The organism is Brucella pecoris (assembly GCF_006376675.1).
Lineage (GTDB): Bacteria > Pseudomonadota > Alphaproteobacteria > Rhizobiales > Rhizobiaceae > Brucella > Brucella pecoris.
Genome location: NZ_VEWK01000012.1, coordinates 1 through 115343, shown reverse-complemented (window position 1 = coordinate 115343; position 115343 = coordinate 1). Strand labels below are relative to the sequence as shown.

The following is a 115343-nucleotide window of genomic DNA, read 5'->3' as shown; positions in this document are numbered from 1 at the left end:
AGCACAATGGCGCCAATGGCTATCGCAATACCCAGAATTCCGCCGGATTCATGCTGGGAAGGCGAAAGAAAGGCGACGAGCGCCAGCAGCGGCACGATCATCAGATCTTCAAGCAGGAGGATAGAGACGGCCTTCTGACCGTCCGGCGTGGCGATTTCCCCGCGCTCCTGCAACATCGACATGATGACGGCAGTGGAAGACAGCACGAAGCCTGCACCCGCGATCAGGGCCGTTATCGCAGACAAGCCCAGAAGAACGCCCGCTCCGGTCAGGAGGGCGATGCAGCTTAGAACCTGTGCAAGACCGAGACCGAATATCTGCTGCCGCATTGTCCAGAGCTTGCCGGGACGCATTTCAAGCCCGATGACGAACAGAAACATGACGACGCCAAGTTCGGAAAAATGCAGGATCGTAGCGGGGTCGGTGAAAAAGCCGAAAACTGAAGGTCCCACCAGAGCACCGGCGGCAAAATACCCCAGTACGGAACCCAGACCCAATTTCCGAAATAGCGGCACCGCCACGACACCGGCGGCAAGCAGAACCACAGCAGGTCCGAGTGTCTGTCCAAGTCCTTCAGTCGCCATAAGGTCTCCGTGTCGGGATCCGCTTGTTGTGTTTTGCTAATATATCCAGTCAATAAAAACTGAACAATTAGCGCATCCTCGTCAACGGGGTCCGGACTCCATCCGTATTATAGCAACAGAGCTGATTGTTACCCACACTCCATGCAGCCAGTCGCAATGGAGCAAGAATGAACCTGATTGCCATGTGACAATGCTCTAAGCCGGTTTCGCCAGCAGGCCGGTAGCAAGTGATCGGAATGCCTCTACCGCCTTGGAGAGAACGGCTTTCGGATCGTCACTGGCCGCGATCCAGAGCGCCGCATTCAGCGCCGCGCCGTTCAGCAATCGCGCGGCGGCTTCCGGGTCAACCGGCTTCAGCACACCTTGCTCGATCAACTTCGCCATCTTCTGCCGCGACGCTTGCAGACAACTGTTCTGGCTCGGCCATTGGGAGGGATCGCCGAGAAATGCCGGTCCATCGAGCAGCACTATGCGCTGGATATCCGGATCGAGCGCCATCTCCATATAGGCGACCCCTTCCGCCAGAAGCCCCTCCCACAGATTATCGGCGCGCGTAGCAATCGCTTGCGCACGTGCAGCCATTTCGCTGTCCATTTGGCTAACCACGGCTGCCAAAAGCCCACGTTTGTCACCAAAATTGTGATAGAGCGCACCGCGCGTCAGGCCCACCTCCGCGGTCAATTCATCCATTGAGGCGGCGGCATAACCTTTTTCCGCAAAAGCTTTCCGGGCCGCTGCAATCAGCTTCACCCGGTTTTCTTCCATCGCCTTGATGCGCAGATTCACCGCCATTATCACACCTATCTTTATATACGATACGTATATGAATTGACATACAGGCCGTATATGTGCTGTTTAATATACATGGCGTATATCAAATAAACCGACCGCTTGTGAAGCCACGAACGGGCAAATTCTCCCAGCGACCCACGCCGCAACACGACGAAGGAAAACGAGAATGACAAAAAGAGAGGCTATCTTTCCAGCCAACCGCCATGCCCTTTATGAAGCGCACGGTTATTCCGCCGCGATCCGCTCAGGCGATCTGGTTTTCGTCTCCGGCCAGGTTGGAAGTCGCAACGACGGAACACCTGAACCAGACTTTGGAAAGCAGGTTCAGCTCGCTTTCGAAAATCTTGAAGCAACGCTGAAGGCTGCCGGTTGCACCTTCGACGATATCATCGATGTGACCACCTTTCATACCGATCCGGAAAGCCAGTTCGAAACCATCATGCAGGTCAAGAACCAGATTTTCAGCAATCCACCTTTTCCCAACTGGACAGCGGTCGGCGTCAACTGGCTTGCCGGTTTCGACTTTGAAATCAAGGTCATCGCACGCACAACCGGCAATCTCTGAACCGTTACGCCGGAACGGTCGATCCCGTTCCGGTAACCGTCATTCACATCACCCCATATAATTTGATTTGCAATTCAAACTAATTTGTGTTTGACTCACTCATGATTTCAGACACTTCCCGTTCTCAATTTGGCATTCGTTTTTCACTACTGGCCCGGCGCTGGCGGCGTGCGCTCGACATCCGTCTTGCCGATGCCGGGTTGACTGACGCAACCTGGGTTCCCCTCATTCACCTGCACCAAACCGGTGGCGGCCTGACGCAAAAGGAACTGGCTGCCCTGGTCGGAATTGACGGTTCCAGCCTTGTTCGCCTTCTTGACATACTATGCCGCCAAGGTCTGGCGGAACGCCGCATCGACGAAAGGGACAGTCGCGCAAGGCTGGTCCATCTGACAGAGCAAGGGCAAAAGCGGGTCGCCGAAATTCGACAGGAACTGGCAAAAGGCGAACAGGAAATGCTTGCCGATCTATCGGACGAGGACATTGCAACCATGCTTCGCAGCTTTGACAGCATCGAATATCGGCTTACGCAGATGCAATCTGATCGCGAGCTGGACACAGAATAATGAAAGCCGACGGATTTCTTTCCGGGCGGCGCCACGCCGCTTATAATCTATTGAAACCCCAGCAATTTCGGGAAAGCATTGCCCTTGCTGGCCAGCCTTCGCTGCGAAATTCGGCGCTTGCAGGGCTTCAGGCTGCGGCTACGGTCGCAATTGCCCTTCCGCTCGTCAGCCTTTCTTCCTGGTCGCATCTGATCGGTTTTGCCTCGCTTGGCTCACTTGTCGCATTGTTTGGCCGGTTCGCTCCGGAGGCCAAACGCGAATGGATCGTTTTCCTGTGCGCGCTCTGCCAGACGCTCGCCGTGTTCTTCATGTCGCTCGCCACATGGATCGGCTTGCCCCTGCCCGGCCAGCTCTTGCTGCTGGCACTTTCCGCCGGCATATTCTCGTTCATAACCGTTACCGGAAAATTCGGGCCGCCCGGCGCGCTCATATTCATCTTCGCCGCCGGGGCCTCCATGGCACCGGTCGGGTCTTTGTACGATGTCTTCGAACGTACTGCTGCGACGGTAATCGTCTCGGCCCTCGCCTGTCTGATCTGCGCCCTGACAGAGAGGTTTCGTCACCAGGCATCGCCTGAGAAGCCGTTTCCATCCGAGCCCTCATGCCCTACCGTTCATCGGCTCATCGCTGCCGGTCGAATTTCACTAGGCGCGGCGATTGCCGCTCTGACTGCCTACAGTCTGGACGCTGCCCATCCCGCATGGGCAGCCATGGGCGCCGTCGCCGTGATGCAGGGCGCTCATCTGCATATCAGCATGAACAGAGCTCTACAGCGGATGGCAGGAACGCTTCTCGGCGCCCTGATCACGTGGCTGGTGCTTGCGCAAGCTCCCAGCCTCTGGACCGTCATCGCAATTCTGGCCGGTCTGCAATTGGCCACCGAAGTCATCATCGGCAGCAACTATGCGCTAGGGCAAATTCTGGTAACACCAATGGCGCTTTTAATGACCTATCTGGCAACGCCGGGAATGCCCCATGATGGAATGATTTCCGAACGTATCCTCGATACGTTTCTGGGCGCCGCTCTGGCGATCATCTTTGCGGTGATTTGTTCCAATCGAGATGACCGCATTTTTCTTGCCCAACATAGGGCTCAAAGCTAATCCCGAAAAAGAAAAAGGCGCCTCTCGGCGCCTTTTTGCTAACTTATCAATCGGCCCAGCCATATCAATATGCACGCGCCGATAAAGCCCGCGATCAGATAGCCCAGCCAGCCGCCGAAAGAAACACCGAGAAATCCGAATATGAAACTCGCCACGGCTGCGCCGATCATACCGAGAATGACATTCATGAATATCCCGGTATTGCTGTTCATAAAATTGGAGGCAATCCAGCCAGCCACGCCGCCTATGATGATTGCCGCAATCCAGCCAATTCCTGCGCTTCCCATCGGGAACCCTCCTGATTACAATCCGGCGGGTACTTTACCGCCATTATCCTTGAGTTTCTGGATGACCTGCTTGTGCAGCCAGACATTCATGGTCGCGGAATCGCCTGTGTCACCGGTATAACCCAGCTCCTTGGCAAGTTCCTTGCGGTGGTCCAGGCTGCTGTCGAGGCCAAGGGCCTTCATCAGATCGACGATCGAAGTCTTCCAGTTAAGCTTCTGGCCGCTTTTGGCAACTGCAGCGTCCAGAATGGCGCCTATATCGACCGCGCCCGCAGAAGCTGGGGCGGATGCAGAGGGTGCCGGAGCGGCAGCGCTTGTTGAAGCGGTCGGTGTCGGCTCAGGCTGTGCAGCCGTTTCCGTCCCAGGAGTTGCCGCTTGTGCCTGCCCCCAAATGGCGTTCTTAATCTTATCGAAAATCCCCATAATGAACTCCAATCGTTGAAAAATCGAAATGCCCCCAAACTCCCGATTTTTCGTGATCGGAAACCTGGACACAGCAAATCATCCGATGATTCCCGGACAAACGCTCCAATTAAATGAATCTGGAGCCGTTTTGTTCCCGACAAAGTTGCGGTTGGGTGTTTTCGCCAAGTTCAACGCCGCATTGGCGGGCATTCTGGACCACAAACCCTGAGCGCCAGAATAAATCAGAAGATCTGCACTGGGCATATCGCCAGCTCGAAACATTCCTCTATGTTGTACCACATCCGCCACGAACAAGGGGGCGCCGCGTGGACAAGCAGCTTGTTACGTTCAATGCCGGTTCTTCGACCGTGAAGATCGGCACATTCGCATATGACGGGCCGAAAATTCGGAAGGTATCGAGAGGTGAAATCGATCTGAACGGTACGCCGTTGACCTTTCGGTTGCGCGGCGAAAAAGGAAACCTGAACATTACGCTGTCGGCTACAGGCACCGACGATATAGTCACCATTCTCGAAGAATTGTTCGCAAAACTGTCGGACCATATCAATCCGACAAACATTCTGGCCGTCGGCCATCGCGTCGTCTTTGGCGGCGACCAATTCGCTGAACCGATATTGTTAGACGACAAATATATCGACGCTATCGAACGCTTGTCCATGTTCGCCCCGCTTCACCAGCCGAAAAGTGTCGCACTGATAAAGGCTATCCGGCACCTCTTTCCGCATCTTGCACAATCAGCTTCCTTCGATACCGCCTTTCATCAGACCATACCGGATACCGTCCGACGTTTTGCAATTCCGCGCGACTTCCATGAGCGTGGGATAAAACGATATGGCTTTCACGGCTTGTCCTACAAATCCATCATCAGCAATTTTTCCCTCCGGGAGCCGAAGCTTGCAGGTGGAAAAATCGTTGCTGCCCATCTGGGAAGTGGGGCCAGTTTATGCGCCATGAATGGTGGTAAAAGCGTCGATACCAGCATGAGCTTCTCAACACTTGACGGCATTCCGATGGCCACACGTTGTGGAGCCCTCGATCCAGGCGTTCTTCTGCATTTGTTGCAACAGGAAAATATGCAGGCCGATGAGCTTTCGGATCTCCTGTATCATCGCTCCGGCCTGCTCGGAATGTCGGGGCTGAGTGGTGATACGCGTGACCTGCTTGCAAGCGATGACGTACGAGCCCGGGAAACGCTTGCCATCTTCACTGCGCGCATAGCCGGAGAGATCTGCCGCCTTGCGGCCACGCTTGGCGGTCTCGACGCTCTCATCTTCACTGCAGGAATCGGAGAACACCAACCCGCAATCCGTGAGGCGGTCTGCCAGCGCCTCGCCTGGCTCGGTTTTGAAATCGATGCATCTGCCAACGATGCCAGTGCTTTTCGGATCACGAACCGATCGTGTCGGGCGGCAGCGTTCGTACTTGCTACCGATGAAGAACAGATCATCGCCTCTGAAACAAGAGAGGCCATCCAGAACACTGCAGCAACCGCACCCCGGCGCGACTGTGTATCAATCAGCGAAGGAGACAGAGCATGAGCAAAACAACAGCCCACGGCCCCTTGGCACCGCAGCAACTTGCACTGATCGATCGTTATTGGAGAGCCGCAAACTATCTTTCCGTCGGGCAGATTTACCTGATGGAAAATCCCTTGCTGCGCAAAGCGCTGGAGCCGGAGCATATCAAGCCAAGATTGCTGGGGCACTGGGGCACGACGCCCGGCCTCAACTTCATATATGCGCATCTCAATCGCATCATTCAGGAAAGGAGTGCCAATGTAATCTACATATGCGGGCCGGGTCACGGCGGGCCGGGCATGGTGGCGAACACCTATCTCGAAGGTTCCTATTCTGAAATATACCCTACGGTAAGTGAGGACGAAGCGGGCATGCGCAAGCTGTTCCGGCAGTTTTCCTTTCCCGGCGGCATTCCAAGCCATGTCGCGCCGGAAACACCAGGTTCCATCCACGAAGGCGGTGAACTTGGATATGCGCTGGTACATGCGTATGGCGCCGCTTTCGACAATCCCGGTCTCGTTGTCGCTTGTGTGGTTGGCGATGGCGAAGCGGAAACGGGAACTCTTGCAACCTCGTGGCATTCCAACAAGTTTCTCAATCCGGCGCGCGATGGTGCCGTGCTGCCCATCCTGCATCTGAACGGCTATAAGATTGCAAACCCCACGGTCCTTGCCCGTCTTTCCGATGACGATCTAACCGATCTCTTCAAGGGATACGGCTATGAGCCGTTCTTCGTCGAAGGCAGCGAACCCGAAGCCATGCATCAGAAAATGGCGGCAACGCTCGATACAATCTTCACACAGATCGAGAAGATCAAGAAGAATGCCGATGTCAAATCGTCGGAACGTCCCCGCTGGCCAATGATCATTCTGCGCAGCCCGAAAGGCTGGACCGGTCCGAAGGAAGTCGACGGTCTCATCGTTGAGAACTACTGGCGCTCACATCAGGTACCCGTCGCCAACTGCCGTGAAAATGATGCGCATCGCAAGATCCTCGAGAACTGGATGAAAAGCTATGATCCGCAGGACTTGTTTGACGAAAAGGGCGCATTGAAACCTGAACTGCGAGCGCTTGCGCCGAAAGGCGCGTTACGCATGGGTGCCAATCCACACGCAAATGGCGGGCTACTGCGCAAGGAACTTCATACGCCCGACTTTCGCCAATATGCCGTTGACGTCACTGAACCGGGGTCAACAGACGCTCAGTCGACGAAGATACTTGGCGAATATCTGCGCGACGTGCTCAAGCTGAACGAACCTGAGAAGAATTTTCGCGTGTTTGGTCCAGATGAAACCGCCTCGAACCGCCTCAGCGCTGTTTTCGATGCCAGTGACCGTGTATGGATGGCTGAAACCCTCGACATAGACGATCATCTTTCAGCCGATGGTCGCGTGATGGAAGTGTTGAGCGAGAACCTATGCCAGGGCTGGCTGGAAGGCTATCTGCTGACCGGTAGGCACGGCTTCTTCTCCTGCTACGAGGCTTTCATCCATATCGTTGATTCCATGTTCAACCAGCATGCAAAATGGCTGCAGGTTGCGCGCGAATTGGAATGGCGAAAGCCCGTCTCCTCCCTCAACTATCTCCTGACGTCTCATGTGTGGCGTCAGGATCATAATGGATTCTCGCATCAGGACCCCGGTTTCGTCGATCTTGTCGCCAATAAAAGTGCTGACATCATCCGCGTCTATTTCCCACCCGATGCCAATACGTTGCTGTGGGTTGGCGACCATTGCCTGAAAACCTGGGATCGCGTGAACGTTATTGTCGCGGGAAAGCAACCGGAACCGCAATGGCTATCCATGGATGAAGCCGCGCGCCATTGCGAGGCCGGTCTTGGCATATGGGATTGGGCCGGAACCGAGGACGGTCTGGAACCAGATATCGTCATGGCCTGCGCGGGCGATGTTCCGACGATGGAAACTCTTGCCGCAGTCGATCTTCTGCGCCGGTCTTTGCCGCATTTGCGCATCCGTGTGGTGAATGTCGTGGATCTAATGGTGCTCCAGTCACCACAACATCACCCGCACGGCCTTGCCGATGACGCGTTCGACCGGATCTTCACAACCAACCGGCCAGTAATTTTTGCTTATCACGGCTATCCCTATCTCATTCACAGGCTCGTCTACAAACGCACCAACCATCCCAACTTCCACGTACGTGGCTTCATCGAACAGGGAACGACCACAACTCCGTTCGATATGACGGTCTTGAATGAACTCGACCGGTTCCATCTCGCAATGGAGGCAATCGGACGACTGCCGCTGACTGAAGATATTGCTGCCCCCCTAATAGCTGAATTCGAGGAGAAACTGACACTTCACAAGCGCTATATTCGCGAGCATGGCGAGGACATGCCGGAAATAAAGGATTGGAGATGGCCATACAAACAAAATGGACAAGCTGGCTGATCCTGCTCGGAACCGTTCCCGATCTGGCTTGTGGGTATCAAATGTCCGGTTCAGCTCACCAGGCAACAAGCCAATACGCGCGATCAAAGCTCGCGCTATCGCGCTCTATTCCAAGGCTGGCAGTGTGCTCCCCATTAGAGCGCGTTTTGATTTGCTTGAAGAGATGGGCGCTCTAATCTGTTTGTTTTGACGCGCCTCTTGTTGTGATGCTGGCTGGGCGCTTGACGTTTTTCGAGATGCGCTCCAAGTCTTGATTACGTTGAGCATATTCGAGGGATCAGAAAGCTCCAATGGTTGCGTATGATACAATACGCGAAGTCGCTTCCCAGGCAGAATTTCATTCATAAATGCAAAAAACCCCGTGGGGTTGCCACGGGGTTTTTGTTGATTTGGTTGCGGTGGCAGGATTTGAACCGTTCGTCGGGGAATTGATTCACAGGATCACTTCCTTGTCCTCCTCACCCTTCAGGTTATGAGCCTGATGAGATGAGACCGTTAAAAAATCGATCCAGTGAATCGATTTTAGGTCGAACGGGCTGGTCCATGAAGCTTGCACAAGCCGTACAGCTACGAGCAGGATGGCGTATGCACAAAGCATCCAGTATTTTCAGGAGTGTTTGGTTGCGGGGGCATGCAACCAACGATTCCTGCGATTGTTCGAGCAGTCAATCCCGAATTTTGCATAGTTTTGTACCTCATCATGATCCCCATTGACGGTACAGCGGTCGATTTCGGTGTGCGATCCTCACCTATACCCAAATCCGGAGTCGGTATTTGTTCGTTCGCCAAACATGGCTGGCGAACGAATCCGTTAAAAATGCTTAACCACCGTAAAGCGAGCTATTTCTTCACAAGCGAGCATTCCGATTTTTCCAAAGGTTGGAAGGCGTTTTCAGGTGGAATAGTCGCCAACAACTTATAGTAGTCCCATTCGCCTTTGGATTCTGTGGGTGTCTTGACTTCAAACAGATACATTTCGTGCATCATACGACCGTCGTCACGGACATGGCCGTTTTTATAGAAAACGTCATTCACCGGCAGCTCCCGCATTTTCGCAACCACCTGCTCTGTATCATCAGTACCAGCTTCCTTGATCGCCCGCAGATAATGTAAAACAGAAGAATAGACGCCTGTTTGCAGCATGTTTGGCATAGCTTTGCGCTGTTCAAAAAAGCGCTTTGACCAAGCTCGGGTTTCATCATTCATGTCCCAATAGCTGGCTTCCACAATCGTTAGACCCTGCGCTTCTTCAAGTCCGAGACCGTGAACGTCATTGATAAATCCGCCAAGGGTTGCAACCTTTTGCCCGGCTTGCGTAAGGCCAAATTGCGCTGCCTGCTTCACGGAGTTGATCGTATCGGCACCAGCGTTTGCGAGTGCTACGACATTCGCGCCAGATCCCTGAGCCGTCAGTAGAACTGATGCAAAATCGCTGGTTCCAACCGGCAAGCGGGTACTGCCCAGAACCGTGCCCCCACGCGCTTTCACGACATCGCCTGTCTCTTTTTCAAGACCATGCCCAAATGCATAATCCGCCGTAACAAAGTACCAGCTATTCATGCCCTGATCGACGAGGGCCTGCCCCGTCGTATGGGCAATTGCGTATGTGTCATAGGCCCAATGCATGACATAGGGACCACAAAGATCATTCGTTATGCGCAGTGATCCGGGGGAACTCAAGACAATCAATTTATTTTTCTGTTTTGCAACTTCAAGAGCCGCAAGCGCCGGAGAGGAGGACGCGACGTCGAGGATTGCGTCAACTTTATCTTCATCGAGCCATTTTCGGGCAATAGCTCCGCCGATATCGGGCTTGTTCTGATGATCCGCACTCACAATTTCAATCGGCATACCAAGAACGGTTCCGCCAAACTCGTCTACGGCCATTTGCGCGGCTGTGATTGCCCCCATACCAGTGATATCAGCATAGACGCCGCTCATATCTTCAATGAGGCCTATGCGCACGACACCGTCGCTTATCTTTTCCTGAGCGACACTTGCAGACGAGGCAAGCATTGCGGTCAGACACAGTGTGCTGCCTAGAAACTTCAAAGATATTCCCATATTGATGCACCTCCCAATGCAGATTATTTTCAGCAATCAAAACAGCTCTGAGCGTAGGCTTTGAGCAAATGCCTCTGCCCGTTCAAGGGCGGCTAGGGATAGCCCGGTCGAATATCCCTTCTCCTGCAAGTGCCGCACAAGAGACGATGTTTTGAGATTTCCTGCTGCACCCGGCGCATAGGGGCACCCACCAAGTCCACCCGCAGCACTGTCAAAAGCACGAATACCGTAATCAAGAGCTATGTCGATGTTCTTGAGCGCCTGACCGGATGTGTCGTGAAAATGGCATGCCAACTCTTCAGATGAGAACTGCGCGGTAACATTTTTAAGCATGGCATCGACCTGATCAGGTGACGCGCAGCCAATCGTGTCGGCGAGAGCGATTTCCACACAGCCGAGTGTGCGCAGTGCAGCCACCACCTGAGTCGTCGCTTGGGGCTCAACGAGACCTTCAAAAGGGCACTCTGTCGTGCAAGACACATAGCCACGCAACCTTGCCCCGTATTCGTGCGCAAGCGCAGCAATCGGAACAAACCGCTCAATGCTTTCTGCTATGGAGCAGTTTATATTCCGTTGGGCGAATGTTTCTGACGCACTGGTAAAGACCGCCACTTCCTCAACACCAATACCCAATGCATTGGCTGCGCCCTTTTCATTGGGCACCAGCACCGAACGTATCACCCCCTTCGCCCGTGGCACATTGCGCAACACCGTCTCATGATCGGCCATCTGTGGCACCCAACGCGGTGATACAAAAGCAGTTACTTCAATGCGTGACAAACCGGCATCGGTCAGCAACTCAATCAAACGCAACTTGTCGATAGTCGGAACGATGCGCTTTTCGTTCTGCAAACCGTCGCGTGGTCCGACTTCAACAATTGTGATGTCGGACATCAGTGTACCGCCGCATACATGATGGCCTCTTCCGTGGCGACGCGGCGATCCATTTCCTCGACGATCTTACCCTGCCTGGCGATCAGTATTCTGTCGGAAAGCGTAAGAATTTCTGGCAGATATGAAGAGATGACACAAACCGCTATACCTTCATCTGCTAGTTGATTGATGAAGGCATGAATTTCCGCGATTGCCCCGACATCGACACCACGCGTTGGTTCATCAAACACAACTAGCCGGGGTTTCTGTACCAAAGCTTTGGCAATAACCACTTTCTGCTGATTACCACCGGAGAGCTCGATAACCTTCGCATCCGGATCAATGGCACGAATGTTAAGCTGTTTGCGCCAGATCTCTGCAAAATTACGGGCCTCTCGCATCGACACAATGCTAAACCCACCAAATGCCTTTCCTCCCACATCACCCATATAGATATTCTCGGCAATACTCATCGTTTCGAAAAACCCTTCGGCCTTTCGCTCTTCCGTGACATAGACAATGCCTTCCCGCACCGCCGGTGCTGGCACACGATAACGCTTCGATTGGCCGTCAATTTTGATCTCGCCACCATGGAAAAAATCACGTTTGAGCACACCGCAGACCACTTTGAGGGTTTCGGTACGCCCCGACCCGACAAGACCAAACAGACCGGTTATCTGCCCGGCATAGACAGAGAAAGAGGTATTACGCACCATCTTCCCCATAGAGAGATTTTCAACCGAAACGATTTTGTGCCCGCGCTTACGTGGGGCGCGATGTTTATCTCCATAAAGCTCACCTGTGAGCTGGCGACCAACCATGTACTGGATCACCTTTTCCCGGTCGAATGCAGAAGCTACATCAGACGCAACGACCTTCCCGTCACGCAATATCGTAATACGATCGGCAATTGTCAGGGCTTCCTCCAGCGCATGACTTATGAAGATGATGGAAACCCCATCTGCTTTCAGCTTTTTGATAAGCTTGAAGAAGTAGCTTTTTTCCTCTGGTGTGAGCGTTGCCGTAGGCTCATCGAAAATGATGACCTTTGCCTTATGATGAACGGCCCGGGCGATTTCGACCATCTGCTTTTGTGCAGCACCAAGTGAACCGACAATCGCCGATGGATCAACATGAAAATTAAGCGACTGCAGAAATTGCTGCGCCGATATATAAATTCCACGCAGACGGTTGAGAAAACTCTCATTACCCAGATAGATATTCTGCGCAACAGTCATGGAAGGAACGAGGCTGTTCTCCTGATAGACCATGGCGACACCATGAGCCAAACCTTCTGCAGGCGTTGCAAAACGCGCTGGCTTACCATCGACAGTCAGCTGCCCCTTTGAAAGCGTGTGTACGCCTGCGATAACCTTGGTGAGCGTCGATTTTCCAGCACCATTTTCACCGAGCAACGCGTGGATTTCTCCTGCCTCAAGCCGAAAATCCACATCCGAGAATGCCGGAATTCCGCGAAATTCCTTCGTTGCATTTTTGAGTTCCACCACTGGCTTCATGTGACCGCCTCCGAAGAAAGGTGAAGATCGAACGGTTCATCAAGCGCGGTGTGAGCAATGGCTAGAACTTCATCATTGCCACGCGCAGTGACGAGGACACCACTATTGTGCTCGGCAATAGACGTTACACCATGTCGCTTGCCATCAGCCCGACTATGGGCGCTCCAGACAGGCTGAAACTCTGGGTCCAACCGGGTTACGAGACCATAAGAGCGCGTAGGAGCCCATGGTTTGTGAATGCCAAGGCGAATAACGCCACCTGACTGCAATGGTTCTTTGAAGCTTCGACCTGACGCCAGCGATGGCGCTATCCAGTAAGCCGGTTCTATCGTCTCCATCATTTCACGGAGAAACCGAGGTTCTCGCAAAACGAATTCCTGCAACTGGGAGCGAACAGCAAATAAAGTGAGCCAATAACCACCCGTCGATGACCGTATAAGACGCCCCGGATACGCTGGCAGATCATCAAGAGCTGCATAATGGGTGTTGGTGCCATTACCCAATCGCAAAACACGGTGCTTCCAGGCCTCCGAAACCAACACCGTCAGATCATCTACAAGGCAAATACCGGCCGGCCAACTGAGATCTCGGGCAATTGCTTTGGTTTCACCTTTGGCAAGATCTATTTTGAAAACAGCTCCCGAATTGCCATGGCTCAGAAGATCATGACGCCACTCGGAAGGGGAAAAATGCGCCGACCCATTACAGACCAGTATTGTGTCTTCGCTCTGAAAGACTGCAGCTATCGGAGCATTGATACGATCGACACCGCTGACCCCGATAGACTTACCATCGTGCGGGCCGCCATAAATGTGAAGCCCCCCGCTTTCCAATCCTATAGCCAGCGCGCCAGAGGCTGATATTGCAAGAAAACTCACCGCGGCTGTCTCGCGTTGCAACAAGATGCATGCGTTATCCGCCTCAAGTCGGAAGACGTCGGAACCGGAAGAAAAGAAGACCAAAGAACCACAGCTTACAACATTGTCAGGCTGGTCGATCACGGCCAGAGCCGCCATGCGATCAAGATAATTGTTGGGTTTCAAGGCGCCGTCCATTACGGGTACAGTGATAGAGCTTTCTCCACGCCCTCCCATAACACGATCCATCATTTTGCGTAGAAAGCGGCTCATGGCGTGTTCCCCCAATAAGACAATTGCGAAGTCCAGGATGGATCTGCATGAGGCAGTTTCAGGCGACCAATACGATCATTATAAAGCCCACCAAGATACAGATATCCTTTGTGCTCCCGCATTGAGGTTACCATCGGGTGGTTTTCACCGCCGAGATCCCAATAAGTATCGAGTATCTCGCCTTGAGACGTAAACTTCAGGACGCAGCCGGTATTGATATTCGGGAACAACCATTCATCTTGTGCGACACGCTTCGCCATTCGTTTGCGCATACCAGGCATTCGTAACATCAGATCGAGCGCAGGTGTCCGCATTCCAACCAAAGCAACCCAGAAATTACCATCCGAGGAGCGATTGATATTGTCGGGATAACCGGGAAGATTTGGAATGACGGGTTCGCAAGTTCCCTTCTTGGGACCATCAAACCAGTAGCGGTTGATGCGACAACCCCATGTTTCGGCGAAAAGAAAGGACTGCCCACCAGTTTCCATGCAGACGCCATTGGGGAATTGAAGGTTGCGCAGAATTGTACGCGTCGACCCATCGCGCGGGTCGAAACAGATGAGCCGACCATTCCCACGGCTTTCCAGCGCGTCGGTCGCCCAATCATGCATATCGTAGCGAATTGTTGCTTCCGAGAAGAAGATACGTCCATCCGGTGCGATGTCGAGATCGTCGGCCAGTTTAAGACGCGAGTCATCGATCACAGAAAACGCCGTTCTGTTAGTTTCGTCTGTCAACTTCCGAACCTGTCGGTCAGGTGAGACCTGATAAAGCCCCATGCCGCCGATACAAACATTCAAATTATCATTCGCGTCGAAGGCCATACCGAGCGGGTGTCCTCCGATGTGTACGAAGACCTCCCATCGCACATAATCGGGTGCGAAAAAGCGTATGATATCACCATGGCGATTAGGACAATAAAGATTGTCTTCGCGGTCGAAGATAACGTCTTCCGGTCCTTCGATTTCACCCTTGCCAATGAGTGAGACACTCTTGAGCTTATCGTTGAGTGCATAAGGGCTGGCCGAGTCAGTATCCGTTTCCGGCAGAGCACCCAATCGGAAATAAGCCGGGGAAACATAGACCTTGTTGAGTATCTTGTGCCGGTTCTTGAGCCAGCGAACATCGATTGCAACAACAAGGAGCAAGACAAGGCCAAGGATCATTGAACTGATCCCGCCAGAAATCCCAACTCGAACCATGCTATCGGTAAGGATAAGCACAACGACCGCGCCCAGTACCGACTTCATAACAGAACCACGACCACCACCAAGCGAATTTCCGCCCAAAACGGCTGCTGTTAGAGCTGCAATTTCCAGACCAAATCCGGTATCTGAACCAGCAGAATTCAGCCGTGCGGCAAAAAACAAACCGGCTATGGAAACCAGAAGACCCGACCAGACATAGGTCATGAAAACGGTGAAGCGCACGTTCAATCCGGCATTATAAGCGGACCGGCGGCTCCCGCCAACGGCTGTAATATGCCAACCCGCGCGAGCTCTTGTCAGAACAACATGCCAGAGGATCACAACCGCAACAGCCACTAAGAAAGAAAAGGGAACCCCAAATACATTTCCTTCGCCGAGGAAAAACCACAAATCCGATTCCGGAAAGCCTGCAGAAATCTGAACCGCATAGCGTAGTATAATAATATCGACTATTGAACGGATAATGATGAGTGTAACCAGGGTCGTCAAAAATGCGCGAATACGAAGATAACCGATCAAGAATCCGTTGATCGCTCCACACAGAACTCCAACTCCGAGCGTTGCGATCACACCGGCCCATACCGGCCAGCCCAGCAGATTCATACAGATCAGTGCGGTGATGTTTGCAAGCGCAAAGACACTGCCGACTGACAGATCAAGTCCGCCAGCCAGCAGAACAATCCCCATCGCAACAACAACCAGCGAAAACTCTGATAGTTGTCTTGATGTTTCAACCAGGCTCGACAGGTTGAAGAATTGCGGGTTCTGGAACAGGAAGAAGCCAATAACCAGCAGTGTCGTGAACACCGGTACAGCATTATCGCTCCACCTTTTTGTGAGCACTTCTCCGAGCATTTTCTCAGGAAAATAACGGAAATAGAGCCTCTCAAGCGCTTCCATCTGATGCACCTTCATCTTATGCGGCAATGTCTGAATTCGACTGGAGCAACTCCAGTCGGCCGATGGTCTTTATTTCCTCAGAACATCGAGGTCCCAACAGCTGGTATTCGACATCGTCTCTTTGCTGACGATCTTGTTGGGGGTGTAAAGGGCGAACTGGAGTTTACCGGCTGGTTCCGGGGACTGCAGAAGAACTTTGATCGCATTGTTGAGATCACGTCCCTGCCCTTCGACGTCATAAGATATGACTTCGTTAAATGTCCCGTTTTCCACTCCCTGACACGCAGTCTTGTTACCGCCGCCAGAGGTTATCAGATAGATGTCTTTACCAGACTCTTTGATCGCAGCGCCGGTGCCAGCATCCATCGCATCCCAGAAGCCTATAATTCCGCAGAGATCCGGGTTCTGCTGAATGACAGTCTGCGCAATGCCACGCGCCTTTGATTGATCCCAGTCACCAGTCTGGCTGGACACTATCTTAATATCGTCGCGGTCCTTGAGTGTCTCGGTAATCGCATTGAGCTGATAAACGCTGGCTGCGGCGGTCGCAGGCCCTTGGATCAACGCGATCTTCCCGCTTTTACCGCTCTCTTTACCGCATTTTTCAATCATGCGGTTAGCAGCATATTCTCCGATTCCATACCAGTCAGCTCCAACGAAAGCATCCGTCTGATAACTGGATTTCATATTAACCTGAATGACCTTGATCCCCGCATCAACGGCCTTCTTCAACGTTCGTGCATAGGACGCAACGTCAAAGTTCTGTACGATGATAAGATCGGGCTTTTCGGTAATCGCCTGCGTTAGTGCTCTGGTTCCGGTATCAGTAGACCAGTTAGCATCGCGAATATCGAGAGTATAACCAAGCCGGCTCGCCTCTTTTCCCATGATTGCCGCCCAGCCTTCGGGCAGATCGAAACTCATAGACATAGGCACAAAGACAACTTTTTTGCCTTTGAGCGCGTCAAGAGTGGGCTGTCTCAACGTATCGGCCATCCCCTCTTGTGCCTGGGCGGCCGATAGCCCCAAACCAGATAGAGCCAGACCGATAGCCAATCCGGCATGCAACAATTTTTTAATCAACATAATCTCCTCCCAGTCAGAATGTTGATAAGTTCAGATATCTCCCTGTTGCGATGTCTGTTCGTCGCGCGGATTGATGACCGCATCTACGATTAGCGCACAGAGCAAAACCGTGCTCTTGACCAGGTTTTGAACGGTAAATGAGATGTCCAATATGGTCATTCCATTGAGCAGAAGACCGATAAGGATTGTGCCAACCAAAACGTTGCGAATACCACCGCGTCCTCCGGTAAGACCTATGCCACCAAGAATCACCACCAGAAGCACGTCATAAATCAGCGTTGAATTGACCATCCGCATATTCATGCTGGCGATAGAAGCGGCTGTTACACAGCCAGCAAGAAAAGCCATTATCGCGGAAATGACATATTGAAGAATGATCATTGGTCGAACCGGAATGCCGGTGATCCGGGCGGTGGAGATATTGTCGCCGATCGCGTAAATGAACCTCCCCAACCCGGTCTTGCGTAGAAACAACCCAAGCAACAACGCAGCTACACCAAAAATCCAGATTGGCATTGGGATACCAAGGAAGTTACCGCGCCCAAGGAAAATAAACCAATCCAGATTATCTGGAAGATTGTTGACGTCGAGCTTCGCAATGAAGCCCCGCCCCATTCCATAAACAATCGCCGAGATCGCCAGAGTTGCAAATATGGCTGGCATTTCGACATAAGCGATCAGAAACCCCATAATCACAGCTATCGCTATGACAAACAGGAGTCCCATCGCCAGAGCGAAGGGAAAACTGTAGCCTTGGTTTGCCATAACAATAGACAGTGTTAGTGAGACTGCCATAACCGCGACCAGCGAAAGATCAACACCGCGGCCGATCACAACAACCGCCATCCCAAGGCTCAGCATACCAAGTATCGCAACATTTCGGATAAAGTTGAGAATGTTGCCACTGGTAAGAAACCCGTCGAGTGTGACTGCGAAAATGCCGAACAGTACGACCGACACCAAAACCACAATTGCCTCCTGCGTGAGAGGAATATGGCGCAGCGATCTGCTGGACACTTGCTTTTTCCGATCAGAGGTTTCAGAGATCGCCATCACTTTTGCGCCCCTCTGTTAGCAAAGGCCGCGAGGCCCCGCTGCGCATCTTCACTCGTAAATGTGCGTTGTCCGAGACCAGCTTCCCGCTGGAATGCATCTTGCAATGGCAGATGTTGTAAAGTCAGCGCTGCTTCCTTGATCGTTTGAACGGCGGTTGCGCTTAATGATGCGATCTGACGGGCGGTTTCCTGAGCCGCATCGTTGACATCGGTCGTCTTAAGGAGATGATTGACCACCCCAACTCGGTGCATTTCAGCAGCAGAAAACCGCTTTGCTGTCAGCATGATTTCCATTGCATGTGCGTAACCTATCTGGCGAACAAGCCGCACAAGTGTCCCGCCTGCAGGTACAAAGCCGTGACCTGCTTCCGGCAACTGAAATTCGGCGTCCTCTGCTGCAATGCGGATATCGGTTGCAAGCATAATTTCGAAACCGCCGCCCAGACAAAGACCTTTGATGGCGCTGACAACAGGTTTGAAAAATCCTTCGACCTTCAGATGTGCCGGGTCCCATTCAGAAATATCGAAGCGACCTTCCGCCAAGGCAGGTATGGATTCGGTCAGATCCGCACCAACACAGAAGGCCCGGTCGCCGACACCAGTCAGCACGATGACGCGCACTTCATCATCTTTACCCGCTTCATCGAAGGCTTTGCCAAGATCGTCGTACATGGCAAGCGTTAAAGCATTCAGCTTACTGGGGCGGTTGATGCAGATGGTGGCAACACCACCATCTTTGCAGTAATCAATTGTCATCAGATTGCCCCCGCAGTCTTAAGACGATCCAGTTCTTCTGCACCAATACCAACCAGCTTTTCCAGAACCAGAGCATTATGTTCGCCCGGTGCAGGTGCCTTTTCGTTGTCCGTTTCCTGCTTGCCTGAAAGCTTGATTGGCAAGCCGAACATGCCGATCAACTTTCCAGCGACGGGCACGTTAACAATCATGTTTCGTGCAGCGATATGCGGATCTTCAACAACTTCGGCGATTGTCTTGATGGCACTCAGCGGCACTTTATCACCCGCCATATCCTCAAGTTCAGCCTTGGTATAGTTGGAGAACCATCCTTCAAGCAGAGGTTTGACAACCGTTTCAGCAACAACCGGGTCAAACCGCTTTTCCATTGTATTGATCGCTTGATCGCTCGCCCGCTCTGGTTCCCCAAACATGGCACAGGTAATTGCCCAGAACTTGTCTGTGTAACCACCAAAGAATACAAATCCATCCTTGCACCGGAATTGGCCGTATGGGCGCACAAAGGGATGGTCATTGCCAAGCGGTGTAGCCACTTCCTTTTGAGCAGTATAACGAACCACTGCATTTTCGGTGAGTGTTAGAACCGAATCCTGTTGTGAGACATCGACTACCTGCCCCTGCCCCGTACGTTCCGCTTCCCTTAGTGCTGCGATTGCACCAATGGCTGCGTAAAGCGACGCGGCAAGATCACCTATGATCGTCCCTACGCGCACCGGTGGACGGTCCGCATAGCCATTCATCGACCACAAGCCACCAACAGCCTGACCGGTATTATCATATGCCGGTCTTGAGGCATTGGGGCCGGTTCGTCCATATCCGCTGATTGCGGTGTAAACGAGCTTGGGATTGATGGTTTTTAAAGTCTCATAACCCAGACCCAGCTTGTCCATTGTTCCTGGACGGAAGTTCTCGACAAGAATATCAACCTTCCCTACCAGTTTGCGCAGCAACTCCTTGCCTTCATCGGTCTTCAAGTTGACCGTGATCCCAAGTTTGTTGCGGTTAAACTGCGTGAAGAATGCACTGAGTTGTTCTTCGTCTTCTCCGACGAATGGAGGGAATGTGCGTGCGTAATCCGGTTCATCAGGATGCTCTACCTTGATTACAGTTGCACCAAGGTCTGCCATCAACATCGAACAAAACGGTCCTGCGACAACGCGTGTTATATCCAGAACGGTCACGCCTGCCAGCGGGCCTGTGCGCCGGGCCTGCCAGCTGTCGAATTCGTTTTGTTTTGCCATCTTGCTCCTCCCAGAGTCTGAACTTTCAGCTTTACCCCTCCGATAAAGCGCAAAATCCAGCGAGATGAAATAATCAATTCGGTATCGGACGGAAAGAAACGGATTACCGTTCACAAGCCGTTATTTTATTTACGCTTTTTGCATGCGCATTGCATCCAGCAGCTCCTTTGCCCGGTCCACCCGGACATCGTGATTGGCTGCAAGTGTTGCAGCTACATGTTCGATTTCGTCGCCCACCGCTCCGGCAACAATGGCGATATTGCGTGCGTGAAGTGCCATGTGACCACGCTGTATTCCCTCTGTCGCAAGCGCTCGTAGAGCTGCCATGTTTTGAGCCAGCCCAACTGCGGTCGTGACTTCCGCCAACTCCTGTGCGGATGTCACCCCAAGAATATGCAATGCAGCCTGAGCCGAAGGATGGGTTTTGGTTGCTCCCCCAACAATGCCGAGGGCCATTGGCAATTCCAACGTTCCGACGAGGTGGTTCTCGTTATCAATTTCCCATCGGGTGAGTGAGGTGTAACGACCGCTGCGCGCAGCAAACGCATGAGCACCGGCCTCAATCGCACGCCAGTCATTGCCAGTGGCCACAACCACGGGATCAATCCCGTTCATAATACCCTTGTTATGGGTGGCAGCCCGATATGGGTCGACAACAGCAAAAGCACAGGCCTCCACAATACCCTGCGCGATACGCGCACCATCATATTGATCTGTCTTGAGCACTTCTGGCGAGAGCCGCACGGTAGCACGCGCCAGACGAAGGTCCGCAAAATTTGAAAGAATACGCAGGCGCACCACACCGCCTGAAATTTTTTCGATAAGCGGCGCCACTGTTTCGGCCATGGTGTTGACGGTATTCGCCCCCATAGCATCGCGGACATCGACAATGAGGTGAGCCGCAAGCATAGGACCAACCAGCGTATCGTCGAAGATATGAACCTCGATATCGCGACATCCACCACCAAGCGAGACCAGCACTTTGTCGCGTGCATTGGCAGCAGCCATAATTGCGCCGCGCTCGCGTAGAATGCGCGCCCGGGCCCCATGCGGGTCCGTCACATTGATGACCTGAATCTGCGCACGCATAACCGGTCCGCTGCTAGAGGTTAAAAAACCACCACCAACCCGTGCAAGCCTTGCCATGTAAGATGCAGCAGCCACAACCGATGGCTCTTCAACCGCCATCGGAATAAGGTAATCTTTGCCGTTAATCGTGAAATTCGTGGCAATACCAATCGGCAGTTCGAATGTTCCGATAACATTCTCAATCATTCCATTTGCAAGTGAGAGCGGTAATGCACCTGGCTCAAAAGCCTTCTGCCGCGCAGTTTCGAAACCTGTAGCCTCCGCAACACGCGCCATGCGCTCCTGTGGTGTCAGGTTGCGCAAGTTCTCAAGACGGGAACTGATCTGATGTATTTCGCTACTCTGCATGTCGGCCAATGCCGCCTCCCATGTATTCTTCCTCTTGATCAGGAAACGACGTTATTGGTATGGTTGAACAGGTACAGATAATTATAATTGTTACCAAACTGTACCCATACGAGAGGCAAGCCATTGACGAGCTTTAACAATGTGCCAGAGCAGTCCGGAACACTTACAGATCGATTGTTCGCGCAGTTGAGCAGCGAAATTGCTCGCGGACAGCGCCCGGCCGGAAGCCGCATGATGTCGATCCGCAAAGCAGCCGAACGATATGACGTTTCCAAGAATACCATTATTGAGGTGTATGATCGGCTTGTCGCAGCGGGCTTTGCCGTTGCCCGACCGGGCTCGGGATTCGTGGTCTGCGTGCCGCAGGATCTGCAGCGCAACAGCCGCCCGCGTCATGTGGCAGAGGCCGTCGATATTGCATCGCTTCTCAGCGCTCAGCTTGATGAAAGCTTTTCGATCCGTGTCGGCGATGGCCGCCCCCCAGCGTCCTGGGCTGAAGAGTCGGAGATCAAACGTCATCTGGGTGTTTCCGGCCTCACTTATACCGCCGGCACCGATGCTTACGGCTCCGCACTTGGTTTCCCACCGCTTCGGCAGGAAATCTGCAAAAGGTTGACCTCACAGCATCTCAACACACCGCAAGAGCAGGTTTTGCTGACATTTGGCGCCAATCACGCGCTAGACCTCATTGTTCGGGCCTTTCTCTCGCCAGGAGACGTCGTACTCGTTGACGAGCCAGGCTACTATCCGCTCTTTGCAAAGCTGAAACTGGCGCAGATACGGATGGTTGGCGTACGCAGAACAGCTGAAGGGCCAGATGTCGCCGATTTCATCGCGAAAGCTGCGTCTGAACGTCCGCGATTGTTCTTCACCCAATCGATTGGCCACAATCCGACAGGCAGCTCGACCAGCTTGCCTGTCGCCCATGCCTTACTAAATGCTGCAACTCAACACGACATTACAATTATCGAAGACGATCCCTTTTCAGACCTCGCTCCGAGCGTCCCAAGCCGGCTGGTAACGCTCGACCAGCTCAACCGCGTCATGTCAATCGGCACATTCTCGAAGACGCTTTCTGCCAGTCTGCGCAGCGGCTATATCGTCGGTAACGCCGAGCAGATTAATGCACTCACCGAGCTTAAGATGCTCACAAGTGTCAACAGTTCCGGTCATATCGAACGACTGATACACAGGCTGCTTGTCGAAGGACACTACGACAGACATCTCAAGCGCCTGTCAAATCGCATAGATGCAGCCGCAGACCGCTCGATTCGGCAGCTTACAATGCAGGGATATCGCGTTTTTTCAGACAACGGCGGCGGATACTACCTCTATCTTCTGCTTCCTCCGCATATTGACGACATCGAACTGGCGAAACGAGGCGCAAAGGAAGGTATATTTATCGCGCCCGGAAGCGTCTTCTGTCTGGATAAGAACAACGTGGCACGCCGGGGAATTCGGTTGAATGTTGCCCATGCCGACAATGAGGCGTTTTACGGTTTCCTTGCGCGACACCTGAACTGAAAAACAATATCAGAGCGTGGGCTCTACCTTTTTCGATTTCACAACCGGATTGCCCACCGATGCGGGGGCTTCCTCGATGCCTTCGGCTTCTCTCATTCGCAACATCCAGTATTTGAGTTTCGCATCGCTCAAGCAGCCGATAATGTGCTCGAAGGTTTCAGAGTTTTCATCCTGACCAAGCTTGAAACGTGCCGACACCGAAATGATCCGCGCTCTGAACCCAATGACCGCCGCCTTGAGCTTCTCATAGCGCTCGCCCAACTGATCGACAGACCATGGCGACTGCTGATCCTTTTCCATGTGAGCGACGGTGCATCGAAGAGCTTCATCGGTCAACTGATCATCCGTGCTGATATCTGCGATTATCTTGACGGTGATAAAATTCCAGGTTGGCGCCCAGTTTGATCTTCCGGCCATCGCTGGAGAAATATAACCGGCAGGTCCGCGGAAAATGAATACTGCCCGCGATTGTGCTTCATTAGTGCTGGCCAAATCCGAGCGACGCGGCAAATGCCCCAACAGGCTAACGTGCTTCCCCGATGCATCCGTTTCCAGCAAAACGGGCATATCAAGCGTCAAAGGATCTTCAACTAACCCCAGAATACTGGCCATCGGATAGGCATTGATGACATCCGATACATCCTGATCCGACCAGGTAATGAACTTATCACTCATTTTATTCCTTCATCATCCCTTCAACCGTGAGGCGATTAAAGCGGTATAAAGACAGCCGTTTAGCATATTAACAGATTAACCTAGTATATTGCGAGCCACGCGGGCAAATATGCCTGCGCCAATCGGTATGAGTTCATCCGGAAAATCATAATCGGGGCTATGAAGGGCCTGCGCTTCGTATCCCGCGCCGAGAAAGAACATTGCCGACGGGCCAACAGAACGGAACCGCCCAAAATCCTCTGATCCACGCATTGGTAAATCACCCGACCCGAAAGCCACGCCTTCATCAGCCATAGCAGTCGTCAAATGTTCAACAGTTTCAGGGCTGTTTTCGCAATGCTGAAAGACATCATGATAGTCTATCGCAACATCAAGACCTTCCTCATGCGCAAGCTCATGAACGAGCGTTTCGACATCGGCTTGCAGCACGTCCATGCGGTTGTCAGTCAAGGTGCGTAAAGTGGCCCAGATTTCGGCTGACCCCGGTGCCACTCCAAAGGTTGGCTCGCCCAGCGAGGCATGTGTCACGGTAATCATTGCAAATGAAGCACCAATCTCCTGACCGGACTCTGGTAGACCTTCTGAAAAGGCTAAAAGTTCAGGCATCAGGCGTGCCATAGCAGCCATAGGGGACTTGCCCGTTTCGGGCGTCGAAGCATGTGCCGTACGCCCCGTCAAACGAAGCCGGAGACCGCGCGACGCACAATTGACCGGACCGGTTTTCAACACGCAATAACCAAGTTCATAACCCGGCATATTATGCAGTGAAAAAGACAGATCAGGCCGTATTTCCTCAAACGCTGGATCTTCAAGGACTGCCAATGCACCCGCCCCGGTTTCCTCAGCTGGCTGAAACAGCAAAACAGCCCTTCCCTTTACCGGGCGATTTCGCGAAAGAACGCGTGCAAATGCGGCCATTGTAGCCATATGGCCGTCATGACCGCACATATGTCCCTTACCCGGAATAAGCGATGCGTAGGCGACACCGCCTGTTTCGGCAATCGGCAAGGCATCCAGTTCGCAACGGAACAGAACTGTTGGACCAGCTTCACGGCCTTCGAAAACAACAGCCACGCCGGTTCTACCGAGAGCGGTCACAATGCGATCCGGCTTTAAAGGTGCGAGAAATGAGACAAAACGTTGCGCTGTCTCATACTCATGCCCAGAAACCTCCGGATTGCGATGCAACTCATGCCGAAATGCAACCAGCTCCTGAAATTCCAACTCGGAGAACAATGGCTGCTCCACTTTGCTCGTCAACGTGCACTTCCTTCCTCTTGGCTTTTTAGAACCATCGCCACGAAACGAGCGCCATCGGCAATCGCCTCACGCGCCAGGCCCGACATGGACATCGCTTCCAGGAAAGAATGCGTTGCGCCCCGATAGATCTTGTAGTCAGGCTGCGCGCCAGCATCCTGTAACTTGGCAACCATCGCATAGCTGTTATCGGCGATTATATCGCGATCTGGAATAACAAAAAATGTTGGCGGAAGATCATGGACCCGCGCCTTGAGCGAATAGATTTCGGGACTTACCAGATCCTCGACCGAACGCGTATAATTCGCATAATAATAGTTGATCTCTTCACGATCCATGACCGAGCCGGGACCACCATGCAATGCTTCTGCTTCATCTGAACACTCAGTCGCAAAGCCTGCATAATTGAAGAGAACGCCTTTGAGGAATTCTCCCTCGCCATTTTCCCGCAAACGGATTGCAACCGCCATGCTGATATTGCCACCAGCGGAATCTCCGCCGATAGCCACCCGGTCGAGAGCAATGCCGATATCTGCTGTCTTCAGCCAATGCAACGTATCTTCAACCTGATCGATAGCCACAGGATATTTGTGTTCCGGCGACAGATAATAGTCCAACCCAAGAACCTTGACCCTCGCGGCTGCAGCATATTCGCGCATCAGCCGGTCATGGGTGTCGATGCTGAACAGTGTGAAGCCACCGCCATGGAGATAGACCAACAACGGCGCTTCATCACCAACGCCGGGATTGTAGAGCCGCGCCCGCATCGCGCCATGTCGCGTCGGGATAGACAAATCGCGTATATCAGCGATGTCAGGACCACCTCGGCGGAACGGTTCGCGAACAATTTCCGCAATTTTACGCGCTTCCGCCGTGGATACGGATAACAGTGATGGGTGCTTGGCCCAACTTTCGCGCATCTTCGCCAGAAAGAGCCCGATCTCCTCATCGATAGGGGAGAGCTCGTGTTCGGGTTGCGCAGCCAGAATAGTTTTGTTCACCGGAATGTCCCTATCATTTGTCTTGACGGGAGGATCTTAGCAATTATTTGACTTGTGCCGCTCACCCTGCCGGGTCTTTTATTCTCTCATTCAGGCCGTTATCGAGCGTCGCGACAAATTCTGCGCAGCACGATAGTGGCTGGGTGGAAAACCAAAGGAACGATGAAAAACCGAAGTGAAAGCCGACACGCTTTCATAACCGGTACTAAAGGCAACAGACGTGATGGAATGGCCCGCATGCAACAGTGAAACTGCATGCATCAGCCTCACCTGCAGTCGCCAGGTCGCCATGCCCATACCAGTTTCGTTCTTGAAGATACGGGTGAAGGTCCGGCGCCCCATGTTGGCGAGGGAAGCCCAATGGTCGATATCGCTCTGATCGCCTGGATTTTCAATCAGCTTGTTGCACACACGCAAGATACGATTATCACGTGGCATAGGTATGTGAATATTCATTGTCGGCATTCTCGGTATTTCGTCGAGAAGCAAACGCACAATCCGACCCTCTCGACCAGCTTCATCATAAGCGAAGTTGAAAGTTACGATTTCTCCGATCAGCGCACATATGAGGTCGGACACCTCGAATACGCGGCACTTTTCAGGCAGATTGTCGAGTGTCGGATCAATGTAGACGACGTGAAATCTGACGTTTTCCTTGCAACTGGTCTGGTGGCGCACACCCGATGGTATCCAGATTGCGCGATTGGGAGGGAGAATATAGCTCGCGTCTTCTGTTGTGATGCACAGCACACCAGATATAGAGAAACTGAGCTGTGCGCGTTCATGGCTATGAAACGGATCGACATAACCAGCCGGGTACTCATCCGACAATGTGACGACGGGTCGGATCGTGAGTGGATAATCTGCGCTGCGTTTCATGGTAGCTCCCAGCGGAACATGGTTCTTCCGCCACCTTGTCGATTGTGACGACCAATCAGCCAAATTCAAGTAGTTCAGACCATAATTGCCTCAAATTGGCCAAATCAATCAACTTTCAGTCCTGCACGAGACAAACTTTTTCTAGCGCTGCTGCTAATCTCCAGATGCTCGGATCGTGTGAACGTTGAGATACGAAACCGAACCAATGTAACTATCAAAAAGGGGAGCGGCATGAAAACCACCAGAGTAATTTCTGGGGCGCTGTTTATTGCGTCCGCAATTCTGTTATCTTCGACCGGCATGGCATCTGCCAATGAAATCACAAAATGTATATTGTCCGGAAAGAAGGGCGATATCTCGATAACGCCGGCTAATCCAGGCGTAATTACAGCGGAGATAGCACTCCCCAACCCGGGTTGGCTAAATGGCGATACCCCCGATCAAATCGTTGACGGGTTTGAATACTGTCTTGCGGCGAATATCGCTCACCGTGCTGGCTTTGATGAGGTGAAACTCGTCGTCTCATCGGTTCCCGCGATGATTGCCAACAATAACCAGAAGAAAGATCTGGGGATGGCGACACTATCGATCACCGATGAGCGCAAGAAGGTTATCGACTTCTCATCGCCTTATTTTTCCTCCGATATCGGCGTTCTTGTGAAGACAGGAAAAAAAATTGATGCCTCAGCAATGAAGACGTTCCGCATTGGTGTTCTGCAAGGGACCACCGGCGCAAGCTTCGTCACTGATCACATAGAACCGTCAGACATTCGCGTTTATTCCGAAAATCCTGCAATGTTCGCAGCACTTATGGCCGGACAGATTGATGCTGCTGTTACCGACACCGCAATTTTGATGGCGCAGGCAGCCAAGTCGAACGGCGCGCTGGAAATTGCTGGACAATATGAAACGGGTGAATCCTACGGTGCAATCCTGCCGAAAAACTCGCCCAACAAACAAGCCATTGACAAGGTGATTGATGACATGCGCACCGATGGCACGCTGAAGAAAATGGCATCGACTTATCTATCCGGCGTCTGGGGCGCTGACCCAACCACAATACCTTACCTTCAGCCATAACCGTTGGAGGGAGTGGCATGACTTCGATTTCTTCAAGTGGACCGGCCCTATCTTCCCAAAACAGCAAACGTTCCTTTGGCGCAGGTGCTGCGCCAAAGGACGTTCGCGGTTGGATGGCCACGGCGGTAATATGTTTCTTTCTGGTTGCAAGCGGGCTGTGGCTCACCTCTCGGCAAGCCTATCAGGAAGCCATGTTGCTTGATGTGCCGCCAGTACTGGCCAGCGCCATACCGATGATTGCACTCATTTGCATATTGTTGCTTTGCTGGCCGACCCTGCAAACCATACTGAAAACGCAGGACGCACGAAGAGCGGTTGAAGCTCACCAGCTTATCGAGGCGCGCGTTGCAACCGCCAAAGCCCTGGATTACGCGCACTTTACAATCGGCTTTTGTGTATTGGCAACGGTTATCGTGGCGCTTGCGCAGTTTCTGCTGACCAATGATCTTGCCGTCAGCAAGACCTTCCTGTCACCCGCGCTCGTGTGGCAATCGTTTCCCCTGATACTCAAGGCATTCTGGGTCAACATTTACATCTTTCTGATTGCCGAAATCTGCGTTCTCGTATGGGGCCTAGTTGTTGCCATTGCACGGCTTGTTCCGGGCAAGACCGGCGCTCCCATCAGAGCGCTCGCCATTCTTTACACGGATGTCTTTCGCGGGATGCCGGCCATCATAACCATATATCTGGTTGGATTTGGGTTTCCACTGAGAGGGCTACCGATACTAAGCGGCCTATCGGTCGAAACTTACGCCATCATTGCGCTGACCTTGACCTATGGCGCCTATGTTGCTGAGGTTTATCGCTCCGGTATCGAAGGCATTCACTGGAGCCAGGTTGCGGCAGCACGATCGCTGGGCCTATCCTATGTGCAGACTATGCGTCACGTCATCATCCCACAGGCAGTTCGACGCATTGTGCCGCCCTTGCTCAATGATTTCATTGGATTGCAGAAGGACACGGCGCTCGTCAACATCATCGGATCTGTCGACGCCTTCAACCAGGCAAAAATCCTCTCAAGCAATCACTTCAACCTGTCACCGGTCTCTGTCGTGGCTTTCATTTTCATCCTGATTACCATTCCACAAGCGCGTTTTGTTGATCGGATCTTGGAGCGAGACCAGCGCCGGAGGCGCGCCGCATAAGGTTTTTTGCAATGGCTATGATAGAAGTAAAGAATATTTCCAAAAGCTATGGTGATTTCAAGGTTTTCGACGGGTTGAACCTGGAAGTCGAAGAGCATCAGGTCGTTTGCCTTATCGGCGCTTCAGGCTGCGGAAAATCGACACTGCTTCGATGCATGAATGGTTTGGAAACCATCGACACCGGCGAAATCCGCATTCACGATGATCGTATCACCGGACCGGGTGTCGATGTAGACGCCCTGCGCCGTGACGTTGGCATCGTCTTTCAAAGCTACAATCTGTTTCCGCACATGACGGTAGTTGAAAATATCATTCTGGCGCCTTGTAAAGTGCTGGGTCACAGCAGGACGGATGCGACAGCAATTGCCCTGCCGTTGCTTGAAAGGATCGGACTGGCGCATAAGGCAGATGCTTATCCGGACCGTCTTTCTGGCGGGCAACAACAGCGCGTTGCAATCATACGCGCACTTGCAATGAGCCCGATGATCCTGCTGCTGGATGAAATCACCTCTGCACTCGACCCTGAACTCGTCTCAGAAGTGCTCAATATTGTCCGGGACCTGGCCGCAGATGGCATGACAATGCTGCTTGCAACCCATGAAATGGGATTTGCTCGGGAGGTTTCCAGCAAGATCTGCTTTCTCGCAGAAGGCCGCGTTTATGAGGAAGGTACGCCGGAGCAGATTTTCGCAAACCCAAACGGTGAACGCACCGCTGCATTCCTACAACGGATCGTAGAAGCTGGAAGAATATGATACTTGCGGGTTTGAGTACGAAAAGGAAAAAACGAAATTTCGGAAATGCTTATTTGTAGCCATTTTCTCATCTAACGGTGATACCGAGTTATTAATATCCTCGGCATCACATTCCCCGTCACGGGCTTCGGGAGTATTGTGGCCAATTTCAAAGTCACGTCCGTGTCGCAATGTTTAGTGACCTGCACAGGATTTCTTTCCAATCCGCGATGCATAGAACTCGCCTACGATTCCCTTACGGAAGAGGAGGACGCATGCCATGAAGATGAGGCCCGTCACGATCGTGACCGGGAAATCGGATGTTGCGAGATAGTTCTGCAGCGCGACGACGAAGGCGGCACCGACGATGGGACCGATGAGGGTTCCGATGCCGCCCAGAAGCGTCATCAGGATGACCTCGCCCGACATCTGCCAGCCGACATCGGTCAGCGTTGCAAACTGGAAGACAAGCGCCTTCAGTCCGCCTGCGAGACCTGCAAGTCCCGCCGACATGACAAAGGCTGCAAGCTTGTAGCGGTTGACGGAATAGCCGAGCGAGACGGCGCGGTTTTCATTCTCGCGCACCGACTTCAGGATCATGCCGAAGGGCGAGTTGATGATGCGCCAGATGACGAAGACACCCAGCACGAACACGGCCAGCACGAAATAATACATGTTCATCGGCTGGTTGAGATCGATGATGCCGAAGAGAAACCCACGCGGCACACCCTGCAATCCGTCTTCGCCATGGGTGAAAGCGGTCTGCAGGCAGAAGAAGAAGAACATCTGCGCCAATGCCAGCGTAATCATCGTCGAATAGATGCCCTGACGGCGAATGGCGAGATAGCCGATGACGAGGCCAAGCGCTGCTGCGGCGAGAACGCCGAGCACCAACCCCAGTTCCGGTGTCACACCCCAGACTTTCACGGTATGGGCCGTGATATAGGCCGCGCCGCCAAAGAAGGCCGCATGGCCGAAGGAGAGAATGCCTGTATAGCCAAGCAGGAGGTTGAAGGCGGATGCAAACAGCGCAAAGCACAGCATCTTCATCAGGAAGATGGGGTACACCATGAAGGGTGCCGCCAGCAGCCCGACGAGGGCAATGCCGAGGATGATGGCGGAGAGACTGTTGACGGCGGGCGCCCTGCTGTCGCGCGGGGCTGCGGTTGCCTTGGGAGTAGCCTTGAGAGCGGTATCAGCCATATCAGGCCTCCTTCCCGAACAGTCCGGCGGGTCGAACCAGAAGGACGATAGCCATGATGACGAAGATGACGATGCTGGAGGCTTCCGGATAGAAGACCTTGGTAAGACCTTCCGCGAGCCCCAGAACATAGCCGGTGATGATGGCGCCGAGGATCGACCCCATGCCGCCGACCACCACCACGGCGAAGACCACGATGATGATGTTGGAGCCCATCAGCGGGCTGACCTGATAGATCGGCGCGGCCATGATGCCGGCAACACCGGCAAGGGCAGCACCCAGCGCATAGGTGAAGGTCAAAAGCAGCGGCACATTGATGCCGAAGGCCTTCACCAGCGTCGGGTTTTCCGTCGCGGCCCGCAGATAGGCGCCAAGCTTGGTCTTTTCGATCAGGAGCCAGGTGCCGAGACAGACGAACAGCGAGGCAACAACCACCCAGGCGCGATAGTTCGGCAGGAACATGAAGCCGAGATTATGCCCGCCTGCCAGTGACGGCGGCACCGCATAGGGCTGTCCGGCCGCGCCGTAATAATAGCGGAACGTGCCTTCGATCACGAGCGCCAGGCCGAAGGTGAAGAGCAGGCCATAGAGCGGATCGAGATTATAAAGCCGTGACAGCGCCACGCGCTCGACGATCGCCCCGCCGAGACCGACGATGATCGGAGCCAGAACAAGGGCTGGCCAATAGCCGATGCCAAGCCAGCTCAACAGCAGATAGCCGACAAAAGCGCCCAGCATATATTGTGCGCCATGGGCAAAGTTGATGATGCGCAACAGCCCGAAGATGATGGCAAGGCCAAGGCTCAGCATGGCGTAGAACGAGCCATTGATGAGGCCAACCAGCAACTGCCCGAGAAGCGCCTGCAGGGGAATACCGAAGATCATTGTCATGTCAGACTCCCAAGGCTTCGTTGAGCGCTGCCATGCGGTCGGGCAGCTCGGCGGTCGGGAAGTTCTCCGTCACCACGCCATGATCCATGAGATAGAAGCGGTCTGCGACCTTGGCGGCAAAACGGAAATTCTGCTCGACCAGAAGCACGGTCATGCCGCGTTTCTTCAGCTCCACCAGCACATCGCCGATGCGCTGCACGATGACGGGCGCAAGACCTTCGGTCGGCTCGTCGAGCAGCAGCACCTTGACCCCGGTGCGCAGGATGCGTGCAATCGCCAGCATCTGCTGTTCGCCACCCGACAGCTTGGTGCCGGGGCTGTTGCGGCGCTCATGCAGGTTGGGAAAGAGTTCGTAGATCTCATCCAGGGACATGAGGCTCTGACTGCCCCCCCGATCGTCCTTGGCGACGACGGGCGGCAGAAGCAGGTTTTCATGCACGCTCAAGGTGGCGAAGATGCCGCGCTCCTCGGGCACAAAGCCGAGGCCTGCATAGGCGATGCGGTGCAGCGGCACACGCATGATGTCCCTGCCTTCGAGCGTGATGGTGCCGGTGCGCTTGCGGATGATGCCCATGATGGCGCGCAGCGTCGTCGTCTTGCCGACGCCATTGCGGCCCAGAAGCGTGATCGTTTCGCCGGGCCAGATGTCGAGGTCGACGCCATGCAGGGCATGGCTTTCGCCATACCAGGCATTGAGCCCGCGCACGGACAGGAGCGGTTGGCCTCTATTCATGTTCGGTTCCCATATAGGCGGTGCGCACGCGCTCGTCCTTCGAGACGGTGGCATAATCGCCGGAGGCGAGAATTTCGCCGCGCTGCAGCACCGTGACGTGGTGGGCAATGTCGGCCACCACCTTGAGATTGTGTTCGACCATCAAGACCGCGCGATCCTTCGCCACGTCGGCAATGAGGGCGGCAATGGTGTGGACGTCTTCATGGCCCATGCCGGCCATCGGCTCGTCGAGCAGCAGCACCTTCGGATCGAGCGCCAGCGTGGTGGCGATTTCGAGAGCGCGCTTGCGGCCATAGGAGAGATCGGCGGCCAGCGCATGGCGGGCATCGGCCAGACCGACACGCTCCAGAAGCGCAACGGCCTGTGCATCGAGCTGGTCAAGCGCTGACAGCGAGCGCCAGAACTGCGTGGCAAGCCCGTTGGGGCGCTGCAGCGCAACCTTGACGTTTTCCAGCACCGTCAGATGCGGGAAGGTGGCTGAAATCTGGAATGAGCGCACCAGCCCCATGCGGGCCACTTTGGCCGGATCGGTTTTGGTGATGGTTTCGCCCAGAAGCGTGATCTCGCCACTCGAAGGCTGCAAGAATTTGGTCAAGAGGTTGAAAACGGTGGTCTTGCCGGCGCCGTTCGGGCCGATCAGCGCATGAACGCGGGCATGTTCCACATCGAGATCGACATTCTTGACCGCGTGAAAGCCGCCAAAAGACTTGCCCAGTTCGCGCGCCGACAGAACGCTGCAGGAAGGTCTCTGTTTCACAGCAATAGACGTGATCATTGCATTTTCCATCAACTTTCGAGATCAACTCGACGTTGGGCTCACGATGCCTCATTTGAAAGAATAGCGCATCGAAGGCCACACTACCCCGCGCCCCTTGATGAAAGCACACCTTCTAAGCCGGTACCATCTATCATTTGACCAGTTGACACCCGCCCTCCTCGATAGAACGGAAAGCCGTGTCGCCAGGTAGAACCTTGACGATTTTGTAATAGTCATAGGATTTGCTGGATTCTTCAGGCTTTTTCACCTGCACAAGCAGCATATCGTGCAAGACGCGCCCATCTTCGCGCAGGAAAGTCTTACCGAATAGTGGGTCTTCAAAAGTTTCCCGCTGGCGCATCGCACGTACGACAGCCGCCCCATCTTCCGGTGAGCCCACCTTTACCACCGCATCTAGATAAGCAAGCGTAGCGGAATAGGCGCCAGCCTGATTCATGGTCGGCTTGCGTCCATGATTCAGAGCTGCGAAGCGTTCGGCGAAGGCGCGTGTCTGGTCGTTGCGATCCCAATAAAAGCCGGTCGTCAGCAACAATCCCTGGGCTGTTTCCAGACCCGTGGAATGGATGTCCGACAGAAACATCAGCATTCCGGCAAAGGTCTGGTTCCCACCGATCATGCCAAACTCTCTGGCCTGTTTCAGCGCGTTGATGGCATCCCCGCCTGTATTGGCCAGTGCGATGATGTCCGCTCCGCTCCCTTGCGCTTGAAGCAGATATGAAGAAAAGTCCACTGCATCGGTCGGGTGACGCACAGAACCAAGTACCTTACCGCCACTCGCCTTTACAACGTCCGACGCATCGCGCTCGAGCGAATGACCGAGTGCGAAATCGACGGTAAGGAAGTACCAATTCTTCTTCCCTTCCTGTGTCAGCGCGTCAGCAGTGCCGTGAGCGAGCGCCCATGTGTCATAGGTCCAATGAACCGAGTTCGGTGTGCACGCCGTCCCCGTAAGATCAGACGTGCCTGAAGCGGTCAACAGGACAACCTTGTTCTTGTCACGTGCAAGAGGAGCCAGAGCCAGCGAAATGGCGCTTGTCGGCATGTCCACCAATGCATGGACGCCGTCTGTATCGAACCACTTGCGTGCAATTGCCGATGAGATGTCAGACTTGTTCTGTGCGTCAGCCGAAACAACCTCGACTTTAAAGCCCTGTGCTTCCGGCTTCTTCATGAAGTCTTCGACCGCCATGCGCGTTGCAATGACGGACCCTTCGCCCCCAATATCGGAGAAAATGCCGCTCATATCGGCGAGCACTCCCAGTTTCACGTCAGTCTTCTGCTGTGCCATGGCAATATTCTGCAGGCTGACCGCTGCCGCAAGCGCACAGAGTCCGATCACGATCGTCTTCATTAGCTCCTCCCAAAGCTCCTGGTGCTGTCCGTCCGCAAGGCTCACCAGAGCGAACCCGACATCTATTTATCCATATATAGAGATTTTATATCCGTGTACATGGATAATTTATCAACTTCACAAAACTGCCCTTGGACACAACTGCATGGGATAATATTCGGGATTTCTGGTTTGCTTTAAGCCTTCACTGTTTTGACCGCCATAAAGCGATGCTGTGCAAAGGCGAACCAGCGCAGCCTCGAAAGATCGGTGGTATACGACTGGTAAAGACGGATATTTTTGTCGATGTACAGTGGTCCGGATTATTCATGGCCCATCAAGGGATTGAAGCGAATCGACATAAGAGGTCACTTCCGGCGGAATTCGACCTTCCCAAAATTGCAAAAATATTGCTGAAACACTTCCGCAGAGGTTTGGGCCTATGTTCCTAGCCCGGTGTGCGTTGGCTCAGATACATCTCTATCAGTTGGTTAAGATGGTCGGCCATTTCTTCCGCACGGTCCTTCATTCGGAATAACGGACCGGCGACCGTAACAGCAAGAATACGCTGATCAATTTTCAGTGGAACGGCGACCCCGCAAAGATCGGGATTATATGCCGAAGCACTTGAGAACCAGCCCCTGTGCAGCGAAGTTCGAATGCTATTTTCGACCGTCTCGATACTCATAGGCGTTCCTTCCCCATAACGTTCAAATACAGTCTTGCGCAGGATCGAATTTCGCTGGGTCTCAGTCATCTGGCAAAGTAGCGCCTGCCCTGTGGCGGTCGCGTAGAGCGGGACGCGGTTACCTGCTTTAGCCGTGTAACGAATAGAGGCCGAGGCTTCGATAACTTCGAGGAACACGGCATGTTGCCCGCTTGGTGCCGCGATCCAGACGGTTTCTCCCGTGCGCTGCGCCAGATCGTGAAGTAACTTCAATAAGACATCAGGCAGCGGTTCAGCCGCGGCTATCTCCTGTGATAAGGCAAGCCAGCGGGAAGTTGGAAAAAAACCTCCGCGTGCCCGCGGTTCGTAGAGGAATCCTCGATCAACGAGCGTCGACAGAAGATTGAACGTGCTCGACCTTGGCCAACCAAAATGTTGCGAGACTTCAGCCAGGGTGGCAGGCTTTTTATATACCGCATAAAATTCAAGTATTTCGAGAACGTTCGCCGCCTGTTTTACCAGCAAGTTAGTCGACTCTCTCGGAGTTTCCGGCACACTCCCTGAATAACTGACGACACCAGCCGGATGGCATCGATACCTTCTTCAGGCTACTTCAGGATAGAGCGCCCGACAATCCATAGTCGTGTGAAAACGATACAGCTGTTTGAAATGAGTCCATTAATCCTGTGAATCAAAAGCATAAGCACCGGGAAAATCATCTCATGCACGGATGATCTCAAATGAGTGACATATTTCTATTCATATATATGGATTATATATACACTATTGTGTATATCGAGTCATAGATATGAACTGGGAGGAAACGTTATGGGACCATTAGACGGGCTGCGCATCCTTGACATGACGACAGTTTTAATGGGCCCTTATGCCACGCAGATTCTGGGGGATTACGGGGCAGACATCATTAAGGTAGAAGCGCCGGAAGGCGATGTGATCCGCCAGATCGGCCCAGCCCAGCACGACGGAATGGGACCGGTTTTCATGAATTCGAACCGGTCGAAACGTTCGATAACACTGGACCTTAAGACATCGGGCGGGCGTAGCGCTCTTTTGCGCTTGTGCACACATGCGGACGTGCTGATTTTTAATGTGCGCCTGAAGGCCATGGAAAGGCTGGGGCTGCTTTATGAAGACGTTGCGGCAGTCAATCCCCATATCATTTATGTAGGCCTTTATGGTTACAATCAGGCGGGCCCTTATGCAGATCGTCCGGCCTATGATGATCTGATACAGGGGGCGTCCACGCTTTCCTATCTTTTTTCGCGCGTCAATGATGGTGAGCCAGGTTATGTTCCCGCTGCAATTTGCGACCGGATTGTTGGTCTTTCCGCGATAAATGCAATTCTGGCGTCAGTCATCGAGCGCAATCGTACAGGTAAAGGACAGCGCGTCGACATTCCCATGTTCGAAACGATGGTGAGCCTTCTGATGAGCGATCATCTTGGCGGTCTCACCTTTGATCCTCCGCTCGATAATGGTGGTTATGCACGGCTTCTGTCTCGCAACCGTCGCCCCTATAAGACAAGTGACGGGCATATTTGCGCACTGGTTTACACTGACGGGCATTGGGAGCGTTTCTTCAGGGCGATCGGGCAGCCGGATATCTCACAAACGGATCCGCACTTTTCGACCTTTGCCTCGCGAATGAAACATATCGATAAAGTTTATGATTGGCTGTCAGAGGTGTTTCTAACCCGCAGCACTGCAGAATGGCTTATTCTTCTCGAAAAAGCGGATGTGCCCATTATGCCGATGCACGATTTCAGGTCCATTCTCGACGACAGGCATTTAGTGGCTACGGGGTTTTTCGAACGCGTAGATCATCCCAGCGAGGGGGTGATACGCTCCATGAATGTGCCGGTTCGCTGGTCACGCACTCCGGCATCGTCCGAAACTCCTGCTCCGCGTCAGGGACAGCATACGATTGAAATCCTGAAAGAAGCCGGTTTCAGCGATAGCGAAGTGGACGATCTTTTCGCCGACGGTGCCGCTATGGCCGAACCGGGATGCCGCCTGATGGCCACCGACTGAATGCCCGCGGAACCGTTCTCATTTCAAATTCAGCATGTCCGGCAAGGAGCGGAACAAGACTATGGCGGGATTATATTTCGAAGATTTTGTTATTGGCCATGAGTTCGCTCATGAGTTGAGCAGAACCGTAACGGAAGCTGACAATATCACCTTCAGCCTGATGACCCTCAATCCGCAGCCCCTGCATATCGACGCCCATTTCGCGGCGCAAACCGAGTGGGGTCAACCGCTGTTCAACAGCCTTCTTACGCTGGGAATCATGATCGGCATGAGCGTTTACGACACTACCTTGGGGACGACCGTCGGCAATCTGGGCATGTCGGACGTCAGCTTCCCGCATCCGGTTTTCCACGGCGATACGTTGCGCAGCCATACGAGGGTCGTGTCCAAACGCGAAAGTCGGTCACGGCCCGATGCCGGGCTCGTGGAGTTCGAACACCGCTGCATTAATCAAGACGCGACCATAGTTGCCGTTTGCCGACGTATAGCCATGATGCGCAAGAAGGATGTCACCTGATGCGTTCTCTGCTCTTCGTACCCGGAAACAGCATTCGTAAATATGAGAAAGCGCGTGGCAGCGATGCGGATGCGCTTATACTCGATCTGGAAGATTCGGTAGCGCAGGAAGCCAAAATAGCTGCACGGCAAACTGTTGGCCATATGTTAAGAACACCGGCGACGCCCCAGAAACGCTTTGTGCGCGTCAATGCGCTGGATACGGGCACGACTCTTGACGACCTCGCCAGTATTCTGCCTCTGGCACCAGACGGGATCGTCCTGCCGAAATGCCGGTCGGGTGCAGATATACACACGTTGTCCCTATGGCTCGATGGTCTGGAAGCTGCAAACGGACAGAGACCGGGCTTCACAAGGATCATTGCTATTGCAACGGAGACGCCGGAATCACTGTTCGGTCTGGGTACCTATCGCGATGCGGGGCCAAGGTTGCTGGGGCTGATGTGGGGTGCCGAAGATCTGGCGGCATGTCTCGGCGCGCACGCCAACAGCCGGGCGGGCATTTATGAAGAACCGTTTCGTCTGGCTCGTAATCTGTGTCTCATGGGCGCTGCCGCGTCCGGCGTCATGGCTATCGACGCGGTTTGTACCGATATACGCAATCTCGATCATGTTGCGGCTGAGGCGGTATCCGCATCCCGGGATGGGTTTTCAGCGAAGGCCATTATTCATCCATCACATATAGAGGTGGTCAATCAGGCCTTTCTGCCGCGAGAAGAGGAAATCGCGCGCGCTCGCCGTATCGTCTCGGCCATTGAAGCTAGCCCAGATAGGGGAACGGTCAACCTTGACGGACAGATGATCGATAGGCCTCATGAAAAAGCTGCCCGCAAGATAGTGGCTGCAGCAGAGCAGTACGGCAAACTCTGAATTTAGCGGGGAACGGAATGAAAGCCGGTACATGCACCGGCTTATACATTTGAGGCCGGAACGGTAAACTTCGTTCCGGCCTCGTTTGTCATTGGGGTGAATGCAACACCGCACTGACGGTTGCAAAGAGGTTGGGTCGTGCCCGGCAGGAACTTTCGTTCGTAAAAAAGCAGAACCCTTTGCAGCTTTTGAGGTCTTGTGGCACCGTTGAGAGAGCTTCGCGCTCGCGTATAAGGGAGACCAGCCTCATGTCTTATACTAGTCGTTTTGTCGGCATCGACATATCAAAATCATCTCTGGATGTCTGCGTTCTGCCCGATGGCCAGATGGCCGCCTATCAAAACACCCCGGCAGGTATTGCTGATTTTCTCACCTTTGTGGTCTCTCTGGAGGGGATCGAAAGGCTGGTCCTTGAGCCGACCGGCGGTTACGAACGCCATGTCGTTGCCGCCTTGCAGGCCGCACGACTGCCCGTTGCCAAGGTCAATGCGAAGCAGGTCCTATAGTTTGCACGTGCCGGTGGCCAGCTCTCCAGGACCGACAGGATCGACGCCTTCATTCTTGCCGATTATGCAATGCGCATGGAAACAGGAATTCTGCTTCAACGCTCCTCCCGGGAACGGGTTTTGGCGGATTTCGTCAGCCGTTACAGACAATTGTCGCACATGATCGTGCAGGAGAAAAATCGCCGGGAGAAGGCGAGCGGGCAAACGAAAGACTGGGTCGAGGAAAGCCTGAATTTCTTGCTCGATCAGCGCCAGACTGTTGTGGACGCAATGACGGCTTGCCTGAAAGCGGATGCGGACCTTGGCCGGAAGGCTGAGGTTTTGATGTCGCTCAAAGGAATCGGCCTGCGAACGGCATGCTTCATTCTGGCCGACCTGCCGGAGCTGGGGCATATGGACAAAGGAAAGATTGCCAAGCTGGTTGGCGTTGCGCCGCTTAATCGCGATAGCGGACTGATGCGCGGCAAACGCATGATTGCAGGCGGTAGAAGACATCTGCGCGACGCGCTTTACGTCGCAGCGCTGCCCGCCATTCGTTTCGATCCGGACATGAAGGCGTTCTTCCAGCGCCTCAAGCAAAAGGGAAAGCCGAGCAAAGTCGCACTCGTCGCCGTCATGCGAAAAATGATCATTATCCTCAACGCGAGAATCCGGGACGCAAACGCAACGGTGCTTGACACCTAACACCGTTGCTTTTTGTATTTTGCAATATTCCGTAAGGCTTTGGACAGTACGCAACACCGACCATATGAGAAGCTCGCGGGGGGAAGCTGTTATCGGCAGGTAAAACCACCGTCGATGGGCAGAGCGACGCCGGTTACGAAAGATGCATCGTCGGAAGCTAGCCACAGGGCCGCATGAGCTACTTCTTCCGCCTTGCAAAGGCGGCCGAGTGGCACAGCGGTCAGCATTTTCGCCAGATTGGCGGCAGCCTCCTCCGGGTCGCCGCGGCGGCTGGTAAAACCGGGCCCCATCGGGGTGTCGGCAAGACCGGGGCATACGACGTTGACGCGAATATTGTCGGGAGCGAAAGTTTGCGCTAAGGATTTGGTCAGGCCGACGACGCCGAATTTTTGAAGGGAATAAATAGGCGCGAACATCGAACCCACCAGTCCTGAAACGGATGCGGTGAAGATCAGCGATCCGCCGCCGCGTTTGCGCATGTGCCCGACGACTTCGCCGGCCGCCAGAACCGCCGATGTCACGTTGAGCGATATGGATCTTTCGTAAGCTTCGAGATCGAGATTTTCGATACCGCCGGGACCGGGCGTTCCTGCATGAGCCCACATGGCGTCTATTCCACCAAGCTTTTCCGCTGCCACGTGCACCGAACTTTTCGCCTCGGCTGTATCAGAAAGGTCCGCGGTGACGGTTTCAAGCTCGTAGCCTTTTGAAACCATCTCATGGCTGAGTTTTTCGAGTGCTTCGGCATTGACATCTATCGCCGCTACCTTCGCGCCCTCGCGCAGGAAAAGCTCCACCCCCGCGCGCCCCATTCCGGAAGCGGCGGCGGTAACCGCCACGAGTTTGTTCGCCAGACGCATATTCATTTCCTCCCGTTGGTATTTCAGTCTGCATAGGCGTCAGGAAAACGCCCCGTTGTGCTGATAACGGTGGTGCGCGTTTCAAGATAGCTATCCAACGCCTCGACTCCGTTTTCTCGTCCCCATCCACTGGCTTTGAAACCGCCATAAGGGGTTGTCCAGCGGATGTAACGATATGTATTGACCCAGACCATGCCGGCGCGGATGCGTGAGGAGACACGGTGCGCGCGACCGATATCATTCGTCCACAGGCCAGCGGTAAGCCCGTATGTGGTATCGTTCGCAATGGCGACGGCTTCTTCTTCACCGTCGAATGGAATGATGGTCGCGACCGGGCCGAAAATTTCTTCGCGCGCGATACGCATGTCATTGTTCGCATTGGCGAAGACCGTAGGCTCGACGAAATAACCGCCGTCCATTCCGTCGCGCTGGATGCGCTGCCCGCCGGTGACCAGCTCCGCGCCGTCATTTTTGCCAATATCGATGAAGGACAAGGTTTTTTCGAGCTGTTCGGCGTTGTTCTGCGGCCCCATATGCGTCGCCTGATCAAGCGGCATGCCCACCCGAACCTTTCCGGCGCGTTGTATGAACGCTTCGACGACCTGATCATAGATGGAGCGCTCCACAAGAACACGGGAGCCAAGCGCGCAGCTTTGTCCCGCTAGCGCCCATGCAGAGCCGGTGGCGGCGTTCAGCGCCTGTTCGAGATTCGCATCCGCGAAGATGATATGTGGCGCCTTGCCACCTAGCTCGAACGAAAAACGTTTGAGCGTATCCGCGCCGGTTTTGAGAATGGCTTTCGCCGTAGCACCTTCGCCGGTGAAGGAAATCTTGTCGACATCGGGATGTGCGGTCAGCCTTTCACCCGCGCCGTTGCGCCCATAACCCGGCACGACATTGACGACCCCGGCCGGAAAGCCAGCTTCATCAAACAGCTTCGCCAGTTCCAGGGCAGTGACCGGCGTTTGCTCCGCCGGTTTGAGGACAACCGTACAACCCGCCGCCAACGCGGGGGCGAGTTTCCAGCAGGAGATCATCAGTGGCGCATTCCAAGGCGTGATCGCGCCGACGACGCCCAAAGGCACACGCGAGGTAAAGGCATGCACGCTGTTGTCCATGGGGATGGTACGTCCGCCGAGCTTGTCGGCTAGGGACGCGAACCAGCGATAGGTGTTATGATGACCACCGACATCCACCCGCGATTCACGGAGTGCGCGGCCAGAATCGCGCGTTTCCAGTTCGGCCAGTTCGGCGGCACGCGATTGATAGAGGTTGGCAAATTTGCACAATAATTCCGCACGTTCTTGCGGTGTCGTTTGACCCCATGCACCTTCGAAGGCTTCACGCGCTGCAGCAACTGCAAGGTCTATATCCTTTACACCGCCATAAGCCACGCGTGCCCATGGCTTGCCCGTTGCCGGATCAATACTTTCCATCATGCCGCCGTCGACAGGTCCAACCCATTCACCACCAATGTAAAGCTTGTCGTAAATGCTTAGAGGCGCCTGTACCTGTCCATCTTCGATTGCGTCTATAATCATAAATATGTACCTTTTGTCCACATAAGTGAACAATAGGCGTAACAAGGAACACATGTCAAACGGAGTCGGAACAGGATTTGCAAAGAATCGTACGAGGCCTTTATCAACCAAAGACAACCATTGAGGATTTGATGATGATTCCACCACGGGGGCTTCGTCGCATTTGGCGTCCGGTTGCCGAACGGAATACTTGTAACAGCTGCAACGCAGGCGGTACGCGTGACCACAGGGTTTTCAGGCTTTGCTTGCCGCTCCTGTTCTTACGCATTACTTGCCCTGAAACAATGCGCTGCGACCAACGGAACCTCATTTCATGGAAATACAAATCGGCAAGTTGGGGGCTAATATTACGAAAGACGCCGGCGAGGGTCCTGCGTACACGAGCATTGAAACCCTCAACTGGATTGACATGCACGGGACCGCGCGCATATTCACGGCTGGAATGATTGACCGTCTCGTGTATGGCAAAGCTTTCACCAATCGCCATAAATGTTTTGGTTTCATCACTCATCAGATGCGAGTGAAGCTCAACCTGTGTTGCGACCACGCCAACGACAGACCTGAAACGGTGGATACACGGACATCGCCAGTAGGAGAACCCGGCATGGTATCGCCTGGTCGCTGCACAATCGCTACGGCAGGCGTCTTTTCCGTCTTCGTCTGCCCTTTGCGGCTTCTTCCTGATGGAGCCTCGTCAGGCCGTTTTCTAGGCTTGCCACCGAGATAGAAATGGTCAATCTCAACCGTGCCGCCGAGCTTGTTTTACCTCCTTCGGGGTTGGCCGAAGAATCGCATGCAAGCGCTACTACAAGCCATTTGCTGTCTTTGGTTTATAAAGGCCTCGTACGTTTAGGTCGAACGAACGATGAACATCATGCGACCCGAAGGCATTGTCCGGGCAGCCGCAACGACCTCAAGCTTTGCAGGGTAAGCCGCTCGGCATCCCAGGAATAGATGCCGGTGAGACACCAAACTCGATCGGCTCGACCGCGATGTATCGATATCAGCACCACCGTCAAGGCGTTCGCCGAAATGAGCGTGCAGGTCTATTGTCTCGCAATCGGTGGCGCGGACCTCACCAGTTTTTTTGGCATTATGATCATGCAGGCGCTCAACGCTGGCGCCCAGTTCGAGCGCGATTTGCCGATCGAACTGACGCAATCTGGTCTGAAGCGTGCGAGGTCAGAAGGCAAGACGCGTGGCCGGCCCTCAACACTCAGCGATGAACAGAAGCAGGACGTGCGTCACGATCTTGCAAAAGAGATGAGTGTCTCGGCAATCGCCAAGAAATTTGGGACCAGCCGCCAGACAATCATGCGGGTCCGCGATGAAGGCTCACACTTCGTACGACCTTAGCGTACCATTTTTGCAAATCTTGTTCCGATCTCAGTCTGGTGATGCGAACGCCGGTTTCCTCGCTGGTAACCACCTGTACACCTCGAAATACTCTCCGCTTTTGTGCAAATCGTGATTCAATCCTGCATGTGTGATTTGCAGGGAGCGAACAATGCGTGGGTAGCCCGGCTTTTGGGATTTGGACGAGCGTTACGAGCGGCTGAGTGCCGTCGAAGACCCTTTAGAAACGCTCAACAGCGTCCTTCCTTGGCCTCCTTATCTGGAAACCTCTGGAACCACAGCGCGATAACTCTATGCAGTTTTATGTTTCTAGATGGTAGGCGTCTGCTATAATCTCTAACGGTCGATTATTCCTATAACATCCTACCACATCATAAAGCGCGTAACGTCACTATCCGCCACCTTACCATCCAAGACATCCGCAATCGACTGATCTACGATACCTACCGCCTCATCTATTTCCGCTTCAGTCAGTGTCAATGAAGGCATGAATTCCAGAACATTCGCGTTGAGACCGACATAGGTGAAAGCTGCGCCGAGTTGATAGCCGCGATATATAATTTTCGCGGTCGTCGTTACCGGAGCCGGCTCACGTGAGCCACGATCACTCACGAGATCAACGCCAATCGCTAGCCCTCTGCCGCGTACATCCCCGATGATGGAATGCCTATCGCTGAGCCGGCGCAGGCGATCTGCGAAAAGCCCCCCAACCCGCTCCGATCGTTGGGCAAGTCCTTGCCTCTCAATCGTATTGAGTACAGCGCGACCGGCAGCAGTCGCCACTGGATTTCCGGCTGTGGTTTGCAACACAAACGCAGGCGCGTGATCCATCACCCATTGCGGTCCAACAACCGCAGAAAGAGGTAAACCACCTCCAAGACCTTTTCCGAACACCACCATGTCTGGCGCAAGCCCTTCATGCTGGAAACAATGCATCAGCCCGGTTCGGCCAAGGCCAACCTTGACCTCATCGACTACCACCAGAATTCCATGTTTGCGACAACGATCCTGCAATGCTTCCAAAAAGGCCGGCGGAGGCACGACGAGACCACCATCTGATAAGATCGGCTCGATGAACACAGCCGCAACTTGCTCTGGCGGGCAGCTTGTAGCGAAGTGATAATCGAGAAGTTCAAGCACGGCTTCCGCGGAAAAGCGTGGCCTGAACGGATCAGGATATGGCAACAGCAATACACCGGGGCGCGGCAATGTATGTGTCATCGCAGTGTGACCGCTGATCCCCATCGAACCAGTCAGATTACCGTGGTAAGAACCGATAAAAGATATGATACGTGAGCGCTTGGTGGCGGCAGTTAGTACGCGTACCGCACAATCATTGGCATCTGATCCCGAATGACCAAACCACACGCGACGCTCGCCAATGCCGGGGGTGATGCGCAGCAAGTCTTCGGCAAGCGAAACGGCAGGCTCGTTCGGGTAAAGCAACAAGCTTGCACCCGCCATATCGCGAACAGATTTTTCAACCGCTTCAACAATAGCCGGATGACCATACCCCAGAGCAGCAGGTCCGGCAGAGCCAGACAGATCAAGGATGGAACGCCCACCTTCCTCTATCAGCCTGTTGCCCTTGCCGCCGATCAGGCTCAAAGGTGAAAACCGCAAGCGTCCTATTTCTGCAATGACCCGCACGTCGCGCTCAAGCAATGAAAGCGGTATCTGCATCATGTTCACTCCTGGTGTGACTGACCAAGCAAAGCCTTTGCCAGACGATCTGTCCATTCGGCTATGCCTTGTGGCGTCGATACAAGATCCTGACGAATTTCAACGAGAATGGCTTCATGTCCGCGATCCTGACCATGAACAGGAATGGCGTAATCATCGTCGCGGCTGACCGTATAAGGAACATTCCCATCCACATTCAGCATCGGATCGAGGCGTAAACTCTCGATCACCGTCTGCGCAAGTTCATATGAGCGATCATAAAGAATGCCCGCATGCCACGGTCGGACATTACCCTTGAAGACCGGCGTAAACGAATGAATCGCAACGATTTTCACCTTGCGTCCGGCTTTTTCACGCTCCGTGATATGGGCCGCAACCCGGTCATGAAACGGGGTAAAAATGCGCTTGGCACGGCGCGTTTTCTCTTCATCGCCGATATCGATGTTGCCGGGAATATTCGTGCTTTCCGAAAGATGGGGAATGCTGGTGACCGCATCGAGAGGGCGATTAAGATCAATCAGCAAACGCGAATAGGTCGACAGAAAAGCCGGAGCGTTCAAACGCACAACCAAGCCCCGTGTTACTTCCGCAGCACCGATATCCCATGCGATATGGCGCTGCCGATCAACACTGGAAAGGCCCAGATCGGCGTATTCGGTTGGCATATGATGCGACGCGTGCTCGCACAACAGCACGATATCGGAACTGCCGCCTTCATTGTGTATTTCAACAGGGTCCGGCCAATCGGCAGACTGTTGTCGTTCAAGGAGATGATCTGACATTAGTATAGTGTCCGATAAAGCGCACAGGTTTCGTCTGCATTGAGTTCAGCGACACGGGCAAGCTCCGCCTGTTTGACGCCAACAAAAGTTTCGATGAAAGCCGGATCAAACCAGCCACAAACCGTTTTATCGGCCTGAAGCACATTAAGCGCCTGTGTCAATGTTTCAGGCAACCGCACGAGGCCGAGCTCGGCGCGTTCCTGATCACTCATCGAGGTTGGATCTCCCGTCACCAATGGTGGAGTATCAAGTTCAGCCCTAAGACCTTCCAGACCTGCCCACACAATAGCCGCCAGAGACAAATAGGGATTGGCAGTGGCATCCGCTGCCCGATATTCGATATTAAACTGCTTGGCAGGATCACGACCACCAATGGTGACAGTTGGGCAAATCCGCAGGCTGGCCTCACGCTCCTTGTCCGCAAGCCAGGTATAGGAAGAACTCCAGCTATGCGGCTTCAGGCGGAAGAACGAGGATGGATTGGAAGCCGTCAATACCGTGATTGCAGGCAAGTGACGCAACACGCCCGCGCAAAATGCGCCAGCCGCGTTCGACAACCGACCCGGCTTTTGCGGATCGTACGTGGCAGGTTCACCTTTCTGATCGACAAAGCTGAAATGGATATGCACACCATTGCCCACAGCATTGGGTTCAGTTTTCGGCGCAAAACTCGCCTTCCACCCAAGATTGCGCGCGACTTCGCGGGTGATTTCGCGGATTGCCACCGCACGGTCGGCGGCACTCACGCCATCAGTTGGCGCGTGCGTAACTTCAAACTGCTCGTCACCAAACTCAGCAATGATTACTTCTGGCGCAACACCCGCCTGTTCCAGCGCCGCCATTAACTGCGGCGCGAACGGATCGGTGCGACGCAAGGCTTCCATTGATAGCGAATGGGCTTTTGGAAAATCCCCGCCGAAAATCTGAAATTCCTGCTCGAATGTCGATAGCAGCGACAGGCCGGTCAGTTCCTTCAGATCGGCAAGCGCTTGACGCAGCATGGAACGTGTGCAGCCAAGCCATGCATTGCCATCAAGATCAACAATATCACCCGGCACCATGTCAAATGGTGTCGATCCGCCAGTCAGATCAGTGCGATAACGCGCCTTCAGATCGGGCAAAATGCGAAGGTCGCCTGACGATCCCCATGGATTATCAGCCGCGATGGAATTAAACGGCGTCAGCGAAAGATTAGCCTGTAACCAGCCAATTCCAGTAACCGACTGCTTTTCAAGGCGGCTTTGTGCAATGGAGCGCCCCCGCGTTATTCCTGAAAGATCGGTCGTAACGATGGCAACAAGTGGTTCAAAAGCTGTTGTCATGACTGCTTTCCCATCTGGTTAAAGCGCTCAACAACCGTCTGCGTATCGGCTTGCCAGCAATAGCCACCAAAAGCCTTCAAAGCACCGTCATGACGTTCAGGCGTCGCGGACGCACAGGCATCGCTTACGCAGGTTACCAGATAGCCGCGATCAGCAGCATCGCGAACGGCCATGTCTACGCATTGGTCGGTCATGATACCGGTAATGATCAGATAACGGACATTCAGGTTCTTGAGAACGTAATCGATATTGGTGGAATTGAAGACACCGGAGGAGGTTTTCGGCAGCATAATTTCGTCGCGTACCGGCATCAGCGATGGCACAGGCAGCCCTTCCGGGCGGCTTGGCGCAACGTGAATAGGCGTCATCTTATGATCGAGCGAACAATCACGACCATCTTCGGTGAGACTTTGGATGATTGTATGCAGTACTTCAACACCATTTGCGCGTGCCGCAGCCAACAACTTTTCATTATTTGGGATTGTGACACCGGATGTCTGCTTGATGAAATAATGATCTGCATCACGTTCTGGATGTGACGGATCAAGCCCTGGCTCAAGCCATATACGCTGCATATCAACGAGCAGAATTGCCGTTTCGCCAGCAACGAATGGAGCGTCGCGTTTTATTGTCGAATGTACCATATCAGGTGTTCCCTTTGTTTATTCTTGAACCTGTGGATTGGGGCTAATCTATCGTGCTTTTGGCCCCGGAAAATCGCGTATCCCTAGCTCTTCATCCAAAGCGCTGCGGCCATCATCCCTCACGCTGTCGAGCGTAATGGCATTTTGCCGCCGCACGTCTTCAAGCGCTTCGATACGATCATGGGTCGCTTCGCTAATTGTTGAAAGAATGTGAGTAACCAGCGCTTCCATCTGCACAATGGATGGCCCCAACGTATCGTAAGGCGACGTCACTTCCTGCGGGCTGACAATCGTTGCTTCGGAATATTCCGACACCGGCGAAAGCCATGGATCAGTGAACAGTACAATCTTCACACCACGTGCCGCCGCCTGTTTTGCGAAAGCGACGACATCAAGCTGATACCGGCGATAATCGAACACGACAAGCACATCGCGTTTACCCATATCGGCAATAATATCAAACTGTTGCGCCGACAAAGCGCCAAGATCGACAACGCCGCTTCGAAACTGATAAATGTAGCCCGCCAGCATCCCTGCAACATGGCGACTAAACCGCCCGCCCAGAAACAAGACCTGTCCTTTGGCCTCCATAATGATTCTGGCGGCTCTGTCATAGGTCGTGACCGGCGTCGTCGTCATCGCCTTGTCGAGCGCCTTGATGACAGACTGGATATAGGTGATAACCACGGCCTGATCGGGGCTTGCAGCGGCCTGATCCGCACGTTTCGCCTCCATCATCAAAAGTGGCGAATGAAGACGGGATTCAATCTCGGCCAGAAGCCTCGCCTGAAAATCTGCAAAGCCGTCAAAACCCAGTTTCATCACCAGACGAATGACGGTTGGATCGCTCACCCCTGCCCTGCGGGCGAGGCTCGTGGCAGTCCCAAGGCCGGACGTCGGATAGTCTGTCAGCAGCAGCTTGACGATTTTCTCCTCCGACGGAGTGAGCGCCAGATCACCGCGCATCAACACGTCCCGTATCGCCATATTGCTTCCCCTGCCTTTCTCGTCCGGCCTTGCCTGTTTCGCAAGTAATGAAGATTCAATTACAGAAAATTTTATTATCGTCAATCGTGAAGAGATATTGACATAAAATAAAAACTGGCCTTACGTTGAAGAAAAGCAGAACCCAATTCTGCGGGGAACAACATGACAACAAACACACATTCATCGTCGCTGGGGTCCAGCGCGCTGGCTACAAAGCAGGTTGCACATCGCAGTTTTTTCTCGACAGCTCTGAAAAGCGCATTGGTCGACAGCACCGCGATGGTTTTGTTGATCATCGCTGTCGCCATCATCGCATTTGTTTTCGGCGGACCTGCCATTCAGCGAGTCGTCGCTTATGCAGCGATCATGTTGACGGCGGTCGTGGGTTTGCAGATTTTTTCCGGAAATACGGGGATCGTTTCGTTCGGCCACGCTGGTTTCATGGGCATCGGCGCCTATATCACCGGCATTTTAACCATGCCAGCGGCGATGCAAGCCACCACATTACCCGCATTGCCCTCTTTCATGGCTGGATTTGAATTGCCATTTCTCGGCGCTCTTATTGTGGTGGTCCTGCTGGCTGTCATTATTGGCTCCATCACTGGCATCCCACTGTTACGCCTGTCTGGATCAAGCGCGCCAATCGCAACGCTCGCTTTGCTCATCATTATTTACACGGTTTTGGTGGCGGCTCGTGAAATCACCCGCGGCAGTCAGCCATTTTATGGTGTTCCACGCGACGTAGGCTTGTGGACGACAGTTTTGGTGGCCTCCATTGCACTGACTATCGCTCGTCTCTTCCGCGATACACCGTTCGGACTTGCTGCGCGTGCCGCATCTGATGACGAACGCGGTGCAGCAGCGGTCGGCGTCAACCACCGTGCGGCGTGGCTGTCCTCGTGGGTTCTCAGCATCGTTGTGGCGATGGCTGCGGGCGCTATGATGGCGCAATTTCTTGGTGCATTTTCACCGCGAGACTTCTATTTCGATCTCGGGTTTACCATCCTTGCCATGTTGATCGTTGGCGGTATGCATTCAGCGCTCGGAGCCTTTTCAGGCGTGATCGCCACAACCATCGTAATCGAAATCGTGCGACGCTGGGAAGGTGGCGGCGATATTCTAGGCTTCCATATTCCACCCGTGTTTGGCCTGACACAAGGCGCGCTGGCGCTGGCGATGATACTAATCATCTGGCGTCGCCCTGAAGGGCTGTTCGGTAAGGGTGAGCTTAATTTACTGCGCCGTTTTGGACTGGCCAAAAAGGCCGATGCTGCCGCCGAGCCTGAGCGCAATCCGGATACCACACCGATCATCGCAAGCCATCTGACGCGTCGTTATGCAGGGGTTGTTGCGGTGGACGATGCATCGCTCGAATTCCATACCAATATGATCACCGGGATTATTGGACCCAACGGTGCAGGCAAAACGACTTTCATCAACATGATCTCTGGCGATGTTGCTCCCAGCTCCGGTCAGGTTTCCATCAGCAGTGATCCCATTGCACATACCGCATTCCGTTTTGCACGGCATGGCGTAGCGCGCACTTTCCAGAACATCCGCATTTTTCCACGCATGACCGTAATGGAAAATGTGGTGGTAGCTGCGAGACAGGTCGAACCCAATCTGGTAACTGCCGAAGCAACAGCTATGCGCGAACTGCATCGCATGGGTCTAGCAGATTACGCCGACCGCACCGCTGCCGGATTGGCCTATGGATTGCGTCGTCGACTTGAGATTGCTCGCGCCCTCGTTCTAAAGCCGCGTTTTCTGCTTCTGGACGAACCTGCAGCTGGTATGAACGCCGTCGAAACCGCCGATCTGGTCACCATATTGGCGCAAATTCGGAAAGAGCGTCAGATCGGTATCATCCTTATCGAGCACGATATGCGGCTGGTAATGGGTCTGTGCGAGCGGATCGTGGTGATCGACCACGGCAAGGTCATTGCCGATGGCGTGCCCGCTGAAGTTCAGAAAAACCCGGATGTCGTTGCCGCTTACCTTGGCAGCCGCAGCGCGCGCACCAAACACAACAATTAAGACCATAACAAAGGGGAAACAAAAATGTCTCAACGCAATTTCATCAGACGTTCTATCCTTGCGGCATCAGCGTGTGGCTTGGCAATTGCCGCAGCATCTAGCGCTAAAGCCGAAGATATCATCATCGGCGTTGCAACTGCACAAACAGGCGGCCTGGCACCCTATGACCAACCTTCGCTGGCCGGATTCCGGATGGCCATTGACGAAATCAACGCCAAGGGCGGTCTTGGTGGAAAATACCCGGCGAAACTGATCATCAAGGATACCCGCACCGACACAGCCCAGACAGCGACCGTCGCGCAAGAATTGATTGATGCAGGTGCGAAAATCATGATCACACCCTGCGATGCCGACGCCTCCATTGCAGCCGGCCAACTGACGCAACCGCTCAACATACCGACGCTGACATTTTGTGGCACAGCCCCGATCTTGAGCGTTGCCGTTGGCGATGTGATGTTTGGCACTTATCCAGCGGACAATGTGCAAGCTACCGCCGTTGCCGATTTTGCGCTTTCTGAAGGCAAGAAATCAGTTTACCTGCTGACATCGCCCGACACGACCTATGTCGCCAACCTGCCGGAATATTTTGGCAAGGTTTTTGAAAAGAAGGGCGGTAAAGTTATCGGTCGCGGCACCTTCACCATGAACCAGCCAGACTTTTCCGCTGAAGTCACCAAGATCAAAAATATGGCCGAAAAGCCTGATCTGATCATGACAGCAGCTTATGAGCCGGACTTCCCAGCCTTTATTCAGCAGTTGCGGGCCGCTGGCGTTAATACACCAGTATATGGTGCCGATGCACTCAACACACCAACCATCAAAGGTCTTGGTAAGCTGGCAGACGGCGTGGTGTTCACTGCCGCAGGCTATGCCGAACCGGGCAGCAAGCTTGAGGCTTTCGACAAATCCTTTGCTAAAATCACGGGTCACGCACCTGAATCCACCTATGAAGTCAATGGGTATGAAATTGGCCTCATTCTCGATGCTGCCGTGAAAGCAGCGGGTTCAGACGACCCTCGCGCTATCCGTGATGCCATCGCTGCCACCAAAGACTTTGACGGCGTCACTGGCAAGATCACCTATGCGGGAACGACCGGCATGCCCCTGCGCCCTGTAGTCTTGATGCGCTATGAAGGCGGCATGCCCCACTATGTGAAAACTGAAGTTCCGGCCGCTGAAGACGTTCCCGCACCGTGAACCATCACGTCGCTGAAACCGCTTTCACAATCGGGATATTATAATGCTGACCCTGGACGCTCTTAAAATTCGATATGGCGAGGTTGAGGCTGTACGTGGCGTCGATCTCAATGTCGGGCACGGCGAAATCGTCGCGCTTGTCGGCGCCAATGGGGCGGGCAAAAGCTCTACCCTTGGTGCGATTGCTGGTCTTGTACCAGCAGCGTCCGGCAAAATCACCTTCGAAGGCAAGGAATTGAAAGGCCTTGCCTCCGAAGCTATCTCCCGGCTCGGCATAGCGCTGGTTCCAGAAGGTCGTCGAATTTTCGCAAGCCTAACAGTCGCAGATAATCTGCGACTTGGGGGCGCGATGCATCTTTCCAATGCGGAAGCAAAAATACGCGAAGAGGAAATTCTCGAGCTGTTTCCAATTCTGCACCGTTATTACCGTATCAAAGGTGGCAATCTTTCCGGCGGAGAACAACAGATGTTGGCCATCGGCAGGGCGCTGATGTCAAAGCCCAAGCTCATCCTTCTTGATGAACCTTCACTGGGGCTTGCTCCGCAGATCATCGACACGGTTTTCGATCTGATCGCAAGCTTGCGCGAACAAGGACTGACGGTTTTGCTAATCGAGCAGAATGTAGCGCTGGCCCTGGAGATCGCCGACAATGCGACCGTGCTGGCAAATGGCGAGGCCGTTCTTTCTGGAACAGCGAAAGAACTCGCGGATTCCGATCTTGTCCGCCAAGCTTATTTGGGAGCTTGAATACGATGATTATGCAACAGATCATCAATGCCATCAGCCTCGGCGGCGTCTACGCCTTGCTGGCGCTCGGTCTGGCAATTGTCTTTTCCATCGTCGGACTGATCAATTTTGCTCATGGCGAATTGATGACCATTTCAGGCTATGCGCTGCTGGCCGCACTGTTCATAGGCGCACCTTTTGGTCTAGCTGTCGCAGTCGCCCTTGGTGTGGGCGCAATCGCCGCTGTATTAATGGAGCGTATTGCGTTTCGACCGATGCGCGGAGCGAGTGTCACAAGTCTGCTCTTAACGAGTTTCGCCGTGTCCAGTCTGCTGAAAGTCTTCTTTCAAAATGGCGTCTCAGCGCGAGCACAGCCCGTGCCTATGCCAAGTTGGATGACAGGCGCTTTCCAGATCGGGGACATGACAATCGGCGTAGGCCCGGCAATCTCCATTTCCGTTTCACTTCTAGCATTGATTGCATTGGAATTATTTCTCAGGCGCACCGTTACAGGAACGGCAATGCGTGCCGCCGCCGAAGATTTCAATGTCGTGCGTCTGATGGGCATTCCGGCCGGCCGGATCATCGCAACGGCATTCCTGCTATCCGGTCTTCTTGCGGGGCTTGCATCGATGTTGTGGATTGCCCAACGCGCATCCGTCGATCCGCTGATGGGTTTCACACCCGTACTCAAAGCCTTTATTGCGGCAGTCGTTGGTGGTTTGGGTAGCCTCTCGGGCGCTGTTGCCGGTGGATTTTTGCTAGGCTTCATCGAAGTTCTGCTGCAAGCGACCCTTCCGTCCGAACTGGCACCCTATCGGGACGCCATGGTCCTTTCCGGGGTAATTGTCATCCTACTTATTCGTCCAAACGGACTAATCCCGGCCATCCGCGTACAGAGAAGCTGATGTATACGAAACCCGAATTCGCACCACTTTCCGAAAATGAAGTATTGGATCTTATCAAGGCAACCGTCTTTGCAACAGTTGTTACACAAGGTGATACAGGTCTGGTTGTCTCCCATCTGCCCTTTGTTCTTAAAAAATCAGATGCTGGAGTTATCAAGTTAGAATCGCACCTCGCACGCGCCAACCCACACAGCCAACTGATTGCTGAGGGACGCGAAACAGTTGTGATCTTTAACGGACCACACGGTTATATTTCATCGTCGTGGTATCCAGCAGAGCCGGTGCGTGACAGCGCCCCCACCTGGAATTTTGCGGTCGTGCATTGTCATGGTCGTCCGGTACAAATCGACGATCATGCAACCGCACGCCATCTGCTGGAACTCGTCGATGTTCTCGAAGATGGGCGTGAAAACCGATGGCATATGCGTGAGCTTGGCTTCGGTGGTATGCAACGCCGACTACCGAACATTGTAGGCTTCGCACTGCCGATCACTCGAATTGAAGCCAAGTTCAAGATGGGGCAGGACGAGCGGCTGTATGACACGCGCGGAGCAATCGATGTTTTAAGCATAACGGACTCCGCTCTTGCCGAAACCATGAAACGACATAATGCAGATCGTAAAGACGGATAGCAAATTATTGATCTTGCCAATTTTTTGGAGGGCTTCATCGTAGTTTGCTGTAAAGGCATGCAACACTTGGTTCCTACGATTGATGAACGTGTAGTTTGTGCGTTATTGATCAAACGATCACTAATCCATCGCACCTATTAGGAGCAACCGGGACGGTATTTCTGCTACAACGGCATGTTCAACGCCCTTGGGGATGATTACGAATTCTCCCACGCGGAAAAGGCGCTCTTCTCCTTGCATGACGACGCGCATGCATCCGGAAAGCAGAACCGCGACTTCTGTGTTATGGGATACATGCGCTTCGATTTCCCCGTTGATTTCGGCCTCGATCACCACGGCTCCCGCTTCAAGGCAACCAAGCACGGTTCCCCTGAAACCCGGAGCTTCTATGACGCCGCCAATCTGCAACTCCATATCAGTCATCAGAACAAGCCTTCTTTTCCGCCAGCAGCAAAATCCCGGCTCTAGGCGCCAGAACGATGTCTTTCGGCTCAAGTCCGGCGCCCTGCGCCAATTCGCGGAGCATATCGCCGGTATAAAATTTCATGGATTGCGCCATGCGGCTGAAATACCCGCCGATCTGTTCGCGCATATCCGGCGGAGCCGTTACAAGGACGAGAGAACCGCCGGGTTTGAGGACGCGCGCCATCTCCCGCATAGCCCCCTGCGGATCGGGGAAAAAGAAAAAGGCGTTCAGGCAATAGGCCTTATCCGCCCGACAGTCTTCAAGCGGTAATGCCGATGCGTCCGCCCTGACAACCTGAAGACGGCCGGTTCTGACTGCATCGGCGTTCAGCTTCCCGGTGGCATCAACCATTGCATCGCTATGGTCGAATGCCGTGGCGCGGCAACCGCTTTTCAAAGCGCGACGCATGAAGACGCCTCCCCCGCAACCTACCTCTATTATGTGATCCTCCTGTTTCGGAGGCGCCTTAGAAAGAGCCATATCAAATCCGGGCGTGTGCCCGACCGGAAAGCGATAAAGCAGGCGTCCCAGAAACCCGTGCGGACGACGGGCGATGCGGTCTACCAGACGTTCGGCAAAATCATTCATCCCGCGCCCCTTCCGAATGCAAGAGGGTGGAAGGTGCGAGTGCGCGTCTCACTATCCGGGCGACCGCGACGATGATCAGGCATCCGGCTGCGACAAACAAGAACATCGCACTGTAGCCGATAGAAGCGGCGAGCCACACGACGACACCCGCGAGAAGCATCTCGCCGGTGACATTGATGCTTTGCAGCAATGTTACATCGGTTCCGGCCTGCTTACCTGCACCGCCGAATGCCATGATTAGCGTCGCGGCACAGACTGCGATAATGCCGCTGCCGACATTCAGCAATACGGTCGCGGCGACCACACCTGGCCACCCGACCGGAATGGCATGGAGAGCCAGAAGTCCCCATGCGCCAAAACCCAGCATCACCACGACGACGCCAGTGGTCAGGCCGGTCCAAAGCCTGTCCGCCGCAAGCCTGCTGCCGACCGGACTACCGATGAAAATCAGCACCAGACCGCCAAGCGTGGCGACGAGCCCCGCATCGCGGTTTGTCCAGCCCAGATCGACGAGAAAGAGTTTTGTAACGCTCGCACCACCCGCATGGGCGCCGCCATAAAGGAAGGCCAATAGCAGTAATGGCCAGATGCCCTGCCGACGGAAGCAATCCGAAAGCCGCGCCTTACCATGCCCGATGCTCGCACCCTGCAAAGCATCCTCCTTCCATGCAAGCACGAGAAGAATGGATGCAAACGGTATCAGCGAGAGGATCAGGAGCAGGTTGCGCTGGCCAAGCGTATCGATGAAAAGCAGGGTGCCACCACCGCCGACCATGAAGCCCCCCATCATGCCAGCGATCTGAAGAGCATTCGCCCGGCTCAACGCACCAGCACGCAGACGTTCAGCGGCAAGGCCATCGGTCGCCGTGTCCTGCGTAGCACTTGCGCACATACCGATCGCCATGATGACGATCATCAGCAGCGCATTGCTTGAAACTGCAGGAATGAAAGCAAGCGCCATCATCGATAGCAGAAGAACCGACTGCATCGGAATGATCCAGCTGCGACGACGCCCTAACCGGAGGCTCCAGTGGTTGTCGACAAGTGGTGCCCAGAATATTTTGAGTATCCACGGAAGACCGGCCAGAGGAATGAATGCCAATATCTCAAGCGGTACACCATTCTGGCGCATGATGACAGGCAGCGCTTCCATAGCAAGCCCCATCGGCAAGCCTTGCGAGAAATAGAGCGCACCGATCAGAACCATGAGAAGCCTATCGTCTCGCGATTGCGACAAGGTGGTAACGGGGGAACCAAAATGAACCTCTGTCATGCTACCTACCACTTCGCTGCCAGCGTCAAGCCGTAGGATCGTCCCTGTGCGGCGACACCCATATCAGTTCCCGAGTAGCTGAAATAGTTTTTGAGATAGGTTTCATCGGTGAGGTTCTTGCCCCACAGCGTCGCGCTCCACCAGTCCTTCGCGATGCCTATATGTGCATCGACAATATGTGTCGGTTTCTGGCGATAGCCGTTGTCGGACGTGAAGGAATAGGAGCTTCTATAGGCATAATCGATCCCGGAATTGAGCAGCCAGCCATTCTGGAACGCATGTTTCCAACGCGCTCCGGCATTAAAACTGTGTTCGGGAGCGAAAGGCAGCGGATTGCCGGTATAATTTTGCCCCATCACCTCATCGACAAAATCGTCATATTCAGCGCGGGTGTAGCCATATCCGCCCGAAACAGACAGGGCGTCGGTAACAGCCCATGTGCCTTCAATTTCAAAGCCCTTTGACGTTGCCGCAGCAGCATTGCGATAAACGCGGGTGAAAGGCGTGGTATAGATGACAGCCTGCTGGTCCTTCCAGTCAATATAGAAGGCAGCGGCCGACAGCGTCACACGGCCATCGAGCACCGTTGCCTTCGCGCCGATCTCATAACTCGTCGTGGTTTCAGGATCATAACTGTTGGCGGAACCGTCCGCTTCGATATAGGGGCTGATGCCGCCTGCCTTATAGCCACGGCTGATTTTCGCATAGGCGATATTGCCTTCGGAAAAATGCCATGTCGCGCTGGCTTCCGGTGAAAAATTGGTGAAAGAGACATCCCCTTCGGCATAACCGGGATAGCCGAACATATAGGTGCCACTTGGTGAACTGATTTCCGAACTGGTGCGCTTGCGGTCATGGGTCAGCCGCGCACCAGCCGAAAGCTCCAATTGCGGCAGGACGTAATACGCCACTTCGCCAAAGGCGGAATAGGTATCCGCGCTCTGCTCGAAAACATCACGGCTCAACTGATCGCGTGGCAGCGACGCAAGGTCGAAATATTGCGTGCCATCGAATTTTTCATGCATATAGAAAAGCCCGCCGGTCCAGCGCAAAGGTCCGTTATCATTCGACGACAACCGTAGTTCCTGACTGAACTGGCGCTGCTTTTCCACCTGCCCCTGAACGATATTGGGTGTGGGCGTAAACTCGCCGTCGAGAAATTGTGAGAAATCATGCCCACGCACGGCGGTGATCGAGGTCAGTTCCATCCCGCCGAAATCATGATCGATACGAGCGGATATGCCACCGGATTTGACATCATTTTCCGGGTCAAAATCATGATCCGCCTTGCGATCATAAGCCAGATCAAGCGGCGCATACCAAAGACCGCCATCGCTGTTGTCGCGGGAGAAATCGGCAATAATCTTCAACTTTGTATTCTCATTCAGATCGCCCGCGACGCTAAAGCGCCCGGTGAAAGTGTCGAGATCACTGACATCATCCCCATTATAGATATTGGTCAGATAACCATTATTACCGGCCCATGCCGCAGCGCCACGTATGGCCAGACCCGTGCCCTCTATGGGTGTCTCAAAAGCGGCCTTGATGCGCTTTTCGCCATCGCTGCCATAGGTCGCCGAAATCTCAGCACCAGGCTTGTCACCGGGCAAACGGGAAAGCAGATTGACCGCCCCGCCGATCGTGTTTTTACCGTAGAGAATAGATTGCGACCCGCGCACAACTTCCACCCTCTCGAAATCATCGAGAAGCCCTGGAAAACCCAAAGGCCGGGCAATGAAGACATCATCAAGAAACAGACCGACAGCAGGCGATCTATCGACACCGCCGGCAATTCCCAGCGAGCCCACGCCGCGAATGGTCAGCGGCCCACCCTGCCCGTTGTAATTCACATTGGGAATACGAAACGCGGCGTCCTCAAGCGTCGTGACATTGCCGGGAGCCAGTTCATCCTGCGTAATCGCCGTCACTGAAACCGGCGTATCCTGCGCTTTCTCCTCGCGCCGTCTGGCAGTCACCACTATCTGTTCGAGAATAATGACACCATCCTTCTGCTGTTGTGCAGAAAGATCCTGCGACGCGGAGCTATCAACGCCGATAGCCAGTATCAGCCCCGCTGTCAGTCCATTCGACAGCAGAAATTGCGTGCGCTTCTTAATCATGACAATATGCCCCAAGTTTCATGGGCCTTGTTTGCTATAGCTTCAGGTGAAGGACAATCCCATCGGCTTTGGGGATCGCGTCAATGGCTTTGGGATTCGCGCAAGATTTCTGGAACGCCTACAGAGTACGGCGTTTTCCGATGACTTCGGTGGGTGAAACACCGAAACGCTTACGAAATTCGGTTGCAAAATGTGCCGGATGATAGCCCATCCCCTGCGCCACGCCGGATATCGAGGTTTCACCCGCTTCCAGAAGATGACGCGCTTCATCAAGACGTCTCGACTTGACGAAGGCGTAGACCGGCGTTCCGAAAAGATCGACAAACCCCGCGCCAAGCTTGCGGGCATTGGTCCCGACCATGCGTGCAAGATCGCCAACCGATGGCGGATTGGCGAGATCGGCAAGCAGGATGGAGCGGGCCGCATGGAAGCATTCGATGTCACGCGCCGTCCATCTTGCACGCCCCCTGCCCGCATGCGCATCCTCGTCCGGCAAAAGATGCGCGATGAGTTCAAGCGCCTTGCCCGCCATATATAAATTGCGCGCCTGTCCGCGAAGCGGGCATCCCAGCATCTGCCACGAAATCGCGCTGACGATGGCCGTAGCATTGCTTTGCGCCTTGCCTGCCGCAGCAGCAATGGCTGCAATCGTTTCAGACCCGAACCAGTTTTCCGCGCCATCAGGATCGATCTGAATGAAGATTGCGCTCAGCGAGCCGTCCGTCAAGGAACGATGCTCCGTCTCCATCGGCTTGTCGCTGCTGAAAACCGCCGCTTGCCCCTTGCACCAGATACTGTTTCCAAATTGCTGCTGATCGACTTCGACATGCCCTTCAATGACATTACCCAGCCAGATCCCCGGCTGCATGACCGAGCGCCATAAATCACCGCGTCTGACAGCCATGCTGTCTATCAGAACTTTCAATCCGGCAGTCTCGATGATTTCCAAAATCAGCACCCAACACGTTCGCGCGGGTTGACTTCATATTAGTTGATAATAAATGTCAACTTTTATCACATTGATGTCACACATGCCAAGCGGCTGAAAACGGGTCTGCTATCCGTTCAACCCTGTTTTTGCCAATTCAATTTCCGACTTGATTGAACTCGTAAAATACCGGCCGAGCCATACGCGCGGCATGTTGCGCATGACGAAATTACGCATATGAAAAGCGAATGCACTGCGAGGAATGAAAACCGATGCCATTTTTCGGCTGCGCGCATGAAGCCGTCCAATGATCGGGCGCAATCGCGCCTCATGCAGCGCCAAGGCCTCCGCTACATTCTTGTGCGATTGTAGGGCCTGCCCCAAGATTTCGGCGGATGCAAGCGCCATGCCCGCCCCCTGCCCCGAGACCAGCGTCAGGCAATGGGCCCCATCGCCCAGAAGCATCACCCGTCCCTTCGACCAGCGCGGCAGGTCGATCATGGTCAGGCTGTCAATCAGCAACGAGGCGCCGCTATCACGTGCATTCTGCAAAAGATTGCGCACTTCAGGGTGGCTCTTGCGGCTCACTTCAGCCAGCAGCCCGAAGCGATCTTCCGACTGCTCCAGTCCTGTCCTTTGATCCCGCCAGACATGCATGGCGGCAAGCCTGCCATCATGCAGCGCATAATATTCCGCCAGATGGCCCGGCTCGGCGTAAGAGAGGAAATCACTGTCAAAACTGCGCGGAGCGTCGACATCATAGACCGCAAAATAATAGCCGAGCGGCGCAAGACAGGCATTATCCGGCCCAAAGATTTTCTGGCGCATCGAAGAGCGGAAACCATCCGCGCCGATCAGAAGATCGGCTTTGATTTTGTCACCGCTTGCCAGCCCCGCGATCACGCCTTCATCACTGTTTTCAATCTCCACAACGCTTTCTCCGAAACGGATTGTTGCGGTATCGGGCAGCACCTCGCTCAGCGCGCGAACGAGATCATTGCGACGAATGGCGAGAAAAGGCAGATCGCGAATGAAATCGCGATAACGCAGCCGCAGCAATTCCTTGCCTCTGCTGTCCTTGTAGACATTCTCGTCAATCGTATACGCAGACGCCTGCAATCTATCGTGCAGGCCCATGCGCCCCGCCGTCTCGAACCCTAATCCCGAAAGGCCCAGCATATAGCCATTCTCGCGCAGGCTGGGCGCACGTTCCACAATAAGTGAGCGCCAGCCAGCCTTATCAAGCCACCATGCGGCTGAAAGCCCGGCCACGCCCGCACCAATAATAAGAGCAAGCGGTCTGGTCATGATGAAACTCCCGTCATAAATCGACGTTCCAGAAATCTGAGGATGAATGGCGTTAGCAACGCCAGCAGAAAGGCCATGCCAAAGCTGGCGGAATATCCCGCGCGCGCGGCAAGCATTGCCCCCGCATAGCCGAAAAGAGCGGCAGCCACAGCACTGGCGCTTTGAAACAAAGTGAAATCGACACCCGGCTGCTTTTCGGAAACGATATCCATCAACCGCGAATAAATCGCGACGAATCCGGCGGCCATAGTTGCCGCTTCGAGCATGAAAGCGCCGACGAGAACCGGCAGTTGCCGCACATGCACCATGACGATTGCCGCAACAAGGCAAAGCGTTGCGATATGCAGCATCGCGACAAGCAGCACAGCAGCTTTTGCGCCTTTGCGATGGACGATCAATCCGCCCATGGCCGCGCCCGCAACACCGGCGACAACCCCGCCAATACCGTTCAGCACGCCCAAAAGCGAAAGCGGTACCCCCGCATCGATCAAAAACGGTCCCGACAGCGATTGCGCCAGCCGTCCGCCCATCTCGAAAACAATGGCCATGCAAAGACCGATACGAATATCAAACCGGCGGAGTGCGTTTCTCAGCCCCGGCCGCTCCATTTCCGGCACGGTTTTACACCGGGCTTCCGGGGTAAGCGCCATCGGCAAACTCATGACCAGCAGGATAAGAGCAAGCAACACACAAGCGACAAACCAGCCCCACAGGGCGCTGGCGGTGACGAAAAGACCACTACCGAAAATCAGGCCGAGATAACCACCGCCAACCTGCGCAACGTTTCCGGCACCCCGCTTCCCCGCCGCTATCTGTTCGATGATATAAGCGTCACAGGCAATATCAACGGTCGCCGATGCAACGGCCATCAAAACCAAAAGCACCAGGATGGTTGTAAAACTGGTGGTTCCAGAAAATCCAAGACCGATAAGCAAGAGCGCTACGACGATTTCTCCGGTCATGACGATCAAGCGCGAACGTCGCCTGCCATCGGGCTGAATACGCAGCCTCTCCGTCCATGGTGACCATAGAAATTTCACACCCCAGACCAGCATGGCGAGCGAAACAAGGCCGATCCTGTCGAGCGCTACGTTCTCCGCCCGCAAAATGGCGGGAATGCCCATGAAGGTCAGCCCTCCGATAAGGCTTTGCGCGGTATAGATGCCGCCCGCCGCGATCAGCACGCGCGGCAGCGATGCGGTTGTAGCATTCGCCATGACTTCAGAAATCCTTGCGAAGCGTCAGGCCGAAAGTGCGCCCCTTACCGAGGGTGCCCAATTCATAAGGACCATTCACATAACCGGAAGTCTTGTAGCTCTTGTCGGCGATATTCTGCACATAGAGCTGCGCCTTGAAGCCAGACGCATTTGCGAAATCGAGACTTGCATCCACGGTAGCAAAACCGTCCTGACCCGTGCTGTTCGCCTCATCAAAATAGACTTTTGAGGCATAATTGACCGCACCATTGGCCGTCAGCGTTCCGTCCAGAATATCCTCGCTCAACACATAGGCCACGTTAACATGAGCGGTAATGTCTGGGGCATAGGGAACGCGGTTGCCGTCGTAGCTGACGCTTGTATAGGGATCGGTGAAATCGGTAAATTCCGAACGCCCGAATGCGGCGTTTCCGGTCAATGTCAGGCGCTGGGTTGCCCGCCATGTGCCTTCGATTTCGATGCCGGTGCTGGAAGCCTCACCCGCGTTGCGGATGAATTGCTGACCGATCATACCGACATAGATCTGCTTGTCTGTCGAGCGGATATGATAGAGCGAGGCTGAAACATCAACCGCGCCACCCAGCAGCGTCGATTTCACGCCTGCCTCAAAGTTCCAAGCGGATTCGGCTTCATAAGGGGCCGCATCAATGTCCGACGAAATGCTGTGGTTGAAGCCGCCCGGCTTGTAGCCACGCGACACCACACCGAAGAGACGAACGTCCGGCGCCACTTCGTAACCGATGGCCACCTTTGGCTGAAGGCTGGTGAAATGCGCCTTGTTGTCGAAATCGAAACCGTAGCCAGTCCCATATGTATCAGTGCGCTCGGCGTCGATGCGCGAACGGTCATAGGTTGCGCGCAGGCCGCCAGTGAGGTCAAGCCTGTCGGTCGCGTGCCACGTCAGTTCTCCGAATGCGGCAGCACTGTCACTGACGACATTGTTCTTCGCTTCGCCATAATAACCGACAATGCCGCTTTTGGTGCCAGTGAAATCGTCATGACTGTACCATAGTCCCGCGACACCGCTGAAAATGACGCTATCGTAGGACAGACGCACTTCTTGCGTGAACTGCTTGTCGTTCTGCGGCCAGAAATAGCGCGAACCGGCGCCGGACGAGAAATTGCGCATCACGTCGCTCTCCTGATAGGCGGAGATGCTGGAAAGCGTGAAATCGCCGAAACGATAATTCAACTGTCCCGAAAGATTGGTGACCTTGCGCTTCAGGGTCGGCAACTCACCATAGAGGCTGCTGTCGTAAATGCGGTCGTCAACATCCTGCTGGAAAGCATAGACCTCTTCATGCGAACGCAACCATTCACGCGAAAAGCTAAGTGACGCATCGAAATCACCACCCGTCGGCGCATAGCGCAGCGTGGCGCGGCCGAAACCATTATCAGATGTGTTGATATTGTCGTCGCCCGTCGCCCGGTCATCCATGTCGCCGGAGAAATGCTCGAATGTACCGGCATAATCGAGAAACAGAGTATCTTTCGAGAGAACCAGTGTACCGCCGATCTCGACAGAAGGTTCCTGCGCAGAAATATTCGTCTGCACATAGAAACGGTTGCGATTGTTCTTCTTCGTGATGATGTTGATAACGCCGCCATAGGCGTTGGCACCATAAAGCGTGCCCTGCGGCCCGCGCAAAAGCTCGACACGCTCCACATCCATCAAAGGTTGCGAGAAGGTCGACGGCAATTGCGGTGCACCATCAACATAGACTTGCACAGTTGGATTGAAATAATCCGGCGACGACTGGCCGCGAACGGTGAAATTGGAATAGATGCGGTTGCCGCGATTGGCGATGCTCAATCCCGGAAACACTTTCTGCAAATCCTCGACTGTTCGTATGCCGCGCTGCTCTAGCTGTTCGCCGGTGACGGCCGATACCGACCCGTCGATCTTATCAAGCGCCTGCTCACGCTTTGAAGCCGTGACAGTGATCGTATCGAGGACAATTCCCTTGTTTTCCTCGGCCTGAACGTAGCTCGCTCCCAGAGCCCACAGGCATACAGAACTTGCCAAAAGTATCTTTCGCATATCAAGCATGTCGACCCACACCGCACAATCGCATTAAAACTTGATAGCCATATTCCACTTATTCGACAGATGGGCTAACGTTTTCCGAACCACGATTGACGGAAACGGGACTAATTCTGCGAGCGCAACAAACACATGTCCTTGCCTGACACTTCAAATCCGCTTTCCACGCCAAAAAGCCAGACCATGCAGCCGGAAAGCTGGCGTGACGTCGTTGATGGCGAAATCGATCAGCTCGGCTGGCGCGCATACACGACAGTCGAGCAGCCCGACACGGATGTCACCGTCTTCATGATCGATGTGATGCCCACTCAGGACATGGTTTTTCACCCGGAAGGTCCGGCAACCTTCTCGCTCTCGGTCTTTCTCGATGGTGCGGGAACATTGTCGGTCGATGGCGCAACTCCTTTCGAGATCGCATCCGGTACTGCCGTGCTCTTTGCCTGCAAGCGCACCACCCGTGGTGAAAACCGCATCCAGGCAGGACGCCGCCTGCGTGTGGTCGACATTCGTTTCGAGCCGCCACTACTCGAAAAGCTGGGCGGCGTCTCACTGGCACAATTGGGTGGAGCAGTCCTGACCGAGCACAGCCTGCCGGAACAGGACATTTTTCTCGTCGGCTTCAAGGCTCCGCCTGAATTGATCGCAGCCGCGACCAGCCTTATACAATGCCGTTTCGAGGAAGGCCTTGCACGTCTTCTGCATCTTTACAGCAAATCTATCGAAGCGCTCAGCATCAGCATCGATGCAATGTCGCGTAATCGATCCGAAACACCGCTCAAACCATTAAGCGACGAGGAAATGCAGCGCTTAAACAATGCGCTGGAGCTGATTAAAAACCACTACAGCGACGACTGGACCATCCCCCGGCTGGCACGAGAGATCGGTCTGAACGAAAGGCGGCTGAAGGAAGGATTCCGCCTTACCATCGGGAGATCGGTCCATGCGCATTTGCGTGCTATCCGGCTTGAGGCGGCGGCAACGCTGCTTGCAGCAGGTTCAAGCGTCACCGAAGCCGCCTATACGGTCGGCTTTGACAATCTGAGCCATTTCAGCAAGATCTTTCGCGAGGAAAAGGGCGTGCTGCCAAGCAAATATATGCGCTGAAATTTTGCTTTCGAAAGGACCCATCCAGAAGCATCGTTATTTCAGCCGTACCTTTCAAACGGCGTTCACCGGCATGCACAATACCGCTTTATAGCTTGCATATTTGCGTCAAATGTTCGCTTGCCCACCCTGCATGAACAACTGCCAAGCCTGATCGAAATATCTCTCTTCCTCGGCTGTATCAGAGAAACGGCCCTCGCCAAGCATAGTGGAGATCAGCGGCTTGATCGACGTCGCGTAGAGAAGTTGCTCGGCGATAAATAACGGATCTCCTTTTGCAATAAGGTGATCGACCTGCGCTTCAACGATCAATGATGCGAACCTCGCCATAATCGGATCCTGTGCCACAGGTGTCGGCTGCACGCCTCCCAAACCCACGGCCTCGCCCAAGGCAACGCGATTGAGCGCGACCATCTGCGGTCGCAGATTAATTGCGAGCAGTGCGCGAGCATAAAGCCGGAGGCGCTCAAGCGACGTCCCTTCCCTTGCCATCAAGGCGTCAAGCTCGTCGAGAACCTGCGATTGCAATCCCTGCATCAATGCAGCGAAAAGAGCCGCTTTGGAAGGATAGCGGCGATAGATTGTATCCTTGCCCGCGTTACAAGCCAAAGCGACCTGCTCCATGGACGTTGCTGCAAATCCTTGAGAGGCAAATAATCCAGTTGCAGTGTCAAGGATACGGCGATTGAGCTCCTCAAGGGCCTGCCTTGAAGGTCGTCCACCTTTTGATCTGCCACGACCAGACTGCTGCCTCCCGGTAGAACCTGTTTCCGGCAAAGCCTCTTTGTCTGTCTTCTTAATTGAATGCGGGGCCATCGTCCTGCCTTTGACGGTTGGGGATCTGCCAATGGTCGATCTTCTTCCAGACTTTATATCGATGCAAAAACCAAACGCAACCGTACCGTTGCTAGCTTGCAACAAAAATAAATATGAGTACAACTGTCATAAATTATAACTGGACGTATTCGTCCCGTTTAGTTACAGCGATTTGAAACTGGTTATAAAGACAGGAAGTGTCGCAATGTCTATAAGGATACGAAGTCTCATTCTTCTCGGCACCAGCAGCCTTTTGACCCTTGCGAGTTCAGCGATTGCACAGGAAGCGGCAACGCAGCTTGAAACAATCGTGGTGGAAGGAGAGACCAGAGCCGACACACGAGATACTATTCTGCTTCAAAAGAGCCTATCCTCGACCAAAACCGATACAGCATTGCTGCAAACACCCCAGTCCGTATCGACAATCACGCGGCGACAGCTGGATGATCAAAATCCGCAAACGGTCAGTGAAGCCCTGCGTTATACTGCCGGTGTGCTTTCTGACAGGGATTCCAACACGCGCTATGATTCCATCTTTCTTCGCGGATTTGGCAGCTTCGGAACCACCACCAATTACGTGAGCTATCTCGACGGCCTGAAACTCCCGCGCGGACAGGCATTCGCTCAAACATCCATTGATCCATTTTTGCTTGATCGTATCGATGTGTTGAAGGGACCTTCAGCCCTTCTTTATGGACAAATCAGCCCCGGTGGACTGGTCAACCAGATCAGCAGGCTTCCCTCTGCACAGCCTTATAATGAGGTTCGTATTCAGGGCGGAACTGATAGCCGGGTCCAAACTGGGCTGACTTCGCGAGGAGCACTTAGCGAAGATGGCAGCCTGCAATATGGGATCAGTATGATCGGTCGGCGCGCCGAAACCCGCTACGACGATGTGGATGAAAAGCGGTTTGGCATCGCCCCTTCCCTTAGATGGCAACCCGATGCTGATACGAGCCTGACCATCTCGGGATATTATCAGAAAGACCCGGAAGGCGGATACTTCAACTCACTTTATCCGCGTTTTCTCGCTCCCCTTGACTATCGCCACTATCTGGATCGCAAGCTGAATATTGGCGATCCAAATTTCGATTCTTTCACGAGGGAGCAATATGGCATTGGCTATAGTTTTGAACATCGCTTCAACGATACAGTGGCAGTACGGTCGAAGCTGAGATATTCCCACGTCGACACTGATTTTCAGTCTCTCCAGATGATGGGCGCTATTGACACAAACGGATTGATACCGCGTCAGGCACTGCGCTCGATTGAAGACGTCCACGGGATTTCATTCGATAATCAGATGCAGTTCGACTTCGATACAGGTGCACTGCAGCATAAAGTTCTTGCTGGTATAGACTATCAGAATTCAAAGAGTGACTGGGAATACCGTTTTGGATTAGCACCGTCGCTGGATGTTACAAAACCCGTTTACGGTCAGCCAATCGGACCGCTGGCCACCATTATCGACAGCGGCCAAAAGCTCAAGCAGACAGGCATATATGTTCAGGATCAACTGAACTTCGGTGGCTTCCACGCAGTATTGGGCATTCGTCACGACTGGACCGAACAGAACACCGATAACCGTCTGGCAGGAACCTATTCGGATCAGTCAAGTGAAGCGACGAGCTATAGAGCGGGTCTGCTTTATCTCTTCGAGAACGGCCTTGCGCCTTATGTAAGCTATTCAACATCGTTCGAGCCGGTCATTGGCGTTGATGCCAGCGGCGCACCATTCATCCCCAGCAAGGCGCAGCAATATGAAGTCGGCCTCAAATACCAGCCCACAGGTCTTGATGCCTTGTTTACCTTTTCGGCATTCGACATCCGACAGAGAAATGCGCTTGTTCCCGATACGATCGGCTTCAGCGTTCAGGAAGGTGAAATTCGCTCCCGTGGGTTGGAATTCGAAGCCAGAGGCAACCTTACAGCCAATCTCGAACTAATCGCAGCTCTCACCATGCTCGACACGAAAGTGACAGAGACGGCGGTTGCTGCCAATACCGACAAGCGTCCGCAGGCGGTGCCGGAGTATTTTGGTTCGATCTGGGCCAATTATACCTTCCTTGGCGGAGCGCTCGAAGGGCTATCGGTTGGCGGCGGCGTCCGCTTCGTCGGATCAAGTTATGCCGACAATGCCAATACGGAGAAAGCGGACGGCTATATGTTGATTGACGCCGCCTTGCGCTACGATTTCGGCGTAAAGACACCTAGCCTGAAAGGCCTAGAAGGAACACTCAATGTCACCAACCTGTTCGACAAGGGTTACTATTCCAGTTGCAGTTCTGATTTTTACTGTCAGTTCGGCAATGGTCGTCAGGTGCTGGCAGGATTGAATTATAAATGGTGAAGATCGACAGGCGAACATTTTGCGCGGGCCTCGTCCTGAGTCCCTTGACGGGCATTTCGCCTGCCAGTTCCGCCGCATTAAGCACTGTTACCGATATGACAGGTCGTAAGGTCCAGATACCTGCACAGCCGAAACGCATCGTTCTTCTGGAAGCACGTGACATTGTCACCATGGCATTGCTGCACCCAAATCCAGCCGCGCTGATCGTCGGATGGGCCGCAACAGATCGCATCGATAGCAATATCTTGCTCAAACAGTTGCAAGGAAATCAGAAAATTGAAATCGTCGGCAAACAGACGCCGGATACGATTTCAATCGAAGGGTTGATCAGCCTGTCTCCAGATCTGGTGGTAGCGAACCTTTTCATGGCGCCACAGGGGGAGAAGGACCTTTTGGTTGAGCGTCTGAAAAATGCAGGCATAGCCGTGATCTTCAGCGAACAGATTAGCAATAGCAATGAGGGACAGCCAGCAAAGCACAGTATTATCGAGAGTTTCCGTGACCACGTGCGAATGTGGGGTAAAATTCTGGATGCAGAGACAAGGGCCGCAGATTACATCGGATTGTTCGATAAGCATTTGAACCGGATCGAGCGCCGTTTGGCAGATGCGACACCGGTCACGACTTATCTGGAAGTTCAATCAACCACGGATGATTGCTGCTGGGCTGCCGGAAAGCAGGTCTGGGGAGAGTTGCTCACGCTTGGCGGTGGACAAACACTGCCCGGCGTGACCGCCCCTTGGTATCAGAAACTTCAACTCGAGTATCTGCTATCGACACCATTCGATGCCTATATTGCTTCGGGAGGCGGTTGGAGTTCCGGCGGACGCCCCGCTATCGGAACAGGGATCGATCACGTTAAAGGCCGCGAAGGATTGAAGCGGCTGACACAACGAACTGGCTTCGGGCAACTTGCAAGCGTTCGCAACGGTCGCGTTCACGGCATATGGACGGGGCTCATTTCGGTGCCACCGCTCAACATTATCTTCATTGAACTGGTTGCCAAATGGCTGCACCCCGGTCTCTGTGCGGACATTGATCCCGACGCAACCCTTTCCGAGATCAACCGGCGATTTTTTAAAACGCCTCTTGGCGGACCATTGTGGGTTTCGTTGCAGGACTAAACGATGAAAACCGAACTCTCTCAAAAACGCCTATTCAAAGCGGCAGCAACCATCGAGTTTCCCAAAATCCAGCATTTTCTGGAACCGATCCTAACCTCAATCTCGACGCACGATATGACTGTTACCCCACATGGTGACAATCATCTGGTCATATCTGTATTCGGCACAGCAGAAATCAAGGTCCAACCGGGCCAGCTTCTTCTTTCCATCGAAACCACCAACAAGCATGCACTCAATCGTCTGAAACATGCGCTGGTCGGTCCAATATCTTTCATCGCCGCCAGTGAAAAACTCGATATTCAATGGCTCGGCGATGAAACGGGCTTCACGCCCCTGGAAGATCTGCGCGTACTTCGAGTCAAAGCTATTTCCCAGCTTACCCCACGCATGCGTCGGATCGTTTTTCAGGGAGACGACCTTGCTCGCTTTGATCGCGATGATCAGCTTCATTGTCGATTGATTTTCCAGCCGAAGAATACCCACTCACCGGAATGGCCGGTTCTCGATGAAGCTGGCCATATTGTGTGGCCAAAACAACAAAAGCTGGATACGCGCGTCTATACCATCCGTGCAATTAATCCGGCCTGCGGTGAAATTACGATCGACTTTGCATTGCATGAAAGCGCTGGACCAGCGACACGATGGGCATTAACCGCGTCCACGGGTGATATTGTCGGCATCGTTGGCCCAGCCGCTGGCGGACCAACGCCTGCTAAATTTTATGTCCTGGCCGGAGATGAGACAGCGATGCCGGGTATCGCGCGGATTCTCGAAAGTATCGATAGAAATGCGATCGGCATTGCCTTTATAGAAGTCGACAGCCCATCAGAAATGCAGCCGCTTGTGAAACCGCCAAAAATCGAAATGCAGTGGCTTTATCGCCACGGCGCGCCCGCAGGAACGATGATGCTTCTTCCTGAAGCTATTCGATCCGTTTCCTGGCCGCACAATCTGAATGATGTATTTTTCTGGGGTGGCTGCGAGCATAAGGCATTCCGTGAAATTCATCGAATCCTTCGGCAAAATGTAAAACTGCCCAGCGAACGCCAGGTGCTATATTCGTACTGGCACAAGGCACTCAGCGAGGAACAAATCATTGCGGTTGGCGCAGAAGCTTATCTGCCGGATTCGTAATGGACCGTAGTTTGTCGTGCTTTATCGCAGGTTCAAGGAGAGGGCTCGCAACACCCGATTCCTGTCGTTGGCCGAACGCGAAATGCCGAAGCTGGCGGTGTAAGCACCCATTGATGGCAACACCTAAATAACACAACCTATTGTCTCGTCTCCGTATGCGGAGGACCTATTTTTCTAGGGAATATTATTACGCCTGCATAACCTGCCCGCATGCATTCGTATTTTATTACAAAACTCTAATTCTGATATTTCGGAATAGCCAATTTCGGGATAAAGTTGCCCGCAACTTGGAGCTGCATCCGTGCGATATATTTCTCGAGAATTGGTTCAAATCCCAGAGATCCTTACCTCCCCCGAGGTCAACAGGCTACGTAAGGAGTTGGCGAGGTATGCGGCTAACACTGACGGACTATCGAAACAGCAACGAGCGCCAGTCAACCAAACCATTTTCGCGGATTCCAGTTTACTAAGCGGGCTCAACGAGCTGTTTGAAGGACGGTGCGGATACTGCGAACGACGTGTCGAGACACATAGCCGCCCACCCCTGGAACACCATCGCCCATTTGGGCTTGCACAGGGCAAGGACGGTCGTACAGATCAGTCGCACTATAGCTGGCTCGCTTATGAATGGGATAACATGGTGGCGGCCTGCCAGGATTGCCGCAAGCGAAAGCAGAACCTCTTTTACATTGATGGAACCCGCGGCCCTATTAACGCAACGATCGCCGAATTGCGCTTAGCAGAAAACTCGCTGCTTCTTGATCCTTGCTTCGACGATCCAGCCAAACATCTCCGCTTTGGTTCCGACGGTACGGTCGATCATCTGAGCACAAAGGGACAGGAGACAATATCGCTCCTTTCACTTAATCGCCGTGAACTCATCGATGCGCGCCACCGCGCCTTGCGAGAGACGGTCGATCGACTGGTAGACCCACCCCAAGGATTGTTTGCAGTCTCGACCGGTTTGCACGAAGGCTGGGCATCCTTTATGTTGCCGAATAGCAGCCATCCAGGTGCAACTGCGCTTGCACTGCTGCAGTCTGCTTCAGACCAAGGTCGAAGCTTTGAGAATCTCAGCCAAATGCTGAACGAGCTTAGTGAGATGGATCCACTTGGCCGTCGCGACTTCTTCTACTCGCTGCTTGAGGGGAAAGCGACAGAAGCATCGATGATCGAAGAGTCGTTTTCTCTGCCGCCATTCAGACGACTGCCGGGCCTCGCGGAGATGCCCGCCGCGAAAGCGACCATCACTACTGTCAGCATTCGTAACTTCAAAGGACTAAGTTCGATCGACTTTCGGCTTCCCGATACTGTTCCGTCAATGGAAGCTGTGCCCTGTATGATCTTGCTTGGGGAGAATGCCACCGGGAAAAGTAGTGTTCTTGAAGCGATTGCGCTTACCCTTCTTGGTACTGTCGAGACGGAAGCCCTTGACCGGCTTATTCCCGGTGAGGATGTAAATCCAGGCGGTCTCATCAACAGGCCCGACCTCAGTCAGCGGGATGATCTTTCGCATGATCCCCTTGAGGTAAGAGTCGGCTTTTTTGGCGGTCAAATGTTCTCCACACTGACAGCCAGAAGTTCAAGCGCAACTTTCGATGGAACGGCAGAGCCCTCCAAGATTGTGCTGGCATATGGTCCAAGGCGTTATTTTTCGAATAAGAAGACCCGCCGTTTTCGGGCACCTGCGTATCGCGCGCGATCGCTGTTCGATGCAATGGCGACAATCGCCAATCCAGCCGACTGGCTGCTGACTTGCGAGGACGCCAAATTCGAGCCGGCCGTCCGGGCACTACGTGAAATTTTGATGCTCGAGGCAAACGATTATTTTGCGCGCGAGGATGGGCATATTGTCATCCAAACTTCAGGCGGGCGCACACGCCTTGAGGAAATGTCGGTCGGATACAAGTCGATCATCGCGATGGCGACCGACATCATCCGCGAGCTTCTACGTTTTTACGACAACCTCGAATATGCAAGCGCGACGGTTTTGATCGACGAAATCGAGACCCACCTTCATCCGCGTTGGAAGATGCGTATTATGTCTTGCCTTCGCCGCGCATTTCCGCAGGTGCAGTTCATAGTCACTACCCACGACCCATTGTGCCTGCGGGGCATGCACGATGGCGAGGTTTTCGTCCTGCACCGGTCGGGTAGTGACCAGCGGATCGAAAAACTTGAGAACTTGCCGACAATCAAAGGAATGCGAGCGGAGCAGCTTCTAACATCCGAGTTCTTTGGGCTCGGATCGACCGACCCGGAAACGGATGCAAAACTTGCCCTGTATCACGAACTCACTTCCCGGCAGGACAACCTTAACGACCGCGAAAAGGAGGAGTTGAAACGGCTCAAGCGCGATCTTGATCGAAACCTAGTCGTTGGTGACACACCGATCGAGCAGGCATTGGTGGATGTTTTGCGACAGGCCGAGTTCGAGACTCGCACAGAGCCAAGCAAGACCGCGTTACCGAAGCGGGCGTCAATTCTGTCTAACGCACTGCAACGACTGACGAGCGACTTCGTGTCGCCTCAGGAAACCCGCGCCAAGGTCGGATCACCGAACACCGTGCAAGACGGAAACGACGGAACGGCGGAGGCGTAATATGATCCGCGTCGATCGTGATGGCAACGTGCCGGCACGGCTTGATTTAAATGATGAAACGAGCTCGGCCTCAGTCGAGCGCCAGAAGATTATTGACGGGCTGGTGGGCGGAAAACCGGCGGAGGGCACCAAGTTTTCCGCTTATTCGGACAACACAGTGCGCGATGCACTGCAGGACCTTTTCCATAACAAATGCGCGTACTGTGAAAGCAAAATCGCTGGTTCTCAGGATACTGACATCGAGCACTACAGACCGAAAGGACGGGTTACGGACGCGATTAACAGCGGCGTCGATCACCCAGGTTACTGGTGGCTGGCTATGGACTGGAGTAACCTTGTGCTCGCTTGCATGCATTGCAACCAGCGCCGTCGTCAGCTGATCTACACACCTGGAATGACAGAAGAGCAGATCGTTACTTTGATCGAGTCCAACAAGACCGTCACGGTTGGCAAGCTCGATGCGTTTCCTACAGCGAATTCGACATGGGTCACCGACTACATGCAGGACATCGAAACGGAGCAACCACTGCTGATCGATCCGACGAGGGTTGATCCCGAAGTACACCTCGATTGGATTGTGAATGAAAACCTTTCAACTGTTCGCGCTCGTGACGGCAGTTGCATCGGCCAAACGTCAATCGATATTTACGCCCTGAACCGACGCCGCCTAACCGAAGACAGGATGTCGAAACTCCTTTTCTTACAGTGGACTGGTAACCGGGCTTTGGAAGAGTTGAATTCAGCGGTCAACGAGGAGGATGACACAATTGCCAACATTCGAGAGAAATCGGCTCTCGACTACCTCGACATCGTGCGACTTCACTGCGCTCCCGATCAGCCATATGCAGGGATGGCGCGAGCCTATCTCGCCCATCTAGCTACGAAGATCTCCGCTATACAGGGCGCCTGACTATAGTTGGATACGCCTTCCATACAAGTGAAACGCTAACAAAAAAAGAGCCTGATCCGTGCCGTCGCTCGGGTTAACGCAAGTCTTGGTTGTCGGATAGATTCTTAAAAAGAACTTGCATGTCTGATTTTCAGACATTATCTTGTTACCAGGTCCTAGTTTGCGACGGGAGTTGTAGGTGTCGACGACGACAGCAATGCCAAGCACTCAAACATTTCCGGCAGCATCTGTTGAGGCGACTCTTCGCGCTGATCTGGTTGACACAATCAAAAATCAGGCAGCGATGCGCGGTATTGCGCTTCCGTCTTCCGTTTCAGCTATTTCGAGCATGACAATTCACGTGGACTCGCTGATTGCGGTATCAATCTTGTGCAACGTTGAACCGACGATCGGTTTCGAATTGCCGGACAAGGTTGTAAAGTCCGGGGGATATTCCTCTGTAGACGAAGCAATTCAGCATCTACTGCCGAAGATCGAGTCTCGATGGAAAAAACACAAGGGGATCAAGGTATGAGTGGTTCCGCAGCATCACACTCCCAAGATGATATTGAGCGGAAACGCCTAGGCGAACGCTTGCGTGAAGCCCGGAAGTATCTTGGGCTGAAGCAAGACGAAGTTGCTCAGTATCTCAAAATCCCTCGAACAGCGTTGACGGATATTGAGAATGGCCAACGCAAGGTCGAAGCAATTGAGTTGAGTCGCCTGGCGAAGCTCTACCGCCAACCAGTTGGCTTTTTCACTGGCGACGATAAGGGCACATCGGATTTGCCTGCCGATGTCGCGCATTTAGCGCGCCGCGCTGCCGATCTATCAACCCAGGACCGTGCCGAACTTGGGAAATTCGCTGAATACCTTCGTTCTCGAGCGAGTAGGTGACAAGGGATGGTCGCGCAAAATTATGCTGGAGCAGTAAGGGCCGGCACACTCGCGGCTGCGCGAATCCACCGCGATTTGACCTTGCGAGAGACTATTGAGGCCCGCGGCGGAAACGTTGATGTTTTCAAGGCAATCCATGAACTGGACGTGCCACTTCTACTTCGCCCTCTCAAGGGCCTATTAGGCGCGTTCCTAAACGCGCCATCGCCAGGCATTCTGGTCACAACGGAACGCCCGATGAGTATCCAGCGTTTCACTGCCGCTCATGAGCTCGGTCACTATATTTTACAACATGAGCCGAGCTTGGACGATGACAGCATGCTTCGCCGTATGCCTGTTAACGCGCAACCTGCCTCCGACATGCAGGAAGTCGAAGCAGATGCCTTCGCAACAGCATTCATGTTTCCGACTTGGCTCTTGGGCTGGCACATGACACGGCAGAGATGGACTGTCAGTGACTTGCGGCGCCCCAGTACCGTCTACCAATTGGCGCTTCGATTAGGCGCCAGCTATGAAGCGACTTGCTGGACTCTCGTGCGCAACACTCTAATCGACCGGAAACAAGCACGAGAACTTCTCCTTACCAAACCACGTCAACTGAAGGCTAATCTCCTCGGCCAATATGAGCCGGCCAACTACAGGGGAGACGTCTGGCTACTTACTGCACGCGACGCTGATACACGGCTAGATGGAAGCCGAAACGACCACTTTGTCCTGCGTTTGGAGGAGCATAGCGGAGGAGGCTATCTTTGGGACATGGATCAACTTAGTGCCAGCGGCTTTGCTATCGTCCGCGAGGAACTGGAGTCGGGTGACGATGGAATTGGCGGCCCGGTAATTCGCCGAGTTACGGCGCAGCCCACTTCCTCGTACCGGGGAAAAATGGCGCTTGAAGAACGGCGCCTCTGGGACCCCGATGAGGAGCCGCTGCGTTCGCTTGAGGTCGACTTTGATCTCACTGGCCCCGAAGAAGAAGGCCTCTCGCGAGCAGAGCGCCGTGATTTGCTCGAGGCCGCATGAGCAGCATAGTAGTTCTAAAAGATCTCCGTCCGCTATTCGGCCCAGCGCGCAACCAGGGCTCTCGACCAACATGCCTCGCCTTTGCTGCGAGTGATACCCATGCAGCTCTTCGCGGACCGTGGGCTCCACTATCGTGCGAGTATCTATTCTACCACGCACAACGTCGCACAAGTCGATCGCCGACGCAGGGTGCGCTGCCTACTGCAATTCTGGCGGCTTTGAGAGAAAATGGGCAGCCCGAAGAAAATAGATGGCCTTACCAACCTACTGTGTCGAGTGATGAGGCCTCGTGGCAGCCTCCGGCTGGTATCTCACCTGTTTACGGTCGAAATGGTCGCGGGAAAAAGGCGTCGATTGACGATGTTATCGAGCAGATAGATCGAGGCGTACCGGCGATCCTCTTGATGACGACCTCGCGATCATTCTTTCGCCCTACCAGCGAGGGTGTCGTAGCAGCAGCCAAAGATGAACAGCCCGAACCTAACCGTCGCCATGCAGTAATCGCTGCTGCTCACGGCCTTGTCGATAATAAACGCTCCGTTCTCGTGCGAAATAGCTGGGGACCACGCTGGGGTAAATCAGGCTACGCATGGCTCACGGAAGATTTTCTCGTACCCCGCCTCAAAGGAATTTTCGAATTATTGGAGGACTTGGATGTATCTAGCAGTTCCGCCGCAGCCTGATTGCGTAACGGCATGGCGCGAGGCCGTCCGTTTGGTCGATGCGAACCACGGTCACGAGGCACATAACGTGATCATTGATGTGGCAAACCCAGTAGCTGGTGCAGATCGCAGCGACCGTAGGGTCGAAGTAGTCAACAGCTTTCTCGAAAAGCACGAGAAAGCTGTTGACGCGGTCGCCAATACAATTTTCCCGCAAGCCCTTTATGAAGGCTTCGGTTATCCGGGGTTTTTCAAAGTTTTTGACGAGAAAGTGCTCTCCAAGGTCCGCAAAAACGATCGCTGGTCTGGCTATTATTTTGAGCGAATGACCCATCTCCCAGGTGGAAGTGACAACTTACCAAATCCACTCCAGGACATCGTAAGACGAATCCGCGACCCTAATGTAACGGCTTTGAACAAGTTTGAACTATCCATCTACGATCCACTGCGCGACGTCGATGACTCTCCTTATGGTGGCCAGTGCTTGAGTTTCTTGAGTTTCAAGCTTGCGCCAACAGCCGGTCGGCGGAAACTCAACCTCACAGTGATCTATCGCAATCACTATTATATTGAAAAGCTTCTCGGGAATCTCGTGGGACTTGGTCGGCTGATGAATTTCGTTGCCCGAGAAGGGAACGTCGACCTCGGCAGTCTAACCGTGATCTCAACCCATGCCGTCATTGACCAGCCGGGAAAGGCAACCAAACGAACAGATATTGAAAAGCTTCTTACCGACTTTGATGCAGCGGCTACGGTCAACAAAGTGGCTTGAATTTAGAATGGCAGCTCTAACGTCCGGGCCGGTCCGCCGCCCGCCGCAATGCCGTAGATCTTGCGTAAGCCAGCAACAAAATCAGTCTGCCCTCCGTAGCTGGGATGGCGCACTGTGGACACGGGCACGCCGACACCATCCAACGCGAGACCAGCATCGCGACCGATAGCGACGATTCTCCTTGGTCGAACCATCGAAATAAGCGCCATCAAAAACGGCCAGGCAATGTCGCGCTCCTTGCGGGTGTGGCATCGGTTTGAGAAGGGGTCTCCAGCCTCGTAAGGATGCAGCGGGAACACATTCCAAAGCACAGCCGGCTCGTCGATCATCGACAACATATTCCATACGACGGCTGCCGTTCGCTCAGCAACGATAGGACCTATCGTTGCCCGTTCCAGCTTAACCCCGCCAAGCAGACGAGAAGCATCACCAAGATGCACCTCATCTGTCAGTGGGACGCCGGTACGCCTTCCTCCTCGGTAGCCAAGGTCCCGAGCAATCCAGATCGTATCGACATGCGATTCAATAGCTGCCTCAAGGCCACGCTCGAAATTATCACGGCGGATCTGCGCTGCGTCAGATCGATCATGTGTCGGGCAACATTCGCGATATGGGTTGAACACGTTGGCGAGTTCGAGCTCGGCAAGCGAAGCGGTGAATGACTTGGGGGTGATCACGGTAGCTCCTCGATCCTGAGGCGTCTTTGCGCAGTATCTATATGTAACAGCCCCCGGCGGTGCTCGCGCAGAAACCGGAATGCTGCATATCCCTGAAGGATTGCGTCCTCCCACAGCCACAGCGGGACCGTCTCTACCTCGTAACCGCCGACAAACTGCCGGATGTTTTTGAGGAGATCGAATGGCAGATCTCCCGCGCCCATGCCAGAGAAAAGATTGAGATTCACAGCTTGGCCGAAAATCCAGGTCGTAACTCCTTCCTCAATCAGGATAGCGCGGGCACCATCCTGTGCCTCGTCAATCCTGGCTGTACTCTTCCTCTTCAGTCTAAAAAGAGCGCGAATGACTGGAGACCAACCAAGGGTGGCCACATAGGCATAATGGAAGACGTCATGGAACCGGTAGTCATCCGGAGTCATTGCATTGTCGGTGAGACGATCGCCGATATTCAATCCGTTACAGCGCTGGAAAACAAAGCGCCGTGCGCCGACGTCACGCTCAAAGATTTCCACCCTCAAGTCGCGAGGAAGTTGCTCTTCCGCAACGGCGTGACTGTCGAGGAGCTCCGGATGCACTCGCTCCAAGGGCCAACGGTCGTCAATCTTTGCGAGATTCTTGATCGCAGCTGCTTCTAGGGTCGTTCCGGATTCATTGGCAGCCTGGACAAGATGCCCCGTCACGGCTCTCAGGCGCGATACGAGCGTTTGCCTGTCACCGAGGAGGCGTCCTGCTTCGTGATCTGCCATTAAGCCTCCGACCGCTCCAGCCAGTTGGAGCAATGTCCGTTCGAATGCAGGCGTCGGCTGCGTACGGCGTGGCATGACCGCAGGCTGGATGGAAGAAAAGGTTAATGGACGTTGCCCCGAGTCAACATGGCTGACGATGTCGGCAAGGGCGATGTTTGCTCGGTCGGCAACGATCGTCAGATACCACAGGACGTCACCGAGTTCCTCTGCGACGGCACTCGCGTATCCCATGTACGAAGTGCGGTCACGCTGTTTTTTCTTCACTTCGCTTAGGAGACTGCCGGTCTCTCCAAACAAGCCGAGCAGTGGAAAAGTCATTGAGCCGCCATCACTACGTTGGTCGGTCCTTGATGCTTTCAGGGCGTATTCGTCGACCGACAGTGGCATGAAAGTTTCAGTCATGATCTTCGCTTCCTGCGTCTGTCGCTGATCGATTCCGGTGGGACGGCAAAGCCGTAGGCATCAAGCGCGCGCAGAACAACCATGCGCAGCGGTTCGCGCGTTTCAGCCGAACGAATATCCAGCTCCCGCTTCGTCGAAGCGGGGATCAAGACCTGCAGATATTCTTCCTGTTCTTCTTCAGAAGCAACCTCTGGATGTTTCATAAAATCATGATACTATGATTTCACTAAAGCATGCAATCATGAGATAGCAGGCTCGCTTGGAAATAATGGGAGGACATTGGTGTCAGATCGGGCGTTATTTCTGCATTTAACCGACGCGCATTTGATGGCTTCGGGAAATCCCCTGCCCCGAGACGACCACAAGGTGAATATCCCCGGTATCACGCAAGAGACCCGCGAGGCCGCGCTTGAGTTTATGCTGAGCCGTCTTGCAGAAAGGCTGAAAAAAGAGGCCCTCGAGCTAGATGGCGTATTGTTCTCGGGCGACGCTCAGGACAAGGGCGAAGCAGGTGGGCACAGGATTCTGTTTGAGCTGCTGATAAAGCACTTGGCTGACGTGGGCATTACGCCGGCAAATATCGTTGCTGTGCCTGGCAATCACGATGTTCTGCAAGATTCGCTGCCAAGCTCGTCTGAGCGATACACGCAATTTGTTGAAACCTGGCGCACGCACGATTGCGTCACACCTTGGATCGACGGGATCGACAGCGCCCCAACCGACGGCGGCTCTCATGCCCTTGTCGCCAAAGACTGCAAATGGGCGGTATATCCAATCAACACAAGCAACTGGTCGCAGGTGAGCTCTATCCTACCCGCCCCGTTGTCCGATGTATGGGACAAGATTCCGGCGCTCCTGTCCGACGGAGACCAAAATCTCGCAACGGTACTGCGAAAGCAACTGAACGGCTTGGCGCGATACGATATGGCGAGGGTGTCCAGCGCTCAATTGGAAGCGTTACGCCATCAAATAGAGGCCACAGAAAAACCGGCAGCCGGAAAACAGCTCCGCGTCGCCCTGCTTCATCATCACCTTCGCGCGCCATCTTTGCGAGAAGAGCTGAAACCATTCGCTGATATGTCGAACCTCGAACAACTTCGCGGCTTCCTGCGTGATCGGCGCATTGCCATCGTTATCCATGGCCACAAACATGAACACGCTGCTCAATATGAGCACCTTTATGAGCAAGATTCCGAAGCGCATTGGAAAACTCTGGTCATCTCAGGTTCCACTTTCGAAGCGGGGAGAGAGACAGATGCGGCCCGTCTGATTTCGATTTCTGGAATGCCCTTTAATCCAACAATTGCGATCGAGCCGTTACCGTTGCCTCGAGCCGGCGTCGATATGAAGCCGGCCCCCCTCCTCATCAAGCGGATATGGAGCGACGAACCTTTACCGAATGCGCCCGTCGTCATACAGGGCAAAGATATCGACGAGGTATATAACCGAGCGTGTGAGGCTGCAGCCACAGAGGCTAAGGAGGGGACGCTGATCGTACACTTGGACCTTCCAGCTTCTTCCCCAGGCTCGCTTCCTCTACCAAATGATTACCCGATTGCGGAACCCTTGAACGAAAAGGAACGTCGGGATTGGCTGAAGGAACTTGTTGCATGGTGGCAATTGGATCGATCAGGGCTTGATCACCGAATCCCTTACGTGCATGGTGGCCGGCTCCGTCGTTTCGGAGGAAAAATTGATCAGATAGCCCGGGTAAAAAATCTCCTTCGTGAAAAAGCTAGCACACGCGCGGTTGCCGTGTTGGTTGATCCATTCCGAGATTTCACCATTGATGGAAAGGGAGAGGAATTCGCCTCCTTCTGCCTCGTTGAGTTTAAGCGACGCAATGGTTCTGGCGGGAGGCAAGAGCTTGATGCGATTGCGTTCTATCGTGCTCAGGAGTTCGCCCGGTGGTGGCCAATCAATGTCGCCGAGCTTCGATTTCTACAATGGGAGATATGTGGGGAACTGGGTTTTACCCCCGGCCGCATCACGACCATATCCGCCGACGCTAGAACCCAATCTCGCACCCCGACACAGGTTGCGATGCCCATCATCGACCGATGGCTTGATCAGGCGCCGGAACGCATCCACCTTCTAGCCATTTCACTTGGGCATAGGACGATCGATGGAGCATCGCAGTCGGAAGCGGTGTTAGGATGGGAAAGAACACTGGACGATCTTCAAAACGCCGCTAGCGTTTACAATCCTGACGGGGTCCCCACTGCGATCGAAGGCCTCCAGCTTCTGGCGACATACTTGCGTGTTGGTAACGATGGAGACGTCCAGATCGACGAGGCCGTCGCACTGATTGAAGATTTGGCCAACAGAAACCGAACCTTCGAGCGTGGCTCGAAAGATAAGTCCGATTTCGACAGCTGGTCACCCGCAGTGATGCGCGCCGTTCAAAAACTTCGAAAGTTTACGGCATCTCGTCTTGAGCAGCCGAAGAAGGGTTAATACTTTCAAGCTGCGAAATATTTCGTTCAGTGTATCCACAAGCCTGGAAGAACGAAGCGATGTTTGGGTGATCGATATTGTTTAGCACGCCTGGACGGCGCCTGCCGAAATGTTGGTATACCGCCGCGGCTAAATCGCTTTCCTCTAACTTGTTCATCTCTAGGGAAAGCTCCGTATCGGTCAGTATCGGCTCCAGCCATTTCAATCGAAGAATCTTTAAAGATTCCCGCAGGAACTCGTCGTTGATCCTGTCGAGATCGGGAATTTGGCTTTCCGGCTCACGTCGCACATCAGCCTCGGAAGCAAACCATTGCTGCAGCGTCTGCTCGAGGTCAGCCCACTTTACCGAGAGAGGCAGTCGCCGAATGCCGAAATCATAAGGTGATATGCCGTGGAACTTCGAGACGATAGCTGGGGCGGCTTTGAAATGCCGTTCATAGAGATGAAACGATGCTGCGAAAAACGTGGCCGTCCCGACTTGGGTATTAGTCCAACCGGCCAAGAGCTCGTGCAAGATGCTCCATTCGAAAGCGTTCGCTCCGGAAAAACCCCACATCGCATCATTGCTGCGGATTGCGATGCTCATATTCAGCCGCCCGTCACGAATAAGCCATCCAATCCAGTTGTTGCAGGGAATGTCGAGACTCGCAGCGTAGTCAAGTTCCGGATCGAAGAAACTCATCGCTGCCCGCCGAGTCGAAGGATCGCTGAGCAAAAGTTTCCTGACCTCATCGAGTTGATCTGATCGACCTCGCCAATTCCGAAGTCGGGGTCCATACCCGGCGCGCCACGTCTTTCCATCATCGGAGAAATCCGGCGCACGCGGCAGATAATGAGAAAGCCAGGCGATATCGTTTCGTCCAGCTATGATCCACATCGATTCTGCAATCTGGGCAAAGCAGTCGTTGAGACGTCCGGGGAGAAAGAGAAAACGTTCCAAGGGTCGTTCAAGGACGGTGACTTGGTTGCAAATCTCACGCGTCAGCTGCGCTCTCACGGTAATCTCATCGCCCTTTTCCATAATCTCGGCAAAACTGCCAGATGCCGCAAAGCTGATATTCCGATAGATGGTCGACATAGGATCGCGAGACTCGTGCAGGACTTTGACTATCAAAAGTTGAATACTCGCAGGGTATTCTAGAACTTGAGCTATGTGAAGATTGGACTTATCCAGATTTAGTGAAGAGCGTCCAAAGGAGTTGGTCACTATTCTCGCACCGCATGCAAATTTCAGAGCACCTAAACTAGAAGCCCAAAGTGAGCTTCAAACTGCAATCCTGTATAGAATGTGACAGCGCCTCAACTTGGTCATGTCGGCTCCTTCACCGCGCCCCACGGCTGCATCAGCAAATCTTTTTGAACAATGATCCGCACTGGGAATCCCGGTCGTATGGTGAGCGTCGGCTGGATGTTGAGCTGGCGGCGCACGATCTGCTGCCCGACGTCGGCCGCGGTATCCTGCGCGCTCTCACGGATCGCCTTGGCGATTTCGTTCTCGTCATTGCTGGAGCCGATCTCGGTTCCGATGCCAAGCAGCGTCGAAAGCGCCGCCGCCCTGAACAATTGCCCCCAATGGTAATCGACACCATCCTCAAGGCCGGAATAACCTTGGGGATCGGCACCCTGAAGGCGTTCGAGCACGATGGAAGTTCCATCAGGCATGATGAGCCTGTTCCAGACCAGAAGCACCCGACTCTGGCCGAACGCGATCTGGCTGTCATACTGGCCGATCAGGCGGGAGCCTTGCGGGATCAGCAGATGGCTCCCGGTCGGGCTGTCATAGACGTGCTCCGTGACCTGCGCGGTGATCTGGCCGGGAAGATCGGACTTGATGCCGGTAATCAACGCGGCGGCGATCACGGTTCCAGCCTGCACGATATAGGGCGACGCTTTCTCCTGTACGCGGTCGGCACTGTCCGTGCGTCGGTCAGCTTCGGCGTTGACGAAGGCAAGCTTGCGATCCTGCATGTTCTGCGCCGAGCCGGAATCGAGTGGCGGCGTTTCGGCCGCAAGCGGTAGCCCGGTCGCCGGATCGATGCCCGAACCTGTTGCTGTGGTCGCCGTGGCAGATGCGACCTGCTGGTTGCCAGTCGTCCTCTCTCCCCGGCTATCGGTGAAGAGTTTCGCCAGCCGCGCCGCCTCGATTTCGGCAAGGCGGCGCTGCTCCTCGGGATCGACGCGCGGCGTCTGGATATTCGGTGCTGCAACCGGCTTGCCCTGTTCCTGCGCCCGCAGGATCGGACGGCCAAGGTCGCCGGGGAGCGCCGGACCGAGCTTCGGAATGTTGGTGTAATCCTTCGGCAGTCCAGCCAGCCCATCGGCCGGGGTCTTATTGTCGATATTGTAGAGTTCCGTCGCCGACTGGTTGCCGCGTCGGCTGGTGTCGAGCGCCCAGAACAATGCACCGGCAATGGCGATGCCCGCCACGCCGCCGGCTCCGATCAGAACCTTGCGCGAAAGCCGCGTGACGCGCGGCGGTTCGGGGCGAAGGCGCAGTTGCGCGGCAAGATCTCCTTGTGATGGATGGGGTGCTCCACTCATCGATCATTCTCCGAGGAAAACAGCACCGTGCGCTTCGCCGTTGCCGGCCGGCCATCGGTGCGGACGATGCGAACGCGCTTCTGCGTGTCCTTGTCGCCAAGGCGAAGTTCCGCAGCCGCGAACAGGCGATCGACGACATAATAGTTCTGGCGGGCGCGGTAGTTCACCAGTTCGGAATTACCCGATCCGCCAATCACGAAGAGCGGCGGCATTTCTCCCTGTCCGATGCCGGACGGAAACTCGATATAGACTTTCGCGCCATCGTCGAAGGCGCGCAGCGGCCGCCAAGGCGCTGCATCGCCCTCGATGCGATAGCGGAAGTTGATCTTCGATATGTCCACGCCGGAAGCGACGGGTTGCGTTTCCGCCGCCTTCGCGTTCTGACGGCGGAGCGCAATAAGCTGGTCGGCGGGATATTGCCACGAGACAGACGCCATATAGGTCTTTTCCGTCGAGCGCAGTTCCAGATGATAGGTGCGCAGGTTGGTGTTGATGACAAGGTTGGTCTGAAGATCCGGCCGTGTCGGCTTCACAAGGATATGGACCTGTTTGGTGGTTCCCGAACCGCTCTCGGTATCGCCGATGATCCAGCGCACCGTGTCGCCGGCGGCGACCGGGCCGGAGCCGACAAGGGCTTCTCCCGACTGAAGGGCAATATCCGTCACCTGTCCCGGCGCTGCATAGACCTGATAGAGCGCGCCGGCCGAGAACGGATAGACCTGCACGGCGTTGATAAAGCCGTCACGGACCGGCTGCATGCGGGCGGCCTCGTTGGCGGCGCTGATACGTTGCTTCGGGTCGGTCGCTTCGGCGGTTCTCTTGCTGCCATCGATCGGCTTCAACTGACCGGGTAGCGGCAAGGTTTTTGGAACCTCGACCACTTTCACCGGCGCGACTGGATCGGCCCTGAGCATGGCGGGAGCCGCATCGTCGTAGTCGATTTCCGGCGGGATATACTTCTTCGCGCAACCGACAAGCGCCGTGGCGGATACCAGCGTCGCCGCCAGCATGAATGCTCTTTTCCTATTTGCCCTACTCATTGCCCCATCTCCTTTGACCAGTTGATTGCGTTGACATAGACACCAAGCGGATTGGCCCGGAGTTTGTCAGTGGTGCGCGCCTGCTGGAGCACGACGGTCAGGATCGCCGTCCAGCGTTCTGTGCCGGAAAGCTGGCCGTTCTCGTAGGAGCGCTCCACCCATGCGATGCGAAAACTGTCCGGGGAGGCGCGGATGACGCTGGAAATCTCCACCGCGATTTGCGTCTTGCCGACCTTGGTGAACGGGTCGTTCGCCCGCGCATAATCGTTAAGCGCGATCGCGCCGCGATCCGTGGCGAACTCGTAGGCGCGAAGCCAGTTCTGGCGGACGATCACCGCATCGACGGGGATCGAACGGACTTGCTCGATGAAGCGGGCAAGGTGCCATGCAATCTGCGGATCGGTCGGCTTATAATCGGCCACGGCCGGAGCGACGGTTTGCGCCTCTCCAAAACGGTCGATCTGCACCACCCACGGAACCACCGTGCCGCGTGTCGATTGCCAGACAAGGGCGGATGCGAAGCCGCCGGCAAGGAAGAGAGAACCGAAGGCCATCAGCCGCCAGTTCTTCGCCTGCACGCGGGCCGAGCCGATCCGTTCATCCCATGCCTGTCCGGCGCGCTGATAAGGGGTTTCGGGTTCGGGCGTGCGGGCATAGCGCACCGAAGGACGCTTGAAGAGTGTCATGAGCGATCATCCTGATTGAGAGAAACGGACATGGAGCCGCCGCCATGCTCGCCGGAGCGGATCGTATGGGCTGCGGTGCTGACGCCGTGATTGATGGTGCTGTTGCGCTTCATCCGCTGCGCCCAGTCGGGAGCGGACGCGGAAGCTGACTGCGGAGAAATGCCGGAACCGGACACGGCCTTGGCGGGCTGCGAGGCGGCATAAACCGGATCGTTGGCGGCCTTGCCGCCGCCAGCAGCGCCGCCCGGATTGACCTCGTTCTTGCCGCCGGTCGCTTTCCATGCGGCGGCCCGACCGGAACGATAACTGGAGTGCAGGGAGTCCCCGGCGCGGCCCGCTACCTCTTTGCCCTTGTTCATGGCAAGACCGGCCCCGGCCTTGGCGACACCGGCAAAGCCGGCCGCTCCGCCGCCGGTCCCGGTCGATCCCACGGAAGCATTGCCGAGGCCGTATGCGGTTCTGGCACCACCGGCCAGGGCAGCGCCGCCGCGTGCGCCGCCAGAGATTGCACCGCCCGCCGCACTCAAACCGGCCTTTCCAGCCATGAAGCCGGCCGCACCGATACCGGCGGCGGCGATGCCGGTTCCGACCGCTGCACCCGCGCCAAGCTGCGGCGCACCGGAGACAAGGCCGGTGGCGATGCCGGTGCCAAAGATCGACAGGCCCATCAGCGCCAGCGCGCCGAGAACCAGTGACAGGGCTTCGCTGATCGTCGGCGTATCGGAAAAGCCGGCGGTAAATTCGCTGAACAGGCCGGAACCGATACCGACGATGACGGCCAGAACCAATATCTTCACGCCGGAAGCGACGATGTTGCCAAGCACCTTTTCGGCGAGGAAGGATGTCTTGTTGAACAGGGCGAACGGGATCAGCACAAATCCGGCCAGGGTGGTCAGCTTGAACTCGATCAGGGTGACAAAGATCTGGATCGCCAAGACGAAGAACGCGATCAGCACGATCACCCACGCTACCAGCAGCACGAATATCTGGATGAAGTTTTCGAAGAAGGAGATGTAGCCGGTCAGCTCGCCCACGGCGGTCAGGATCGGTTCGCCGGCGTCAATGCCGACCTGCGCCACGCGACCAGGCTGCAACAGTTCAGATGCCGACAGGCTGGAACCGCCAGCCTTGAGGCCAAGCCCGGAAAAGCTTTCGAAAACGATCTTCGCCAGATTGTTGAAGTTGCCGATGATGAAGGAGAAGAAGCCGATATAGAGGGTCTTCTTCACGAGCCGCTGGATAATGTCCTCGTCAGCGCCCCATGCCCAGAACAGGCCGGCCAGCACAATGTCGATGACGATCAGCGTCGAGGTGAGGAAGGCCACTTCACCGGACAGCAGACCGAAGCCGCTGTCGATATAGCTGGTGAAGGTTTCGAGGAAACGGTCGATGACCCCGACATTGTTCATCGAATTTCTCCCTCGACGGCGCTCTGTTTCGGCGGCGTCGGCCTGTCCGGCTTGTTGATCTGGAAGAAGCGGCGGCGGTTCTCCGCCCATGCCTTGCGGCAGGCGGTGTCTTCGATCGCCGCCGTGCCAAGGTCGCGGCAACGGGTAAGTTCGCTTTTCGCGGCCGATAGAGCTGAAGGGTCGCCGCCCGGATGCTCGATGCGGGGGGCGTCGGCATCGGGCCGGTCTTCATCGTTTTGCAGGGTGGCGATGGCGGCGGTCAGCCCTGCACCGATTGCGAAGACGGCGATCATCCGGGCGGCGATCTTCAGGTCCATGACGTCCGTTCCCTTCAATCGTGGAACATGCGGACACTGGACGATGTGTAGGCAGTCCCTGTTATGAAGCGGGAAAACTGCTCGCGGGCCTGTTCCTGCGCTGCGGCCTGTCGGGACTGCTCCAGCGCATTGGCGCGGCCCTGCGCCGCCAGCATGGCGGTCAGGTCGGAAATCTGCCTGGCCTGTACGGCAAGCAACTGGTTGCCGGCCTGCGTCGCCTGAAGCACACCGACAGAAGACTGGCTGGCGCTGACAAGCTCGCTGGTCTGTTCCTGCGTGCCTTCGATATTGCCGACCGCGACGGCCCCGGCCTTCAGCGAATGCTCGAAAGCCGAAACGGACTGCTGCCAGCGCTGTTGCGCGGAAGAGACCAGTTGCGATGTGGTACGGTCGCCGGATGCGAAATCGCGATAGGTGGCGTTGAACTGCGTTTCGATATTCTGGACATTGTAGGCGAGCTGGTCCGCTTCATTCAGGAGCGACTTCATCTCGGAGAAATTGCCCTCGATCTGCGACAGCAAGGACGTAGGCAGGCTGGTGAGATTCCTGGTCTGGTTGATGAGCATCTGCGCCTCGTTGGCGAGAGACGTCACCTGATTGTTGATCTGCTCGAGCGCGCGGGCAGCAGAAAGTAGGTTCTGACTGTAGTTGGTCGGGTCATAGACGATCTTCCACGCCAGCGCCGGCGACGGCGTGAACGGGATAACGACCAAAGGCAGGGTGACGGGAAGCAGGATCGCGGATGCACTGACAGCGCAAGCCAGAACGCGGGCGCGCGAGAAACGGGCAATATGCATCATAGCGGAAACTCCTCTTCGGATGGCGGGGAAACAGAAAACGGGCTGGCCGCATCGGCTGCGGACTGATCGATGACATTGGTGAGGTCGGGAATGAGATCGGCGGCCCAGGCAAGCGCGTTGGCCTCAAGCCATGCTTCGAGGAAATACGGCTTCGCGCCGTCCTTCATGAGTTCATCGATCAGCGCATGGGCGGCCTTGTCGGACGATGCGCAGAGCGCAAGTGCGATGGACCTAAGGCCAAGCTCGAACAGGCGGTTCCCTCTGCGGGACTGGCAGTAATAATCCCGCTTCGGCGTCGCGCGGGCGACGATTTCGATCTGCCTGTCATTGAGGCCGAATTGGCGATAGACGGATGCGATCTGCGGTTCGATGGCGCGTTCGTTGGCGAGGAAGATGCGCGTCGGGCAGCTTTCGACAATGACCGGCGCGATCGGCGAGGCTTCAATGTCAGCCAACGACTGCGAGGAGAAAACCACGGAGACATTCTTCTTGCGCAGCGTCTTAAGCCATTCCTTGATTTTCGAGGCAAAGCCGCCATCGTCCAGCGCCCGCCAGCCTTCATCGATGATGAGGAGGCTTGGCCGTCCGTCGAAGCGGGATTCGATGCGATGGAACAGGTAGGAAAGCACCGCCGGGGCAGCACCTGTGCCGATCAGCCCTTCGGTCTCGAAGGCTTGAACCGAGGCGTCTCCGAGCCATTCCATTTCCGCGTCGAGCAACCGACCATAGGGACCGCCGATGCAATAAGGGCGAAACGCCTGCTTGAGGCTATTTGATTGCAGCAACGCGGCAAGGCCGGAGATGGTGCGTTCCACGACTGGCGCAGAGGCCAGGGACGTGAGCGCCGTCCAGAGATGCTCCTTGACATCAGGGGTGATTCCAACGCCTTCGCGTACCAGAATATCCACCAGCCAGTCGGCGGCCCATGCCCGTTCTGGCGTGTCATGGATGCCGGCGAGCGGCTGGAGCGACACCGTGTTCATCAGCGATGTATCGTCGGAGAGCGAGCCACCCAAATCCTGCCAGTCGCCACGCATGGCAAGCGTGGCGGCACGGATGGAACCGCCGAAGTCGAAGGCGAAAACCTGCGAGCGTTCGTAACGCCGGAACTGGAGCGCCATGAGGGCGAGCAACACGCTCTTGCCGGCACCTGTCGGGCCAACGACCATCGTGTGCCCGACGTCGCCGACATGAAGGGAGAAGCGGAACGGCGTCGCCCCTTCGGTCTTGGCGTAGAACAGCGGCGGCGCGTCGAGATGCTCATCCTTCTCCGGTCCGGCCCAGACCGCCGATAGCGGCATCATATGCGCGAGGTTCAATGTCGAGATGGGCGGTTGCCGGACATTGGCATAGACATGGCCGGGAATGCTGCCCATCCATGCCTCGATCGCGTTGACTGTCTCCACGATGGCCGTGAAGTCGTGGCTCTGGATGACCTTTTCCGCGAGGCGGAGCTTTTCGTCGGCAATGCGCGGGTCGGCGTCCCAGACGGTAACGGTCGCTGTCACATAGGCTTCGCCCACCTGATCGGAACCGAGATCCTGAAGCGCTGCGTCGGCATCAAGGGCTTTGTTGGCCGCATCCGAATCCAGCAGAACAGACTGCTCGTTGGTCAGGACTTCCTTGAGGATAGCGGCGACCGACTTGCGCTTGGCGAACCATTGCCGCCTGATCTTCGTCACCAGCCGGGTTGCGTCGGTCTTGTCGAGCATGATCGCCCGCGTGGACCAGCGATAGGGGAAGGCGATCCTGTTGAGGTCGTCGAGAATGCCGGGGAACGTGACGGTCGGGAAACCGATCACGGTCAGCGTGCGAAGATGGTACTCGCCAAGGCGCGGTTCGAGGCCACCAGCCAAGGGCTGATCGGCCAGAAGCGCGTCGAGGTGCATGGGCGTTTCCGGAATCCGGACGCGGTGGCGCTTGATCGATATGGTGGAATGCAGATAGGTCAGCGTATCGGCATCATCGAGCCACGCCACTTCCGGCACGAAACCTTCGACCAGGTGCAACACCCTGTCGGTGCGATCGATAAAACCTTTCAGCAATTCCCACGGCTCGACGCCGGAGCGTTCGCGGCCCTCGTAAAGCCAGCCTTCCATTCGCGAGGCTTCTTCGGCGGGCGGCAACCAGACGAAAGTAAGGAAATAGCTGCTCTCGTAAAGCAACCCGGATTCTTCAAACTGCTCCCGGCGCTCCACGTCCAGCAGGGCCGAAGCGCTGTCGGCAAACAGGCTTGTCGGATATTCGGTTGCCGGATTTCGTTGTGCTTCAACAAAGATCGCCCAGCCGGAGCCGAGGCGGCGAAGCGCGCCGTTGAGCCGTGCGGTGGTGCCGACCAGTTCGGACGGCGTGGCGCTGTCGAGATCGGGACCGCGAAACCGGGCCGTGCGCTGGAATGAGCCGTCCTTGTTGAGAACGACGCCCGGTGCGATCAGCGCCGCCCAGGGCAGAAAGTCGGCAAGCGCCGCATTCCTTTTTCTGTATTCGGAGAGGTTCAACATGATGCTCTCCTCAAACGCTCATATGCGTCGGATAGCGCAGGTGACGGCGGCCGACGTCGACGAATTGCGCGTCGCGCCGTGCCGCCCAGACCGCCGCGAAATGGCCGATGGCCCAGATCACCAGTCCGGCGATCCAGAGCCGCAGGCCGAGGCCGACCGCACCGGCCAGCGTGCCGTTGACGATGGCGACAGCGCGGGGAGCGCCGCCGAGCAATATCTGCTCGGTCAGCGCCCGGTGGACCGGCGCGAAGAAGCCTCGAACCTCGTCGAATTCCAGCGGGGATCCCGTCATCAGACCAGCGCTCCGCCGCCGAACGAGAAGAAGGACAGGAAGAAGCTCGACGCGGCAAAAGCGATGCTCAGGCCGAAGACGATCTGGATCAGCTTGCGGAAGCCGCCGCCGGTATCGCCGAAGGCGAGCGCGAGGCCGGTGGCGATAATGATGATGACGGCGACGATCTTGGCGACCGGGCCTTCGATCGATTCAAGGATTTGCTGAAGCGGTTCTTCCCACGGCATCGAAGAGCCGGACGCGTGGGCGGGTGCGGCCATCAGCAGCGTGATGGACGCAAGCGCCGTCGCGTGCGCAAGGCGGTTACGGAGGCGGGGAAGGGTGGAAGGTACGGACAGGGCAAACGTGTTCATGCGTCTTCTCCTTTCGGGAGGGGGTTGCGATCGGAAGGAAGTTGAGCAGACAAGGTGCGGTAGTCGCCGGTAACGGGATCGATCCCGTCCACGAGGGCGATTTCGGAAAGGCGACGGGCTGAGCCGCGGCCGGAGAGAACAGCGATAATGTCGATGGTGTCGGCGATCAGCGCCCGCGGAACCGTAATCACGACTTCCTGCACGAGCTGTTCGAGCCGGCGCAGCGCGCCGATGGCCGTATTGGCATGGATCGTGCCGATCCCGCCGGGATGGCCGGTTCCCCATGCTTTCAGGAGATCGAGCGCCTCGCTGCCCCGCACCTCGCCGACAGGAATACGGTCGGGCCGCAGGCGCAGCGACGACTTCACCAGATCGGACAGCGAGGCCACGCCGTCCTTCGTCCGCATGGCGACGAGGTTCGGCGCGGCGCATTGCAGTTCCCGCGTATCCTCGATCAGCACTACACGGTCCGCCGTTTTGGCGACTTCGGCCAGAAGTGCGTTGGTGAGTGTGGTCTTTCCGGTGCTGGTGCCTCCGGCGACGAGGATGTTTTTCCGTTTCTCGACGGCAATCCGCAAAACATCGGCCTGCTGCTGCGTCATGATCCCGGCAGCGACATAATCCGACAGGGTGAAGACGGCGACGGCCGGCTTGCGGATCGCGAAGGCGGCTGCCGTGACGACAGGCGGCAACAATCCCTCAAACCGTTCACCGGTCTCCGGCAGTTCCGCCGAGACGCGGGGATTGCCGGCATGGACTTCCGCGCCGACATGATGGGCCACCAGCCGCACGATGCGTTCGCCGTCCTCCGGCGACAGAACCTCGCCGGTATCGGCAAGCCCTTCCTTCAGCCGGTCCACCCACAAGCGTCCGTCCGGGTTCAGCATCACTTCGACAACGGCGGGGTCTTCGAGATAGCGGATGATCGACGCGCCCAGCGCCGTGCGCAGCATTCGCACGCTGCGAGAGATCACGTCCCGGTCATGATGGTGATGTGCCACGGGGTTCCCCTTCCGGCCATCCGCAACACGGTCGGATGGCGACGGGGACAATCAAGAAAGGCACAATTCGGGCCTTCGCAACAAGATTATTCCAGATTTCGTAGGCGGTCGTAGGCCGTCGAAAAAATACTTGCGGCTCTCGGTGGGGAAAAGGCGCATCATGTGGCTTCAGCCTGACACTGCCAGTCCGAATCAGCATTTGGGTTTCAGGGTATCCAGAAACGTCTTGAGAACAGGATTCGTGTTGTCCGGTCTCCAGCAGGCGATATATCCAAGACGCGTGGCGCCGTTGCCGTCATGCACTGGCCTGTAGACAACCCCCAATCCGGTTATGCCAGAAACGCCCTCGCATTGCAGGCTTATCCCCTGCCCGCTGCCGACCTCGCTCAGGATACTCTCGCGGCTCAAACGGCGGGTAATGATTTCAGGATGATCCGATGGGGCAGCGAGATGGCGAAGAAGCATATTTCGAATATCAGGTCCAGGATCATGGTGGCTGATCAGAAAGCGTTCGCCCTTCAATTCCGACCAATAGATAACGGGCCGATCCGCAAGCGGGTGGTTCTCCGGCAGCGCGACAACCAGTTGCTCTGGCCAGAGAGCCATGGAATTCAGCAAACTCTGTCTGCCAGCATCGCCCAGGATAACAGAAACATCGATCGCACCTGCAATCACCCCTGCCCTGAGTTCCATATAGGACGTCTCTATCGGCTCCACCTCTACCGCCGGATTGCCTTGGCGAAATTCGTGAAGGGCCGTGCGCAGGCGTCCGATCGAAAGCGATTTATAAAAACCAACAACAATATGGCCAAGTTTCCCGGCTTTGCTCGCTTTAGCCCGTTCCTTGAGGCGTTGAACGTCCTCGACAATACGCCTCGCGCCAATAATGAATTCCTCGCCGTTCGGGGTGAGACGTGCTCCGGTCGAAGCACGGTCAAACAGAGGGATACCAAGTTCGTCCTCGACTTCCTTGATCCGTTTGCTGACGATCGGTTGCCTGACATTGAGTTCATTCGCGGCGGCGCTGAAACTGCCGTTCCTGGCGCTCACCACGATGTAATGAAGATGGCGTAGTTCCAATCCAGTCCTCCCTGCCCGGTCCGGGCTACGTATTGCTTGAATTATGTCTATGCTCGCTCCTGCAATGGGAATTCGGTCTGGTTGAAGAACCGGCTTATTTCGCCAGTTCCGCAACCCTGCTCGTGGCCGTGGTGAAACCGTTGAGGGAGATGGTGAAGGTTGGAGCCTCGCCGCCACCCTCACGCGTGGCGGAGATGGTCAGCTTCTCGCCCTTCTTCATGGCGTCGGTGGCGGCGGTCGGGAAGCTGACCGGCACGAGGCACCCGGCTGGTAAGCAGGTGGAGAACCGTGCGCCTTGCCCAAGATTCTGGTCGTCCAGTTTTAGCTTCACGCCGTCGTCAAGCTTGAGACCGAAGGGCAGAAGCAGGACACCGTTGGTCTGGCCGTTCGCAGGGGGCTGAAGCTCGATGGCGAAGAGGCGCTGGCCGGTCTGGCTATTGCCCTGTTCCTGGCTGAAGCCGCAACGCTTTCTGTTATCGGCAATGGCGCAGTTCACCGTCCAGTCGCCATAGACCTCGTTGATAGACGCAGCGCCATTCGGCAGAGAGACGGCGGGTTTTTTGTCGTCCTGCACCGGTGCGGCGGCAAGAGTACGGTCGCCCTTGGCGGTTGGTTGGGCTTCCTGAGCGAAGGTCGGCACGGCGGAAAGTAAGAGGGCCGCGATGACAGAGGGGACTATGGAGGACGTCGGAATCTTATACCGCATTGTGTGTCTTTCGTTTCATATCTTATGAGATAGGCGGCCCGCTCACCTAACGGTAAAGCGCACCGGGGCTGTAATGGTCTTGTTGACACCTGGAGGGGGCGCTGGCACTGGCGAGGCACGGCGCACGAGATCAACCACAGCATTGTCGAGTTCCGGGAAGCCCGATGATCGTGCCAGTGACGCCGACAGAACATTCCCAGCGTCATCAATGCGGAAGCGTACATAGGCCGTCCCCTCCTCTCTTCTCGACCGTGCACCTGAAGGGTAGCGCTTGCGCCGCTCCAGATGCGCCATCAGCCGCGATTGCCATTTGGCTGGCGACACGGAACCGAAGCCCATCGCCGCCGTGCTCTGGTTTGCCGCGTTGCGGTTCGATTGCGTGACCTGTGCGGAGGCCTGTGTTGATGCCTTTGATTTCGGTGCGGGCTTCTCTCGTTTTGGCTTTTGCACCACATCCTGTTTTTTCGGCTTTGGTTTCTCGACCGGCTTTTCTTTTTCAGGCGGTTTCGGCCGAAAGACCGGAATTGGAACCTCGACGTTTTCCAGTTGCGTGACGATCTCCTGCTCGACCGGATCGATTTCCGGCTCCGGTGTGATTTCAGGCTCTGTTTCGGGCTCGGTTTCCGCTATTTCCTCCTTCGGTTCTTCCGGCTGGGCATCCTCCCGCACTGGTTGTTGCGCTTCCTCCTGCGGCTCCTCGAGCGGTTCGTTTGCTTCGCTTTTGGCTTCGAGCGCATTCTCGGCCTGCTCGGTGATTTCATTCGTCTCGGTTTCGATAGCCTCAGGCTCTGGCGCAAGCTCGATCATGATCGCAGGCGGCGGTGCATTGTCAGCTATCTCGATCGGCAGTTCGCGTGTCAACCACAGCCATGCACCGCCGTGGGCGAGAAGGACGGCAAGACCGGCTATTGACCATAGCAGGACTTCAGAACGGGAGAACATAACCGGCATCAGTTCGTCAGAAACAGGCCGGACAGCAGGACGCTCAACCATTTCGGCTGTTGCTTCTGCTTGTGCTTCTATTTCCTGCTGACGATCATCCATGGGAAGAAACGGCTACATTTCCGTTGATGCCGGCCTCGGACTGATTTCCGTTTTGTGGCAGATGCACGGCCCTGTGCATCAACTCACAAACGTTGCATGGGAGCGGAACAGCCTTGTTGCTCGTCTTCGCGGAGAACTTCACTTTTCTGCTAGCAGCCAGATCCGCGACGCTGTAACGGTTCATTATGTCGAGGAATGTCGTTTCGGCGACGGTTGCGATTGCCGCGAATACCGGATGGACGGTACCCGCTTCATAGGCGTCATTTCTCCCCTCAAGTGAATAGCGCACCAGATCAGGCTGAACCTGTCGTAGCACATCCCCAAGCGGGATTTCTTGTGCCGGCATGGCAAGACCGATACCGCCGTAGCGGCCCCGCTCGGCGAACAGAAACCCGGATTGCAAAAGCAGCCTCACAATATGAGCAGCATGATCCTTCGATGTATGTGCCTTGTGTGCTGCTTCGGCGGTCAGAATTACCCTGTCCGGCGACCGGGCACAGGCGACCAGAATATCGATGGCTATTTCCGTCTGTCTGGTCAGGCGCATTGATCTTCCTCCCTTTTCATTCGCCGGCAAGCGACGCGACGGGCGGGTTCCGGTCGTTGGCGACAGCGAAACGGTCGCTGTCCTGCGCGGCATGCAGCTTCCGATACCGACCGCTCTTGCGGGCAATGAGTTCCTTGTGGCTCCCCTGTTCGGCGATGCGGCCGTCCTCCACCACGACGATGCGGTCTGCATTGGCAATGGTCGCAAGCCTGTGCGCGATGACCAATGTGGTACGGCCTTGCGACAGTTCGGCAAGCGATTGCTGGATGGCGCGCTCCGTCTCGGTGTCGAGCGCCGAGGTTGCTTCATCAAGGATCAGGATCGGCGGGTTCTTCAGGAATATCCGGGCAATGGCAAGACGCTGCTTCTGGCCACCCGAAAGCTTCACGCCACGCTCACCGATGACAGTGTCGAAGCCGGAAGGAAGCGCAGCAATGACACTGTCAAGCCGGGCGCGGCGTGCAGCCTCCACGATTTCCGCATCGGTGGCATCGAGACGACCGTAGGCAATGTTCTCGCGGATGGTGCCTGCGAACAGGAAGACATCCTGCTGGACGATGCCGATATTGGAGCGCAACGATTTCAGCGTCATGTCGCGAATGTCGATGCCGTCAATCATGATCGCGCCGCCCATCACCTCGTAGAAGCGCGGCAGCAGCGAGCATATCGTGGTCTTGCCTGCGCCGGACGGACCGACAAAGGCAACGGTTTCGCCTGACCTGACGGAAAGATTCAGGCCGTCAAGAACGGTCCTGCCCGACGTGTAGCCGAAACGAACATCGCAATAGTCGATATCACCGTTCAGCCGCTCGACGGAACGTGCGTCCGGCCGGTCGGCAATATCCGTCCGCGTATCGAGAAACCGCGTATAGCGCTGGAAGCCGGCAATACCCTTCGGATAGCTCTCAATGATCGAGTTGATCTTGTCGATCGGTCGGAAGAACACGCCAACCAGCAGCAGGAAGCCAACGAAGCCGCCCGCCGAAAGATCGCCACGCACGACGAACCATGCGCCCGCCAACATCACCACCACCTGCACGAAGCGCATGGAGAGGTAGGAAAGCGACATGGATGCCGCCATGGTTCTGTAGAACTCCAGCTTGGTCGCGAGATAGTTGCGGTTGTTCTCGGCAAAGAGTTTGCGCTCATGATCCTCGTTGGTGAATGCCTGCACAACGCGGATACCGCCGACATTCTCCTCGATGCGGGCATTGAACTCGCCGATCCGACCGAACAGCGCATGTGAGTTGGCCATCATCCGCTTGCCGTAAAGCGTGGTGACGACGGCGGCGACCGGAACAATGATCGCGGTGATCAGCGCCAGCGGCACATGCACCCACATCATCAGCACAAACGCGGCGATCAGGGTCACGATGGCGATGAACAGGTCTTCCGGGCCGTGATGGGCGACCTCGCCAATCTCCTCGAGATCCTTTGTCAGCCTCGCGACCAGATGGCCGGTCTTCTGGTTGTCGAAGAAACCGAAGGAGAGCTTTTGCAGATGGTCGAAGGCTTTCCGGCGCATCTCGGTCTCAATCTTGAGGCCAAGCATATGGCCCCAATAGGTGACGATGACCTGTAGACCGGCATTGACCAGATAGATCATGAACAAGCCAAGAGATGCCAGCGCGATCATGCCCAGCTGGTTGGTGGGAAGCAGGCGGTCGACGAACAGCGTCACAGCAACTGGAAAGGCCAGTTCCAGCAAGCCCGCCGCAACGGCGCTGCAGAAATCCAGTGCGAACAGGCCGCGATGCGGACGGTAGTAAACGGCGAAGCGCTTCAGAAAATCAAGGTTCGCCACGTTTGCTTTCTCCAACGTCATGCTCGATTTCGCCGCTTCTCCAGTAGGAGACGGCCAAATGCTGATGTTTCTTCAGTCCAATTTCTTTGCGAAGGTACGAGCGGATCTCTCTGAAAGAATTGAATTCTCCTGCGAACCACACGAAGATGGTTGAGCCGTCCTGAGGAAAAACGACATCCTTTACAGCTTGTGCCAAGCCATAACCTTCTTCATTCGACTGTTGTTCGCGATGCAACCATTGTACTGAGATACCGGCATTTGTCCGTAAAGCCTGTTCATCAGCTTTGTTGGCAACCTCGATAAGAGTTATGCCCCGCGCACTGCTTGGCAAGAATTCCAGAATTCGGGCGATTGCCGGAAGAGCAGTTTCATCACCTGCCAGCAGATACCAATCATGATCTACAGGGCAAGAACTTGCGCCCGGACCCGACATGCCAATGACGTCGCCGACATTTGCGCTTTCCGCAAATGCTGATCCGGGGCCAGCATCTTTGTGCAGGACAAAATCAACATCAAGTGTGCTTTCCGATACATTTACTTGCCGGATTGTGTATCTGCGAATTACTGGAGCGCGCTGCCCAGATGGATGCTGTGGGATACCGTTTTTTCCGACGTTCGGCCATTCTGCATCAGTTGCCGAGCCTCTGGGAAGATAAAGCCTCACATGCAACTCTTCGTCCGTTGCGAACGGAGCCAAGTCCTCACCTCTGAATGTAATCCTCTTCATGCGTGGCGTAAGCGTCTGAATGGCGGATACTGTCAATAACCTAAAGTAAGGCGGCATGGTGAGGTGGCTTGCCGCACCGGTCCACTCGAAATCGCTGATGCAAGCGAGTTCCACAATGTGCTGAGCCACCGTCCAACGAAAATTGTAAAGCTCAATAAAATCGTCTGCCTCAACCCTGACCGACAGATCATTTCCCGTTGCTGTAAATTGCCCTGATCCAAAATCGAAGGTAACGGTTCGATGACCGCGCCGACCGGTAACAAAAGCGCCATCTTCTGAAAAATGTTCACATAGTTCCTCAATGAGCGCTTCAGGGTTCGGCACAACGACGGTCGTTTGCGCAACAAGCAAGGTCATGACAAAATCTCCTGATTTTTGGTCTTTCTGAGGAAAGGGGCGAGCAAGCGCATATTTCAGCTTCCTTTGGTGATCTGCCGCCGCTTCGGTACGATCAGCGGGGTATTTGAAACGGGGTCGGGAATGATGACGGACGAGAGGCCGAACACGTCTTCCACCAATCCTTCCGTGACAATGGCCGACGGTTTGCCCTCGGCAATGATCGCGCCATCCTTCATGGCGATCAGATGCGAGGCATAACGGCAGGCATGGTTGAGATCGTGCAGCACGGCGACGATGGTGCGGCCCTGGCCCTTGAGATCAGCCAGCAGGTCCATGAGTTCGATCTGATGGGCGATGTCGAGGAAGGTGGTCGGTTCATCCAGCAACAGGAGCGGGGTTTCCTGCGCCAGAACCATGGCAATCCACACCCTTTGCCTCTGGCCACCGGAAAGCTCGTCCACGAGACGGCCTGACAGGTCCGTGACGCGGGTTGCCTCCATCGCGGCGATGACGGCTTCCTCGTCGGCCTTTGACCATTGCCGGAAGATGGACTGATGCGGATAGCGGCCTCGCGCAACCAGATCGGCAACTGTAATGCCTTCCGGCGCGATCGAGCTTTGTGGAAGCAAGCCGAGACGGCGGGCAACCTCTTTCGCGGCAAGACCGGTGATGCTTTTGCCATCAAGGATCACCCGTCCGACGGACGGAACAAGCAGGCGTGACAGGGCGCGCAACAGCGTGGACTTGCCGCAGGCATTCGGGCCGACGATCACCGTGAAGGAGCCGTCGGGAATGGAAACGGACAGGCTTCTGGAAATCGTCCGCTCGTCATAGCGCAGCGTCACATTGTCGGCATGAAGGCGACCAGATCCAAATTGGGAGTTGCTCACTTGCGGCCCTCCCGTATCAACAGCCAGATGAAATAGAGACCGCCGATGCTGACCGTCATCACACCGACAGGAAGCTGGACACCGAAGGCATGCTGTGCGGCCCAGTCGGCGGCAAGAAGCAGAAGTCCGCCCATCAGTGCGGATGGGACAAGGGCTACACCATCCGAGCGGGTCAGCTGTCGGGCGATCTGGGGTGCAGCCAGAGAGATGAAGGAGATCGGCCCTGCCGCCGCTGTCACGATGGCAGTCAGCGCCACGCCGAGCACCATCAGGAGAAGCCGTATGCGGTTGGCATTGACACCGGATGCCCTTGCCGCATCGTCGCCTATCTCAAGCTGTCGCATGGGGCGCGACAGGAAGAGCGTCAATGGCACGACGACGCAAAGCACGATAGCGACTGGCGCAAGCTGCTCGAAGCCCAGGCCGTTGAGTGAGCCTGCGCCCCAGATCGCTGCAGACATGGCGACCTGAAGGTCTGCCTCGCGGATCATCCAGGCGTTGAAAGCCGACAGCATCGCCGCCACACCGATCCCGACCACAATCAGCCGAAAACCCTGCATCCCGCGCCGCCAGGCCAGAAGATAAACGGCCATCGCCGTGACGATACCGCCGATCAGTGCACCGGCAGCCGTCTCGTAATAACCGCCAGACAGGTGCAGCAATACCACCAGAGCACCGGTGTAGGAGCCGGCCGAAAAGCCGATAATATCTGGACTTCCAAGCGGATTGCGCGTCAGCGACTGGAAGATCGCACCGCTCATGGCAAGTGCTGCGCCGAGCAGGAAGGCCAGCGCCACCCGCGGCAGACGCCATTCCACCACGATCATCCGCACCTGATCGTCGCCATGACCGATGAGCGCGCCCAACACGTCCACCACGGCGATGGAGTACTTCCCGCTTGCCAGCGAGAAACCGGCAATGCCCAGTGCGAGAACAGCAAGCACAAGACCGGTAAATATCGAAAGCCTGTCCAACCGGGCCGACAGACGCCCCCCAAACCTCCGCATAACGTACATGGAACGACCGAAGTCGATATCGGATGACGCAGTGGTTCTCATAGGCCGCTCGCTTGTCTGCGCCGTGCGAGCAGGATCAGCACTGGTGCACCGATGAAGGCTGTCACGATGCCTGCTTCCAGTTCGCCTGGAAACAGCACCAGACGTCCGGCAATATCGGCGGAAAGCAGCAGTACCGGTGCGTAGATCATGGTCAGGGGGATAATCCAACGTTGGTCCGGGCCGGTGAACCAACGCACCACATGTGGCACCATCAAGCCGACGAAGCCGATCGGACCGGAAGCGGCGGTGCCGGCTCCAGCCAGAAGCGTGACAGCGATGAGCGTCAGTATCCGGGCGCGGAGAATGTTGGCACCCAGCGACCGGGCCAGATCGTCACCGAGCGCGATCGCGTTGAGAGACCGGGCCGTCAGCAACGCAATCACCAGTCCTGCAGCGATAAAAGGAGCGACCGTTGCCACAATCTCCATGTTTCTTCCGGCAACGGATCCGATCGACCAGAAACGCATGGAATCGAAGGCTTCGGGATCAAGCAGTGTGATTGCTGAACCGATGCCGCCAAGAACAGCAGAAAGGGCAACGCCAGAAAGCACAAGGCGAATGGGTGTCGCACCATCACGGCCCGCCGCTCCGAGCAGATAAACGGCTAACGTCACAATGATCGCACCCAGAAAGGCAAACCAGAGCCAGGCGTCGATCGAGTGAAAGCCGAACAGGCCGACTGCAAGCGTGACGAAGAAGGCAGCTCCTGCATTGACGCCGAGAATGCCGGGATCGGCCAGCGGATTCCGCGTCGCAGCCTGTATCAGCGCGCCCGACACGCCGAAGGCTGCGCCGCATAACAAACCGAGCAAGGTGCGCGGTAGCCGGTAGTAGCGGATGATGATATGTTCTGTTGAAACAGCCTTGTGGGCGATCAAAGTGTCAATGGCGGTGGATGCGGGAATCCAACGCGTACCGATCAGTAGACTGGCTAACGTTAAACACGACAAGAGAAGCATCCCGATCCAGATGGCGGTTACTCCAAACCAACGGGTATCGCTTAACGTCATCGCCTGCGCTCTGCCTTGCTGGCAGCTTCGACAAGACGCGGCACGAATTGCGGAAATCCATATGGTATTGAAAGAACACTCAAAGCGGACGTCGCCCAAACTGATACCGGATCGTCAAGCGCAACATAAGCGCCTTTGTTGACTGCGGTAAGTGAATTGAAGAGAGGTTGAGATTCTGCGTCGATCCGGGCTTGCTCACGATACCACATGATCATTATGTCGGCGTCGATCTGATTGATCTGTTCGAGACTGATACTCACCGAAGTTTTCTCAGGATGCTCACGGCTCAAATGCTGGATTGCTGGTGGAACCTCCAATCCGAGCAGAGTCAGCACAGCGACGCGTGGATCATTCGGCATGTATACAATGATATCATTTGCGCCAGGCAGGTAGGTTCCAAATGTAAAGGTTTTTCCCTGCAGTTCAGTATTTCGAGCACCTAAATCGCGCAGGAAAGTTTCGGTTTCCCTTACCAAGGTTTGCGCTTCTGCTGGTTTTCCTAATGCTTCGCCGGTGATTGAAATGACTTCCTTCCAGTCTGCCTCCCAAGGCCCCGACCGATAGACGACAGTGGGTGCGATTGACGACAGGCGACGCCATTGCATTTCATTAATGCCAGAATAAACTGCCAAAATGAGATCTGGTTTCAAGCTCGCAATTTGTTCGTAATCCAACTCACCGGCAAGAAGTGCAGGATGAGAATCCTTCAGTAGCGATCTATCCCATGGAAAAATTCCGTCCTCGAATTGGTCATATCGAGACATAGCGACAGGTATATGGCCGAGAGCTAAGACCGCATCCTCTCCATTCCATCCAATAGTGATAATCCGTGCTGGTGAAACCTTGACAGTGGTTACTCCAAAGACATGTTTGACCGCGACAGGGAAATGCTCATCCGCTTTTGCGGGAGTTGTCGCGACAATTACGAACAATATCAACAGCAACCGACTACACACGCCGAACCGTGACCTAGTAGTGAAAGGAAAAATACTCATAGCAAGTCTCATATTGATGAGAACCAAATAGCGGCAGCTTTCGAAAAGCTGCCGCCATCGTCCATTTACCATTTATAAGTCAGAGAAGCTGTAATGGTGCGCGCCTTGCCGTAGTAGCAACCGAAATCGTAGTTGCAACGCGACACATATTTTTTATCGAACAGGTTCGTAACGTTTACAGCTCCGGTGAGCCCTTTGTATTCGGGATTGATATTTCCGAAATCATAACTCAACGCAGCATCGACTATATAATAGGATGGTGTTTCAAGCGTATTCGCGTTGTTTGCATATTTACGGCTATTCCAACGAACGCCGGCTCCAATATCGAGCCCCTCAAACGTGCCACTCTGGAACGTATAATTCGTCCAGAGGGAAGCGGTCCAAGGCGAATGGAGCACGACCTTGTTCCCAGCGTACCAATCGTCCTTTACATATTTAGCGTCGACATAGCTGACGCCGCCGATCATGTTCCAGCCCGGACGAAGTTCCGCCTTTGCCTCGAATTCCACACCACGAGAGCGAACCTCACCCGTCTGAACTGACCACGAACCTTCGTCCGCATGATCATTATCGGTCATCAGTACGTTTGTTTTCGTGATATCGAAGGCGGAAAGAGTGAACAGGGCATTCATACCGACGGGTAGATACTTGACACCAATCTCATAGCCTCTGCCTGATGTGGGGTCGAAGGCCTCGCCATAATAATCAGTGCCTACTTGAGGAACAAAGGATTCCGTATAGCTGACATATGGAGAAATGCCATTGTCAAAGAGGTAGTTGAGGCCAATGCGGCCAGTGAAGGCACGGTCATTCTGCTCAACGCGGCTTGATGTACCGCCAGCCGTCACGGGTAAATTCCGGTTGACGGTTTCCGACCAGTCATAACGTCCACCCAGTGTGAGGACGAATTTGTTCCATTCAAGCTGATCCTGGAGATAAAGACCGATCTGCTGCACTGTGTTATCATATCTCTGAGCAGGCGTCGGATCGGGGGAAATGAGGCTGTAGTCAGGATCGTATAGATCAAGCAACTGGTTCACTGCCGATGATCCGTTCGAACTTTTGAAACGCAGGCGCGTGTAGCGATAATCGACCCCCGCAAGCACCGTGTGTTTAATGTCACCTGTCTCAACTTCGTAAGTCAGATTATTGTCGAAAGAAAAGGTGGAGTTGTTCTGAATCCAATCCACCTTTGCCCGCGTTACTTTTGAATAATCGGTTACACCATCAACATCGGCAAACCACCAAGGATACATACCCTTATATTCGTCCTGAACATTGAAATAACGCACGGTCGATTTGAATTTGAGCGTATCGGAAAATTCATGGGTAAGGTCAGCTCCAAGAACGTATTGATCGCGCTTGTAATCGTTCCAGCCTGGCTCTCCCGTGAAGAGATCCCGGTCGATATATCGACCATCTGGCCCCGGAACAACCGTTCCGATATAGGGGAGCGCCTGATAGTCGTTGACGTCGTTGTCCCGCTGGTACTGACCTGAAATAGTTAGGGAAGTCTGGGCGGTCGGCTGCCAGGTCAGGCTCGGAGCGAACAACATACGACTGCGTTCCGTGAAATCGATTTGGTCATCGCCTAGATTGCCCAAGCCGATGAAGCGGTAGAGCAATGTATTGTCTTTCGTAACAGGACCGCCGAAATCAACTGCCGCTTCAGTTCTGCCATACGTTCCCGTGCGAACGCGAACTTCGCGAACGGGCGTCTCGGTGGGACGCTTTGACACCATATTGATGATGCCGCCCGGTTCGTTTTGGCCATACAGAACCGATGCAGGCCCCTTCAGGACTTCGATGCGCTCAAGGGTGAACGGATCAATTTGGAGTGCGCCACCGAGGCTGCCAGGATAAGGAAGAAAAGCGCCGTCCAGATAGTTGGAACTGGGCGAGAAGCCTCTAGTCACCGCCTCGTCGGCGATCATGTAGCTTTCGGTATAGCCGCTAGTCGAAACGCCTGGCGTGTAACGAAGCGCTTGCGCAACACTTGTTGCTCCTCGTATTGTAATTTCGTCCGCGGTTACCACATTTACGGTCTGTGGAACTTTTTCAATCGGTGTGTCCGTTTTGGTTCCCGTAGCGGAACGTTTTGCCACTATACCGTCAACCGGCCCCCATGCGCTTTCCCCTTGAACCGTTATGGTTTCCAGCACCGTCGAGCCATCGGCGGATATATTCCCGCTACCGGCTGCGGGAGTGGAGATCGCAACTGTGGTGGCATTCGGGAAGGAATAGACCAAACCGGAACCAGCGAGGATTCCGGCGAGTGCCTGCTCGCGCGTTGCAGAACCAGAAAAACCGGATGACGTCTTACCCGCGGCAGCAGATGCGAGATATGTGACCTGAACGCCCGCCTGACGCCCGAAAGCCGTCAGGGCGCGATTGAGAGGACCGGCCGGAACCGAGAAGGACGTCTGGGCCTGCGTCTGTGCAGCCGCCTCACGATGTGTTACCGCGAGACTGATGCTGATTGCCGTCGACACCAGAAGCGTTGCCATCAACGCCCTGCTTGTTCCTCTGAAAACCTTGTTGCCAATCCCACGCCCCTTGACCATTAAACCTCTCCAATTCTTCAACTCGTATGGAGGGACAGGATGGGCCTGAGCTTCAGGTAATTGCTGTCCCTATTACTGTTACAATCGGGGCAGCGAAATTTTCACCTTTTGGCTCAAGTTTTTTAGTTTTTTTTCAGAGAGGGGAAATTACCGTCACAAACGAGGAAATCTGACGCACACGGGCACCCGTCGGATGCACCACCGCCTGAAGGGCAAGAAGTGGATTGTTCAGATCGAAAACACCGCTGACGCGCTGATCGTCGATGAATGGATCGGCAATGACGATGCGTCCGGGTATCCAGCGACCAATGCGTGCGACAAGAGCCGATACGGTTTCCCTTTCCGCTATAATGAGATTATCACGCCATGATGCGACCTGCCCGCTTTCACGCTGGCCGCGGTCGATTCTGCCGGAGGAAGGGTCGAAGGTGATCCATTGGCCTTTGGCAAGGTTCACCCCTGTTTCGAGCGCTGAGTCCGACGCCCGGACATCAACAAGACCATGATCGACGGAAACCGTCAGGATACCGGCGTCGTTCGATACATCGAAGGCCGTGCCAAGCGCCGTCGCGCTAAAGGTTCCGGAAAGGACAGAGAACGGCCGGGTTGCATCCCCCACCACCTCGAAGAACGACATGCCGGCGAGGAGATCAATTGTCCGCCGTTCGCTGCGGAAATCCAGAGCAATGGCGCTTTCCGGGCCAAGCGTTGCAATACTGCCATCGGGAAGACTGATCCGGCGTATTTCACCTTTTTCGGTCATGTAGTCGGCACGGGCTTGAAGAAGCATACCCGGCCCGAAGGAATAAGCGAGTGCACCGGTACCAAAAGCGGCAAGCCCACCGATCATGAAATTGCGGCGCGTAAGACCAAGGCTGTCCCGCCGCTCTGTCCGCCGCTTTTCCGTGAGAACTTTTCCAGACGCACCATGCACCTTCGATACACGCGCCCAGACCTCCTCATGCTGCGGACCACGGGCGCGCCATGCGCGGATCAACTCGATTGCCACCGGATTACCGGGGTCGTTCTGCAAGCGGATAGTCAGATCGATCGCTTCGTCCAGCAATCGTTCTTGATCCGTCGTCGTCTCGTTCATCTGTATCCTTTCGGCAGAAGCGGCGAATCTCACCTGCCTCTATTTATTAATACAAACGAGCAGCGCAAATTTTCTCTTTTCGGATGAAATAAATCAGAAGGCGTCCACGCGCCCCACCAGATGCCGGTATGCGTCGCGGATGAGAGACCATGCCCGCGTGGTCGAAATACCAAGCTCTTCTGCAACTTCAGCGATGGTTCTCTCACCCAGGCGGTGCATCTCGAAAGCCTGTCGCGTCCTCTCCGGCAATTCAGAAAGCGCCTGATGGGTCTGCATGAGGCTTTGCCGCGAATATACGACTTGTTCGGGAGAAGGGGCCGGGTCTTGAATAGTGGCCGCTTCTTCGTCGTCAAGAGCAACCGTTACGATCAAGGCTTCACGCCGTTGATGGTTGAGACCAAGATTACGGGCGGCCTGATAGAGGTAGGCTTTGGGATTGTAGTTCTGCGCGGTGTCGGCTGGAGGCGTTGCAATCACACGCAGGAAAGTATCCTGAGTGAGGTCAGCGGCCGTATCCTCGTTAATACCCCTGCGATGCAGGGACTTCGCTATTCCCTTGGCGTGACGCCGGAACAGGTTTTGTATGTCCCAACTCATTGCTGCCTGCCTTTCACTCCGACACTTTGAAACAGTGTCGGGAAAGACAAGCAAACCGACGAAAAAACGCGAAAGCCGTCGCAACGACCTCTGTCATCTCCCCGAAAAATTGTTCGGTCAAATCACGCACGACAAAATCTCTTTTCCATAGCGGAAGCCACAGTTTCAATCTTTTTAGCTACAATTGAAATTTCCTTGCAAGCTAAATTTTCGCAAAGATTTCAATGAGAATTGAACTTCTGTTCAAAACTTGTCTATAAAACTCATATTATTCCGTGAGATACGGCCGATAGGGATCCAAGCGGTGAAATAGAAGATTGTAGTAGGCGCACATCAGTTTTCATACGCACTGTTGCATGACCGCAACGAAAAAAGTTTTCAGAGACTTGTTTCCACATCTTCCGGCACTTCCTGCCTGAACCGTGGCCCATTGGCGAGTCGGCGACCAAGAGCTTCAAGGAATTTGTCATAGCGCTGGCCACCTTTGGCGCGAGCAGCGGCCTGAGCGGTTTCCGGCAAGGACGCAGTTGAGTTCAGCCAGAAACGGACGAACAGGGCAAACGCTTCGTTGGCAATACCGACGTCCCGTTCGAGCCGCTGGATACTGCGGTCGATCCGGTCGAGGCGTTTGCCGATTGCGGCTTCCTTGCGCTCATCGGCATCGGGTGAAAGAAACGACGCGATGGCAGCTTCTGCAATCAGGGAATCCGATTGCCCTCGCCGCTTCGCGAAATCCGCAAGACGGCGCTTCAGATTGGGGTCGAGATAAACGGAGAGGCGCTGTTTCTTGTCGGGACGCTGTGGCATGGCTCACAATTCCATCCCATCGCCGGGGTCCATCGAAATCTGCCGCGCGACCTGACGCATGTTGCGGGCAAGCACCCGATTGGTGACGGCATCGCGTTCCGGTTCGTCCATGTCGGGATCAAACTCGTTGACGGTTTTTCTTTCCGGCTCCGGCGCTATGTCCTTGTGCTGTTCAAGGCCTGGTTCACGGCGCAGGCCGGCATTGGTAGCATCATCGTCCTGCTTGTCCGCCTCATCTTTGGCCGGCTTGCCCTTGGCCGTGCCGTTACCCTTGCCAATCGGCGGGGCCGGGAGCGGCTTCAATGCAGACCAGTCATCCCGCTTGGGAGCAAGTCCGGCATTCGCATTAATGGGAGCGGGAAGCACACGCTCCCTGAACCGGGCATCGTCAAAGTATCGTGCCTTCTTCGTACGGATCGGCGGAATGCCGGCGACCATGACAATCTCATCGTCGGGCGGGAGTTGCATGATCTCGCCGGGGGTGAGCAACGGCCGCGCCGTCTCGGAGCGCGAAACCATCAGATGCGACAGCCACGGTGCGAGGCGGTGTCCAGCGTAATTCTGCATGGCACGCATTTCGGTCGCGGTGCCAAGCGAGTCCGACACCCTTTTCGCGGTCCTCTCGTCATTGGTCGCAAAGCTCACCCTGACATGGCAATTGTCGAGAATGGAATTGTTCGCGCCATAAGCCTTTTCGATCTGGTTCAGGGATTGCGCGATCAGGAACGCCTTGATCTGATAACCGGCCATGAAGGCAAGCGCGCTCTCGAAGAAGTCGAGCCGGCCGAGCGCGGGAAACTCGTCGAGCATCATTAGCAGCCTGTGGCGACGGTCTTTGGCGTGCAAGTCTTCCGTCAATCGCCTGCCGATCTGGTTGAGCACGAGACGCACAAGCGGTTTGGTACGGGAAATGTCGGAAGGCGGCACGACCAGATAGAGTGTTGCCGGTCGCTCCTCGCTGACCAGATCGGCAATCCGCCAGTCGCAACGGCTGGTGACGGTCGCGACGATGGGATCGCGATACAGCCCAAGAAAACTCATGGCGGTGGAAAGCACGCCGGATCGCTCGTTGTCGGATTTGTTCAGCAACTCGCGGGCAGCGCTGGCTACAACCGGATGCGGTCCCTTCTCGCCGAGATGCGGTGTGTTCATCATGGCGGACAGCGTGGACTCGATCGGGCGGCGGGGATCGGAGAGGAAGGCAGCGACGCCCGCCAGCGTCTTGTCCTTCTCCGCATAGAGAACGTGCAGGATCGCGCCGACCAGAAGAGAATGGGATGTTTTCTCCCAATGGTTCCGCTTTTCCAACGAACCTTCAGGGTCAACGAGTACATCGGCGACGTTCTGCACGTCCCGAACTTCCCATTCACCCTTTCGCACCTCCAGCAGAGGATTGTAGGCGGAAGACGCCGAATTGGTGGGATCGAACAGTAGAACGCGGCCATGCCTTGCCCTGAAGCCGGAAGTCAGTTCCCAATTCTCGCCCTTGATGTCGTGGACGATGACCGATCCCGGCCAGGTCAGAAGCGTCGGTACGACAAGGCCCACGCCCTTGCCGGATCGGGTCGGAGCGAAGCAAAGCGTATGCTCCGCACCATCATGACGGAGATATTCCTGTTCGTAGCGGCCGAGCACCACGCCGTCAGCCCCAAGCAGGCTGGCCTTTACGATCTCGTCGCGCTCGGCCCATCGGGCGGAGCCGAACGTCTTGACGTCCTTCGCCTCGCGTGCGCGCCAGATCGACATGAAGATGGCGACTGCGATGGCGATCAGGCCACCGGATGCGGCAATCGCGCCACCTTCGAGAAAGACGTTCGGCGCATAGGCATCATAGAAATACCACCACCAGAACAGGGCGGGCGGCGGATAGAAGGGCTGACCGGCAAGCTCGAACCAGGGCGAGCCAAGCTGTGGCTGGAAACCAAGACGCCACGCGACCCATTGCGTCGCGCTCCAGACCGCGATGAGCACGATCAGCAGAACAACGGCGATTTGTCCCCAGAGCACGCGCGTAGCCGACAAAGGTTGAAACTCCCTTCCAAACATGGGTTCATATTCAGGGAAAAAGAATTTCCACAATGATTTCAACAGCATTGAACGCCAGTATCGCAATCTGGCGAAAACTGTCGAAAAAATACTTGAGCGTTGCGGTGTGCTGTCCTTGGCTTTCTCATAGACCTAGCCCACGCTTGCGGCCGAAACTCCAGTCCACACCACCGTCAGCGCGGGCGACGCCGGATATGTGCTGGCCGATATGCTTTTCGATGGAAGGCGTCCACGGCACGAGGCTGAAGCCGAGCCCATCATCTACCATCGCGAAGCGGCCGGATGCCAGGGTGAAACGCCGGCTGTAAGTGCCGGCGACATATTCCCCGGCCGCCGCTTCACGGAACGGCATGTTCAGTTCATGGGAGAGCTTTTCGCCGAGCGCGTCCAGTTCACGTTCGCGGAGCGTGCCGAGAAGATTGCGAGCGAAGATAACCCGCTCGCCCTCGCGCCGTGCGAATCTCTCCTCGATCAGATGTTCGGCCCGCGCTTCCATCGCCTGTTGCACCTCTAGCCCAAAGCCGCCACCGAGATCGATCGGATCGCGGGCCACAAGCTGGCGGTCGAGCCATGTGGCGCCGTCGGCTGTAGTCTGCGCCTCAAGGGAGAAATCGGAACGAACCGCCAGCGCAACACGGCGCTCACCTCTCGCATCCTCGAAAGAGCGCAGTTCGACAATCGAACCCTGCGCGCTGTCGCCAGCCGCTTCAATGTCAGGAAGACGGATATGATGGGTGTGGCCGTCCACGCCATCGACCACGGCGAAGGCCGTGCCGCGCAGTTCGTCGTCAAGACCGCGCTCGACAAGCCGGCCGATGACCGGCTCGCCACGCGTCTCGCCGGACAGCACGTAATCGGCAGCGCCGCGCTCGATGCCCTGTTCCGTCAAAGCCCGGTGCATCCGCTTGATGATGTCGCCGCGTAGCCCAAGCTCGCGCAAGGTGGCTTCGGCGTCGCCGGATATCATCCATTGACCGGGGCCGATGTTTTCAGTCAGGCCGAGATGTTCGAGATGACGAAGCCGGCCGATCTTCTGGATGGAATATTCGTCTGGCTGCTTATCCGGAGACGGAGCAACGTCTATGATGCCCTGCTCGTTGGCGTCACGGACAAGCTGGCGGTCGAGCTGCGTCCAGCGATCGGCTTCAATCTGACGCTCCAGCGACCGGCTTATGTCCAACTCGGTACGTGGTCCCAATTCCAGCGTCACGAGATCCTGCGCCCGGTCGCGCAATCCGCTCTTGATATAGTCGCGGTCGATCACGAGGTCTTGCCCGTCGTCGGTGCGGCCGCGCACGATGACATGCACATGCGGATTGTCGGTGTTCCAGTGATCGACGCCGACCCATTCGAGTTTCGTGCCGAGATCCTTTTCCGCCTGCGCCATCAGCTCGCGGGTGAAGCGCTTCAGGTCTTCCATGTCGGCAGCGTCTTCCGGCGAGACGATGAACCGGAAATGGTGCCGGTCGTCCTTGCCGCGATCGGCAAATTCCTTCGCGTCGGCATTGTCGGTTTCGGGACCGAACATTCGGGCCTTATCATGTCGCTCCCCATTGCTCACTTCATTCGCGGCGCGGGTGACACCCTCGCGGCGGAGATAATTGAGGTGGCGGGCCAGCGGGCCACGATCGCCCTTGTTGCGGACGATACGCGCCTTCACCGTACAGAAGCGGGTGCGGTTGGTGATGAGGCGATTGGCGCGTATGCTCGCCAAGCGGCCACGGGCAAAGCTCGGTCCACGGCCCTTGCCGGAGGTGATCTTGCCGGAGCGGGAAACATGCCCGCCGGCCTTCTGCGCGGCGGCGAGCGCCTGCGCGACGAACGGCCTTGCCCGCTGGGCCTTGCTGGAACGGATGCGTCCAGGCCGGACGCGGAAATCGTCGTCCCGGCTCATGGCGTCACGCGCTGCGAGGTGCAGTTTTCGTTGAGAATATTCGATAAATTCAGGGTGCGCACATCGCACTTATGGCCCGCGATGTGCGGAAAGCCGGAAAAAAGCCAATCAAAACAACCGACCGTCCAAGCCGCGATGTGCGGCCTTTTATCTTGCCATAAATCGGACGTTGCCACCGCCCCTCCCCACCATCCCGCACGAGCTACGATGACGTTCACCAGACCACCCGGCACCACGAAATTCATGGCCGTGCCTCCTGCTTTCCGGACCAGCGCACGAACAGGCCATCGGACGGCGGTGCGAGCGCCGACAAGTCGGTGATCGTACTGGTGCTGGATGTGCGACCAGAAGGAAGATCAGCCGCCGTCACGTCGCCGCCAGCGTGAACCGCTGCGCGGGCGATGAAGAGCGGCGCGACAGACCATTCGGAGCGCGCCGGACGGTCCGCCGTGCGCCAAGCAACGGCGGCGTCCGCGTCGATCTGCGGCACGATCTTCGCCATGTAGGCAATCGTCTCGGCGGGCAATGGATCGCCGGTGACAAGATGCTTTTCGTAGCGGCCGGGACCGGCATTGTAGGCGGCAAGGAAGCCCGGCGATCCATAGAGATTGTGCAGTTCCGCGAGATAGGCGCTGCCTGCCAGAATGTTGTCGCGGGGATCATAAGGATCGCCGCCAAGGCCGTATCTGCCGCGCAGTTCCGCCCATGTGGCAGGCATGATCTGCATCAGGCCCATCGCGCCCTTTGGTGAGATGGCGTGCGGATCATGATCGCTCTCGGCCTGCATGACGGTGCGTATCCAGCGTTCGGGAATGGCGAAGCGCTTGGCCGCCTCCGTAATATGATCGGCCAACGGATCGGACGATGCGACGGCCACGACAGAACGTGCCGACGATTGATCGTTCGCCAGAGGATCAGCCATTGCCACGCATGGCAGCGTGACGGTCATGGTCGCTGCGATCAGCAGCGCCATGATCGCGGGAACGGCGACGCATGGTCCGCCGTCCCGATTGCCCATCAGCCTGCCATCGTGCTCGCTCTGGTCAAGGGCAAGGCTTCGCCGCCGGCCAACATTTTCCGGACGGGCATCGTCGCAAGACGTGTCCATTTCCCGGAAAACAAGCCGTCGCCCCTGACCGCCGCTGCGCGCGACGGCCGCCCGGTGGGCGATCGGGTCGAGGGGAGTGATCGGCGTTCGATCGATCAAGGGGAGTGAGCCTGACAGGCGATAGGAAGGATGGCAGCGCATGAGGGTCACGCCTGTTCGTCGCGCCGCGTCTTGCGCGTCCAGTGCAGATTCCATGTGTCCTTTTTCGTGTCGGACTCGAACATGCGGGCGCGGATCGGTTCGACAAAGGAAGGATCGTCTATGGTAACAGAGAGATATGCCCCGGCGCGCTCGCCGGTTCGATCCCATGCCGCGCCGACTTCGAGGCCATCGGCGAAGATGCGATGGTTCGGCGCGTTCTCGGCTTCCGTCTCATCGATGGGAAGGATGGTCACTTCGGCGTTGAGGGTGAGCGTGCGGATGCGGCCGAAAAAGCCATCTGCCTTGTGGGTGAAGGTTCCAATCTGAACCATTATCTGTTCCTTTCACGGTTGAAGAAACGAGCCGTTCACGGCTCGTCGGAAACCGGCTCGCGGAAACTGTCCGCGACCGGATCGGGATCGTCGGTAGTCCAGAGCGGGATTGCCCGACCGACGACGGTTGAGAGGGGAAGCGGCCCGAAATACCGGCTGTCGAAGCTGTCGGGACTGTCCCAGTTCATGAAGAAGGCTTCGCCGGTGCGAAGCGTCCGGCAGCCTTGCCAGACGGGCAGCGGACGGCCTTGGCCGTCGCGCTCGCGGGCCTGTCCGTAGGTCATGCCGTAGGCGGTGATCGCCGCGCCGTTGCGGCAGACGGTTGTTCCGGAAAGTGCCAGCACGCGCTTGAGAAGCGGCAGGCCCTTCGGCAGATAGCGGCGCTCGTCAAGGAAGCCGGCCAGGTCGTCGGACGGCATAACGACCGCAAGGTCGGTGACGTCCAGACGGTCGTCCTCTGACACATCCAACGAAACGATCCGGTAGAGGCCGAGCGGCACGCTGGCCGATGCGTTCCAGATCACGCGGACAGCGGGCGGTTTCCAGACCGGCAGCGCGATCAACACCGTGCCCGCCAGCATTGCGAGAAGTGTCATGCGGCGGGCGGTCATGGCTGAAATTCCCGACGCAGCAACCATGCGCGATGCTGTTCGCGGCCGTAGGCTCGGAATGGCTCGTTGACGGTGAGACGGTTGTGAATGTGCCGCCAGTGATCGGGCGCGACGTCCGCCGGGTCGATGCCACTCCGCTCAATCGCTTCGATGACATGCAGCACCTTTTCGACCTTCGGCCAGCCATGAGTACGCAACAGGATCTCGCCGCCGGGATAGACCATTGGTACTGTCTGGTAATTCTCACCGGGGGCGACCGCGCGCAGAATGTCAATGCGGGAAACAACGGTACCGTAATCGTTCGCAGCCCATCTCACGAAGGCAAAGACTGCGCCGGGATCGAAGCTAACCATACGGTGATGACCGTCAATGCGCTCTTCTTCAGCAATCCGGCCGAAGTGGATGCGCTGCTCGATACGGTTCGCTATCCACGTCAGTTGGACCTGTGTTCGGGGAGAGGAAGCGCCTACCATCATCGGCGCACTCCTCCACAGCAGCTATTTTCGACGAGTTGCGTTAGCAAGAATCCGAAGGATTCTAGGTTAGGTAAGTTAGAGGAGCCGGAATCCGCTTTTGGATTCATAGAGATGCAGCCCGTCAGCGTTCCCGATAGTACTGGACTTCCCCTTCAAAAATGGAGGGCTTCTGTTAGACAAGACTGACAGGAGACTTAGAATTGAAGCAGCGAGAA

Annotated in this window: 104 protein-coding genes and 3 pseudogenes (1 of these 107 running past the window's edge); 31 read left to right on the top strand and 76 right to left on the bottom strand. The window is 55.3% G+C overall.

All coding sequences use genetic code 11. From position 1 onward, the window contains the following. Both FIB18_RS19800 and FIB18_RS19795 read right to left on the bottom strand, forming a co-directional pair. A protein-coding gene (locus FIB18_RS19800; RefSeq protein WP_140022330.1) for a monovalent cation:proton antiporter-2 (CPA2) family protein crosses the window boundary here: on the bottom strand, window positions 1-584 show its beginning. It extends 1210 nt beyond the left edge of the window; only the first 584 of its 1794 coding nucleotides appear in the window; its start codon is at window positions 582-584; its stop codon lies beyond the left edge, outside the window. 195 nt (window positions 585-779) lie between these two features. Continuing rightward, window positions 780-1376 (bottom strand): TetR/AcrR family transcriptional regulator, encoded by a 597-nt coding sequence (locus FIB18_RS19795; RefSeq protein ID WP_140022329.1) that lies wholly within the window; start codon window positions 1374-1376, stop codon window positions 780-782. A gap of 166 nt (window positions 1377-1542) precedes the next feature. Between FIB18_RS19795 and FIB18_RS19790 the strand changes: the two genes are divergently transcribed. The 3 genes from FIB18_RS19790 (at window position 1543) to FIB18_RS19780 (ending at window position 3610) form a co-directional block, all read left to right on the top strand. Next, window positions 1543-1941, top strand: a complete 399-nt coding sequence (locus FIB18_RS19790) for a RidA family protein (RefSeq protein ID WP_140022328.1) — start codon at window positions 1543-1545, stop codon at window positions 1939-1941. A gap of 101 nt (window positions 1942-2042) precedes the next feature. Beyond that, entirely contained in the window at window positions 2043-2507 is a 465-nt protein-coding gene (locus tag FIB18_RS19785) for a MarR family winged helix-turn-helix transcriptional regulator (protein WP_140022327.1), read from the top strand. Then, entirely contained in the window at window positions 2507-3610 is a 1104-nt protein-coding gene (locus tag FIB18_RS19780) for an FUSC family protein (protein ID WP_140022326.1), read from the top strand. Before FIB18_RS19785 ends, FIB18_RS19780 begins: the two co-directional genes overlap by 1 nt. A gap of 38 nt (window positions 3611-3648) precedes the next feature. On the opposite strand, the gene FIB18_RS19775 is transcribed toward FIB18_RS19780, so the two are convergent. Beyond that, window positions 3649-3897 (bottom strand): GlsB/YeaQ/YmgE family stress response membrane protein, encoded by a 249-nt coding sequence (locus tag FIB18_RS19775; RefSeq protein ID WP_140022325.1) that lies wholly within the window; start codon window positions 3895-3897, stop codon window positions 3649-3651. A 15-nt stretch (window positions 3898-3912) separates the two neighbouring features. Then, window positions 3913-4320 (bottom strand): DUF3597 domain-containing protein, encoded by a 408-nt coding sequence (locus tag FIB18_RS19770; protein WP_140022324.1) that lies wholly within the window; start codon window positions 4318-4320, stop codon window positions 3913-3915. A 308-nt stretch (window positions 4321-4628) separates the two neighbouring features. Between FIB18_RS19770 and FIB18_RS19765 the strand changes: the two genes are divergently transcribed. After that, entirely contained in the window at window positions 4629-5861 is a 1233-nt protein-coding gene (locus tag FIB18_RS19765; RefSeq protein ID WP_140022323.1) for an acetate/propionate family kinase, read from the top strand. Beyond that, on the top strand, window positions 5858-8251 hold the full coding sequence (locus FIB18_RS19760) for a phosphoketolase family protein (protein WP_140022322.1): 2394 nt from the start codon (window positions 5858-5860) through the stop codon (window positions 8249-8251). The genes FIB18_RS19765 and FIB18_RS19760 overlap by 4 nt, the downstream gene beginning before the upstream one ends. Window positions 8252-9091: 840 nt before the next feature. Here FIB18_RS19760 and FIB18_RS19755 read toward each other — a convergent pair. The 10 genes from FIB18_RS19755 to FIB18_RS19710 form a co-directional block, all read right to left on the bottom strand. After that, window positions 9092-10315, bottom strand: coding sequence for an ABC transporter substrate-binding protein (locus tag FIB18_RS19755; protein WP_140022321.1), 1224 nt, complete (start codon window positions 10313-10315; stop codon window positions 9092-9094). Window positions 10316-10351: 36 nt separating this feature from the next. Continuing rightward, window positions 10352-11209: a hydroxymethylglutaryl-CoA lyase gene (locus tag FIB18_RS19750; RefSeq protein WP_140022320.1), complete on the bottom strand. Its 858-nt coding sequence runs from the start codon at window positions 11207-11209 to the stop codon at window positions 10352-10354. Beyond that, a complete protein-coding gene (locus FIB18_RS19745) occupies window positions 11209-12705 on the bottom strand; it encodes a sugar ABC transporter ATP-binding protein (RefSeq protein ID WP_140022319.1) in 1497 nt (498 codons plus the stop codon). Before FIB18_RS19745 ends, FIB18_RS19750 begins: the two co-directional genes overlap by 1 nt. Continuing rightward, a complete protein-coding gene (locus tag FIB18_RS19740) occupies window positions 12702-13835 on the bottom strand; it encodes a strictosidine synthase (RefSeq protein WP_140022318.1) in 1134 nt (377 codons plus the stop codon). Before FIB18_RS19740 ends, FIB18_RS19745 begins: the two co-directional genes overlap by 4 nt. Further along, window positions 13832-15946 (bottom strand): ABC transporter permease, encoded by a 2115-nt coding sequence (locus FIB18_RS19735; RefSeq protein WP_140022317.1) that lies wholly within the window; start codon window positions 15944-15946, stop codon window positions 13832-13834. Before FIB18_RS19735 ends, FIB18_RS19740 begins: the two co-directional genes overlap by 4 nt. Before the next feature lie 69 nt (window positions 15947-16015). Next, window positions 16016-17032, bottom strand: a complete 1017-nt coding sequence (locus FIB18_RS19730) for a sugar ABC transporter substrate-binding protein (protein ID WP_140022316.1) — start codon at window positions 17030-17032, stop codon at window positions 16016-16018. 30 nt (window positions 17033-17062) lie between these two features. Continuing rightward, window positions 17063-18085, bottom strand: coding sequence for an ABC transporter permease (locus FIB18_RS19725; RefSeq protein ID WP_140022315.1), 1023 nt, complete (start codon window positions 18083-18085; stop codon window positions 17063-17065). Continuing rightward, a complete protein-coding gene (locus tag FIB18_RS19720; protein ID WP_140022314.1) occupies window positions 18085-18843 on the bottom strand; it encodes an enoyl-CoA hydratase/isomerase family protein in 759 nt (252 codons plus the stop codon). The genes FIB18_RS19725 and FIB18_RS19720 overlap by 1 nt, the downstream gene beginning before the upstream one ends. Next, complete coding sequence (locus FIB18_RS19715) at window positions 18843-20198, bottom strand: CaiB/BaiF CoA transferase family protein (protein WP_235894931.1); 1356 nt, start codon at window positions 20196-20198, stop codon at window positions 18843-18845. Before FIB18_RS19715 ends, FIB18_RS19720 begins: the two co-directional genes overlap by 1 nt. Window positions 20199-20213: 15 nt before the next feature. Next, complete coding sequence (locus tag FIB18_RS19710) at window positions 20214-21521, bottom strand: hydroxymethylglutaryl-CoA reductase, degradative (protein WP_140022386.1); 1308 nt, start codon at window positions 21519-21521, stop codon at window positions 20214-20216. Window positions 21522-21662: 141 nt separating this feature from the next. Between FIB18_RS19710 and FIB18_RS19705 the strand changes: the two genes are divergently transcribed. After that, the gene (locus FIB18_RS19705) at window positions 21663-23045 is read left to right on the top strand and encodes an aminotransferase-like domain-containing protein (protein ID WP_235894933.1); all 1383 of its coding nucleotides are present in this window, start codon (window positions 21663-21665) and stop codon (window positions 23043-23045) included. A 9-nt stretch (window positions 23046-23054) separates the two neighbouring features. Here FIB18_RS19705 and FIB18_RS19700 read toward each other — a convergent pair whose 3' ends face one another. The 4 genes from FIB18_RS19700 to FIB18_RS19685 all read right to left on the bottom strand — a co-directional run bounded on the left by FIB18_RS19700 (window position 23055) and on the right by FIB18_RS19685 (window position 26857). After that, the gene (locus FIB18_RS19700) at window positions 23055-23720 is read right to left on the bottom strand and encodes an FMN-binding negative transcriptional regulator (protein WP_140022312.1); all 666 of its coding nucleotides are present in this window, start codon (window positions 23718-23720) and stop codon (window positions 23055-23057) included. Window positions 23721-23795: 75 nt separating this feature from the next. Then, entirely contained in the window at window positions 23796-24980 is a 1185-nt protein-coding gene (locus tag FIB18_RS19695) for an amidohydrolase (protein ID WP_235894930.1), read from the bottom strand. Beyond that, on the bottom strand, window positions 24977-25978 hold the full coding sequence (locus FIB18_RS19690) for an alpha/beta hydrolase fold domain-containing protein (RefSeq protein WP_140022311.1): 1002 nt from the start codon (window positions 25976-25978) through the stop codon (window positions 24977-24979). The genes FIB18_RS19695 and FIB18_RS19690 overlap by 4 nt, the downstream gene beginning before the upstream one ends. A gap of 90 nt (window positions 25979-26068) precedes the next feature. Then, a complete protein-coding gene (locus tag FIB18_RS19685; protein WP_140022310.1) occupies window positions 26069-26857 on the bottom strand; it encodes an AraC family transcriptional regulator in 789 nt (262 codons plus the stop codon). Between the two features lie 231 nt (window positions 26858-27088). Between FIB18_RS19685 and FIB18_RS19680 the strand changes: the two genes are divergently transcribed. Genes FIB18_RS19680 through FIB18_RS19670 form a run of 3 tightly spaced genes read left to right on the top strand, consistent with a single transcriptional unit; the run spans window position 27089 to window position 29837 of the window. Next, window positions 27089-27937 (top strand): ABC transporter substrate-binding protein, encoded by an 849-nt coding sequence (locus FIB18_RS19680; RefSeq protein WP_174977458.1) that lies wholly within the window; start codon window positions 27089-27091, stop codon window positions 27935-27937. Window positions 27938-27954: 17 nt separating this feature from the next. Beyond that, window positions 27955-29082 (top strand): amino acid ABC transporter permease, encoded by a 1128-nt coding sequence (locus FIB18_RS19675; RefSeq protein WP_235894929.1) that lies wholly within the window; start codon window positions 27955-27957, stop codon window positions 29080-29082. Window positions 29083-29093: 11 nt separating this feature from the next. Next, the gene (locus FIB18_RS19670; RefSeq protein ID WP_140022309.1) at window positions 29094-29837 is read left to right on the top strand and encodes an amino acid ABC transporter ATP-binding protein; all 744 of its coding nucleotides are present in this window, start codon (window positions 29094-29096) and stop codon (window positions 29835-29837) included. 174 nt (window positions 29838-30011) lie between these two features. On the opposite strand, the gene FIB18_RS19665 is transcribed toward FIB18_RS19670, so the two are convergent. The 6 genes from FIB18_RS19665 to FIB18_RS19640 form a co-directional block, all read right to left on the bottom strand. Then, window positions 30012-31019: a branched-chain amino acid ABC transporter permease gene (locus FIB18_RS19665; RefSeq protein WP_140022308.1), complete on the bottom strand. Its 1008-nt coding sequence runs from the start codon at window positions 31017-31019 to the stop codon at window positions 30012-30014. A 1-nt stretch (window position 31020) separates the two neighbouring features. Next, the gene (locus FIB18_RS19660; protein WP_140022307.1) at window positions 31021-31908 is read right to left on the bottom strand and encodes a branched-chain amino acid ABC transporter permease; all 888 of its coding nucleotides are present in this window, start codon (window positions 31906-31908) and stop codon (window positions 31021-31023) included. 1 nt (window position 31909) lies between these two features. Next, window positions 31910-32641, bottom strand: a complete 732-nt coding sequence (locus tag FIB18_RS19655; RefSeq protein WP_140022306.1) for an ABC transporter ATP-binding protein — start codon at window positions 32639-32641, stop codon at window positions 31910-31912. After that, window positions 32634-33416: an ABC transporter ATP-binding protein gene (locus FIB18_RS19650; protein WP_140022305.1), complete on the bottom strand. Its 783-nt coding sequence runs from the start codon at window positions 33414-33416 to the stop codon at window positions 32634-32636. Before FIB18_RS19650 ends, FIB18_RS19655 begins: the two co-directional genes overlap by 8 nt. Window positions 33417-33549: 133 nt before the next feature. Next, window positions 33550-34770: an ABC transporter substrate-binding protein gene (locus FIB18_RS19645; protein WP_140022304.1), complete on the bottom strand. Its 1221-nt coding sequence runs from the start codon at window positions 34768-34770 to the stop codon at window positions 33550-33552. A 427-nt stretch (window positions 34771-35197) separates the two neighbouring features. Beyond that, the gene (locus FIB18_RS19640; protein WP_140022303.1) at window positions 35198-35941 is read right to left on the bottom strand and encodes an IclR family transcriptional regulator; all 744 of its coding nucleotides are present in this window, start codon (window positions 35939-35941) and stop codon (window positions 35198-35200) included. Window positions 35942-36244: 303 nt separating this feature from the next. Here FIB18_RS19640 and FIB18_RS19635 point away from each other — a divergent pair, with 303 nt between their 5' ends. From FIB18_RS19635 to FIB18_RS25530, 4 genes and pseudogenes are all read left to right on the top strand, one after another. Beyond that, window positions 36245-37468, top strand: coding sequence for a CaiB/BaiF CoA transferase family protein (locus FIB18_RS19635; RefSeq protein ID WP_140022302.1), 1224 nt, complete (start codon window positions 36245-36247; stop codon window positions 37466-37468). A gap of 61 nt (window positions 37469-37529) precedes the next feature. After that, window positions 37530-37985, top strand: coding sequence for a MaoC family dehydratase (locus FIB18_RS19630; RefSeq protein WP_140022301.1), 456 nt, complete (start codon window positions 37530-37532; stop codon window positions 37983-37985). Next, window positions 37985-38854, top strand: coding sequence for an HpcH/HpaI aldolase/citrate lyase family protein (locus FIB18_RS19625; protein ID WP_140022300.1), 870 nt, complete (start codon window positions 37985-37987; stop codon window positions 38852-38854). The genes FIB18_RS19630 and FIB18_RS19625 overlap by 1 nt, the downstream gene beginning before the upstream one ends. 248 nt (window positions 38855-39102) lie before the next feature. Continuing rightward, window positions 39103-40044, top strand: a pseudogene (locus FIB18_RS25530) (IS110 family RNA-guided transposase). Between the two features lie 89 nt (window positions 40045-40133). Here the strand turns inward: FIB18_RS25530 and FIB18_RS19610 are convergent. From FIB18_RS19610 to FIB18_RS19600, 3 genes and pseudogenes are all read right to left on the bottom strand, one after another. Continuing rightward, complete coding sequence (locus FIB18_RS19610) at window positions 40134-40904, bottom strand: SDR family NAD(P)-dependent oxidoreductase (RefSeq protein WP_140022297.1); 771 nt, start codon at window positions 40902-40904, stop codon at window positions 40134-40136. Window positions 40905-40927: 23 nt separating this feature from the next. Continuing rightward, entirely contained in the window at window positions 40928-42445 is a 1518-nt protein-coding gene (locus FIB18_RS19605; protein WP_140022296.1) for an aldehyde dehydrogenase, read from the bottom strand. A gap of 103 nt (window positions 42446-42548) precedes the next feature. After that, window positions 42549-43201 (bottom strand): annotated as a pseudogene (locus tag FIB18_RS19600) (IS1595 family transposase); the annotation flags it as partial. A gap of 211 nt (window positions 43202-43412) precedes the next feature. Here FIB18_RS19600 and FIB18_RS19595 point away from each other — a divergent pair. After that, window positions 43413-43801: pseudogene (locus tag FIB18_RS19595) on the top strand (recombinase family protein); the annotation flags it as partial. A 363-nt stretch (window positions 43802-44164) separates the two neighbouring features. Here FIB18_RS19595 and FIB18_RS19590 read toward each other — a convergent pair. Genes FIB18_RS19590 through FIB18_RS19570 form a run of 5 tightly spaced genes read right to left on the bottom strand, consistent with a single transcriptional unit; the run spans window position 44165 to window position 49219 of the window. Beyond that, window positions 44165-45487, bottom strand: a complete 1323-nt coding sequence (locus FIB18_RS19590; protein WP_235894928.1) for an aspartate aminotransferase family protein — start codon at window positions 45485-45487, stop codon at window positions 44165-44167. Between the two features lie 2 nt (window positions 45488-45489). Continuing rightward, the gene (locus FIB18_RS19585) at window positions 45490-46266 is read right to left on the bottom strand and encodes an N-formylglutamate amidohydrolase (RefSeq protein ID WP_140022294.1); all 777 of its coding nucleotides are present in this window, start codon (window positions 46264-46266) and stop codon (window positions 45490-45492) included. Next, window positions 46266-47588, bottom strand: coding sequence for a type I glutamate--ammonia ligase (locus FIB18_RS19580; protein ID WP_140022293.1), 1323 nt, complete (start codon window positions 47586-47588; stop codon window positions 46266-46268). The genes FIB18_RS19585 and FIB18_RS19580 overlap by 1 nt, the downstream gene beginning before the upstream one ends. Beyond that, window positions 47585-48232 carry a cysteine hydrolase family protein gene (locus FIB18_RS19575; protein ID WP_140022292.1) on the bottom strand — a complete coding sequence of 216 codons (648 nt, stop codon included), beginning with the start codon at window positions 48230-48232 and terminating at the stop codon, window positions 47585-47587. Before FIB18_RS19575 ends, FIB18_RS19580 begins: the two co-directional genes overlap by 4 nt. A 48-nt stretch (window positions 48233-48280) precedes the next feature. Then, window positions 48281-49219 carry a MurR/RpiR family transcriptional regulator gene (locus tag FIB18_RS19570; RefSeq protein WP_140022291.1) on the bottom strand — a complete coding sequence of 313 codons (939 nt, stop codon included), beginning with the start codon at window positions 49217-49219 and terminating at the stop codon, window positions 48281-48283. A 162-nt stretch (window positions 49220-49381) separates the two neighbouring features. Here FIB18_RS19570 and FIB18_RS19565 point away from each other — a divergent pair, with 162 nt between their 5' ends. Genes FIB18_RS19565 through FIB18_RS19545 form a run of 5 tightly spaced genes read left to right on the top strand, consistent with a single transcriptional unit; the run spans window position 49382 to window position 54720 of the window. Beyond that, window positions 49382-51256, top strand: coding sequence for a branched-chain amino acid ABC transporter ATP-binding protein/permease (locus tag FIB18_RS19565; RefSeq protein ID WP_140022290.1), 1875 nt, complete (start codon window positions 49382-49384; stop codon window positions 51254-51256). Window positions 51257-51280: 24 nt separating this feature from the next. Continuing rightward, the gene (locus tag FIB18_RS19560; protein WP_140022289.1) at window positions 51281-52453 is read left to right on the top strand and encodes an ABC transporter substrate-binding protein; all 1173 of its coding nucleotides are present in this window, start codon (window positions 51281-51283) and stop codon (window positions 52451-52453) included. Window positions 52454-52496: 43 nt separating this feature from the next. After that, window positions 52497-53201, top strand: a complete 705-nt coding sequence (locus tag FIB18_RS19555; protein ID WP_140022288.1) for an ABC transporter ATP-binding protein — start codon at window positions 52497-52499, stop codon at window positions 53199-53201. A 5-nt stretch (window positions 53202-53206) separates the two neighbouring features. Next, window positions 53207-54088 (top strand): branched-chain amino acid ABC transporter permease, encoded by an 882-nt coding sequence (locus FIB18_RS19550; protein WP_140022287.1) that lies wholly within the window; start codon window positions 53207-53209, stop codon window positions 54086-54088. Continuing rightward, window positions 54088-54720, top strand: a complete 633-nt coding sequence (locus tag FIB18_RS19545) for an FMN-binding negative transcriptional regulator (protein WP_140022286.1) — start codon at window positions 54088-54090, stop codon at window positions 54718-54720. Before FIB18_RS19550 ends, FIB18_RS19545 begins: the two co-directional genes overlap by 1 nt. Window positions 54721-54840: 120 nt before the next feature. Here the strand turns inward: FIB18_RS19545 and FIB18_RS19540 are convergent, their stop codons facing one another. The 8 genes from FIB18_RS19540 to FIB18_RS19505 all read right to left on the bottom strand — a co-directional run bounded on the left by FIB18_RS19540 (window position 54841) and on the right by FIB18_RS19505 (window position 64670). Next, a complete protein-coding gene (locus FIB18_RS19540) occupies window positions 54841-55143 on the bottom strand; it encodes a cupin domain-containing protein (RefSeq protein WP_140022285.1) in 303 nt (100 codons plus the stop codon). Further along, window positions 55136-55774, bottom strand: a complete 639-nt coding sequence (locus tag FIB18_RS19535; RefSeq protein ID WP_140022284.1) for a class I SAM-dependent methyltransferase — start codon at window positions 55772-55774, stop codon at window positions 55136-55138. Before FIB18_RS19535 ends, FIB18_RS19540 begins: the two co-directional genes overlap by 8 nt. Continuing rightward, on the bottom strand, window positions 55767-57047 hold the full coding sequence (locus FIB18_RS19530; RefSeq protein ID WP_140022283.1) for an MFS transporter: 1281 nt from the start codon (window positions 57045-57047) through the stop codon (window positions 55767-55769). The genes FIB18_RS19535 and FIB18_RS19530 overlap by 8 nt, the downstream gene beginning before the upstream one ends. A 5-nt stretch (window positions 57048-57052) precedes the next feature. Continuing rightward, the gene (locus FIB18_RS19525; RefSeq protein ID WP_140022282.1) at window positions 57053-59167 is read right to left on the bottom strand and encodes a TonB-dependent receptor; all 2115 of its coding nucleotides are present in this window, start codon (window positions 59165-59167) and stop codon (window positions 57053-57055) included. A gap of 118 nt (window positions 59168-59285) precedes the next feature. Then, the gene (locus FIB18_RS19520) at window positions 59286-60125 is read right to left on the bottom strand and encodes a helix-turn-helix domain-containing protein (protein WP_140022281.1); all 840 of its coding nucleotides are present in this window, start codon (window positions 60123-60125) and stop codon (window positions 59286-59288) included. A gap of 99 nt (window positions 60126-60224) precedes the next feature. Further along, window positions 60225-61403, bottom strand: coding sequence for an FAD-dependent monooxygenase (locus FIB18_RS19515; protein ID WP_140022280.1), 1179 nt, complete (start codon window positions 61401-61403; stop codon window positions 60225-60227). Next, the gene (locus tag FIB18_RS19510) at window positions 61400-62620 is read right to left on the bottom strand and encodes an MFS transporter (protein WP_140022279.1); all 1221 of its coding nucleotides are present in this window, start codon (window positions 62618-62620) and stop codon (window positions 61400-61402) included. Before FIB18_RS19510 ends, FIB18_RS19515 begins: the two co-directional genes overlap by 4 nt. 4 nt (window positions 62621-62624) lie before the next feature. Further along, window positions 62625-64670 carry a TonB-dependent receptor gene (locus FIB18_RS19505; RefSeq protein ID WP_235894927.1) on the bottom strand — a complete coding sequence of 682 codons (2046 nt, stop codon included), beginning with the start codon at window positions 64668-64670 and terminating at the stop codon, window positions 62625-62627. Between the two features lie 126 nt (window positions 64671-64796). Between FIB18_RS19505 and FIB18_RS19500 the strand changes: the two genes are divergently transcribed. Next, window positions 64797-65768 (top strand): helix-turn-helix transcriptional regulator, encoded by a 972-nt coding sequence (locus FIB18_RS19500; protein ID WP_235894926.1) that lies wholly within the window; start codon window positions 64797-64799, stop codon window positions 65766-65768. Between the two features lie 108 nt (window positions 65769-65876). Here FIB18_RS19500 and FIB18_RS19495 read toward each other — a convergent pair whose 3' ends face one another. After that, window positions 65877-66584: a TetR/AcrR family transcriptional regulator gene (locus tag FIB18_RS19495; protein ID WP_140022379.1), complete on the bottom strand. Its 708-nt coding sequence runs from the start codon at window positions 66582-66584 to the stop codon at window positions 65877-65879. A 205-nt stretch (window positions 66585-66789) separates the two neighbouring features. On the opposite strand from FIB18_RS19495, the gene FIB18_RS19490 reads away from it, so the two are divergent. The 10 genes from FIB18_RS19490 to FIB18_RS19445 all read left to right on the top strand — a co-directional run bounded on the left by FIB18_RS19490 (window position 66790) and on the right by FIB18_RS19445 (window position 78034). Next, window positions 66790-68934, top strand: coding sequence for a TonB-dependent siderophore receptor (locus FIB18_RS19490; RefSeq protein WP_140022278.1), 2145 nt, complete (start codon window positions 66790-66792; stop codon window positions 68932-68934). Continuing rightward, on the top strand, window positions 68928-70058 hold the full coding sequence (locus FIB18_RS19485; protein WP_140022277.1) for an ABC transporter substrate-binding protein: 1131 nt from the start codon (window positions 68928-68930) through the stop codon (window positions 70056-70058). Before FIB18_RS19490 ends, FIB18_RS19485 begins: the two co-directional genes overlap by 7 nt. A gap of 3 nt (window positions 70059-70061) precedes the next feature. After that, window positions 70062-71192, top strand: coding sequence for a siderophore-interacting protein (locus FIB18_RS19480; protein WP_140022276.1), 1131 nt, complete (start codon window positions 70062-70064; stop codon window positions 71190-71192). A 301-nt stretch (window positions 71193-71493) separates the two neighbouring features. Continuing rightward, the gene (locus FIB18_RS19475; RefSeq protein ID WP_140022275.1) at window positions 71494-73794 is read left to right on the top strand and encodes an AAA family ATPase; all 2301 of its coding nucleotides are present in this window, start codon (window positions 71494-71496) and stop codon (window positions 73792-73794) included. Between the two features lies 1 nt (window position 73795). After that, window positions 73796-74704, top strand: coding sequence for an HNH endonuclease family protein (locus FIB18_RS19470; protein WP_140022274.1), 909 nt, complete (start codon window positions 73796-73798; stop codon window positions 74702-74704). Between the two features lie 178 nt (window positions 74705-74882). After that, complete coding sequence (locus FIB18_RS19465; RefSeq protein WP_140022273.1) at window positions 74883-75218, top strand: hypothetical protein; 336 nt, start codon at window positions 74883-74885, stop codon at window positions 75216-75218. Beyond that, window positions 75188-75580, top strand: a complete 393-nt coding sequence (locus tag FIB18_RS19460; RefSeq protein WP_235894924.1) for a helix-turn-helix domain-containing protein — start codon at window positions 75188-75190, stop codon at window positions 75578-75580. Before FIB18_RS19465 ends, FIB18_RS19460 begins: the two co-directional genes overlap by 31 nt. Window positions 75581-75586: 6 nt before the next feature. Next, window positions 75587-76600, top strand: a complete 1014-nt coding sequence (locus FIB18_RS19455; RefSeq protein ID WP_140022271.1) for an ImmA/IrrE family metallo-endopeptidase — start codon at window positions 75587-75589, stop codon at window positions 76598-76600. After that, window positions 76597-77283, top strand: a complete 687-nt coding sequence (locus FIB18_RS25420) for a C1 family peptidase (protein ID WP_140022270.1) — start codon at window positions 76597-76599, stop codon at window positions 77281-77283. The genes FIB18_RS19455 and FIB18_RS25420 overlap by 4 nt, the downstream gene beginning before the upstream one ends. Continuing rightward, window positions 77255-78034 carry a thymidylate synthase family protein gene (locus tag FIB18_RS19445; protein ID WP_206667401.1) on the top strand — a complete coding sequence of 260 codons (780 nt, stop codon included), beginning with the start codon at window positions 77255-77257 and terminating at the stop codon, window positions 78032-78034. Before FIB18_RS25420 ends, FIB18_RS19445 begins: the two co-directional genes overlap by 29 nt. A 2-nt stretch (window positions 78035-78036) precedes the next feature. Here the strand turns inward: FIB18_RS19445 and FIB18_RS19440 are convergent, their stop codons facing one another. The 3 genes from FIB18_RS19440 to FIB18_RS19430 are packed head-to-tail and all read right to left on the bottom strand — an operon-like array spanning window position 78037 to window position 80062. After that, window positions 78037-78711, bottom strand: a complete 675-nt coding sequence (locus FIB18_RS19440) for a uracil-DNA glycosylase (protein ID WP_235894922.1) — start codon at window positions 78709-78711, stop codon at window positions 78037-78039. Beyond that, entirely contained in the window at window positions 78708-79859 is a 1152-nt protein-coding gene (locus tag FIB18_RS19435) for a nucleoside triphosphate pyrophosphohydrolase family protein (protein WP_140022269.1), read from the bottom strand. Before FIB18_RS19435 ends, FIB18_RS19440 begins: the two co-directional genes overlap by 4 nt. Continuing rightward, window positions 79856-80062: a hypothetical protein gene (locus tag FIB18_RS19430; protein ID WP_140022268.1), complete on the bottom strand. Its 207-nt coding sequence runs from the start codon at window positions 80060-80062 to the stop codon at window positions 79856-79858. The genes FIB18_RS19435 and FIB18_RS19430 overlap by 4 nt, the downstream gene beginning before the upstream one ends. Before the next feature lie 79 nt (window positions 80063-80141). On the opposite strand from FIB18_RS19430, the gene FIB18_RS19425 reads away from it, so the two are divergent. After that, window positions 80142-82316 (top strand): metallophosphoesterase, encoded by a 2175-nt coding sequence (locus FIB18_RS19425; protein ID WP_140022267.1) that lies wholly within the window; start codon window positions 80142-80144, stop codon window positions 82314-82316. Here the strand turns inward: FIB18_RS19425 and FIB18_RS19420 are convergent. The 32 genes from FIB18_RS19420 to FIB18_RS19265 all read right to left on the bottom strand — a co-directional run bounded on the left by FIB18_RS19420 (window position 82279) and on the right by FIB18_RS19265 (window position 115128). After that, entirely contained in the window at window positions 82279-83394 is a 1116-nt protein-coding gene (locus tag FIB18_RS19420) for a thymidylate synthase (protein ID WP_140022266.1), read from the bottom strand. The genes FIB18_RS19425 and FIB18_RS19420 overlap by 38 nt on opposite strands. 230 nt (window positions 83395-83624) lie before the next feature. Then, window positions 83625-84857, bottom strand: a complete 1233-nt coding sequence (locus FIB18_RS19415) for a TrbI/VirB10 family protein (protein WP_140022265.1) — start codon at window positions 84855-84857, stop codon at window positions 83625-83627. Continuing rightward, window positions 84854-85897 carry a P-type conjugative transfer protein TrbG gene (gene trbG / locus FIB18_RS19410; RefSeq protein ID WP_140022264.1) on the bottom strand — a complete coding sequence of 348 codons (1044 nt, stop codon included), beginning with the start codon at window positions 85895-85897 and terminating at the stop codon, window positions 84854-84856. The genes FIB18_RS19415 and trbG overlap by 4 nt, the downstream gene beginning before the upstream one ends. Beyond that, entirely contained in the window at window positions 85894-86583 is a 690-nt protein-coding gene (trbF, locus tag FIB18_RS19405) for a conjugal transfer protein TrbF (protein WP_140022263.1), read from the bottom strand. Before trbF ends, trbG begins: the two co-directional genes overlap by 4 nt. Further along, window positions 86580-87992 carry a P-type conjugative transfer protein TrbL gene (gene trbL / locus FIB18_RS19400; protein WP_140022262.1) on the bottom strand — a complete coding sequence of 471 codons (1413 nt, stop codon included), beginning with the start codon at window positions 87990-87992 and terminating at the stop codon, window positions 86580-86582. Before trbL ends, trbF begins: the two co-directional genes overlap by 4 nt. Beyond that, window positions 87989-88309 (bottom strand): putative entry exclusion protein TrbK-alt, encoded by a 321-nt coding sequence (gene trbK-alt, locus FIB18_RS19395; protein WP_140022261.1) that lies wholly within the window; start codon window positions 88307-88309, stop codon window positions 87989-87991. Before trbK-alt ends, trbL begins: the two co-directional genes overlap by 4 nt. A gap of 14 nt (window positions 88310-88323) precedes the next feature. After that, window positions 88324-89109 carry a P-type conjugative transfer protein TrbJ gene (gene trbJ / locus FIB18_RS19390; protein ID WP_140022260.1) on the bottom strand — a complete coding sequence of 262 codons (786 nt, stop codon included), beginning with the start codon at window positions 89107-89109 and terminating at the stop codon, window positions 88324-88326. Continuing rightward, the gene (gene trbE / locus FIB18_RS19385; protein WP_140022259.1) at window positions 89106-91610 is read right to left on the bottom strand and encodes a conjugal transfer protein TrbE; all 2505 of its coding nucleotides are present in this window, start codon (window positions 91608-91610) and stop codon (window positions 89106-89108) included. The genes trbJ and trbE overlap by 4 nt, the downstream gene beginning before the upstream one ends. Window positions 91611-91620: 10 nt before the next feature. Beyond that, a complete protein-coding gene (locus FIB18_RS19380; protein ID WP_140022258.1) occupies window positions 91621-91902 on the bottom strand; it encodes a VirB3 family type IV secretion system protein in 282 nt (93 codons plus the stop codon). Then, window positions 91902-92255 (bottom strand): TrbC/VirB2 family protein, encoded by a 354-nt coding sequence (locus tag FIB18_RS19375; protein WP_235894920.1) that lies wholly within the window; start codon window positions 92253-92255, stop codon window positions 91902-91904. Before FIB18_RS19375 ends, FIB18_RS19380 begins: the two co-directional genes overlap by 1 nt. Beyond that, on the bottom strand, window positions 92252-93208 hold the full coding sequence (gene trbB, locus FIB18_RS19370; protein ID WP_140022375.1) for a P-type conjugative transfer ATPase TrbB: 957 nt from the start codon (window positions 93206-93208) through the stop codon (window positions 92252-92254). Before trbB ends, FIB18_RS19375 begins: the two co-directional genes overlap by 4 nt. Before the next feature lie 240 nt (window positions 93209-93448). Beyond that, on the bottom strand, window positions 93449-94336 hold the full coding sequence (locus FIB18_RS19365; protein ID WP_140022257.1) for a LysR family transcriptional regulator: 888 nt from the start codon (window positions 94334-94336) through the stop codon (window positions 93449-93451). Between the two features lie 94 nt (window positions 94337-94430). Continuing rightward, on the bottom strand, window positions 94431-95042 hold the full coding sequence (locus FIB18_RS19360; RefSeq protein WP_140022256.1) for an invasion associated locus B family protein: 612 nt from the start codon (window positions 95040-95042) through the stop codon (window positions 94431-94433). Between the two features lie 42 nt (window positions 95043-95084). Continuing rightward, a complete protein-coding gene (locus FIB18_RS19355; protein ID WP_235894916.1) occupies window positions 95085-96086 on the bottom strand; it encodes an energy transducer TonB family protein in 1002 nt (333 codons plus the stop codon). Further along, window positions 96079-96633: an RrF2 family transcriptional regulator gene (locus tag FIB18_RS19350; RefSeq protein WP_158295715.1), complete on the bottom strand. Its 555-nt coding sequence runs from the start codon at window positions 96631-96633 to the stop codon at window positions 96079-96081. Before FIB18_RS19350 ends, FIB18_RS19355 begins: the two co-directional genes overlap by 8 nt. A gap of 16 nt (window positions 96634-96649) precedes the next feature. Further along, window positions 96650-98437 carry an ABC transporter ATP-binding protein gene (locus tag FIB18_RS19345; protein ID WP_140022254.1) on the bottom strand — a complete coding sequence of 596 codons (1788 nt, stop codon included), beginning with the start codon at window positions 98435-98437 and terminating at the stop codon, window positions 96650-96652. Next, entirely contained in the window at window positions 98424-99521 is a 1098-nt protein-coding gene (locus FIB18_RS19340; protein WP_140022253.1) for a siderophore-interacting protein, read from the bottom strand. The genes FIB18_RS19345 and FIB18_RS19340 overlap by 14 nt, the downstream gene beginning before the upstream one ends. Before the next feature lie 56 nt (window positions 99522-99577). After that, entirely contained in the window at window positions 99578-100393 is an 816-nt protein-coding gene (locus FIB18_RS19335) for an ABC transporter ATP-binding protein (protein WP_140022252.1), read from the bottom strand. Further along, a complete protein-coding gene (locus FIB18_RS19330) occupies window positions 100390-101451 on the bottom strand; it encodes a FecCD family ABC transporter permease (RefSeq protein ID WP_140022251.1) in 1062 nt (353 codons plus the stop codon). Before FIB18_RS19330 ends, FIB18_RS19335 begins: the two co-directional genes overlap by 4 nt. Then, window positions 101448-102410, bottom strand: a complete 963-nt coding sequence (locus FIB18_RS19325) for a FecCD family ABC transporter permease (RefSeq protein ID WP_407921869.1) — start codon at window positions 102408-102410, stop codon at window positions 101448-101450. Before FIB18_RS19325 ends, FIB18_RS19330 begins: the two co-directional genes overlap by 4 nt. Window positions 102411-102457: 47 nt before the next feature. Continuing rightward, window positions 102458-103456: an iron-siderophore ABC transporter substrate-binding protein gene (locus FIB18_RS19320; protein WP_140022249.1), complete on the bottom strand. Its 999-nt coding sequence runs from the start codon at window positions 103454-103456 to the stop codon at window positions 102458-102460. Between the two features lie 65 nt (window positions 103457-103521). Continuing rightward, complete coding sequence (locus FIB18_RS19315) at window positions 103522-106020, bottom strand: TonB-dependent siderophore receptor (RefSeq protein WP_140022248.1); 2499 nt, start codon at window positions 106018-106020, stop codon at window positions 103522-103524. A gap of 133 nt (window positions 106021-106153) precedes the next feature. Next, window positions 106154-107116: a FecR family protein gene (locus tag FIB18_RS19310; RefSeq protein ID WP_140022247.1), complete on the bottom strand. Its 963-nt coding sequence runs from the start codon at window positions 107114-107116 to the stop codon at window positions 106154-106156. A gap of 93 nt (window positions 107117-107209) precedes the next feature. After that, on the bottom strand, window positions 107210-107713 hold the full coding sequence (locus FIB18_RS19305; RefSeq protein WP_140022246.1) for a sigma-70 family RNA polymerase sigma factor: 504 nt from the start codon (window positions 107711-107713) through the stop codon (window positions 107210-107212). 378 nt (window positions 107714-108091) lie between these two features. Then, on the bottom strand, window positions 108092-108520 hold the full coding sequence (locus tag FIB18_RS19300) for a ribbon-helix-helix domain-containing protein (RefSeq protein WP_140022245.1): 429 nt from the start codon (window positions 108518-108520) through the stop codon (window positions 108092-108094). 3 nt (window positions 108521-108523) lie between these two features. Further along, window positions 108524-110542, bottom strand: a complete 2019-nt coding sequence (locus tag FIB18_RS19295; RefSeq protein WP_140022244.1) for a conjugal transfer protein TraG — start codon at window positions 110540-110542, stop codon at window positions 108524-108526. 148 nt (window positions 110543-110690) lie between these two features. Continuing rightward, window positions 110691-112460: a relaxase/mobilization nuclease domain-containing protein gene (locus tag FIB18_RS19290; RefSeq protein WP_140022243.1), complete on the bottom strand. Its 1770-nt coding sequence runs from the start codon at window positions 112458-112460 to the stop codon at window positions 110691-110693. Further along, a complete protein-coding gene (locus FIB18_RS19285; RefSeq protein WP_140022242.1) occupies window positions 112457-112705 on the bottom strand; it encodes a hypothetical protein in 249 nt (82 codons plus the stop codon). The genes FIB18_RS19290 and FIB18_RS19285 overlap by 4 nt, the downstream gene beginning before the upstream one ends. Then, window positions 112702-113763: a lytic transglycosylase domain-containing protein gene (locus tag FIB18_RS19280; protein ID WP_235894914.1), complete on the bottom strand. Its 1062-nt coding sequence runs from the start codon at window positions 113761-113763 to the stop codon at window positions 112702-112704. Before FIB18_RS19280 ends, FIB18_RS19285 begins: the two co-directional genes overlap by 4 nt. Further along, window positions 113715-114041, bottom strand: coding sequence for a DUF736 domain-containing protein (locus FIB18_RS19275; protein ID WP_140022241.1), 327 nt, complete (start codon window positions 114039-114041; stop codon window positions 113715-113717). The genes FIB18_RS19280 and FIB18_RS19275 overlap by 49 nt, the downstream gene beginning before the upstream one ends. 35 nt (window positions 114042-114076) lie before the next feature. Further along, window positions 114077-114652, bottom strand: a complete 576-nt coding sequence (locus FIB18_RS19270) for a S26 family signal peptidase (RefSeq protein WP_140022372.1) — start codon at window positions 114650-114652, stop codon at window positions 114077-114079. Then, window positions 114649-115128 (bottom strand): DUF2840 domain-containing protein, encoded by a 480-nt coding sequence (locus FIB18_RS19265; protein WP_140022240.1) that lies wholly within the window; start codon window positions 115126-115128, stop codon window positions 114649-114651. The genes FIB18_RS19270 and FIB18_RS19265 overlap by 4 nt, the downstream gene beginning before the upstream one ends. Window positions 115129-115343 lie beyond the last annotated feature (215 nt).

What these genes read in the sequence shown, in the direction of transcription:
- FIB18_RS19795 (WP_140022329.1), bottom strand. Translation starts at nt 1,376, where the DNA reads ATGGCGGTGAATCTGCGCATCAAGGCGATGGAAGAAAACCGGGTGAAG.
- FIB18_RS19790 (WP_140022328.1), top strand. Translation starts at nt 1,543, where the DNA reads ATGACAAAAAGAGAGGCTATCTTTCCAGCCAACCGCCATGCCCTTTAT.
- FIB18_RS19785 (WP_140022327.1), top strand. Translation starts at nt 2,043, where the DNA reads ATGATTTCAGACACTTCCCGTTCTCAATTTGGCATTCGTTTTTCACTA.
- FIB18_RS19780 (WP_140022326.1), top strand. Translation starts at nt 2,507, where the DNA reads ATGAAAGCCGACGGATTTCTTTCCGGGCGGCGCCACGCCGCTTATAAT.
- FIB18_RS19775 (WP_140022325.1), bottom strand. Translation starts at nt 3,897, where the DNA reads ATGGGAAGCGCAGGAATTGGCTGGATTGCGGCAATCATCATAGGCGGC.
- FIB18_RS19770 (WP_140022324.1), bottom strand. Translation starts at nt 4,320, where the DNA reads ATGGGGATTTTCGATAAGATTAAGAACGCCATTTGGGGGCAGGCACAA.
- FIB18_RS19760 (WP_140022322.1), top strand. Translation starts at nt 5,858, where the DNA reads ATGAGCAAAACAACAGCCCACGGCCCCTTGGCACCGCAGCAACTTGCA.
- FIB18_RS19755 (WP_140022321.1), bottom strand. Translation starts at nt 10,315, where the DNA reads ATGGGAATATCTTTGAAGTTTCTAGGCAGCACACTGTGTCTGACCGCA.
- FIB18_RS19750 (WP_140022320.1), bottom strand. Translation starts at nt 11,209, where the DNA reads ATGTCCGACATCACAATTGTTGAAGTCGGACCACGCGACGGTTTGCAG.
- FIB18_RS19745 (WP_140022319.1), bottom strand. Translation starts at nt 12,705, where the DNA reads ATGAAGCCAGTGGTGGAACTCAAAAATGCAACGAAGGAATTTCGCGGA.
- FIB18_RS19740 (WP_140022318.1), bottom strand. Translation starts at nt 13,835, where the DNA reads ATGAGCCGCTTTCTACGCAAAATGATGGATCGTGTTATGGGAGGGCGT.
- FIB18_RS19735 (WP_140022317.1), bottom strand. Translation starts at nt 15,946, where the DNA reads ATGGAAGCGCTTGAGAGGCTCTATTTCCGTTATTTTCCTGAGAAAATG.
- FIB18_RS19730 (WP_140022316.1), bottom strand. Translation starts at nt 17,032, where the DNA reads ATGTTGATTAAAAAATTGTTGCATGCCGGATTGGCTATCGGTCTGGCT.
- FIB18_RS19725 (WP_140022315.1), bottom strand. Translation starts at nt 18,085, where the DNA reads ATGGCGATCTCTGAAACCTCTGATCGGAAAAAGCAAGTGTCCAGCAGA.
- FIB18_RS19720 (WP_140022314.1), bottom strand. Translation starts at nt 18,843, where the DNA reads ATGACAATTGATTACTGCAAAGATGGTGGTGTTGCCACCATCTGCATC.
- FIB18_RS19710 (WP_140022386.1), bottom strand. Translation starts at nt 21,521, where the DNA reads ATGCAGAGTAGCGAAATACATCAGATCAGTTCCCGTCTTGAGAACTTG.
- FIB18_RS19700 (WP_140022312.1), bottom strand. Translation starts at nt 23,720, where the DNA reads ATGAGTGATAAGTTCATTACCTGGTCGGATCAGGATGTATCGGATGTC.
- FIB18_RS19685 (WP_140022310.1), bottom strand. Translation starts at nt 26,857, where the DNA reads ATGAAACGCAGCGCAGATTATCCACTCACGATCCGACCCGTCGTCACA.
- FIB18_RS19680 (WP_174977458.1), top strand. Translation starts at nt 27,089, where the DNA reads ATGAAAACCACCAGAGTAATTTCTGGGGCGCTGTTTATTGCGTCCGCA.
- FIB18_RS19675 (WP_235894929.1), top strand. Translation starts at nt 27,955, where the DNA reads ATGACTTCGATTTCTTCAAGTGGACCGGCCCTATCTTCCCAAAACAGC.
- FIB18_RS19670 (WP_140022309.1), top strand. Translation starts at nt 29,094, where the DNA reads ATGGCTATGATAGAAGTAAAGAATATTTCCAAAAGCTATGGTGATTTC.
- FIB18_RS19665 (WP_140022308.1), bottom strand. Translation starts at nt 31,019, where the DNA reads ATGGCTGATACCGCTCTCAAGGCTACTCCCAAGGCAACCGCAGCCCCG.
- FIB18_RS19660 (WP_140022307.1), bottom strand. Translation starts at nt 31,908, where the DNA reads ATGACAATGATCTTCGGTATTCCCCTGCAGGCGCTTCTCGGGCAGTTG.
- FIB18_RS19655 (WP_140022306.1), bottom strand. Translation starts at nt 32,641, where the DNA reads ATGAATAGAGGCCAACCGCTCCTGTCCGTGCGCGGGCTCAATGCCTGG.
- FIB18_RS19650 (WP_140022305.1), bottom strand. Translation starts at nt 33,416, where the DNA reads ATGATCACGTCTATTGCTGTGAAACAGAGACCTTCCTGCAGCGTTCTG.
- FIB18_RS19645 (WP_140022304.1), bottom strand. Translation starts at nt 34,770, where the DNA reads ATGAAGACGATCGTGATCGGACTCTGTGCGCTTGCGGCAGCGGTCAGC.
- FIB18_RS19635 (WP_140022302.1), top strand. Translation starts at nt 36,245, where the DNA reads ATGGGACCATTAGACGGGCTGCGCATCCTTGACATGACGACAGTTTTA.
- FIB18_RS19630 (WP_140022301.1), top strand. Translation starts at nt 37,530, where the DNA reads ATGGCGGGATTATATTTCGAAGATTTTGTTATTGGCCATGAGTTCGCT.
- FIB18_RS19625 (WP_140022300.1), top strand. Translation starts at nt 37,985, where the DNA reads ATGCGTTCTCTGCTCTTCGTACCCGGAAACAGCATTCGTAAATATGAG.
- FIB18_RS19610 (WP_140022297.1), bottom strand. Translation starts at nt 40,904, where the DNA reads ATGCGTCTGGCGAACAAACTCGTGGCGGTTACCGCCGCCGCTTCCGGA.
- FIB18_RS19605 (WP_140022296.1), bottom strand. Translation starts at nt 42,445, where the DNA reads ATGATTATAGACGCAATCGAAGATGGACAGGTACAGGCGCCTCTAAGC.
- FIB18_RS19590 (WP_235894928.1), bottom strand. Translation starts at nt 45,487, where the DNA reads ATGATGCAGATACCGCTTTCATTGCTTGAGCGCGACGTGCGGGTCATT.
- FIB18_RS19585 (WP_140022294.1), bottom strand. Translation starts at nt 46,266, where the DNA reads ATGTCAGATCATCTCCTTGAACGACAACAGTCTGCCGATTGGCCGGAC.
- FIB18_RS19580 (WP_140022293.1), bottom strand. Translation starts at nt 47,588, where the DNA reads ATGACAACAGCTTTTGAACCACTTGTTGCCATCGTTACGACCGATCTT.
- FIB18_RS19575 (WP_140022292.1), bottom strand. Translation starts at nt 48,232, where the DNA reads ATGGTACATTCGACAATAAAACGCGACGCTCCATTCGTTGCTGGCGAA.
- FIB18_RS19570 (WP_140022291.1), bottom strand. Translation starts at nt 49,219, where the DNA reads ATGGCGATACGGGACGTGTTGATGCGCGGTGATCTGGCGCTCACTCCG.
- FIB18_RS19565 (WP_140022290.1), top strand. Translation starts at nt 49,382, where the DNA reads ATGACAACAAACACACATTCATCGTCGCTGGGGTCCAGCGCGCTGGCT.
- FIB18_RS19560 (WP_140022289.1), top strand. Translation starts at nt 51,281, where the DNA reads ATGTCTCAACGCAATTTCATCAGACGTTCTATCCTTGCGGCATCAGCG.
- FIB18_RS19555 (WP_140022288.1), top strand. Translation starts at nt 52,497, where the DNA reads ATGCTGACCCTGGACGCTCTTAAAATTCGATATGGCGAGGTTGAGGCT.
- FIB18_RS19550 (WP_140022287.1), top strand. Translation starts at nt 53,207, where the DNA reads ATGATTATGCAACAGATCATCAATGCCATCAGCCTCGGCGGCGTCTAC.
- FIB18_RS19545 (WP_140022286.1), top strand. Translation starts at nt 54,088, where the DNA reads ATGTATACGAAACCCGAATTCGCACCACTTTCCGAAAATGAAGTATTG.
- FIB18_RS19540 (WP_140022285.1), bottom strand. Translation starts at nt 55,143, where the DNA reads ATGACTGATATGGAGTTGCAGATTGGCGGCGTCATAGAAGCTCCGGGT.
- FIB18_RS19535 (WP_140022284.1), bottom strand. Translation starts at nt 55,774, where the DNA reads ATGAATGATTTTGCCGAACGTCTGGTAGACCGCATCGCCCGTCGTCCG.
- FIB18_RS19530 (WP_140022283.1), bottom strand. Translation starts at nt 57,047, where the DNA reads ATGACAGAGGTTCATTTTGGTTCCCCCGTTACCACCTTGTCGCAATCG.
- FIB18_RS19525 (WP_140022282.1), bottom strand. Translation starts at nt 59,167, where the DNA reads ATGATTAAGAAGCGCACGCAATTTCTGCTGTCGAATGGACTGACAGCG.
- FIB18_RS19515 (WP_140022280.1), bottom strand. Translation starts at nt 61,403, where the DNA reads ATGACCAGACCGCTTGCTCTTATTATTGGTGCGGGCGTGGCCGGGCTT.
- FIB18_RS19510 (WP_140022279.1), bottom strand. Translation starts at nt 62,620, where the DNA reads ATGGCGAATGCTACAACCGCATCGCTGCCGCGCGTGCTGATCGCGGCG.
- FIB18_RS19505 (WP_235894927.1), bottom strand. Translation starts at nt 64,670, where the DNA reads ATGCTTGATATGCGAAAGATACTTTTGGCAAGTTCTGTATGCCTGTGG.
- FIB18_RS19500 (WP_235894926.1), top strand. Translation starts at nt 64,797, where the DNA reads ATGTCCTTGCCTGACACTTCAAATCCGCTTTCCACGCCAAAAAGCCAG.
- FIB18_RS19495 (WP_140022379.1), bottom strand. Translation starts at nt 66,584, where the DNA reads ATGGCCCCGCATTCAATTAAGAAGACAGACAAAGAGGCTTTGCCGGAA.
- FIB18_RS19490 (WP_140022278.1), top strand. Translation starts at nt 66,790, where the DNA reads ATGTCTATAAGGATACGAAGTCTCATTCTTCTCGGCACCAGCAGCCTT.
- FIB18_RS19485 (WP_140022277.1), top strand. Translation starts at nt 68,928, where the DNA reads ATGGTGAAGATCGACAGGCGAACATTTTGCGCGGGCCTCGTCCTGAGT.
- FIB18_RS19480 (WP_140022276.1), top strand. Translation starts at nt 70,062, where the DNA reads ATGAAAACCGAACTCTCTCAAAAACGCCTATTCAAAGCGGCAGCAACC.
- FIB18_RS19470 (WP_140022274.1), top strand. Translation starts at nt 73,796, where the DNA reads ATGATCCGCGTCGATCGTGATGGCAACGTGCCGGCACGGCTTGATTTA.
- FIB18_RS19460 (WP_235894924.1), top strand. Translation starts at nt 75,188, where the DNA reads ATGGAAAAAACACAAGGGGATCAAGGTATGAGTGGTTCCGCAGCATCA.
- FIB18_RS19455 (WP_140022271.1), top strand. Translation starts at nt 75,587, where the DNA reads ATGGTCGCGCAAAATTATGCTGGAGCAGTAAGGGCCGGCACACTCGCG.
- FIB18_RS25420 (WP_140022270.1), top strand. Translation starts at nt 76,597, where the DNA reads ATGAGCAGCATAGTAGTTCTAAAAGATCTCCGTCCGCTATTCGGCCCA.
- FIB18_RS19445 (WP_206667401.1), top strand. Translation starts at nt 77,255, where the DNA reads ATGTATCTAGCAGTTCCGCCGCAGCCTGATTGCGTAACGGCATGGCGC.
- FIB18_RS19435 (WP_140022269.1), bottom strand. Translation starts at nt 79,859, where the DNA reads ATGACTGAAACTTTCATGCCACTGTCGGTCGACGAATACGCCCTGAAA.
- FIB18_RS19430 (WP_140022268.1), bottom strand. Translation starts at nt 80,062, where the DNA reads ATGAAACATCCAGAGGTTGCTTCTGAAGAAGAACAGGAAGAATATCTG.
- FIB18_RS19420 (WP_140022266.1), bottom strand. Translation starts at nt 83,394, where the DNA reads ATGTCGACCATCTATCGGAATATCAGCTTTGCGGCATCTGGCAGTTTT.
- FIB18_RS19415 (WP_140022265.1), bottom strand. Translation starts at nt 84,857, where the DNA reads ATGAGTGGAGCACCCCATCCATCACAAGGAGATCTTGCCGCGCAACTG.
- trbG (WP_140022264.1), bottom strand. Translation starts at nt 85,897, where the DNA reads ATGAGTAGGGCAAATAGGAAAAGAGCATTCATGCTGGCGGCGACGCTG.
- trbF (WP_140022263.1), bottom strand. Translation starts at nt 86,583, where the DNA reads ATGACACTCTTCAAGCGTCCTTCGGTGCGCTATGCCCGCACGCCCGAA.
- trbL (WP_140022262.1), bottom strand. Translation starts at nt 87,992, where the DNA reads ATGAACAATGTCGGGGTCATCGACCGTTTCCTCGAAACCTTCACCAGC.
- trbK-alt (WP_140022261.1), bottom strand. Translation starts at nt 88,309, where the DNA reads ATGGACCTGAAGATCGCCGCCCGGATGATCGCCGTCTTCGCAATCGGT.
- trbJ (WP_140022260.1), bottom strand. Translation starts at nt 89,109, where the DNA reads ATGATGCATATTGCCCGTTTCTCGCGCGCCCGCGTTCTGGCTTGCGCT.
- trbE (WP_140022259.1), bottom strand. Translation starts at nt 91,610, where the DNA reads ATGTTGAACCTCTCCGAATACAGAAAAAGGAATGCGGCGCTTGCCGAC.
- FIB18_RS19380 (WP_140022258.1), bottom strand. Translation starts at nt 91,902, where the DNA reads ATGACGGGATCCCCGCTGGAATTCGACGAGGTTCGAGGCTTCTTCGCG.
- FIB18_RS19375 (WP_235894920.1), bottom strand. Translation starts at nt 92,255, where the DNA reads ATGAACACGTTTGCCCTGTCCGTACCTTCCACCCTTCCCCGCCTCCGT.
- trbB (WP_140022375.1), bottom strand. Translation starts at nt 93,208, where the DNA reads ATGCTGCGCACGGCGCTGGGCGCGTCGATCATCCGCTATCTCGAAGAC.
- FIB18_RS19360 (WP_140022256.1), bottom strand. Translation starts at nt 95,042, where the DNA reads ATGCGGTATAAGATTCCGACGTCCTCCATAGTCCCCTCTGTCATCGCG.
- FIB18_RS19355 (WP_235894916.1), bottom strand. Translation starts at nt 96,086, where the DNA reads ATGGATGATCGTCAGCAGGAAATAGAAGCACAAGCAGAAGCAACAGCC.
- FIB18_RS19350 (WP_158295715.1), bottom strand. Translation starts at nt 96,633, where the DNA reads ATGCGCCTGACCAGACAGACGGAAATAGCCATCGATATTCTGGTCGCC.
- FIB18_RS19340 (WP_140022253.1), bottom strand. Translation starts at nt 99,521, where the DNA reads ATGACCTTGCTTGTTGCGCAAACGACCGTCGTTGTGCCGAACCCTGAA.
- FIB18_RS19330 (WP_140022251.1), bottom strand. Translation starts at nt 101,451, where the DNA reads ATGAGAACCACTGCGTCATCCGATATCGACTTCGGTCGTTCCATGTAC.
- FIB18_RS19325 (WP_407921869.1), bottom strand. Translation starts at nt 102,410, where the DNA reads ATGCTTCTCTTGTCGTGTTTAACGTTAGCCAGTCTACTGATCGGTACG.
- FIB18_RS19320 (WP_140022249.1), bottom strand. Translation starts at nt 103,456, where the DNA reads ATGAGTATTTTTCCTTTCACTACTAGGTCACGGTTCGGCGTGTGTAGT.
- FIB18_RS19315 (WP_140022248.1), bottom strand. Translation starts at nt 106,020, where the DNA reads ATGGTCAAGGGGCGTGGGATTGGCAACAAGGTTTTCAGAGGAACAAGC.
- FIB18_RS19310 (WP_140022247.1), bottom strand. Translation starts at nt 107,116, where the DNA reads ATGAACGAGACGACGACGGATCAAGAACGATTGCTGGACGAAGCGATC.
- FIB18_RS19305 (WP_140022246.1), bottom strand. Translation starts at nt 107,713, where the DNA reads ATGAGTTGGGACATACAAAACCTGTTCCGGCGTCACGCCAAGGGAATA.
- FIB18_RS19300 (WP_140022245.1), bottom strand. Translation starts at nt 108,520, where the DNA reads ATGCCACAGCGTCCCGACAAGAAACAGCGCCTCTCCGTTTATCTCGAC.
- FIB18_RS19290 (WP_140022243.1), bottom strand. Translation starts at nt 112,460, where the DNA reads ATGAGCCGGGACGACGATTTCCGCGTCCGGCCTGGACGCATCCGTTCC.
- FIB18_RS19285 (WP_140022242.1), bottom strand. Translation starts at nt 112,705, where the DNA reads ATGAATTTCGTGGTGCCGGGTGGTCTGGTGAACGTCATCGTAGCTCGT.
- FIB18_RS19280 (WP_235894914.1), bottom strand. Translation starts at nt 113,763, where the DNA reads ATGGAATCTGCACTGGACGCGCAAGACGCGGCGCGACGAACAGGCGTG.
- FIB18_RS19275 (WP_140022241.1), bottom strand. Translation starts at nt 114,041, where the DNA reads ATGGTTCAGATTGGAACCTTCACCCACAAGGCAGATGGCTTTTTCGGC.
- FIB18_RS19270 (WP_140022372.1), bottom strand. Translation starts at nt 114,652, where the DNA reads ATGACCGCCCGCCGCATGACACTTCTCGCAATGCTGGCGGGCACGGTG.
- FIB18_RS19265 (WP_140022240.1), bottom strand. Translation starts at nt 115,128, where the DNA reads ATGATGGTAGGCGCTTCCTCTCCCCGAACACAGGTCCAACTGACGTGG.